Origin of the sequence: Paenibacillus mesophilus (assembly GCF_005938385.1) — a bacterium.
Lineage (GTDB): Bacteria > Bacillota > Bacilli > Paenibacillales > NBRC-103111 > Paenibacillus_AB > Paenibacillus_AB mesophilus.
Genome location: NZ_VCRA01000013.1, coordinates 1 through 115,343 on the forward strand (window position 1 = coordinate 1; position 115,343 = coordinate 115,343).

The window sequence follows — 115,343 nt, forward strand, 5'->3', positions numbered from 1 at the left end:
AGTTTGCTCGTGCCCGCAGTTTTATCTCTACCCTCCGTAAGCAAGGCCTCCCGGTCCTCACCTCCCTAACCTCCGTTCTTTGTGGTGAATTTCGTTTTGGATGATTATGGAACCTAAGTAGTAACACAAATGAACGCTATTTGGGTGAAATCACCCGCTTCGGGGCAACATAGTGTTCAAATGTACCTTATTTAACGAGTTTGAGCCACGATTCGTAGATTATCGAGGCCGGCGGACGATAATAAGGTACATATGAACACTATCCCGACGTAAATCCCCGCTTCGGAGCAGCATAGTGTGCAAATGTACCTTATATGATCGACAAAAGCAGGAGCATCCTATCGCCCGACACAAACTTTGACATTATTGTGAACATGTTGTATAATACATACTTGTGTTATTGTGTCACCACGATCAGTTCCTCCAAACCCCCCGCGCCACTTCACAAATTCCATAACCCTAATGAATTTGACCGATTTCGTTGAACCTGATTCACACTGGCACGATCAAGGAATCGTAAGGATGGAAGAGAGGCAGGGCTTTCATTGTTTTAGGTATTCGTCAGTAATGAATGGCGCCATAAGTTTGCAGGAATCATAAGTCTCGAACGCATAAGCTTTCCGAACTTCGGTAACATAACACGACAAATAACGCCACTAGGCGGCGCCTGCCGCCGGGTGGCGTTAGTCCATTTTGTCCCCCTCCGGGCGTCACGCCGCTAAGCGGCGATCAAACCGCGTTGATCCGCTCCATCTCTTCCTTCGTCGGCATTCCGCCCTGCGCCCCGAACTTCCGGACCGACAGCGACGCCGCCTTGACCGCATATTCCAGCGCTTCCCGGAAGCCTCGTCCCGACGCCAGCCCGACGCTAAGCGCCGCATTGAGCGTATCGCCCGCTCCGGTCGTATCGACCACTTCCACGGGCAGCGACGGAACCGTATGCAGCTCGCCGTGCTCGTCCAAGCAGGAAGCCCCCGCTTTGCCCCGCGTAATGACGAGTCGCTGCGAGTAGGTTTGCTGCCACTTCCGCATCTGATCCCGCAGCGCTTCCTCCGTATCCGCAGCCTGTCCGCACAGCAAAGCGAATTCGGACTCGTTCGGAGTCAGAACGTCCGCAAGCCCCAGCATTTGCTCCGCGTCCGGATGCACCGGCGCTGGGTTCAACACGGTGCGCACCCCCGCCTCCCTGGCAAGCTCCAATGCGCGCCGGACTGCCGGGATGGGGGTCTCCAGCTGGAGCAGCACAAGGTCGGCCGATTGGATCAAGCTCCGGTGTCGTTCTATATATTCCGGGGTGACCGTCTCATTGGCGCCCGGGACGACGACGATGCAGTTGTCTTCCTTCGTATGGAAGATGGCCGCCGTTCCGGTAGCCGTCTCCGGAATGACGGTCACCGCTTCGGTACGGACGCCGCATCCCCTCATATTGTCCAGCAGCTGGCTGCCGAAGGAATCGCCGCCGACCGCCCCCACCATAGCCGTGTCGGCTCCCAGCTTGGCGCAGCCGACCGCCTGATTCGCGCCTTTCCCTCCGGGAACGTAATGAATTTGCTGTCCCGCGACCGTCTCGCCCACTTGGGGCATTCTTGACATCGTAAGCACGATATCCATATTTAAGCTGCCTACCACAACAATGCTCGGGTTGCTGCTCATCGCCGATTCTCCTCCGCTGTCCGACTCTCGTAAATAGAAGCTGCACTCGTACAGCTTAGATGTTACTCGAGAACCGCCTCGCTGTTTTATACGTTTTGGGCGTATTTTTTATAGGATATGGCTATTTCAAGTGATCTCGAACTCCATCTCCACCATGTTCGCTCTATCGAGATGCGGCCTGAAACCGCTGCTCTTGTACGGTGCGGTGACTGCCGCCCAGAACTTTTGCGCGGTTCTATTATTGTCGCATGTTTGGATCGTCCAACCGCCCTTGAACGTCGAGAAAACATGAACGGCCAGCATACGGCCGATTCCTTGCTTCCTATACTTCTTCAATATGCAAAATTCGCCGATCGAGTATATGTTGCTGCCGTCGGAACGCTTGTCGTACACCCGGACGAGAGCGAAGCCGGCTAGCTTGCCGTTAACCCGTACCAGAAACGGATAACGGTCGGCATCCGTCCAGTAATGGTCCAAAAATTTATACCCGTAAAGGCCATGCTCGTCCACATCGTAACCGTCATATTCGCTGTAATCGTATTGCGCCAGCTCCATCAAATTGCGGAGGATTGTCTTTTCTTCATAAGAAGCAAGCTTGATCTCGAGTTCCATGCGCGTTCTCCCTTCGATTTCCGCCGATACACGAATTGTAGCACGAAAAAAGCTGCTCCAGGACAGGCTGTATCGTTATAACGTTTTTTACCCGGAACGGCACCTCGGCAGAGCTACTGACGGAACTCTCTAGGCGATACGCCATACTTTTTGCGGAATGCCCGATGGAAATAAGAATACTGGTTGAAGCCGGACAAATCCGCCACCTGCTGAAGGCTGTAATCCGTAAATTTGATCAAATCGCATGCATGGTTCAGGCGAATGTCCAGCGCGTAATGAATGATGCTTTGGTTTACCGCCGTTGTGAACAGATGGGAAGCACGGGACTCGCTCAAGCCGACATGCTCCGCCACGTCTCTTACGTTCAGCCGCTCCAGAGCGTGATTCTCGATATAACGTTTCATCTTCTGGGCGATGACAGCGTCCCGGTTCGAATCGCCGTAAGATTGCCCGAGCTCCCGGTCGAACATGATGAACAAGGTTCGGAGCAAATAATCGACCGCCTCCTCCCAGTTTTTGCTCGTTTTGCGCATCTCCGCTTCCAGCTCCTTGCACAGATCGAGCAGTTTCGCGCCAAGCGCGATTTTCGCTTTTGTCGGCCGTTCCGCTTCGCTCCACCAGCGGTCAAGCCAACTGCCCCGGCAGACGAAGTAGTAATTGCCGCTCAGCACCTCATTCGTCTTCTTGTTCGGTGTAAACGACAGCTGGCATTTGTCCCCCGGCCGGAACAAGAACAGATCACCCGGAAACACGTTCTCCCACTGCCCGTTCTCTCCGATCATCGCCTCGCACTGGCCCTCCACCTGCAGACGGATGTAGTAGTTTCCGAACGGCCTGTTCGTATGCGTATGAAACGGTTTGACATGCTTGGAATACATCGCGTGAAGCACTTCCGTCGACAAAGCTCGTTCCGGGGTCGGCACGTTCATCCACTCCAATAGCAGAATAAGTGATGTTTTCAGTTGTCTACGATATGTCTATTATAGTACCCCGCTGCTATAATTTAAAGCGTATTCATCGCAATGTCACGAACCGCCCATCGTCATCCAATCATGTGAATCGCAACAGGTTAGTGTATCTGTAACAAGAAGGGGAGATCATTATGAAGATGCGGGGAAACGGAAAAAGGGCACTCGCGGCGACGGCGGCCCTATGTATGACAACCGTCTGGCTGGCAGGGTGCGGAAGCGGTACAAAAGAGGGGAAGTCCGCCGCGCCGCAAGCGCCGGAGCCTGTCACGCTGACGTTCTTCACGCCGGTCGGAGGGGCGACTCCGGAAAAATTCATGAGCGAATACGGTAACGCGATCCAGAAGAAATTTCCGCATGTGACGACCAAGTTCGTGAACGTCGATACCGCCAAAAAAATATTGCTGCCCGAATTGCTCGCGGCCGGCGAACAAATCGATGTCATCTACGCTTCTGTCGGCATGATCCACGAAAACGTGCTGAAAAACGGCTTGGCCTATGATATGACCGAGCTGGCCAAGCTCAACAATCTGGATCTGGGGAAATTCGAACCGTCCACGATCGACCTGATCCGGCAAATATCCGGCGGCGCCTTATACGGAATCCCAACCAGCACCGGATACGCCTCTATCGTCTACAACAAAGATTTGTTCGACAAGTTCGGCGAAGCTTATCCGGCGAACGGCATGACTTGGGACGAGCTGCTCCAGAAAGCGCGCAAAATGACGCGCAATGACGGCGGCGTGCAATATCGCGGGTTCGTCGCTTCGTTCAACCATCTTGCCTTGACGAACCAGCTATCGGCCAGCTTCGACGATCCCAAAACGGAGAAATCGCTCATCAACAGCGACAATTGGAGCAAACACGTTCAAAATTTGGCGCGGTTTTATGATATTCCCGGCAACGAGGTTACGACGACTACCGCCGCGCTGACCGCCCAGAACAACTTCTTCGTCAAAGACCGGGTGGCGGCGATGTATGCCAACGTCTTCCCGCTGACCTATCTCGATCCGGACAATGCGGCTACGAAAGGCATGAATCTGGACGCGGTCAGCCTGCCCGAGTACAGCGATAGGAAGGGCGTAGGCTCGCAGCCTTACCCCGCTTTCTTCAGCTTGACGAGCATCAGCAAGAAGAAAGAAGCGGCGTTCCAGGTCATCGCCTGGCTCGCGAGCGAGGAGTTTCAGCTTGCCCAGTCCAGAAAAGGCATCCAGACCGCCCTGAAAAACGATAAGGTACGCAGCGAGTTCGGCAAAGAATTCCCTTACTTGAGCGGAAAAAATGTGAGCGCTTTTATGCCGCCGAAGCCAGCCAGCCCGAGTGTCGTTACCCTTTATAATTCGGTCGCGGCAGCTTCCTTCATGACGACGGTGCATAAAATCGTCTCGAAGCAGCTCGATGTCAATACGGGGCTCCGCCAAGCGGAAGAAGAAACGAATAAGAAAATCGCGGAAATGAAGACGGCTGCCAAGTAAAGCGCCGGTAACAAGCGGATCCAGCACGAAAACCATCGCAAAAAACTGCGATGGTTTTTCCCGTTCCATATTTATGCGGCATGACCGCTTTACTATAGGTCTTGTTTATTTTCTTCTCTCTGCAATTCGCGCAAATAGTCGTCCAACCGGTCCAGCCTGTCTTCCCAGATGCTTCGGAACGATTGCAGCCATGCGTCCATTTCTTGAAGAGGCTGGGGCCGCAGCTTGATAATCCGGCGATTGGCGACCGGCTGCACCTCGACGAGACCGGCATCGCTCAATACGCGAAGATGTTTGGACGTCTGGGGTTGGCCCAGCTCAAGCCGCCCCGCGATTTCACCGACCGTGAGGGGACCGCCGTCACGGATGAGCTCGATTATGTGCAAGCGATTCGGTTCGGCAAGTGCGCTCAATGTTGCCGCATTCATAGGATCAACCCCCTTCATTTAAACATACCAAAAACGGAATATTCTTGTCAAGGAATATATAATCATCCGCATCCGGCATAGGAAAAAACCTCCCCTTCGGAATTATGGCAACAATTCCGTCAGAGAGGTCTATTGATACGATTGACGTTCCACGGATTGTCCGCGGATTAACAAGCGTCCGGATTCGGTTTGCCTTCCTCGTCCTTCGTGCGGAACGAGCTGCCGCACCCGCAGGTCGCGATGGCGTTCGGGTTGTGGATGGTAAACCCACCCCCCATGGCCGCATCCTTGAAGTCGATCTCGAGACCTCGCAAATATTTGGTGCTGTCCGCATCGACTACCACTTTCAGACCGTTAATATCGAGCACTTGGTCGGTGCTTTGTTGATCGTCGTCGAAGCCCATTCCATATGAAAAACCGCTGCAGCCCCCTTCCTTGACGCCTACGCGCAAAAACAAGTTGGGTACTTCCTCGGCCGCCAGCATTTCTTTGATTTTGTCGGTTGCTTGTTCCGTAATGGTGATCATGTCATTCCCTCCTTTTAAGCTTTGCGAAGCAAAGCTTGCTTCGTCAGCATATCCTTAAGTTCCCGTGCTTTCAGTATACTCCTATTCGGGCGTTGCCTCAAGGGGGGCGAATCCCCGTTCATTTCCTGCTCTGGCAGGCAGTCTACTGTTGCCCGCGCGATGCAGTAGGTTTATAATGTATTAGTCTAGTTTACGAATCGGGAGCAGTTCATCGCATTTATCACACTTATAGAAGGAGGAACAACTATGAACATAGCAATTACAACTCAAGATAAACGGATGGCGCAAATTGCCGACAAAGTGGAGAACGGAGAACGGCTTACCCTGGAGGACGGCGTCTTCCTGTACGAATCGGACGACCTTCTGACGATCGGCCAGCTGGCCAATATCGTGAACATGCGCAAAAACGGACGGAAAGTATATTTTATCGAAAACATGAGCCTTTATTTCACGAACGTGTGCGAAGACCGCTGCGCGTTTTGCCATTTCCGGCGCGATGAAGGCGAAGCGGGTTCCTATACGCTTACACCGGACGAAATACTAGACTATGTCGCGAAGCATTACCATCCGGGAATGCGCGAATTCCACATTACCGGCGGGCACAATCCGAATGTTCCTTTCGAGTATTACGTCAACTCGATCCGCATCCTGAAGGAAAACTACCCTCAGGTTACGATCAAAGCGTACACCGGTGCGGAGATCGACTTTTTCTCGCGCATCAGCGGCCTTTCCTATAAAGATGTGCTGCAGACGCTGTCCGATGCCGGACTCGGCACGCTTCCCGGAGGCGGCGCGGAAATATTGACCGAACGGTACCGGAACAAAATGAACGTGGAAAAGGCGACTTCCGAGCAATGGCTGGACGTACACCGTACCGCCCACAAGCTGGGAATACGGACCCATGCGACGATGCTGTACGGCTCCATCGAGACGAAGGAAGAACGGATTCGCCATATGATGCAGCTGCGCGAGCTGCAGGACGAAACGAACGGCTTTATGGTATTCATTCCGAATGCGGTCCAACCGGCCAATACGGGCATGGGCATCAAGCGGAGAACATCGGCGTTCGACGATTTGAAGACGATCGCGATCAGCCGCCTCATCTTCGACAACGTGCAGCATGTCAAAGCTTACTTCATCAATCTCGGCACGCAGCTCGCCCAATTGGCGTTTGCGTTCGGCGCTTCCGACGCCCATGGAACGATCGTGCAGGAGAGAATCAGCCATTCGGCGGGCGCTTTGTCTCCGGAAGGCTTGACCCGCGAGGAGCTTGTCCATATGATCAAAGGCGCAAACCGGATTCCGGTCGAACGCGATACGTTTTACAACGAAGTCCATGTGTTTGAGTAAAGGTTACGCTCATAATCTTCCCCGGAGCGTGACATTCTAATACAATATAAGACCCCGGAAAGGACCGCATCACGCATGAGTAGATTCGTTATTTTGGGCGGAGGGTACGGCGGATTGACGCTGGCTCTCGAGCTGCTGGAGCAAGAACCGCCTCACGGCACGGAGATCGTGCTCGTTGACCGTATGCCTTATCAAGGGTTGAAGACGGAATATTACGCTTTGGCGGCGGGAACCGTCTCCGAGGCGGAAATTCGGGTCGCGTTTCCGAGCGATCCGCGCATTATTTTGAAGTATGGCGAAGTAACGGGTGTCGATCTGGAGCGGAAGCTCGTTCTGATGGACAACAACGATCCGCTCTCTTACGACTGGCTCGTCATCGCCTTGGGCTGCGTCGATAAGTACCACGGCATCACCGGAGCGGACACATACGCGCACAGCATCCAGACGCTGTCGGGATCCCGTAAAGCGTATCAGGCTTTGAACGACCTGAATCCTTATTCGCAAGTTTCCGTTGTCGGCGGAGGCTTGAGCGGCGTGGAAATCGCCTCCGAGCTTCGTGAGAGCCGTCCGGATTTGAACATCCGCGTCATCGACAGGGGCGCCAGCATTTTGTCTTCTTTTCCGGATAAGCTTCAAGCGTACGTTAGGGAATGGTTTATCGAACACGACATCGAGATGCTGTCGCGTATATCGCTGAGGAGCGTCGAGCCGGGGGTCCTTTACAACGGGGATGAAGAAATTATTACGAATCTTACCGTGTGGACGGCCGGCATCCAGCCGAGTCCGATCGTGCAGCAGCTCGCCGTGCCCAAGGATAGCCAAGGCCGTGTGCTGTTGAATGCATACCATCAAATTCCCGATCATCCCGAAGTGTTCGTCGTCGGGGACTGCGCAAGCCTCCCGTTCAGCCCAAGCGCCCAAGCCGCGGAAGAGCAAGGCAAGCAGGTCGCCGAAGTGATGCATGCCCTGTGGAAAGGCCAGACGCCTCACCTGAAGGCCATCAAGCTGAAGGGCGTGCTCGGATCGTTAGGCAAAAAAGCCGGCTTCGGCATGATGGGCAAGAAGACGGTTATTATGGGAAAAGTGCCGCGCGTCTTGAAAAGCGGCGTGCTTTGGATGTCCAAGCATCATTTCGGTTAATACTCGGGCGTTTTCGCGCTATTCGTCCAGCCAGGCGAATTGCGACTCCCATTCCTTAATTTTGGCCATTATTGCCTCCAACAGCTCGTCCGGGGACGAAGCGGGAACGATCTCCCCGTTGACGAGCGCATAAGGCTCCATGTAGCATTGTCCGCAATTGCCGAGACAGCCGTACTCGATCACGTCCAGCTCCGGATTTTCCTCCAGCTTGCGCATTACTTCGTCCGTACCGTGATGCATATTATTCGTGCAAAACTCCACTATCGGTCTCATGTCCCTCACCGTCCGGTTTTCGGTCTTCCATCCAATGTCGCACCATTTTATTTTTGCGTATAATGTACTATAATAATACGAGAAGGGAGATGAGGCAAATGAGCCAGAACGTACAAGAAAACATGTACGACGAAGTGCTTGAAGTATTGGATAAATTGCGCCCGTTTCTGCAACGCGACGGAGGCGACGTCGAGCTGGTCGACGTGGAAGACGGAATCGTCAAATTAAAGCTTATGGGAGCTTGCGGAAGCTGCCCGAGCTCGACCATAACGCTGAAAGCCGGAATCGAACGCGCCCTCGTCGAAGAAGTGGAAGGCGTAGTCGAGGTCGTTCAAGTATTTTGATCGATATTACCCGTGCTTGTTGAAGAGCGGCTGTGCCTTGCGGCAGGCCGTTCTTTTTTGTTTACTATGGAGAAGCTAAAGCCCCATTCCTCTTGGAATGGGGCTGCTTCAATCGGGGCGTCTATCGGGGATTCACGCGGAGAACCGTGCGAGGCCCATTGCGCGGCCCATTGCGCGGCGCCCGGCGGGGACTATTTCTGTTCATTACGGGTTCCAGACGACGAGCGTGGCGGAACGGGCCGGCAGCTGGACGGAAAGCGAGCCATCCGTTCCTGCCGTCGCGGAGCCCGCAGCGGCTACGTGCGTCTTCGAGTCGAAGCGGAACAGCTGCGCCGCGCCTTTCAAGGCCGCATTCGATTTCACATCGGCTTGACGGACGACCGTGTCTTTATTGAACAACAGAACGTACAGCCGGCCGTCCGCTCCTTGAATCGTATAGGCGCCTACGGCGTCCGCGTTGCTCGACTTCGTCTGAACGCTCGTGCCGTTTACTTTCGAGCCGCGGCCGTCATAGTCCAAATACAGCTTGAACGCGTCCTCGATATAGGTGCCGGCCTTCATCGCGCCGAACCGGGTAGCGAGATCCACGCCTTCGCGCCCGAAAATCGCCAGCGCCTCGGCTTGGGCAATACCCGCCGTGATGCCGTCGCCGTTGCCGAAGTTGTATTCGGTAATGGCGAGCTTCGTACCCGGCATATACTTCTCGACCATTTCTTTCATCCGCGGGATGAGCCGGATCGGCTCCTGAATCCACGAATTGTCGATGAAATTCGGGTCGTACAGCGACTTCAGCGACTGGAATCGCCGTTTGGCCGCAGCCGGACCTTCTTCACCGGACGTCACTACATTTTCCTGCGGGTAGAAATGTATATCCAAGTAATCGACCAGTCGGATGCCGGTCGCCTGCTTGTAATCGTTCACCTTCTGCAAATACCATTCCAAGAACGGCTTGCCGCCGTGTGCCTGACGATCCGGTCCGTCCGCGCAATTGTCGGCCGAAGAGTAGAAGTAGGCGCACCAGCCCCAAGACGTTGGGCCGTAAATGTTCGCATTCGGATCTTTCGCTTTGATCGCGCTGCCGTACTTTTCCGTAAAACCCCAAATTTCATCGTACGTCGGAGGATTCGGATGAACGTCGCGATGCGTCACGTGCCAAATCTCCGGCTCGTTGTCCAACGCATAATCGTTGATCCGGTCGGACGTACGGCCTTTGAGGTGATCCATCCAGCGGGTGACGAAATCGGGTCCGATCCGTTTGGACGTATCCGACGGGTCGTTGTTCTCGATCAGGCTTCCGTCGAGGCGCACGCCATTGCCGGCGTCGGGCCGTTCATCCGCCCGGCTTTGCTGCGGGCCGTATTTTTTCTGGGAGAAGCCGTAATCGATCGCCCTTGCCTTCGGCGTCCATCCTATCGTGGGCACGGTCAGCAGAACCTTGCCGTTCTGCGCCAGCACCCCGTCGACGAAGCGGTCCGATGTGGAGCCGTGCGGAAGCTGCTCGGGATGATCGTTCTCGTACGGGTAGTTGATAAAGAACCAGTCCGAAGCGCGGTTCGCTACGTCCAGCTCCCAGTTGTACCGGGTCGTATTGTTGCCGCCCCAGCGCTGAACGGGAAACGCGAGCTTGGAGTCGTTCGGATGCATGTCGTTGAAATTGATGCCGTAAATGTCCGGATTGATTACCCGGCGTTCCGCCGTAGTGTCGATGCCGACCTTGACGGTAGGAAGCTCCGGCTGCGGCAGCCGGCCCGCCTGCGTGTTGCGCAGCAGATAGACGTCATCGATGTAGACGGCCGCTTGATTGCTTTCCGTAGCCGCTTGGAAGATGATGCCGTCGAACTTGCTGTCCGACAAGCCCATGTCGGCGAAATTGACGACGATCCGTGTCCATTGTCCGGCCGGAAGCTTGCCGTTCGGTACATAATCGGCCAAATCGACAGCTCCGAGCGGCGTATAATTGTCATACGCGTGCACCTTCAGCAGTTGCCCTCCGATCGTCCCGCCGTGGATCCAGAACTCGACTCCGTAATAGTCGGCGATTTCGCGCTTCGTCTCGCTGCCGAACCATACGCCGTCCCAGCCGTCCGGCTCGAACTTCACGGAACGGGTACCTCTGTGGACCTGCTCCGTATTGGCCAAATCTTTCTCGTGCCAGCTGCGGTTGAAATAGCCGGCAATCAAACCGTCTTCATACACCGGCTCCTGCGCGGTTTGCGCCACTTGGACGTAAGCCGATGCGATCTGAGTCTTATAAGTTGCGGTAATTTTGGCAATGCCCGTCGACTGCGCCGTCGCCAATCCTCCGTCGATCCGGACGATGTCGGGACGGTCGGACTGCCATACCGCTTCCGATACGATATCCGTCACTCCGTTATCCAGAAACGCTTCGGCGTCCAGCCGGAACGTCTCGCCGGGCAGCAGCACGAGCTGACTGGCGCTCATCCGGACTTCCACGATGGCGGGAGGAGCTACATATTTCTTGACGAGCGCGATATCGTCGAGATACACCGCCGATTGATCTCCGGCGTTTGCTCCGGCTAACAAGATGCCGTCAAACAATCCGTTCGGCAGCGATAGGTCGGCCAGCATCAGTTCGATCTTCGACCAGCCGCCGGACGGAATACCTCCGAGAAGCAGTTCGCCAACTAACCGTTCGGCCACCGGCTGCCCGCCGGCCATAAAGAAGAGCTTGACTTTCTGCCCGCCGGTCTTGCCTCCGTTGATCCATAATTGCAGCTTCTCGTAATCTTTGGTCGTGATGCCGCGATCGCTGTACAAGTACAATCCGTTGTCCGCGTCCGGCTCGAACCGGATCGAACGGCTCCCGGATCGGATCGTGTACGCTTCCTCCAGACTGCGCTGTGCCCAGCTGTAGTCGGTAAATTGCTTGTTCAGGGCGTCATCGAACACGTAAATACCGTTGACCGGCTCGATTGGAATGCCTTGGGGCGGAACCGCCGGTACGACTTCAACCGGCAAAACCGCTTCCGAGCCGCCGTACACGGCACGGATCGTCGTCGTCCCCGCGTTCACCCCGGTTACGAGTCCCGCCAACACGCGGGCTATCGATTCGTCAGCGGAAGACCAGGCGGCTTCGGCCGTCACATCGCGGCCCGTGGCGCCCGGTATGGCGGCCGTCAGCCGTTCCTGCCGCTGTTCCCCCGCCTTTACGGTTGCACTCTGCTCCCCGAAGCTCAAGACGACCGGCTGCGGCTGCTGGCCTCCAGGCTGTTGGCCCCCGGGCTGTTGGCCGCCGGGTTGCTGGCCTCCGGGCTGCTCGCCGCCCGCACCTTTCACGAACGCCATATCGTCGATATACACCGGCTCCTGCTCGCCGTCTCCCCACAGCTGGATGCCGTCCAGCAGCCCGCGCACTCCGATATCCTTCAGCTTCACGATCACTTCCGACCATTGTCCGGACTTGACGCCGCCCGGCAGCAGCGCGCTCAATTCCCGTTCGGCCACCCCCTGTCCGCCGAGAGACAGTACCAGCTTCAGCTTCTGGCCTCCGGTCGAGCCGCCGTGAATCCAGAATCGGAACGAATCGTAATCGTCCGCGTTCAAAATCCGGTCCTTATAAAAATACAGCGCCTTCCCGCCGTCCGGGTCCATCCGGACCGACCTGCTTCCTCCGTGCACGACACGCGTCTCGGCCAGCTCGGTATCCGCCCACCCGTAGCTGGCAAATTCGGCGGACAGCTTATCGTCATAGACGGTCAGCACCTGACCTTCTCCGGCAGCCGCCGCAGGCGCCGCTGTCGCGATTTGCGTCAGCAGCAGCGCTCCGGCAAGCGCCATAGCGGTCGACCGCCGTTTTGTCCGTTTCAACATCTCCCCACTCCTCTCAGATCCCGCCACAATATCCGGTTCACCGTCGGCGATCCTACCCGATCATCGTATAAGCGTCAGGACTTTCCGACAAGTGACGGACTGTCACCACTTTTGTCATAATGGCAATGACGCCTAAACAAACAAACGGTTTATTCCGATGCATATGAATAGATGAACGATATCGATCTTGCGAAAGAAGGTTTGCCGTTTCATGATCACGATCCTTATAGCCGATGACCAGACGCTGCTGCGGGAAGGTCTGCAGACAATATTGAATCTGGAGACGGACATCACAGTCGTCGCCGTCGCCGAGAACGGGCAGGAGGCGCTGGAGGCGGTTGCCGCGCATCGCCCCGCCGTCGTCCTGATGGATATCAAGATGCCGGTCATGGACGGCATAGAGAGCATGAAAAAAATCAAGAAGGACTACCCGGATACGATCGTTCTCATGCTGACGACGTTCGCCGAAGACAAATTCATCGTGAACGCGATGGCGGGAGGAGCGAACGGCTTTTTGCTCAAGGATATGCCGTCCGACAAAATCGTCCAGACGCTGCGCGATGCGGTCCGGGGCGATCTGATCATGCCCGCCTCGATAGCGGCGAAGCTGGCGTCCCGTCTGCACGTCTTCTCGGATCAAAGCTCCGACGCCTTCGACGAGGAGGTGCTGAGAAGACAAGGCTTGAAGCTGACCGAACGCGAACGCAAAATGATTCTCCTCATGCTCGAAGGGCATACGAACAAGCAAATATCGGGCGCCATGTTCATGAGCGAAGGTACCGTCCGCAATTACATCAGCGTCATTTATAACAAAATCGGTACGAGCGACCGGCAAGCCGCGATCGCCAAGCTGAAGGAGCTGCTGCTGCGGGATGCTACGTGAGACGATAGTCCGAAACGCCGTGAGCCGGGCCAAAACCGCCGTCATGCCGCTGCTGCTGCTTCTGATCGCATTTGCCTTCGTCACCGCATTTATTCCCGGGCTGGCGGACAGGAGCGAGAACAATCCGTTCATTCCCGATCAAGATTGGAAGCTCAGCACAATGGCTATCGGCTGGGAGCAGTATCGGGGAGAACGTCCGGCCGATACGGACCGATGGGAGCCGTTCGATAGCGAAGCTGTCGCAAGTTTGCCTGGTTACAAAGGGACGCTGTGGCTTCGCAAAACGATGCCGAACGCCTTTCCATGGCGGGACCCTTACTTGTTCGTCTGGGGCGTCAAGGGGATCGAGCTTTTTGTGGACGGCAAGAGCGTGTATGCCTATAACGCGGACGGGGTCAAGCGTTACGTGAATCCCGCCGTCCCCCTGAATCCGGTTCGTCTTCACGAGCAAGACGCCGGAAAGCAGATTATGCTCCGTCTGCCTTGGGATCATTCGAGTCTCCCGCACGTATGGAACTATGTAGGCGAGCGTACGGCCGTTCTCGCATACCAGCTGGAGTTCGACGCCCTGCTCCTGTTCTGCTCCGGCCCGCTTCTGATAGCGGCGGGCATTGCGACTCTGCTCTACCTCCGAAGGCCGCAAGAGCGCATCTTCCTCTGGTTCGCCTTGTTCGCTTTCTCGGCGGGTGCCGGACTGTATTGGCTAAGAGCGACGCCGATGTGGTTAACGGATATGCACGGCATATACTACTGGCGGGATTTGGCGATTCCGCTCGGCATTCTCGGCTTTGCCGGGTTTTATGCCGAGGCGCTCGGCAACATGCGGAGCCGTCTAAACAAAGCCGTAGTCGGCTTTTGGCTGGCCTATTCGATCGTGACGGCGGCCGCCGCTGCGACGGCTGTCGAGCTGTACCGGAAATTGCTTGTAGACTACTTGCCTTACTGCATAGTTCCCGTCTTTACCGTCGTTAGCGTCAGCTTGATCCGTCATTACCGGAAAGACCGCTCCCCGTCGGTCAAATGGCTGCTGCTCGGGTATGGCATTCTCGTGTTGTCGTTTCTCAACCACATCGTCTTCATCGCTTACCCGGCGATGTCGGATGCTATCGCCCGGTTTTCCCCGTACCTGCACGACAAGCTTTCACAGGGGCTGCCGTTCGGTCTGCTGCTTTTTATGGGATGCCTCGTCATGGTGCTCGTCCAGCGGTTTCTCGACGTGTACCGCCAGTCGAAGCGGTATGCGGAGGAATTGGCCGCCCAGCACGAGACGCTTGTCCGCATGGACCGGCTGAAAGACGACTTCCTGCGGACTACTTCGCATGAGCTGCGTACGCCGCTCCACGGCATCGCCGGCTTGACGGAATCGATGCTTGGAGGTGCCGCGGGCCCGGTCGACGAGCGGATACGTGACAATCTCCGGCTCGTCCTGTCGAGCTCCAACAGGCTTCTGCGGCTCGTCAACGACATCTTAGACTTGTACCGACTAAAGCATCAGGATATTCGCCTCCGGCCGGAGGCTGTCGATGTACGCCAGGTCGCGGGTATTGTCCTGGCGATGCTGTCCCCCGCCGCCGACCGCAAAGGACTGCGTACGGCACTCCACGTTTCGGACGATTGCGCCGCCGTATGGGGCGATCCGGGCAGGCTGGAGCAAATTTTGTACAATTTGATCGGCAATGCGATCAAATATACCGATTCCGGCAGCGTAACGATCCGGGCAGAGCGAGAACATTCCTTCGTGCGGATTACTGTTGAGGATACGGGCAGAGGGATAGCCCCCGATAAGCTGGACGCGCTGTATGAACCGTTCGCCGCAAGCGACGGCTCCGAAGGAGGTACGGGGCTCGGACTATCCATCTCCAAGAGGCTCGTGGAGCTTCAAGGAGGCACGATCGAGGCAAGCTCGGAGCTCGGCCGGGGCACTGTCATTTCTTTCGCGCTCCTCCATACGGAAGAGCGGCCGGCAACGGGCGGCTTGGAACGCGAACCGCCGGCCGAGGTGTCGCGGGTCGTATTCGAGGAGTCGTCTAGCGCATCCGATGAGTCAGCCATTGCCGATCCCGGCGCTATGGCGTATGAGATCGAAGGCACGGGAAGCGGCGATCCCCCGCTTCTGCTGATCGTCGACGACGAGCCGGTCAACATCCGGGTACTGCTAAATTTTTTGCAAAGCGCAGGCTGCCGGCTCCTTCAGGCAAAGGACGGCCCCGAGGCGCTCGCCCTGCTCGAATCGGGAATCCGGCCGGACTTGGTGCTGCTCGATGTGATGATGCCGAAAATGACCGGCTACGAGGTATGCCAAAAAATACGCGCTGATTGGAACGAAAACGAGCTGCCCGTCATTCTCATGTCCGCACGAAACCGGGTAACGGATCTGGAGGAAGGCTTCGATGCGGGAGCGAACGACTATTTGCCCAAGCCGTTCACCCAACGAGAGCTGTTCGCCCGGGTTGCCATCCAGCTTCGTCTGCTCCAGTTTCACCGCTCCCTCGAGCAGCTGGTGGAGCGCCGGACGAAGGAGCTGGAAGAAGCGAACCGGTCGCTCGCGGGCTCCGTGCGCGAAACCGCCGAGGCGCTGGCCGAGCTGTCCGTGCTGGAGGAGCGCAACCGGATCGCCCACGAAATTCACGACGTCGTCGGCCATACGATGACGGCTGCGATCGTGCAGCTGGAGGCGGCTCACAAGCTGGCCGAACGGGATTTGGCCCAATCGAAGGAGAAGCTCATGAACGCGCAGCAGCTCGTGCGCAGAGGCTTGAACGACATCCGCGTGTCCGTGCGGCTGCTGAAGGACGAAGGGACGGCGTTCGAGCTCATACCGGCGATGAAGGAGCTGATCCGCGATACGGAGGAGACGACGGGCGTCGTGATCGAGACTGCGATCGGCGCACTGCCGGAGCTGAACGGCTTGACCCGCCGCGTGCTGTATCACGCGCTGCAGGAAGGCTTGACGAACGGCATCCGCCACGGCCGGTGCAGCCGCTTCCGGTTCGAGCTGACCGTCGCGGACGAAGCGATCCGCTTCTCGCTCGTCAATGACGGTTTGCCGTACGCAAACGGGAAGCCAGGCTTCGGCTTGACCGCGATGATGGAACGCATCCACCTGCTCGGAGGGACTGTCGGGATCGGTCCGGCTTCCCCCGCTTCAGGCTGCCTGCTCTCCATTGCGCTTCCAATATCCGGTTCGCCGGCGTGACGGACGAAAAGCCGGTATTCGGGAGAAAGCTCCTGAATACCGGCTAACGTTATTCCAAAATAAGGTTGGTTTGGTGCACCCCGCCGTCAATTCGACCGGCGGGCATCGTTTTGCCGCTGCTGCGCGGCAATGCTGCGGATCGGATCGAAGCCGCCCGACACTTCCATCACGTTGCCGGTCAGAAAATCGGACTGCGGCATACACAGAAACGCGATGACGCGGGCGACATCTTCCCCGCTGCCGGGCCGGATGCCGGGAAACTCCTCGTCGCTCAGATGAGCGACCTCGGCGATTCCCTTTTCTTTGTTAATCCCCCGTATGTCGCCGGGACATACCATGTTAACGGTTACACCAAACGCCGCTTGCTCTTCGGCCAGCGTCTTCGTCAACGAAACGAGCCCTACTTTGGCGGCTGCATAAGCGGCCCTGTGCGGCCAGCCTCTCGCTTCCGAAGCTCTCCCGAAGCCGAAATGAATAATGCGTCCCCAGCGGCTGCTCCGCATTCCCGGAAGCACAAGCCGATCGAGCTGCATGACGCCGAGCAGATTGCCCCGCATCATATAATCGATTTCGTCGAGACCGTATTCGTCGAATGTCCGGCGCTCCCGCACGAAGGGCCCTGCATTGTTCACCAAAATATCGACATGGCCCCAAGTTTGCGCAATCGTTTCGATCATGCGGACGTTATCGTCCCGGCTTGCGATATCGGCCCGGACGGCCAGCGCCCGGACACCCTTCGCTTGGATCCGGTCCGCCAGCTCGTACGCCTCGTTCTCGCTGTTCACGTAGTTGATCGCCACATCGCAGCCGAGATCGGCCAGCGCGAGGGCGGTCCGCTTGCCGAGCCCCTTCGCGCTCCCTGTAATCAGCGCGATTTTGCCATGAAGCATGGGAGCTTCCTCCTTCTCTCCATCGTTCAATCGCGGTTACGCCTTCTTGCGTTCGTATACGTAGTCGAAAACGGTCGCCACCGTCTTGCAAACCATCTCGAAGCCTTCCGTCAAATCGTCCATATTGGCGCTCAAATTCTCGATATAGCTCCGGTCGGCCCGGCACAGGTCGATATGGAGCAAATCGTCGAGCATTTCCGTATTGACCAGATGAATTTCCATATTGCGCCGCTGGCGGAGTCTGCCCATCGGATCTTGATACCGCTCTTTAATATCGAGCAGAGGCTCGAGCAGCCGCGGCTCCGCATGGCGATGCTGCATTTGCCGTAGGACGGTAAAGTACGAAAACTTCTGCTTGACCCTCTCGGCCCGAAGACGCAGCAAATCGTTCAAGAAGTAGCCGAGCTTGTCGAGAATCGAGAACACCCGGATGAAGCCGTTTTTGTAAAAATAGACGTGCCTGCGGTAATCGTCCCTTTCCTCGGGCGACATGTTCTCTTCCAGCGATTGCGTTACGCCTTCCCGGAACTTGGCGGCACAATATACGCTCTGTTCCAGCTCGTCCAGCGCATTGGTCAAGCCGCGCGCCCACAGCTCGTAACGGGTATACTTGCCGCACTGCGGAGTTTGCTCGTCGATCAGCTGCGTAAGCAGCTTGCGATACAGACCCAGCGCGGATACGGCCTTCAGCAGCGAACCGGAATCGACGCGTTTCGGCTCGTCAAACCAAGCTCTGAACATTCGGTCACCGCCTTCGGTTAATCATACGATGCCGGCTTTCTCGGAAAGCTCTCAGGAGAAATATTCCTTCCAACGGTCGGAAACGAGCTTCACGATATCTTCGCGGGGAATGAGTTCGTCCGGATATCCGGGCTTCATCCGCGCGTCGATGACGATCGGCAGCTCGAAGCTGAGATGGTGCTTCTGCACCCGGCTTTTCGCAAAGATGTCGGTTGCCGGATTGAACCGGGTAAAGACCGTCCACAGAAACGGAGTTTGCCCGTCCACGATTGCCGTATCGTCGGCAAGCACGACAAGAGGCCATCGGCTTAGTTTGTCGCCATATCGGTCGACTATGCGCTCAGCGAGCCCCGGATCTTCCTCGTAGGCGGCCCCGGAGACGACCAGACAGCCGGCACAGTAAGGCTTCGCGTCGTTTATCCCGTCCATTTGGCCTTCTTCGTACGTATGAGGCAGCTCCCGCATCGGTTCCCCTACGCCAAGCAGCACGGCCTTGCTGCCGTGATTCAGTCTCAGTCCGGTGTAGTCTAGCGTATCGTGCGACGTGTTGTTGAAAATAAACAAGTCGGTATGAGGATCAAACCGCTCCAGCACGGTCGTGAGCAGCGAGCGGAAATCGGCCAAATCGACGGACTCGTCCGTCAAAATAAGAAACTTCGTCAGCGACAATTGCCCTTCCCCGAGAATGCGGAACGCCGAGCCGAGCGCTTCGCGCGAGTAGCTCTCCCGTACAATGGCGGCGGCGAGCGGGTGGAAGCCGGTTTCCGCGTACGTCCACAACTGCTTCACCCCAGGCATGACGAGCGGAAACGCCGGAGACAGCAGCCGCTGGAGAAATTCCCCCAAGTAATAGTCTTCCTGACGCGGCTTCCCGACAATCGTGGCTGGATAAATCGCATCTTTGCGGTGAAACATATGTTTAACCTGGAATACCGGAAAATCGTGCTGCAGCGAATAATAACCGTAGTGATCGCCGAACGGCCCTTCCGGTCTGCGCACATGCGGAGCGACTTCTCCGCAGATGGCGAATTCGGCCTCGGCGACGAGCCGGTGCCCGCCAAGCGGATTATCGGCCATCGGCAGCTTCTGCCCGAGAATGAGCGACGTCAGCAGCAGCTCCGGCAAATGCTCGGGAGCCGGCGCGATCGCCGATGCGATCAGGGCGGGCGGACCTCCGAGATAGACGGTTACGGGAAGAGGACGGTTCCGCTTCTCCGCTTCATGGTAATGGAAGCCGCCGCCTTTATGGATTTGCCAATGCATCCCGGTCGTGCTGCCGTCGAAAATTTGCATCCGGTACATGCCCAAGTTATGGTCGTTCCCGTCCGGATGCTCCGTATAGACGAGCGGAAGCGTGACGAACGGGCCCCCGTCCTCTTGCCAGCTGGTCAGAGCGGGCAGCTTGGACAGCGGATCGTTCCGGTCGCACACTTCAAGCACCGGAGCTTGCGAATGCGGCAGCGTCTTCATGCCGACCTTCATCAGATCGAACAATAAGTCCTTTTCGTTCCAGAGCGCTTTCGGCGTCGGCGGAATGAGCGTATCTTTGGCCTTCATCAACCGGTTCATAATCGCTTCCGGCTTCGGACCGAAGGCGAGATCGACTCTTCGGCTCGTGCCGAACAAGTTGGTCGCCACCGGGAACGGGCTTCCTTTCACATTCGTGAACAGCAGGGCGGGGCCGCCTTCTTCGATCACTCTCCGGTGAATTTCGGCGATTTCGAGATACGGGTCGACGGGAGCGGTTATAACCGCGACATCCCGCTCCGTCCGAAGCACGTCGATAAACGTGCGCAGATTCGTAAAATTCATTAACGTTCTCCCTTCATCGGGCAAGCCTGATTCTGAATCCCTCTCCCGCGTCATTAAGCGGAGCGATCCGGGCTTCCGGCCGGCCGGGCCGACCGCCATGCCAATACGCTCATATAGCACAGTACCCCGAACAAGCCGGATACGAGCACGACGTGCAGAAGTGCCGTTAGCAAATACCAGTCCGAGGCAAGCGTCCATACGACGGATGCTCCGCTGAATATTTGCAGAACGGTCAACAGCAGCGCCCAGTTGGATGCGGCGCGGAGCAGGCGCGAGGAGCCTTCCGGTCTCGATGCCTTATAAGCAATAATGGCTATAACGACAAATAACAATACTGCCGCGACCCGGTGGGCAAAAGCGATTCCCGTCGCCCCGTCCAGCGCGGGAACGACTTCCCCGTTGCACAGCGGCCAGCCCAGACAGCCGCCTGACGACTCGGTATGCCGGACGAAAGCGCCGACGTATACGACGATGTAGCTGTAAATAGTCGCTCCCCAAATCCACTTGCGCATGCCCGCTGTAATGTTCAACACTTCACGCGTGTTTTTGGCCGGAGCGCTGCCGGTCGGAATGGAAGCCTTGGCCCGTTGCGGCACATAAGCGCCAGTCCTAATGCCTACAGCGAGTAACAGCGATGTGGCGAAAGCTACCAGCGAGAAGCCGAAGTGAAGCGCCATAACCGCATCGGATTGAGGAAATATGACGGCAAGGGCGCCGAGAATCGCCTGCAAAACCGTAAAAAACAACGCGCCGAAAGCGAACAGCATCGCTTCCCGGCTGTGCCGCAACCATACGTAAGTCGCAACGGCCGCGCCGAGCACCAGCAATCCCACGATCCCGCTGACAAAACGATGGCTGTATTCGATCATCGATTCGATCGTATAAGCCGGTACGAATTTGCCGTTGCAGAGCGGCCAGTCCGTTCCGCAGCCATCTCCCGATCCCGTCTTGGTCACGAGCGCCCCCATCAGCAGAACGAGTCCCATCCCGATCACCGAAGCGAGCGACAATCCGTATAACCGTTTACCCATCGCGGATGCACCTTCTTTATAAGTCAATCGCGTTCCGATAAAGTCGAAAATTGCGTCAAACCAATTATAGCGATTATCTCCGGGCAAATCCATTTCGGAAATGTGAACGTCTGGGAACGGCGAGGCGTGCAAAAAAGTAGAAAGCCTTCCCGTTAAGGAAGGCTCTCTATCCGGCAGCCGCTCACGATGGCGCTACTCCTGCCATGGGAGGCGGCATTAGCGCAAGCGCTGCAAAAGGGTTGCTTTCCCCGAGCGCAAGGAGAGGGAAATCGAACGCCGTAACATACGTGGCAGAACCGGTAATCGCTGCTGACGAAGGCTTGGCCGTGACAGTCAGCGTAAGAAGCATGCCCGTATTATAAGGGAGCCCGTTAGCCAAACGGTTCAGATCGAATGTCAAGCTCCATCCGCTGCCGTCCGGATTTAGAGCGACGTTGGCCAGCGCCGTGTTCGCATAGGTCGCGCCCGTTACCGTGTTGTACACGGAAGCCGTTACCGACAAATCGTTGTCATAGGTCAGTCCGGTTACCGTCGGATAGGCAAAAGTCAGGTCGGCCTTGAAAGTCTTGTAATCCAAGCCCGATCCGATCAAGGTCATATTCAGTCCCGTGATAGCCGTCTTGGCCGCCGGTATCGTGAACGTGGCTGTCGCCGCTCCTGGGATTAGCCGTTTCGAAGACGGTGCCGCGTTGACGGTGACGACAAGCTGACGGGCGGATTCCGCAGTCGGTACCGGATCGAAGGTTATGATTTGATTTGAACTATTATAGTGCAATCCGCCGAGCACATACGGTAAGCCGTCCAATGTAGCCGATATTTGCAGATCTTCGGTCTGCACCTGGTTGGCATCGCTCAAATAATAAAGCCTAAATGAGTTCAGAGAACCGCCGGAAGTATCCGCCCCCGTTATTTTCGTCAGGATCGGACTCGTCTCCCTCAGCTGATTCCTGTCTTCAACCAATACTTCATTTTCCGATACGATCAAGTGAAGCACTTCCCAGTATCGCTCTTGTCCCAGGCCGGTCGGAACCATGTACGATTTGATCAGCGTTTCGTGAATACCGCTGCCGTCTCCGGACAGAGAGCCGACGTACACTTCGACTTTGGCGCCCGATCCTCTGAGCGAGCCTTCATTCCAGCTGTAGTTGTTCACATAGTAGTTGAATGTGCCGTATACGTTCCGGTTGACTGTCGTGACGGTGACGGTTTCCGTGCCGTTGTAATACGTATCGTCCCTGTCGAGTTTGGCGATTTCACCGTACGTGCTGGACGTGACCTTATTCGCATAATACAGGTGGAATATGCCGCCGTTGCCGTCCGGTCCGAGCAGATGAGAATCGAGATCCCTCGCCCCCGCTCCCCAAGTAAGCACGATCCGGATTTGATCGGGTTGCAGCTCCGATATGGCTGTCCATATGTAAGAATTGGTCGTGCTTCTCGATGCCGTGGCACTAAAGAGACTTTGCTCGTATCCTGCGGCTATCAATTTGACCGTGTAATCACCAACAGGCAAGTCGACGCTGAATTCTCCGGTTCCGCCGTCGACAGAGGTCGTAGCGACCACGTTACCGGTAGTATTATCCGCTCCGGCCCTGAATTCCAATGTCGCTCCGTGAAACGGGCTGTCGTTCCAATCCAGCACTCTGCCGGTCAGGCTCGACATAAACATCGCGTCGTGCAGCTTGATGCGTGAGAACCGAATCACTTTCCCTTGAGCGTCCGCTTCCGATAAGGCCAAGTACGTGTATCCGTTGGCCCCGAGAATGTCCGTACCCGGTGGCCCATAAAGCGTACTTTGGACCGTGGACCCGACGGAAGGGATGTCCGGGCTCGATGCGGTCAGCTCATAGTAGAGCTGGCTGCCGCTCTGCGGAACGTAATCGATCCGGATTGCCCCGAACTCGCTTCCGGGCTGAATTACGTAACCGGAGACCGGTTCCGGGTGTGCCGGCGGACGGATCAAGCCTAGGGCGGCTTTAAGATCGTTCCTCTTATCGGCCGTATTGCCGTCGCCGTTAAAATCCGGCACGTAGATCGACATCTGCCTTGCGATCGGCACGATATCCGCAATACTTACGGCGCCGGCTTTCACCATTATCGGCGGAAGCCGACGCGGAGCGCTGTGGATCGGCCCGGCTGTGCCGACGGCTTCCAAAATATGAACGCCTTCCGTCTGGAACGTTACCGCAACCGAATGATTCGGCCCCGAGCCCGTGCTTGAGCCGACGACTTGCGTTCCCTCCCGGATTTCAACGCCGCTCCAACCGAGCGCGGCCACCTGTACATATACCGGCTGGTTGGGCTGAACGCTAACCGTCTCCAGCGGGTACAGGAGCGCGACGGGAGGTGCCGAATCGGCGCTGGCCGCTTGAATACCGGGAATGATGGCGATACAACAAATCAGCATCATGATAAAGGCCCGATAGAAGCCACTATGTATACTTCTCTTGCTCGAATAAGGCATATGCCTCCGCTCCACCTCCTTCCAATCATTCCTATATGCATATAGTCTCATACTACCATAAGCCTTTGGAACGATACAGAAGGAATTGAACGAAATTTTATCGATTTTTGCTTATTTCTTGAAGCCGTTAGTCGCATTCCGTCGAATAGACAACTTCTCTACAGCATGTGCGACCTCAATTCGTCCAGCAGCAGCATCGATTGGTCCACAAACAAATCCCCGGCCTCCTCCTGCAGCCTGCTGTACGTTCGGAGCCTTGTTTCGTAGCCTCCCTGGCGGTACGCTTCCCGGGTGCACACGTACCCGCTGACCGATCCGTTCGTAAGCTGGTTCACGATCGTATAGGGGAATGGCGAACCTCGCTTGATTTCCAGACCGAATTCCACGAACAGTTCTGCCGGTACGCCGACGATGGCCAGATCCCCGAGTGCGATAACTTGAATTTCCGCTTCGGCACTTTCCCTTGGCGGTCTCCCGGACAGCTCCGCGATCTGCTTCGCGAACTTCACTTCCGTTGCGGGCGCCCCACCTTCGGCCGTCTGGAGAACTTGCTGCGCCTCGGCGATTTGTGCCTCTGTCGGCGTCCGAAACCGGACCGGAACATAGCCCGTCTTGACGGCGACGCTCAGCCGATCGGTGACGTCCGTTTTCTCGCGTACTTTCATCGCCTCGCCAGCCAATATGTTGCCCATTGCCGCATAGTGTCCCGGCTTCGCGGTAGGAAAGCGGCCGCTGACGTCGATATGGTTAATATCGCCGCTTGCGCCTTGCAGGAACAGGCTGACGATAGAGGGTCCCAATACCCGTTTCAGCGTACGGCTGAGCTCGCCCGGGTAATCGGCGCTGTACTCCGTTCCGCCTACGACGCAAGCATGGCACGAATAATTCGTTACGACGCCTATCGGGTTGCCTGATTCATCGTCGATGCGGACGACGACAACCTCCGGGTCGATCGGCCCGACCGGCTCGATAATATCCGGGTTGCCGACGCCGGGATTCATCCGTACGCTGCCGTCCTTCATCCGGAACCTGCGGTTAAAGGCGATATCCGCCTCGCGGCCGCGACCCCAGCCGATGCGGGCTTCCGAGCGTCGCGTGTACGCGATGACGACGGCATCCGCCGCCTTGTCCGCGAGCCACGTCAAATACGACTCGTCCACGGCGTTTACGAAGCTCGTTCGAATGGTCGGTCCCCCCGTATGCGTATGCGTCGCCGACACCATGACATGCTCCGCAGGAATTCCGGTGCTTGCGAATACCCGCTTCCTCACACTTTCGACGAGTCGCCGCGGAACATCGATCGCATCCAGCGCGACAATGGCGAAGACGGCGTCTTCCGTCTCGACTACTAGCGATTTCGCATTCAAATCGTCCTTCGTTCCCGATGCAAATCGGTCTCCGACCGAACCCGGAATCGGGCTTCCCAGCTTCGGCGTAATGACGATTTCGCTCATTCCGCATTTGAGCATCGATTTCACTTCCTTCTTTAGAGTTATGAGACTGTCGATTAACTGTTAGCGGAGCGAAAACACGCCGTTCCAAGTGAAAAGATACCTTCTTCTGCTCAGACAGTTTGTTTTAAACTCCTTGATTGATAAGGATTCAGCGGTTGGAATTTAAATCCAAAACTCGCCAGAAGGTATCCTTTTCACTTTCCACTCCTATACTCACAAATTAATCGACAGTCTCGTTACAGCAGCAAAATAAAGCCGCCAATCATCGGTACGAGCACCATCGCCGTTTTCAGCATGGAAACGGGAACACGCTTCGTAAATTTGGCGCCGACGAATGTACCGAGCATCGTGCCGCATACTACTTCCGCGAGCAGCGGAATATCGAGATGTCCCGCGTACAGAAAGCCCGCTCCCCCGGAGATCGCGATCGGAAGAATGACTAGCATCGTAGTCCCCGCGGCGTGGCGCGCCGACATGCCCATCACGGCCAATAAACCGATTTGAATGAACGGAGTGGAGCCGATGCCGAACAAACCGGACAATGTTCCCGTAACGACACCGATCCCGATTGCCTGCAGCCAAAATCTTGAGCCTTTGCGCCCCGATGCCGCGGCGGAGCCGGCAACCTTTTGCCCGGACACGATAAACATACGGAGCCACAGCGCGAAACCGGACAAAAACAACATGCCCGACGTAAACCATTTCAGCTCGTCGGACGGGATGTAGGCGGAATAGCGGGCTCCGATGACAGCACCCATCGCCCCGAAGCACCGCAGCCCCTATGCCGAGCGAAATATTGCCTTCCCGGTAATGACTGATCGTCCCCGACAAGGAGGAGAACGCCATCGCCGACAACGCCGTTCCAAGCGCGGTATGAATCGGATATCCGAAGCCAACCGTTAGGATGGCGATGATGAAGCCAGACCCGCCCGCACCTACAAACCCGAGGAGAAGTCCGACGGCGAATAGGGTCGCTACAATCTCTACAGTCATCGTCGTTCCTTTCCTGGAGCTCTTTTACGTTAATTAAACCACCGTTCGAACCATGTGTCTAATGTATAATTCTTATGATTTTAATGATAAAATGTAATCGATTAGTCGGATCGGAGGGAATCAAGATGGAATGGCAGCAGCTCGAATATTTCCATACGATCGCCAAGGTGGAGCATTTTACGCGGGCGGCGGAGCTGCTTTCCGTATCGCAATCGGCGCTGAGCCGCTCGATCTCGAAGCTGGAGGAGGAGCTGGGCGTCAAGCTGTTCGAGCGGAAAGGCCGGGGAGTCGTGCTCAACCGGTACGGACGGGAGTTTTATGCCAAAACGTCGCGAAGCTTGCAGGAGCTGGCGCAGGCGAAGCAGGAAATGATCGATCTGCTCGATCCCGAGCACGGCACCGTTTCGCTTGCTTTTCTGAAATCGCTCGGGGCGTCGTTCGTTCCGAATATGGTCAGCGCCTTTCTGGGTCGTTACCCGCGAGTACATTTTCAGCTTTTTCAGAATGCCACCGCGGTTATGCTGGATCAACTGGAAGCCGGCGACATCGACTTTTGTTTGTCCATGGTAACGGAATCGGGCCCGGCTGTCGAATGGCAGCCGTTATGGACGGAGGAATTATACGCCTTCTTGCCCGCCGGTCACGAACTGGCGAACCGCTCTCGCATATCGTTGCAAGAGCTTGCCGACAGCCAAGTGATCGCCTTGAAGCAAGGCTACGGTACCCGGACGATTATGGACCGGTTGTACAGGCAAGCTGGCATAACGCCCCGGATCTTGTTCGAAGGGGAGGAAGTCGTGACCTTGATGGGATTTGTCAGAGCGAAGCTCGGGGTTACTTTGCTTCCCGATATTAAAGGCGTGGACATGGAGGGAATTGTTCGCTTGAGCGTTAACGAGCCGGACTGCCGCAGGACGATCGGACTCGCTTGGAACAAGAACAGCTACCTGTCTCCCGTCGCCAAACGTTTCCGGCATTATCTTGCCGAGTACGCGGCGGGAATGGAAGGGAAAGCGGAGACATTGACCGGCCCCAGTTAGTGCAACGAAAATGGATCGCTGCGATGCGCATGCCCGATCGTAATGGAAATTGCGGTCTTTCCGACTCTTATTTGACGCTTGCTTCGCTCGTTTCCCGAAATAAGAGTCGCCAGCAAGGGTTGCAAACCACTCTTATTTTCGAAAAACAAAAGCCTTACCTGTCTCTACGTCAGGCAAGGCTTGTTTGCTATGTTGCGGCTGCGAGCGGCTTATTTCGCCGAAGCTTTGCTCGCCTCCACCACTTGATCGAGAAATTGCTCGATTTCTTCCCGCGTTTTGCGCAGCTTGCTGACGAATCGTCCGAGCTCCTCGCTCTTGCGGAAGCCGATAAAGCTCGGAATGCCGAGGATGTTGTACGTCTCGCACAAATCGGGCAGCTCGTCGCGGTCGAGCTGGATGAAAGTGAGGCGGTCGGCATACGCCTTCTCCACATCCGGCATAAACGGTTCGATATAATGGCAGTCTTTGCACCAAGTCGTCTTGAATACGGCAATCGTCGGTTTATCTTGGGAGATCGCCTCGTAGAAAGCTTGTTCCGTTTTGATCGGTTCCATTATGCTGCACCTCCGTCCGACCCGATAGCAAGGGCCGGTTTTTAAAGCCTGTTATAGCACGCAGCGCCTTGAATGTCAATGCATGCCGGGTCGTGAACAGTTATGGGAAACATTACATGCAAGTTATGTTTTACATTTTATAGAAAAAGTGATATCATACTAATATCAAAACAAAATCACCCCACAACAAAGGAGACTTGCATATGAGCGAGAAAAAAACTTGGCACGTAAACGGGTTTATCGGCATCTTATTCATCTTCGGCCTGGCCGCCTTGGCCGTCTATTCCTTCGTACAGGAGCGCCCCGTTATCGGCGTGCCGCTGATCGTTGTCGCCGTATTGCTGCTCAGCTCGATTACGGTCATCCAACCGAATCAATCGAATGTGATCACGTTCTTCGGCAAATATATGGGTACGGTCCGGGATGGCGGCTTCTGGCTCGTCACACCGCTGAGCAGCCGTCGCAAAGTATCGCTGCGGGTGCGCAACTTCAACAGCGTCAAATTGAAAGTAAACGATATCGACGGCAACCCGATCGAGATCGCCGCGGTCGTCGTATTCCGCGTAATCGATACGGCGAAGGCGCTGTTCGACGTGGAGAACTATGAGCAATTCGTGGAAATCCAAAGCGAGACCGCCCTGCGTCACGTGGCCAGCAAATATCCGTACGACAACCTCGACGGCGGCGGTTATTCGCTTCGCGGTAATACGGAGGAAGTCGCGGCGGAGCTGGCCAAAGAGCTGCAAAGCCGCCTTTCGGTAGCCGGAGTCGAAGTGATCGAAGCGCGTCTGACACACCTCGCTTATTCCACCGAGATCGCAAGCGCGATGCTTCAGCGCCAGCAAGCGTCCGCTATTATTTCGGCGCGGGAGAAAATCGTGGAAGGTGCCGTCGGCATGGTCCAAGCGGCGATCGCCCAGCTGGAGAAGGACGGTCTGCACCTGGATGAGGAGCGGAAAGCCGCGATGATCAACAATCTGATGGTGTCCATCGTGTCCGACCGGTCCGCGCAGCCCGTCGTCAACGCAGGCTCGCTCTATTGACGGTGCGCCATGTCCGGTAAAAAAAGCTTTCCGCTGCGGATCGATCCCAAGCTGTACGAAATATTGGAACGTTGGGCTGCCGACGAGTTCCGCAGCGTCAATTCTCACTTGGAATATTTGCTGCGGGAATCCGCTCACCGGGCCGGGCGGCTTCCCGGCGGACGCCAGCCGCCTCCGGCCCCTCCTACTTCGGACGAATAAAAGCGCAGCCCCTCGGGGCTGCGCCAGGCTGTTGAGAAAGTCGAAATGAGAAGATTGAAATACAAAAAGGAGGCAGGGAGATGTGCGTAAAGCGTAGCGTCTGACTTTAAAATCGGGTTGTACCCGCTAAAATTCAAAAAAACAACTTGATTTTAACGGAAGTGGAGCGCATTCCCCCACCTCTTGCCTTCATAGCTTCCTCTCTTTGCAGACTTTCTCAGTAGCCTAAAGCGCAGCCCTCCGGGCTGCGCTTTTATTCGTCCTTCACCTCACGATTTTATCGATCAGCCCATAAGCGAGCGCCTCTTCCGCCGTGAAAAATTTGTCCCGATCCGTGTCGCGCTCGATTTTCTCGAGCGGCTGGCCGGTCCGCTCCGCCAAAATCGAATTCATGACCGCCCGGGTCCTCATGATCCAATCCGCGCGGATCTTGATATCGGCCGCCTGGCCTTGCGTTCCGCCCCACGGTTGGTGAATCATCACCTCCGCGTTCGGTAGCGCCGACCGCTTTCCTTTGGCACCGCCCACCAGAATGATAGACCCTGCCGAAGCGGCCATTCCGACGCATATCGTTGCTACATCGGGCTTGATGAACTGCATCGTATCGTAGATCGCCATACAAGCCGTAGTCGAGCCTCCCGGCGAATTGATGTAGAGGCTGATGTCTTTCTCCGGATCGTCGGCGGCCAGGAACAACAGCTGCGCGACGATCGCATTGGCCATCTGGTCGTTGAATTCGGTACCCACAAAGATGATGCGGTCTTTCAGCAAACGCGAATAAATATCGTAGGACCGCTCCCCGCGGCTGCTTTGCTCGATGACGACCGGTACGTAATGGCTCATGGTTCCACCTCCTGTATATGTTGAACGGTATCGATTAAGGAACTTTAACGGAATATCGTACCTGCTCTCTGACGACCGGGACTTGCCGGTTCAAAGCCCCGGTCGTCAGTCAGGGCGATAATTCCGTTAAAGTTCCTAAGCCGCCATACGCGGCGAAGCGGAAGAAGAAGCGCCGCCGGCATTCCGCGCCCAAAATCCGGAGCCGACATAAATGACCGAACCCGCTTCCCCGGAGCGCCCCGGCAAAGAGCGCGATACGACCGCGGCCTCGCTGTCCGTTCCGGCGGCATTCGGTCCGAATGGGACGACGTTCCCCCGCTCCACGCCGGTTCCGCTTGTACCGCTATCACCGGATACGGACGTTTTCCATACGACTACGGCTTGCTCGTCGTTTTTCGCGTTTTCCATTCGAATCAATCCTCACCTTCGTCAATTTGCGGATATACCGCTGCCAGCACCTCATACGAGCAGGATTGCCCGGACTTGGCGTCCGCTGCCATTTTGCCGCCCGATCCGCCGTACTTCTCCGTCAACAAACGAAGCGCCTCCATGTACTCCTGTACGAAGGACTGCCGCTCCTCCTCGCCGGCGAGATGAACTGTCGCCGAGAGCGTCGCGCTGTGTACCGTCTCTCCCGCCTCCGTCCGCTCCATCAGCCGGATCGCGTCCCGCTTCATCTTCTCGGAAGAGTGAACGAGATGAGACAACGAGCCGTCCTCCTTCATCCGCCTGACCGTCTCCGGCTCGAACCCGAGCGCATCCGACAGCACGAATGATTTGGCAATCGCCTGATACAGCACCTCGACGAGGTTGCGTACTTGTCTCGAGCCCGTTTTGCGCACAAGCCCGACCTTCTCCAGCGCCTTTAAATGATAATTGATTTTTTGCGGCGTCTCCTGCATCAATCTGCCTACCTCGGCGGCCGATACGGGCTTCCGCATATGCGCCAATATTTGGGCGCGAAGCGGATTCAGCAAGACGACGGCCTGCTCGGGATCGTGGACGACAACCATTTCCAAAGGCTCTTGAACGTTCATCGGAATCTCCATATACAATTTATTGTTTACGTAAAAATATATTATTACGTAAATGATCTTTTGTCAATGGAATACAAATGATACCTCCGCTTCGAATTATTACTGGGGGACAAAAGAATCTCCGTCCCCGCCTCGGTTAAGATCTTGAGGTGGTTTCGGAGATTCTTTTCGTTATAAACTTCCTCTTACTCGTTGCCTTGGTCGGCTCCGTTATTCACGAACGTGTTGCCCAATCCCGAAAGAAAGTTCGTGCCTTTTTCCCCGTAGGTCACCACTCCGTATTCTTTGTTGTTGCGAATAGCGGAATCCTTGATGGCCGGACCCAGATCGGCTGAGAAATAGACGCCGCGTTTGGCATACTCGATGACGGTATGCTGCAGTTTTACATTTTTGCCGACGGCACTGTTTCCAAAGTGAATGCCTTCCCAGGCGCCTGCGCGTCCCAGATCGGACGTAAACTGAACGGGTTTATCCTTCGAGCCGACCGCGACGAGGCCCCCGCGCTCTCTCCCGCCGACATATAATCCCGTATCGGCATTCCACATGATAACGACTCCCGGTTCGATCGTTAACACCGGAGCGGCAGGGCCGTCAACAGTTAAAGAACGTGCCGCTTGATACGGAATACCTATATTTCGCCATATCGTATTGCTTGTGATCGTTTCAATCGAATTGGTGGATTCGATGAGAATGGCATCCGATTCGTTGCCTTTATACTCGCCGTCCGGCAAATTGTGCGTACCGGATATCCCGGTTATAATCGGCGTACCGCCGCCATCTTCGGACGACTTGGTGCCAATAATGCGAACCTTCCCGCTATCTTTTGCAAGCCGCGAGTTCCCTTGCAAATAAAGCCCGGTATACAGACTGTTTTTGATTTCTACGTCCAGCAACTTCAGTTCGATCGCCTGCGCCTCGCTTTCGACGGCAACCGCCCCGAACGGACCGCCGGCATATTCGATGCGCGCATGCTCCATGTAAGCTTTGCCCTTTACGGTCTGCTCGTAATAACGAACGCCCTGCCAGAAGCCCGGTTGAGCGCCTGCAGTATCCGCTGTCAGGGTAGCGGGGTTATTCTCTTTGCCTTCGATGACGAAGCCGCCTGGAGCCGTGGTTCCAACCGATATGGATGCACCGTTCTCGAAACGGACGACCGCGCCCGCTTCAATCGTTAGCACGGGGCTATCCTTGCCCGCTACGATGAAATCTCCTTTCACGAAGTGCGGACTGCCGCAAACGCCCCACGTTTCCCCGCCGGGCTTGATCGCCCCCTGATGAACTTGCCCTCCCGACACCGCGCATCCGCTGCCCGTTTTAACCACGGCTGTCTCCCGTTCGGCGTCGAAAGTCACCTGTGATCCCAGCGCTTCGGAAACGAAGCGAAGCGGCACATAAGTGCTGCTGTTGATCAGCATTGGAGGCACATCCAGCGTAACATTGCGGCCTCCCGCCGTTGCCTCCGTTCGATCTACCCACAGTTTGATGATTGTAGTCCCCTTGGTCGCCGTTACCGAACGTTCTTCCCCGTTCCATTCAATTGTGGCATTTAGCCGTTCAAAGATCGCTCTTAGCGGAACCATCGTTCTTCCGTCCACCAAATAGGCGGTTGCGTCCAGTTTCGCACTATCCACTTCCACTGCAACAGCCCTCGGCGTATCGGCATTTTCAGCAGCCGAGCCTATAGACGCCGCAGCCTGTATAGTCACCGTAGCCGCAATCAGCGCTGAAATCGTCATTTTTTTCAAAAAGCCTTTCATTGCTTGTTCTCCTCCAATATTTCCTTTTTTAAGCTTTTTCTTATTGAGGAATGACCCCGCCGGCTATACGGTCGCCCGAATTCCCTGCCGGATCGGTAATGCCGTCGTCTTCGGCGGCATGGATGATGACGGAACGTCCGAGAAGCGATTTCCCGGAATCTTTGTCGAGAGTGGCGCCTTCGATGTTGGCTTTCAAGCTCGCTTTGCCCTCTGCATTCGCCATTAGATTGTCCAAATCTCCCAAGTGGTGGCCTTCCCGATGATCATGGCCGTGCTTCTTGCCGTCCGGATTGAAATGGCCTCCGGCCGTCTTGAAATCGTTGCCCTCGAACGCCTTCTCATGAATGTGGAAGCCGTGTTTGCCCGGTGCGAGTCCGGACACCTCGATTTCAATCGTTACTCCCCCGGAATAAGGGGTCAGTGTGGCGATCCCGATCTCTTTGCCGGTTGCGTCATAGATGACGACGGAAGGCTTGCCGATGGAGACGGCTCCCGCCTTTTCGTCCCAATAAATGTTTTGCCCGGTCAGCTCGGTTGCTTGGCGGAGAGGAACATACGTGCTCCCGTTGTATAGAATGGATTGCGACGGTTTGCTTTGTCCGTTAACAAAAAATTTCAAGGAATCGAGACTTGCTTCGATTTGGGTCATAGGTGAAGCGGCTTGGGCAAGACCGGCGAAGAACACCGCGCCGCATAGAAAACCGGAAACACCCCATTTGAAGGAAGATGGTATTCGTTTCATTCATGACAGCTCCTTTTGCTCGGGAATAAACCTCTCACGATAATAGTAGAAAAGCGACGGTCATTCTCCTAGTGACTACGGTAATGCGAACGGTCATGATACTCGAGAATCATATTCCACGCGGCGGATTTTTCTATATAATCAAGTTAATCAGCTTTTAGAGAAAGAAGGGTGCACAATGCCGCACATTCGAATCGTCATTGCCGACGATCAAATCTTAATGCGCGATGGATTGCAAACCATTATAAGCCTGGAGAAAGATATGGAAGTTGTGGCCGTGGCGAGCAACGGAGAGCAGGCGGTGGAGCTTGTCCGGGACACCCGTCCGGATCTGGTGCTTATGGATGTGCAGATGCCCGTTGTTGACGGCATCGAGGCTACTCGGCGCATTCTTGCCGATTTTCCGGAAACCAAAGTGATCATGCTGACAACGTTTGATGAGGAAGAATATATTATCGACAGTCTCAATCAGGGAGCAAGCGGTTTTTTGCTGAAAGACCTGCAGGCAGACAAACTGATCGAAGCCGTCCGCGACGCCGTGGCAGGGCAACTGATGCTGCCCGGTTCGGTTGCAAGCAAGCTGGCCGCGCGGATATCGTTCCTTACTGCGGGTTCGCAGAAGCCTACCCATACCGGGCGACTGAAAAAAGAGGGCATCTCCTTCACGGATAGGGAGAAGCACATCATTCAGCTGCTGCTGGAGGGCAAGACCAACAAAGAAATCGCAAAGACGTTGTTTATGAGCGAAGGTACGGTGAAAAATTACGTCAGCGTCATTTACCAAAAAATCGGCACCAGCGACCGCGTCAAAGCCATTATGTGCCTGAAGGAGCTGTTCGCCTGATGAACCGCGCGCTCCGTTATGCGGCGTATGGGCCCCTTCTCGTTTTGATCATCGCGGTTCTTGTATCGGCATTGCGCAATCCGATTGCGAGTCAAACGGCTTTTCTCAACTTGTCGGCAATGAATGGCATTGGCTGGGAAATCCGCGTCGGCGATATTCCTGTCCGGGCTGCGGGCAGCAGCGGCGGCTGGCAACCGATCGGCATTTTGAACGAGCCTTCACTGGACACTTCTATCAAGGAAGATTACAACGGCTACTACTGGCTGCGGGCGAAATTGCCCGGAGAGATGAAGCTGAGGGATCCGCAGCTATTCGTTCAGGGTTACAACCACGTCCAGCTGTTTGTGGAAACCCGGATGATCTATGACTTTAATATGGATCCGATGGATTTCAAGGTAAGCAAATTCTTGCACTGGGGGTTTGCGCCGCTTGAACCTTCCGATGCTGGTTCCATGCTCTACATCCGGGTGCTCCAGAACGATTCCGATCCGCTGGCCGGCACTTTTCTATTGGGAGAAAAAGGACAGTTTTATGAAAATATGATAGCCCGTGACATGGTCCGGGTGATCTTCTGCATCATGTTCCTGCATATATCCGTAACGGCTTTCCTGGTCTGGGCCAAACGTCCGAAGATGATGTTGTTTTTGTATTTCGGTATTTTAACGGCTTGTGCCGCCTACGGAAGCATCGGGAGGGCACAGCTGCTGCTGCATGTTACCGGTTCTCCGCTGCTGGTTTATCTACAGAATGTGGCGGTTCCTCTCGGAGCGTTCGCGCTGTTCGGCTTCTTATCCGAGGTGTATAAGGGAAAGTTCCGCACCTTTAATCAAATCTCGGCATGGTTCAATCTGATTGTCGCGGTTGCGGCCGGAATATCCGCATTTGTGGATGATGGAACCTATGATTGGATTATAGAAAAAGGGTTTTTGTTGACAGCGCTGCTCTTGATGCCGGCCGCGATCGGTATCCTCGTCCGGAGCTACGTACGGGAACGCGACCGCGATACATTCTGGATTCTGCTCGGATGCTCCCTGTTCGTGCTATTTGCCCTTCTCCACTATGTCCAAGTGAATGTATTTCCTTACGATGAAGTGCTGATCCAGTATATCCCGGCTGCATTCTATTTCAGTGAAACGCAGATTGTGTTCGGCGCGATGCTCTTCGTGCTGTGTCTTGAAGCCGTGTTTATTTTTCGGTTCGACGAAACGCATCGGAAAGTCCGGTTATACGCGGAGGAGCTGGAGCGGAAGAACGAGAAGCTTCTAGAGCTGGACCGGCTGAAGGATGACTTTCTTGCAAGGACCTCTCACGAGCTTCGCACGCCTTTGTACGGTATGGTGGGGATGGCGGAAGCTTTGCTGGAGAAGAGAAACGGTTATTCCGAACCGGAGCTGGATCGCAGGCTTTCCGTCATGATCGCCAGCGGTCGCCGTCTGACTCGGCTCATCAACGATATTCTCGACCATTCCAAAATCAAGCATCATGATCTGTCGCTGCACAAGAAGCCGGTGGATGTCCGCCAAGTTGTCGAGCTCGCAATGGCGCTGCTGGAAGAACAGGCGAACGGAAAGGGGATCGCTCTTGTCCATACGGTGTCGGCCCAATTGCCGCCAGTTGCTGCGGACGAAGACCGGCTTGAGCAAATTTTCTTCAACTTGATCGGCAATGCGATCAAATTTACGATACAGGGGAAAGTGGAAGTAAGCGCGGAGGCGCGCGGCAATCTGTTGTTGGTAACCGTGGCGGATACCGGCGAAGGTATAGCTACGGAGGAGCTGGAGACGGTGTTTGACCCGTTCGTTCAAGCCGCGGCTGTCAGGCAAGCCGGTTATGCCGGAACAGGATTGGGATTGACCGTGAGCAAGCAGCTCATTGAACTGCACGGCGGGAACATCGAGCTGCAATCCGAACCGGGGGCGGGTACGGCATTTCATTTCTCGCTTCCGTTCTGGGAAGCTGCCGAGTCATCGGATTCAACAGCTGAAGTTGCCGCTTCAAGCGGCCATAGGCCCGTCCCGGAATCCCGGATTGCCGGCCCAAGTTACCGGGCCGCGGAGGACGGCGAGAGCGAAGAGAGGGATGCGGCCATACCCACGATTGTCGTTGTGGACGACGAACCGATCAATTTGGATGTCCTCGCCTCGCATCTGGAGCCGGAATACAAAGTGATCCGAATGCCGGGAGCCGCCGAAGCCTTACAATGGTTGGAAGAGCATCGAATAAAACCGCCGGAGCTTGTCATTACCGATATCATGATGCCGAAGATGAGCGGGTACGAGCTGTGCAAGCGTATCCGGACTTCATACCGCGATTCGGAAATCCCGGTTATTCTGTTAAGCGCGAAAAGCTTGTCCGAGGATATGGACCATGTGCTGCAAGCCGGCGTCAACGATTTTCTGACGAAACCCGTCTCCAGACTGGAATTGCTAACCCGTGTGCGGCTGCATTTGAGGGTAAGGAGCCTTACTCTTTCTCTGGAGGGAGAAGTGAGGGAACGCACCGAAGAGCTTGAAGAGACGAACCGGCAACTGCAGCTATCGATGCAGGAAACGCTTCAGGCAATGGAAGAAGTGGCGATTCTGGAGGAACGCAACCGCATCACCCACCGCATCCACGATACGGTCGGCCATACGCTGACCGCTTCCATTATGCAGCTCGAAGCCGTAAAAAGGCTGTTGGCAAGCGACACGGCCGCCGCTCTCCAGAAGCTTGTAAATGCGCAGGAAGTGCTGCGCGAAGGACTGGACAGCATCCGCCGCTTCCTTAGGAAGCTGAAGGAAGACGAGATGAAGAACGATCTGACGGAATCGTTATTGCAATTGATCCATACTACCCGGGAAACCGCAGAAGTTGAAATCGATGCGCATATCGGTTCGCTGCCCCTGCTAAGCGGACTACACAAAAAAGTCATTTTTCAGGCGCTGCAGGAGGGCTTGACGAACGGGATGAAGCACGGGGGAAGGACCTTCCAATTTACGTTGCTCTGCCACGAGAAAGTATTGGACTTTTCCCTGAAAAACAACGGGGCTCCCTATACTCCGGGTTCGTTCGGTATCGGGCTTGCGGCCATCCGTGAGCGTACCGCACACCTGGGCGGCACGTTGAAAATTTCGAGCGCTTTGCCGGACTGGGGCTGCGATTTGAAGATCAGGATTCCGGTGAACGGGAAGCATCAGACGATTTGATACGCCAAGCTGGCACAAAAAAAGAGACCCGCAAGCAACGGGCCGCGGGTCTTTCCAAAATTTATATTCAAAAAGGGGGTCGACTTTTATTATAGCCGGCTTACATTAAGGGCAGATGAAAGAAATATTTCATTTATGTTACAAATTCGCGTCGCAAAATTACACGATCTCAACCGCCCGCCGTACCGGGCTTCCGCTTGAACCTTCGCATGATCTTCTGCACCGGCGCGGGAAGCCTCGCGGCGTCCTCGGCGGTAACGACCTTCGTCAGCGCCAGCAGTGCGACGTAAACGACGATAACGACTCCCCCGACGATAACCGCGTCAAGCATATGGCTCATGCGGTAGCCGAAAGGCTGGACGTAATGATGGGTGACCCATTCGAGTCCGAAGCCGGCCGCGTACACGAGTACAGCCGTTACCGCCAAGCCAAACCATTTTTTCCCCAGAATCGTATAATCCACATGTCTCCGCAAAATAACGAGGTTCAACTGCGCCATGACGATGAAGCAAAGCGCCGTCGAGGCGATAATGCCGTAAATGCCGAACACCGGAGCAAGCAAATAGCTGCACGCCAGCTTGACTACAAGACCGATGCAGACGTGCACGATCAACGGACGCATCTGACCGATTCCCATCAGAACCGCGCCCGACGTCTGCATGACGATCTGGAACATCGCGCTTGCTGTCAGCAGTACGATAATGCCAGTGCCGTCGTCGTTGCCGAACATGAAAATATTGATCGGCCGCGCAGCCACGCAGATAGCCAGCACGAGCGGCAGCCCCGACAGGACGGAAATGTACAGCGCTCTGGACGCTTGCGAATTGACTAAAGCATGGTCTTTCCGCGCGAACGCGGAAGAAATGACGGGAACGGCCGACTGGCTCAGCGCGATGGCCAAAATGATCGGGATGCCCGCAAGCGACTGGGCCCGGCCGCCGAGTATCCCGAGCGCGTCAACCGCCGCCTCGTGAGACAAATCCGGCTGCAGCAGCCCGACCGTTATCGTCGTATCGATCGCGTTGATCAAAGGTACGGCCATCGAGAACAGTACGATCGGCACCGACAGCTTGAACAGCTTACCGTAAATATCCCGGTAGCTCATCAGCGCCGCCGCCGACTTGTTGCCGACATGGCCGCTGCGGCGATCCTCCCGCTTCAGCAATACGGCATAATACAGCATGACGAGCACGGCTCCGACGCTTCCCGCCACGCCTCCGAACGACGCCCCGGCAACCGCCCACGCTTGTCCCCAGCCGATTTGCAGCAGCAAGTACGCAAGGCCGATCGCCGCGACGAGCCGGACGATCTGCTCGATAATTTGCGACAGCCCGTTCGGGGCCATCCGCTGCCTGCCCTGGAAATAGCCGCGCATAATGGCGATGAGCGGGAACAACAGAAGCGCCGGCGCAGTCGCCCGAATGGCAAGCGTCGCGTTCGGTACTCCGGATATGTTCTCGTAATATGGGGCGGCGAGCACCATGAGAAGGGTCATGATGGCACCGGCCGCCAGCGCGAACTTGACCGCGGCCTGGTAAATCCGCTGCGCTTCCCCGTATTGCCCGAGAGCATTTCGCTCGGATACCAGCTTGCTAAGCGCGCTCGGAATGCCCGCCGTCGCCAGCACGAGCAGCATCATATAAATGTTGAACGCGTTCGAGAACGTGGCCATGCCCGCATCGTCCAGCAGGTGGACGAGCGGAATGCGCTGAACGGCGCCCAGCACGCGGGCGATTAACGCGGCCAGCGCCAAAATAATCGTACCTTTGACTAACGAATCTTTCGACAAAGAACTCGTACCTTCTTCCGCAAAAAATAATGACTGCTCCATTATACAACGATTCGGACGCGAACTCACCCTCTCCGCCGCGAAAAAAACAAGCCGGCAAAAAAAGAGACCCGCAAGCAACGGGCCGCGGGTCTTTCAACTATATATATTCAAAAAGGGGGTCGACTTTTATTATAGGCGCTCTTCATTAAGGGAAGATGAAAGAAATATTTCAGTTGTATTACAAAAACCGGCATTTATTTTGCCTGAACCCACATGGCGGGCGTAATCAATACCGGAGGTACGCTGCGAAAATCGGTTTCGAGCCTGTGTCTCGCCCGCTCCGACAAGGCCGGCCCCGAGACGAGCTTTACATTATCGTCGATCTGCTCGGGACGCTCGGCACCGATAACCAGGCAGCCGATCCCCTCGGTATCCCGCACGTAGCCCATCGCCAGCTCGGCGACGGACATCCCTTCCCCGTCAGCGATCTCCGCCAGCTTCTTCAATGCTTCCCGGGCTATCGTCCCGAGCGGCTCGGGCAAGCCTTCGGCGGAGCGGAAAAAGAGGCCCTGCAGGAAAACGCTGCGGGCGACGACGATTTTACCGTCCTCCCGGAACTGGTGAAGCGCGCCGCACTCGACCGCACGCCGGTCCCACAAGTTGAGCGGCAGCTGAATCGCCTCGTAAATGTCGTCGCGCAGCAAGCGGCCGCAATAGGCGAATTGCTCATCGGAGTTGGCACCGAGCGAAACGCCCGCCCTCTCGATCAACCCGCTCCTCTGCAACCGTTTCAGCAGCTCCGCCACTCGGCTTCCGTACGCCTCCAGAACGGCCGGATCGTGTATCATTAGCGCCGGGAGCGTCCGCAGCCGCAGCCGCTCCAAGATCGTCTCCACCCGCCCGGTTACTTGCTTCTCCAAGGCGGCCGAGTCGAGATTCAAGTCGGTCTTCAGCTTGGAAACGATAAACGGGGCAGGCTTCCCCTCGAAATAACGCCCCAGCTTCAGCTCCGCGTCGCCGTATTCGAGCGCCGTATCGAAGCAGTTGATGCCGTGCTCCGCGCAGCGGTCAAGCAGCGCCTCCGCGTCAACCTCACCGGTCCGGTTGGCGATCCCGTATCCGGTTATGCCGAGCTGCGCCGTTCCGAGCATCAGCTTGGACAGCCCCAGGCCGCCCGCCCCGGCGAAAGGCGTTTCGCCGTTTACCATCCGCTCCATCCCCCGTCGACGACGAGATTGTGCCCCGTCACATATTTCGATGCATCGGAAGCCAGGTAGACAATAGCTCCCTTGATGTCGGTATCGTCGGCCATTCTACCGAGCGGGGTGCGCTCGATATAATTGCGAAGGAATTCCTCCGCACGGATCTCGTTCGACGTACCGACCGGATTATACCCGCCCGGACTGATACAGTTGACGCGGATGTTGTGCTTGCCGTAGTAATTGGCCAGCCACTTCGTCATGCCGACCATTCCCCATTTGGCGTACGTGTACTCGATTCCGCTCGTCATGCCCGTATCGCCGTACACCGGAAAGTGCGGTCCGAGGATGCCTTGGATCGAGGCGATATTGATGATGTTGCCTCCTCCGCGCTCGCGCATCGTCTTTACGACAGCTTTGGACACCAACATTAACCCGAGCCCGTTTACTTGCTGTGCGGCCGACCAGCCTTCTGAAGTCGTTTTCTCGATGTCGTTCAGACCGGTCCGCGAAACGGAATTGTTCACCAAAATATCGATACCGCCATAGCGGGCCGACGATTCGCTTACGAACGACCCGATGCTGTCTTCGTCCGCCAAATCGAGCCGCACGCCGTACGCGCTATATCCGCGGCCGCGCAAACCGGCCGCCTTCTCTTCGCATTGCTCCCGGTTGCGGGAGGCGATCAACACAGTCGCCCCGGCTTCGCACAACGCTTCGGAAATATGGGCTCCGTACAATCCCGAACCGCCCGTGACGACGGCAATTTTGCCATCCAGCCGAAAAAGGCTCATTACATTCATTTCCGATTCCCCCGTTCCTTTGCTACGCTTGACTGATGTCCGACGGAGCCACCATAAACAACGGCTCTCCCTTGCGGACCGCGGGGGTCCCGGGAAGCATGACGACTACTCCATTGCGGGAAGCGCATACGTGCTGCAGCTCCGATCCGTCGAAGCCGAATATCGTTCCGATCCGCTCGCCTTTGCGGACATCCGAGCTTAAAGACACCGCCGGGATGAAGAAGCCGTCCGCCTCCGCGGTTTCCGAGCCGTCGAAATTGCCGTCCCCGTATATGCGCCGCGAAGCCGTCTGCTGCATATCGGCGGTCGACTCCGCTCCGGATTGCTCCGGAGAGAGCATGCCCAGATGGCGCATCAGCCTGAACGCGCCGTCATAAAACGATTGCGCATCATCGCGCCGTATGCGGCGGCCTCCATACGCTTCCGTGTATAACCACGGAACGTTCAGCGCAAGAGCCGACGAGACGCTTCGCCCCGGAGCGATTGTTTCATGCGCCCACAGCAGATCGATGCCGAATGCTTCCGCGGCCGCCCGGCTGCGCCTGCCGATTTCCGTGCCGTCATTATGGTAATAGCCGACAAGTGTGGATACGGCGTAATGCGTCCCTCCACTGTGCAGGTCGAGCATAAAGTCGGCTTGCGCGATAAACCGATGGTGCAAATGCCAAGCGATCCGTTCCGTCGGCGTCCCTTCCGGGTTGCCGGGAAACACCCGCGCCATATTGGCGCCATCCTCCGGCGATACGCGCGTCCCCCCTCGATAAGAGAGCAGGTTTGCTTGAGGAACGAGGATCAGCGATCCCTTCAGCCGCTCCGGCTGCAAATCGCGATACAGGCGCAGTACCGTCTCCACGCCTTCATATTCATCGCCGTGAACGCCGGCCAGTACTAGCAGCGTTTTGCCCGCCTCCGCTCCTTCGATCTGCAGCACGGGCAGCTCGAGAGGCTGCGCAAGCCCGATATCCGCGATCAGCTCCAAGCTCCGCTTCGTTCCCCGTGCCGCCGACTTCGCGTCGTAACGGTCGATCTCTATTCGAACGGCCATTGGTCGCTCTCCTTCCCAATCTTAAACTATACTGAGCGGCGGCAAGCCTTGGAGAAACCGGCTATGTGCCGCAGCTATCGCGTCTCCGCCGTTCTCGGTCAGTGCAGCTCCGTGTCCCGGATAAAGCTGCTCCACGTCGAGCTGCGCAAGCGCCGCGATCGTCTTCCGGTAATCGCCCATGGAGAAGTCCGGCGTTCGGATGACCGCCAACTTGCCCTCCGCGAATACAGCGTCGGCGGCGAACAACGCCTTCATTTCCGGACAGTAGTAACAAACCATGTCGAAGCTATGTCCGGGCGCGGCTATAACCTCCAGCGTCAAATCGCCCGAACGGATCGCGTCGCCGGCCTTTACGACACGATCCACCTTGCAGGGCGCAAGGCGGTACCAATCCGGATACGTCCCGGCGGCGCGGGCATCCGCGAGCGAGGTGAGCACCTCGTCTCCGCTCTCCACCATCCCTGCGGTCGGCTCCGCCGCGACGACCTCGACTCCGAAAAGCTCCCTCCATATTGCCGCACCGCCACCATGATCCGCATGGGCGTGAGTCAGAAGAAGCTTCCCTACCTTATCCGGCGGAAGGCCGTCCTCCTCCAGCCGGCGGAACATCAGCTCCGGCTCGATGCCGGAACCCGCATCGATCACGACGACTTCGGCCCCCGTATCGATCGCATATACGTTGCAATCATAAAAACTGCTTAACCCGTATCCGAGCCCGCCTCCGCCGATTACGCTCACCCGCTCCGTCAGTCTCATTCCGCCCCGTCCTCCGACGTAAGCCGGATCGGACGTCCCTGAACGGCCGATTCGCGCACGGCCCAAGCTACGCGAACCGCCTTCCAGGCATCGATTGGCTTCAATAGCTCGGAGGGACGTCCGAGCTTGACGCAATCAACGAAATGAGCCAGCTCGTCGGCGAGGGGGCCTCCTACTTTTCCATGAACCTCGTAGCCGGTCAAAAACGACGGATGCTCCGCCGCCGTACCGCCGATGACCTCCATGCCGCGCTCGGGATCTCTGATCGTCACGCTGCCGTCGTCGCCGGTTATCTCCGTACGTACATCCATGAACGAAGCGGCGCCGTCCGGAAGCAGCCAATTGTTCTCCAGAATGCCGATTCCTCCGCGCTCGAACTTCAGCATCGACCAAATCATATCTTCCGTCTCGTGCCCGGAGGAAGAGCGCACGGCGGTTACTTCGCATACGTCGTCATCCATGAGCCAATGCATCATATCGATGTCGTGAATACCAAGTATGAATATGGGCGATATGCGGTTATATAGATGAAAATATTTTTTTCCGTTATTGCGCTTCGCGTAAATCGAACGAATCGTCCCGGCATCTCCCCTGGCGATCCGCGCTTTGGCCGCGGCATACCGGGCATCGAAGCGGAGGATGTGGCCGACCATCAGCACGCGCCCATGCGCTTCGGCCGCCCGGACGAGGCGCTTCGCTTCTTCGGGAGTGGAAGCAAGCGGTTTCTCCACGAAAATGTGCAGGCCCGCCGCAAGAGCGTACAGCACCGGATCGACGTGCAAATGCTCCGGCGTAAGCACGTCCAGCGCATCCAGCGTTTCCGTATCAATCATCTCTTTCCAATCCGTATAACATGTCGCACCGGGAAACAGCGGCCGAAAAGCCGCAAACGCGTCCGGATTGCGGTCGCAAATCGCGACCACCTCGACATCTTTCAATTGCGTCCATACGCGGGCATGAGCGGAAGCGAACCTTCCGAGCCCGACAATCGCCAAACGAACGGCAGCCATTATGATCGCCTCGCTTTCCTTCTCGGTTATCGGTTATCGATCGCGTCTTGCGGGAGGTTCATATTCCCAGGTTATCCGCTTCCAGCAGCGGAACCGATTTGTGCGCGACCATTTCGAGCAGTCTTTTGCCGTCCTTGAAGCCGACGCCGCTCACGATACATACGGCGCGCTCCGATTCGAGTCCGCCCCGTTCCTTCGCGGCCCGGATCAGTCCGGCCAGTCCCGTCGCCGCCGCCGGCTCGCAGAAGATGCCTTCCTCCTCGGCAAGCATTCGCTGCGCCTCCCATATTTCCTCATCGTCTACCGCAATCGCGGAGCCGTCCCCTCGTGCCATAATGCCGAGCGCCACGGAGCCGTCCGGCGGATTGGGCACCTGCAAGCCCGATATTTGCGAAGTCGACGGGCCCGGGGAAGGAACGCGCTCGCATTCCTTGTACGCCCGCACGATATTCGAGCAGCCGGCGGATTGAACGGCGACCATATGCGGCTTATGTGGTATAGCCCCGATTTCCTTCAATTCGTCGAAGCCTTTCCAGATGCCGACGTACAACCCCGCACCTCCGGCTGGCGAATATACGGAAGTCGGCGGACCGGAGAGCTGCTCGGCCAGCTCGTAAGAAATCGTCTTGACCCCTTCCATTGCATAAGGATTGTACCGGAATGCGGTAATGGTCGATTCCCAGTCATATTCCCGCACCGCATCCACAATGCGGGCGAACACGCGGTCCCCGACTTCGGCGTACGTACCGAAGCCCTTCACTTTGCGCACGATAGCCCCGTATGCGAGCACTTGGGCAAGCTTCGCTTCCGCCATATGCTCCAGCACGAATAAATGGTAAGGGATTCCCGCCCCTGCCGCGTAGGCCGCGAAGGCCGCACCGGCGTTGCCGGAAGTCGTTCCCGCGCAAGCGGCCCGCCCGTTCGCCAAAGCCCACGAAACGCCGACCGCGGCGATCCGGTCTTTGTAAGATCCTGTCGGGTTGCCCCCCTCCAGCTTGAAGTACAGCTCCCCTACGCGGAGCCGCTTGGCGATTTTGCGGCTCGGGACAAGAGGTGTAGCGCCTTCTCCCAAGTAAAGCCGATTCGCCTCCGGAATGTCGGGCAGCATCCGGCGATACTTCCACAAGCCAAGCTGCGAATCGTCTTTCAATGTATCCGGACGGACGCCCCCGTACCGCAGCATGAGCGTCCCCCCGCAGTCCGGACATGCGTATAAACGGTTGTCGTACACGGTTCGACCGCATTCCCAGCAATACGCTTCCATATGTTTCCTCCATATATCTATAGTATGGTTAGACCATTAAAAACGGGAGAGAGCCCTCTCCTTGCATCTTACTGCTAACCTTTCATGTACCTGAGCAGCGGCTTCAGATGCTTTTCCATTTCCTGCTTCGCACCCGCCGTATTTTTCTCCCGAATGGCGCGGATCAAGTTGCAGTGCTCGAGCCACGATTTCTTCGAATCTTCGACTTTGCCGAGATGCAGCTTCCTGATGTTCGTGAAGAAGTCGGTCAATACTTCGCTCAGCTCGAAAAACGTTTCATTGCCGGTCGCGCGGAATAACGCGCGGTGGAACTGCAAGTCTTCCTCCATCGGCAGTTCGCCCTTCTCGATTTTGGCGGCCATCTCCCGGTTGCGGCTCTCGAGTAGTTCGATCGCTTCCAGGTCGTATCGTTCGATCGCCATCTCTACTGCACCCAACTCCAAAATGCGCCGCGTCGCGAGCAGTTCCCTCATCCTGCGGTCGTCCTGCTTCCAGCGAAACGATACTTGATCGAGCACCGGCTTTAGCGACAAGCCGTCGACGTAAATCCCGTCCCCCGTCTTGATTTTGATAAACCCTACCGTTTCGAGCGATTTCAACGCTTCGCGGACGACCGTCCGGCTGACGCCGAGCGATTCGATCAGCTGCTTCTCGGAAGGAAGCTTATCCCCCGCCTTCAGCTCGTTATCCAAAATATAGCCTTTGATCCGCTCGCTAACGATTTGGGACAAATTCATCCGTTCCGGAATTTCCATAACGTCCGCCTTCCTTCTGTTTCTTATGCCGCTATTGCTAGATCATCGTCGACGGTCCCTTGAACATGCCAGTAATCGTCCGATGGAAGGAAAACAACATGCGGATCATTCAATATGGTTAGACCATACTATGTCACTTACTACTATAGAAGTGCCCCTCACCGTTGTCAACTAGTTTTTGGCCGCTGCGGTCAGAAAGTGGACTGCATCCATTCGTCGCTCGAATGCGGCAGCGAGTTGCCCAGATGAAATCAAATCCCGACTTTCTTTTGCACGATTTAAACCATATTCACCATAAATTAGGTATGGAAGTTATTGACAAATGACACTTTTACATGTAGTCTAGAATTATGAATTACAAATAGTTACACGTAATTTTATAAAAATAAAACGGAGGTGTAACGAAAAATGACAGAAAAAGAGAACAATGAGGTTGATTCCGAAAATGGGTGGAAAAATGCTGAAGCCGCGGATGTGAACGATGAAGATGAGGATGAGGACGAAGACGAGGACGAAGATGAGGATAATCCCGGGAAGTCTCTGCTTCGTTTGGAGAAACAACGCGAGAAGCTGCGCAAGCTCCACCAATCCGGCATGCTTAGCGACAAGAAGCTGTTGTTTCACGAATCGCAGCTTGACCGGGCAATCCAAAGTATCTCCGCCGCTCAAGAATTAAAATCCGGCAAGCGAAGCAATGTCATAACGGTTCGTCTGGACGACGAGACGCTTCAGTGCCTGGATGACCTCATATCGGCAGGTGTAGCTCAAAGTCGCTCACAATCGGCATCTATGTTGATTAACGAAGGCATCCACGCAAAATCCGCATTGTTTCATGAAATTCGGCAGCATATCGAACAAATCAATAACAGCCGTCAAATGCTGCAGCAAAAAATTCTCGATTCCGGGTTCGGCAAAATCGAGAAATGAAAGGGACAAAAAATCCTGCCGGACGCTCTGGTCCAAGCAGGATTTTCTTCTCGCTTGTTAATTAATGAACCCGGCCTGCTGAAGGAATCGCTTCAGGACAGTCGCGGCTTGTGCTCTTGTAGTGAATTCCGCCGGAAAGAATGCTTGCTCCGTCTTCCCTGTCATGATACCCAATTCGACGGAAAGAGCGACGGATGCTCTGGACCAATCGCTTATCGAGGCTTGATCCGTATAAGCATTCAATATTCGATTTTGTTCCGCGGAAGCTTTCGTTGTCTTGCCCAAGAACGTTAACGCTCGTGATACCATGACCGCCATTTGTTCTCTCGTTACAGCCGCATCGGGCATAAATGTTCCGTCCTCATAACCGGCGATAATGCCCGCTTTCACCGCGGCTCCTACGGCCCCCGCATACCATTCCCCGGAAGATATGTCACGGAACGCGGCAGCCGGCTTCTGTTCGGTCAACCCCAGCGACCTGACCAGGAGTGCGGCGAATTGAGCGCGGGTCAGCTTTTCTTCCGGACCGAAGGTCGTTTCGGTCAATCCGTTGACGACCAGCTTCGACGCCAACAGTTGAATGTCTCGGCTTGCCCAGTGGCGCTCGATATCCGTGAACGATTTGTCCGATTGAACGATCCCGTAAACGCTATTTCCGTTTCTCATGATCTTGACCTTCGTTTTGCCGTCTTCGACGAAAAATAGCGACGGTACAAACGTTACCGTTCCCTTGGCCGGATCGTACATAATCGCAGTCGCTTTGGAAGGATCCATCGCTTCGTTCAACGGCAGCACTCTGGCTGCATAGGTGTTTCCGAAATCGGTTATTTCCTGTTGCTTTCCGTTTCCTTCCACGATGAGTTTGAAGTCGAGGGCTCCGCCGATGAGTCGAAGTCCCGATTCGGACGTTGCTTGTTTGATTCGTTGCTCTTCCGCTCCGCTTACTTGTTCGATCGAGACCGTTACTTTCACATTGTGAAGCTCCGTTCCGAAGTTCCGTGCGATCGAGTCCAGATCCAGCAGACGAAGAGGCAGTTCGAATACCGCCTTTTCCGTATGAATGGCAACTACGGCGTCCGGGGTTCCCGTCATGGCCGAAGCCAAAATGTCGGCGGGAAGCACCACGGCGGTGACCGGACCGGAATTCGCCGGAGCTTCAATTGAAACGGTTTGGGCTCCCCGGTCTTTGTTTTTCAACAATCCGAATGCATTCCCGAGCTGCTCTCCATCCAAAATCACTTTGGTAGCGGTTTTCCCGTCGGGGGTCGTTTCTTGGATGACGGTCGCCGCTCCATTACCCAGTTTTACGCCATTCGTGCCCTCGGAAGGTCCGGTTGGGGTGCCGGCAGGACCGGTTGGAGTAGTTGGCGACGGCTCGGCAGTGCCGCTGTTGGAGTTGTCGGTTCCTACTCCGGGGTTGTCGGTTCCTCCACCCGTGTTGCCGGTTCCTCCTCCGGAGTTGTCGGTTCCTCCTCCGGAGTTGCCGGTTCCTCCTCCAGAGTTGTCGGTTCCTCCACCCGTGTTGCCGGTTCCTCCACCCGTGTTGCCGGTTCCCCCACCGGAGTTGTCGGTTCCTCCACCCGTGTTGCCGGTTCCGCAATTATCCATTGTGCCCAAAGGAGAACCGGAGTCGGTAGTATTTGCCGTTCCTTCCGGTGACGGTTGACCAATATTCAGATTGTCGAAATAAGCGCGGGAGGTCGGATTCACGTAGGAATAAGAACCGTATGCTCCGAGCGAAATTCTCGCTTTGTATGTATTGCCTTCTTTCGGCAAAGTGAACTCTTTCCCATCGCTTGTGTCGGACATTTTCAGCACATATTGATGTCCTTCGATTAACGGCTCCCGGAACTCCAGTCCGATCGACGTCCATCTCGCAGCGGATTTGGAAATATACACCTCTTGATTTGCGGTAATGTCAGTCAGTACAAAATCGGATGCACTCACATACGTCGATTGGACGACGGTGCTGGCGTTCGCATAATTCGTATATGGCAGATCGATTTCGATCGCCGTAGGTTTATCGTTCAGCACGATGAAGTCCGCCAGCTTGCTTCCGGGCAACGATCCCGATTGGGCCGGCAGGGCGGTGAAATATTGATGGCCCGTTGTCCGCTTCGGACCGATTCTCCAGGAGTCCGGGCTATAATAGCTCAATCTGGTGTAATAATCGTAATAAGGAGTCCGCTCCGCGACCAGCGTTTGGCCGCAGGCATACAGCTCGATTTTGCTCGGTGCGTTGTTCAGACCGAGATCGGCTTCGACCTTCGCCATTTTGATCGGAACGTTCTTGTCGTCATATACGACATAATTTTCAAGCTCCGTAAGAGTAAGCGGCATCGATCGGTAAGCCGAATCGTAAACCGCTACCTTGACCTTCGAAAGGTCCTTGACATAGACGGAACCGCTCAGCTTGCCGGTCGCCTTATCGTAATTGAAGTAATTCAACGTCGACGCGGCAAAAGCGAGTACCGGCGCAAGCATTGCAATCAGCAGGCAAGCGGCCGTACAGAGACTGATCGTGCGAATGTGGCGCTTCAGATTCATGTTTCTCTCCTCCGTTATTTATTTGGAACTGCTTTATTTACATCATCCATGAAGGAACGATATAAATCTTCGTAAGGGGCGAGACGGATCGCCTCGCCCAGCCTGGCTTCGGCCAGACGATAAAACGCGGGATTTCTTGCAGCGTTGCCCATAAGCACATACGCTTTTGCGGATTCGTACCGGGTCGTGTGAGACCAGGGAAGCATTTTCGCCGCCTTTTCGAAAGACTGTTGCGACTCCTCCGGCGCACCTGATTCCACTGCGGCTATAGCCGCTCTTTTGTACAGATATCCCGTCCCCACCCATCCCGACCAGATCAGGAAGGCGGGAATGATTGCGGCCGCTATTCGATAAAATACGGTTCTGGATCGGCTATCCGGCGGCTTGGCCTCCAGCTCTTGATTGAAAGGCACCGCCATCAGACAAACGAGCAGTCCGAATAGAAGCGGAAAGCTGAAATCGAAATCAAAACCGGCATGAAGCAGCAGCACCGTGACGAAAAGGACGGCAGACTTCACTATGCGGACCCGGTCCGCGTTCATTTTCCAACTGCTCAGAAGTTCCCAGCATTTCGCATAGAACGCGATAACCAAAACCAGGAACAGGACAAGGCCGATCATCCCGATATCGAGAGAGATTTGCAGAAAATGATTGTGAACATAACGGACAAAATAGTCCTTGGACCGGTACAACGGCTGAAGCATGCTCCACCCGCCGCCCCCGGCGCCTCCCAGCCAATGGTCGGAAAGAAGGGACAGGCTGTCTTTCCAGTACACGAGCCGAATTTGCAGCTCGGACGTTTCCGGTTGTATGCTTTTGACGCGCTGCCAAAAAAACAGCGGATCCCGCCTTACCAGGGCGGCTATCAGGAAACCTCCCGCATGGCCGAGCAGCAACCGGGTCCAAACAACCGGTTTGCGGACTTCGCGAAACATAAAGACGCAAGCAATCATGGCTCCAACCCATAGCACCCAAACCGAACGGGACATGGTGAGCAGTAGCCCTGCGGCAAGAATCGCGCTCGCGATCAGAGTCGGATTTTTGCCGGACTGAACGAACCGGATTACCGCGGCCAGCAAAGCGATCAGCAAAAAGATAGCCAGAGCGTTGGCGTATTCGATCGTGGACTCCAGACGCCCGTTACGATCCATATGCCAAATAACCCCGATCGCCGTTACGATTGTCCCGCACCATATCCATACTTGGGGTAGCCGTTCGAACGATTTCCAGGATAACGTCGTCGCGATAAAGGCAAGGGGCAAAAGACCCGATATTTTGATCGCTTCGGAGATGGCTTGCTCGCGATCCGCGGCATAAAAAATCGACGCGCCGTACATCGCAGCCAGAAGCGCAAGTACGAGATGAAAGGAAGACAATGGGGGAAACGGATCTTTCAGCATCATCCGGATCCATAGAACCGTCCATAGGACCGATCCCATAACCATATATTCGTATTCGTAAAAATAGCCATGGAGCAGCGCCCCTGCCCCGAAAAAGCAGGTCAGCACACCGAATGGCAGCCTCTGGTTCAACCTTCTCCCTCCTCAGGAAAGCACAAAAAAAGCCTATACAGTTAGAGCAACCCGGCTATCGTCCCATTGCGTCACCAATGGATTAGACCCGTGGCTTTGCGTCTCCGTCTTTCGATCGGATTTGCCTTTGTTCTTCGCGGCTTCTGGAGCTGGATGAACGAATTATTAGTCTTTTGGCACTGTTCATATTACATACATATTCCAAATTGCGCAATCCTCTTGTCGAAATTTGTTAATTATTTCACATTTTTGTCGTATGAAAAGCACGGATATATCGAGAGAGCTTGCATAACTCAATACTGGCACCGGTTGACACCGCCCGCAAAACGGAATACGATGGAATAAAGTGGTCTGACCAATACTCATACAAAATAAGGAGCTCGGCAAACTGATGAAACCGATTGAGAAAGCGGAGCGATATACGCTAAGCAAGCTGGTTGTGCAAAATTTGAAGCAATATATGATTCAGAACAACATGTCTCCGGGCGAGAAGCTTCCCGCCGAACGGGAACTGTCGCAAATTATGAATGTGAGCCGGGCGATTCTGCGTGAAGCGCTCCGGTCGCTGGAAAGCTCGGGCATATTGGAAATCCGGCACGGCGAAGGGGCGTTTATATCCGCCAACAGCTTGAGCCCGCTGCTTGAGCAGATGTCGTTCGCGGCGGGTTTATCGGGCTCGGACGGCCGGGAGCTGCTCGAAATCCGCTACATGCTCGAAGCTGCGGCGATTGACGAGGTGATGAGGCAAGGCGGCGCATTTCCGTTCGAGGAGCTGGAGCGCTGGGGCGCGGCGGCGGCGCAGTCCGAACAAGCGCAAGCTTCGGAAGCGGATGTGCAGCTGCATCTTGCTGTCGTCCGGTCGATGCGCAACGATTCGCTGACGCCGCTGGCCGAGCTGTTCATACGCCAGGCGGCGGAGCGCGTCTCGGTGCGGGCCGATACAATCGCCGAACAGCACGACCGCTACGTTCGGACTCTCCGCAGCGCGGATGCCGAATCGGCTAAGCTCGTCCTTCGCGAGCATTTGGGAATTTAGCGTTTTAGGCTTGTTTTGCAGTAGTCGACTGTGTCAATAGGCTTTCGCTCACATACATTGGAATTGTGCATTCATGTAAAAGCGAAAGGAAGTTTGACAAACATGTGGGTCTATATTCCAGCGCAGTATGTGCAAGTACCGGACGATGAGCGTTCATTCGGATTGCCTCCTTCCGGGGGCCAAGGCGGGTCTCCATTTGGCGGCGGCATGGGCGTACCCAGCGGCATGGGCGTTCCGGGTGGCATGGGCGTGCCCGGCGGTATGGGCGTTCCGGGCGGTATGGGCGTGCCCGGCGGCATGGGCGTGCCCGGCGGCATGGGTGTACCGGGTGGCATGGGCGTTCCGGGTGGCATGGGCGTGCCCGGTGGCATGGGCGTGCCCGGTGGCATGGGCGTTCCGGGTGGCATGGGCGTGCCCGGTGGCATGGGCGTGCCCGGTGGCATGGGCGTTCCGGGTGGCATGGGCGTTCCGGGTGGCATGGGCGTTCCGGGTGGCATGGGCGTGCCCGGCGGCATGGGCGTTCCGGGTGGCATGGGCGTTCCAGGTGGCATGGGCGTGCCCGGCGGCATGGGCGTTCCGGGTGGCATGGGCGTGCCCGGCGGCATGGGCGTTCCGGGTGGCATGGGCGTGCCCGGCGGCATGGGCGTTCCGGGTGGCATGGGCGTGCCCGGCGGCGTGGGCGTTCCGGGTGGCATGGGCGTGCCCGGCGGCATGGGCGTTCCGGGTGGCATGGGCGTGCCCGGCGGCATGGGCGTTCCGGGTGGCATGAGCGTGCCCGGCGGCATGGGCGTTCCGGGTGGCATGGGCGTGCCCGGCGGCATGGGCGGGTCCTGCGGCACTGGCGGGTCCAGCGGCACTGGCGGGTCCAGTGGCACTGGCGGGTCCGGCGGCACTGGCGTGCCAGGAGGACAGAGCGACATCGACGCCGATCCGGCTCCTACTTCTCCCCCACCCTCGCAAATACCGCCGCAGCCGTCAGCGGGTACTTACGCTCTCGACCCCGGGGCTATCTACAAATGCAGAAACAAGTTCACGTATATTTGGCAAACGAACGGCGATTCATACTGGATGTACCTTACATTTGTCGGCCCTAAATCGATTAGCGGCTGGCGCTGGAACGGACGGTTCTGGATGAGGTATTCCGTCGATCTGGAGTACGTAGCCGCTTCCTCCTGCTAATAGATCAGCGTTTGCATCAACAGTTTCGGCTGCATACGTTCGAAAGCACCTTTTCATCATGAACCGAACGCCTCCATTCCACGATATGTGGATTGGAGGTTTTTTCGATATGTCAGAATCTTAAGTCCTTTACAGAACTAAAGCGTTTAACGGTACCTTTACGAGCGGTGAATCAAAGCACCGAGCCATGACTCGACTTATTCGAACAGGCCCCTCTCCATTAATCGCTTTTTTGGATAGTTAACTGGAAAACCGAGACTGTCGATTAACTGGTGAGTTAAGGAGTGGAAAGTGAAAAGGATACCTTCTGGCGAGTTTTGGATTTAAGAGCTTTCGACAGAAAGCTAGCTTCGTAAGCTTCGCTATTCCAACCGCTGAATCCTTATCAATCAAGGACTTTAAAACAAGCTGTCTGAGTAAAAGAAGGTATCTTTTCACTTGGAACGGCGTGCTTTCGCTTCGCTTTCAGTTAATCGACAGTCTCAAACCTGCAGTATATTTTATCGAATATGCTAGTTGGACTCGAATATGGTGAAATTAACTGGGTGTTTGCCCGTTATTGCTCGCTATTTGCTCTATTCTTGTTACTTTTACTATAGGTTTTCCATTTAGTTGGTATAGGCCGGTCAAGTATATAGGTTTGACAAGGGTATAGGGATTGGAGCGGAAAGCATCCCGGAAAAAACGGATAAACTAAAATGCCCCATAGACGGAACGTACGTTCTGTCATATAATGGATAAACATCTGGTCATTTCAGGAATTCATCCTATATTTGGGAAGCGAGGAATCGGTATGATCCGAGAAACGGAAGTGCCGCTGTATCACGACGGACGGACAGACGCGACTCCTGAACAAGCCGCCTACGACCCGGCGCGGTTAGCCAAGCTCGACGAGCATATGTCGGTCTTGATCAACCAAAATAAGCTGCAATGCGGCAGCTATTTGCTGGCGCGAGACGGGCGCATCTTCGCGCACCGGGCGATGGGCAAGCTGACTTACCGGGAAGGCGGCCCGGACTTGATGCCGGACAGCATCCGCAAGACGTATTCGGTCACGAAGTTTTTCACCGCCGTCGCCGTCATGCAGCTGATCGAGGAAGGCAAGCTGTATTTGGAACAAGCGGTGTCCACCGTGCTGAAGCCGTTCGATACGCCGCTGCACCGATCGATTACCGTGTTTCACCTGCTTACGCATACGTCGGGCGTATATCCGGACCCCGGCTGCATGATGGAGCCGTATCCGACCGCCTGGTTCGGCGGTCTGAAGGGGTACGACGATTGGGTTACGAATGCGATCTCGGGCCCGCTCTCCTTCAAGCCGGGCGAACAATACGCCTACTCGAGCTGCGGCTACGCCATTCTGGGCGAGATTATCGCCAAAGTGTCGGGCATCCCGTACGAGCAATACATACTCCAGCGCATCGTAGAGCCGCTCGGCATGACGCGGACGTTTTTCAAGGTGCCGGTTCATTTGCGCGATGAAGTATGCGTTACGAGCGACTGGCAGGTCGAGGAGTTGGATTGGGAAGAACGCGCGGACGGCCCTCCCCCAGCCGGAGGCGGCTTGTATTCGACGCTCGAGGATATGTGGAAGCTCGGACAAATGATGCTGGACGGCGGAACGTTTGGCGGCACCCGCATCCTGAGCCGGAAATCGGTCGAAGCGATGACCAAGAATAAGCTTTCCGGCGTCAAAACCCAAGTATGGGGAAGCAATGTTTCCGACTACCAGTTCGGGCTCGGCTTATTTCTGACCACGCCTACGATCGAGACGCCGGGAACGTACGGGCACGAGGGCTTCGGCCGGTGCGGTATCAAGGTCGACCCGGAGGAGCGGTTCGTAGCCGTATTTATCGTACCGACCGGGATTCAATGGGCCCCCGAATCGGTCATCGGAACGAAAGCCGTCATCTGGTCGGGCTTGCTGTAATCACGAATCGACTACGAAAAGAGGGATCGCTAATGGCAATCGAACAGCAGCATGCAAGCCCTATCCGTCTGGGGCATACGGACGCAAGCCCGTCCGAGGTCGGCTTCGACGCCGGACGGCTTGAGGTGCTGGACCGGCATTTCCAACAGTTGATCGGGGACGGAAAGCTCCAAGCCGCCTCGTATTTGCTCGCCCGCCACGGCAAAATATTCGCCCATAAATCGATGGGCCGAAGAGTCGGGTTCAAGGATGGCGGCGATCTGCAGCCGGACTCGCTGCGCCGAATCGCCTCCACGACGAAAGCGTTTACAGCCGTCGCCGTCATGAAGCTCGTCGAAGACGGCAAGCTGTATCTCGAGCAGCCCGTATCCGCGATTTTGCCGGAATTCGACACCCCCTTGCATAAAACGATCACCGTGTTTCACCTCCTTACGCACACGTCGGGCATTTGCCCGGACCCGGGCTACTACTTGGAGCCGTATCCGCGGGGCTGGTGGAACGCGAGCGAGCAAGACAATTGGATCAAGGGCGTCTTGTCCGGTCCCCCGAGAAGCAAGCCCGGGGAGTTTTACAACTATTCCAGCTCGGGCTACGGCATTCTCGGCGAATTGATCGGCCGCGTAACCGGCATGCATTACAACGACTATGTCGAGCAGTCGATTATCGAGCCGCTCGGGATGGACCGGACATTTTTCGATGTGCCGGAACAGTTCCACGACGAAGTATGCCTCGTCGTTCCGTTCGACGCGGAACGTTTGACGTCGAGCACGAAGCAGCCGGGCAAAATGCCGCGTGCCGGCGGCGGACTGCATTCGACGCTGACGGACTTGTGGAAGTTCGGACAAATGATGCTGGACAAAGGAGCGTTTCGCGGCAGCCGCGTCGTCAGCCGAAAAACGGTGGAGGCGATGACCCGCAACCATCTGTTCAAGGTACCGGCATACGCCTGGGGCGTGCAAATCCCGTCCAAAAACTACGGGCTGGGGCTCAATTTGTTTCTGGAGAGAGGCGAGCTGAAGACGCCGGCGACGTTCTCCCACGAAGGGGCGGGCCGCTGCGCGCTGCATATCGATCCCGTCGAGCAGCTGGTCGCCGTCTATTTCGTGCCGACCGCGCACGACGGATTTTTGCCCGAATCGATTATCCATCCGAGCAATATCATTTGGTCGGGCTTGCGTTGACATGCTGCGGGTATTGAAATCCGTCGCTTTCGTCACCTATAAGGAGTGGGCGGCTTATCGTTCGCATATGGCCGTCTCCCTCTTCGTAGGGCCCGTTCTATTTCTCGTACAGCTGCTCATCTGGCAGGCGGTGTTCTCTTCGAGGGATACGGTCGGCGGATTGAATCTTACGCAAATGCTGACCTATTACGGCATCATAACGGTCATCCATTATGCCATCTTCGATTTCGCCGACTGGAATTTGCAGATGCTGATCCGCACCGGCAAATTTCTCACCTTCCTGCTCAGGCCGGTATCGCACCGCTGGTTCGCCTTGTCGCAGAAGGCCGGCCACCGTCTTCTCGGCTTTTGGCTCGAGCTCGTCCCTGTCGCCCTTATTCTGTACTTCGGCTTTCATATCGACCTGATACCCGAGTATCCCGTATGGGCCGTCATATCCGTAGGCTTAAGCTTTCTGATGATGTTTCTCGTCAATTACTGCATCGGCCTCACCGCCTTCTGGCTGACGAACGCGCACGGGATACGCGGGATGTTCCATCTGCTGCGCGACATATCGGCGGGCGTCTTTATCCCGCTCACCTTTTTGCCGGAAACGATGCAAAAAATCTTGTTCGTGCTGCCGTTCCAATTTATCGTGTACGTTCCGACCCGGGTATTCATCGGCTCTTACGAGTTAGGGGGCATAACGATGTCGATCCCGCAAATCGTAGCCGTTCAGGCGGCTGCCGTCATCGTCATGTGGCTCGTCTCCGAATGCTTGTGGCGGCTCGGAATCCGGCATTTTACGGGGGTGGGAGCATGACGAACGGGCTTGTCGCCTATGCGGAAATCGTCAAAACGTCAATCGCGAGCCGAATGGCCTACCGCGGCGATTTCTGGATCAGCTCCCTGATGACGATCGCCGGGGAACTGGTCGTGCCGCTCCTTACGTTTCTCATCTATCGCTCGGGTGCTTCTTTCCCCGGGTGGAGCCTGAATGAGGTGCTGCTCATTCAAGCGGTGTTCCTGCTGTCCAAAGGCATCGCCTTTCCGTTCTTCTTCGGGATCGTCTGGAATACGCTCGACAGGGTCCGGGAAGGAACGTTCGATTTGCTGCTTATCAAGCCGCGCTCCGCGCTGTACATGGCGCTGGTCACCGGCTTTCAGCCTGACGGCTTAGGGCGTCTGCTAGGCGGCGTGCTGCTGGTCGGGGTGGCGGCTTGGAACGTTCCTGCCGCAGGAATCGTCGACTGGCTGTTGTTTGCGGTGCTGATGCTGCTGTCGGTCATGGTGCTGTTCTCGTTCGCGCTATTCATGTCCGGTCTGCTGTTCCGATGGGTCGGCAGCAGCCGCGTATACGACATATTCGATTCGGTCACATCGTTCGGGCTGTATCCCCGGACCGTCTTCTCGAAATCGTTCGTCGGTCTCGTGCTCCATGCCGTTCCGGTCATGATGATCGGCTTTATCCCGGCGTCCGCGCTGCTCGGCAAGCTGCCGCAAGACGTATGGATCGCCGCTGCCGTCAGCTTCGCCTTTTTCCTGCTCAGTCTGGCGTTCTGGCACCGGATGCTGGGCAACTATACGAGTGCGGGTGGTTAAGTCAAACATGAACATGCTGATCGAAGTACGCGAGCTGTGCAAAACGTATACGACGCATCAACGCGGCCATACGTTCAAGGAAGCTCTGAAAAGCTTGGTTTTCCGCAAAACGATCGAGGTGCCCGCCGTGAAAGGCATCTCGTTCCAGGTCCGGCAAGGCGAAATCGTCGGATTTCTCGGCCCGAACGGAGCGGGCAAATCGACGACGCTCAAAATATTGACCGGCGTGCTTCATCCGACCGCAGGCGATGTCCGAGTGATGGGATACGTCCCATGGAAGCAGCGCAAAAGCTATGTCGCCCGCATCGGCGCCGTATTCGGCCAAAAATCCCAGCTGCTGTGGGATATTCCGCCGCTCGACGCCTTTTATATGAACAGAGCAATCTACTCGATTCCGCAGTCCGAGTTCGAAGAAACGCTCGAAGAGCTGACGGAATTGCTCGACGTCCGGGACGTGATGCGCAAGCCGACGCGGCAGCTGTCGCTCGGGGAACGGATGAAATGCGAATTTATGATGGCGATGCTGCACCGTCCGCAAATCGTCTTTCTGGACGAGCCGACGATCGGCCTCGATGTGATCGCCAAGGACAAAATCCGCGAGTTCATTCTGAAGATGAACCGCAAAGGCGTCACCTTCATCCTGACGACCCACGATCTCGACGATGTCGAGCATTTGGCCGAGCGCGTCATCGTAGTCAATCACGGCGAAGTCGTCTTCGACGATACGATACAAGCGATGCGAGGCCATGTCGGCGGCGGGAAAATGATCCGTCTGCTGACCGCGGAGCCGTTCCCCGAGCTGCAAATACCCGGCGTTACCGTGGTGCGGATGCTGTCCGAGCATGAGGCTGAAATCGAGCTGAACACGGGCATTCTCAATATCAGCGAATTTATCGCGACGATGAACGGCATGTGCACGCTGCTCGATATGTCCGTTCAGGAGCTGACGATCGACCGGGTCATCAAACAATTGTATTTGACGCATTCGCCATGAAACCCTATACTATTATTAAATATTAACAATAATTATTGAGTGTTTCTTCAGCATAGGAAGGAAGTCCCCATGTCCCGCATATTGAAAGTTTCCGTAGACGAATTTCTGGAGATCGCCAAGGCGCTGTCCAACGAGTCGCGTTTGCAAATTTTCAAACAAATCCAGAAAGCCGACATGAACGTGAACGAAATCGCGGAAATGTTCGGGCTTCCGTCCTCGACGGCGACCGTCAGCATCAAGAAGCTGGAGGAAGCGAACCTGATCCGGACCGAGCTGCTCCCGGGCACCCGGGGCTTCCAGAAAGTATGCTCGGCCCGGTTCGACCAGCTTGTCGTGGAGTTGAAGAACGATGGAGGTTCGGCGAACGAGTCCGTCCGTTACGTCTCGATGCCGATCGGCCTCTATTCGGACTGCGATGTGCGGCCGACATGCGGGCTGGCCGGCGAAGAGAGCATAATCGGCTATTTGGACGATCCGCGCAGCTTCTACGAGCCCGACAAGGCGAAGGCGCAGCTGCTCTGGTTCAAGCAAGGCTACGTGCAGTACCAGATCCCGAACAAAGTCCCTTACGACGCGCGGCTGACCTCTTTGGAAATCTCGATGGAAATATGCTCGGAAGCTCCTATGTATAACTTGAACTGGCCGTCGGACATAACGGTATGGATCAACGATGTGGAGGTCGGCACCTACTTAAGCCCCGGAGACTTCGGCGGAGAACCCGGCCTGCTGACCCCCTCGTGGTGGGACATCCACAGAAGCCAGTACGGGCTGCTGAAGAAGTGGAAAATCGACGGAACCGGCGCTTATATCGACGGCCGGCAAGTGTCCGGCGTTACGGTAGACAACCTCGGCGTCCACGACGCTCCGGCCTTCCAGCTGCGAATCGGCGTCAAGCCGGACGCCGCCAACGTAGGCGGAGTCAATCTGTTCGGTGCCAAGTTCGGCAACTATGAGCAGGATTTGCTCGTCCGGTTCGATTTCAAGCCGCTCGGCAGTCCGGCAAAATAATTCGGCTTGTTCGAGTCGCATCCTTGTACATTCAATGCGCGGACATGATTGTCCGCCATCTTTACACCCATTCACTCAATTATTATTGTTTTATTTCAATAATAAATGAACCTAAAGGAGAGATAGCATGAGCAGCTTGAACTTGCCAAGAGCCGAGTATCCCCGCCCGCAGTTCGAACGAAACGACTGGATCAACCTGAACGGGCAATGGGAGTTCGAATTCGACGACCGCGACGAAGGAGAGCGGCAGCGCTGGTATGCGGACGGTCCGTCTTTTACGAAATCGATCACCGTCCCTTACTGCTTCCAAAGCAAGCTTAGCGGCATCGGGGATACGTCCGTTCACGACATCGTATGGTACCGCCGAAATTGGGACGTGCCGCCGGCATTTGTCGGCAAACGTGTCATTCTGCACTTCGGAGCGGTTGATTACGCAGCCAAAGTATGGGTGAATGGCCAACAGGTCGCTGTGCACGAAGGCGGGCATACGCCTTTCGAGGCCGACATTACGCTTGCGCTGACCGATAAGGATAATCGGATAGTCGTGCGTGCGCAGGACTACGCGAAAGATTTGGCTCTGCCTCGCGGCAAGCAGTACTGGAAGGATAAGTCCGAAGGTATTTTCTATACGCGGACGACCGGAATATGGCAAACCGTCTGGCTCGAAGCGGTAGGCGATACTTGCCTGAAATCGGTCCGGCTCACTCCGGACATCGACCGGAACAGCATACATATGCAATTTCATTTATCGCAGCCATACGCGAACGGCGCTCGCGGAGCGGGGACTCTGGCCGTCAGGACGATCGTATCGTTCTCCGGAGAGATCGTCGCGGAGGACGTATTCAGCATGCGGGGAGAAACGGAATCGCGCAGCATATGCCTGACCGACAGCTACGGTTCCGGGGTCGGAGGAGCGAGCCGCCGCTGGTGGACACCGGAATCGCCTAGATTGTACGATGTCGAGTTCACGCTCGAGAGGGACGGCCGGCCGATCGACCATGTGCGCAGCTATTTCGGCATGCGTAAAATATCGATAGACAACGGGAGGCTGTATTTGAACAACTCCCCATACTACATGAAGCTCGTGCTCGATCAAGGCTACTTTCCGGAAAGCCTGCTCACCCCGCCTACGGACGAAGCGATCCGCTACGATGTCGAGGCGACGAAAGCGATGGGCTTCAACGGCGCGAGAAAGCATCAGAAAATCGAAGACCCGCGGTATTTGTATTGGTGCGACAAGCTCGGCCTGCTCGTATGGGGTGAAATGGCCAACGCGTATACATACACGGAAGCTTACGCGCGGCGGATGACGAAGGAATGGCTGGAAGCGATCGAGCGCGACTACAACCACCCTTGCCTCGTCGTCTGGGTGCCTTTGAACGAAAGCTGGGGCGTGCCGAACATTTCCAACGACAAGCAGCAGCAAATGCATGCGCAGGCGCTGTATTACACGACGAAGTCGCTTGATTCTACGAGGCCTGTCGTTTCCAACGACGGTTGGGAGCATGCGGTTTCCGACCTGTGCACGATTCATGACTACGAGTGGAGAAAGCATGTGCTAACGGAGCGGTACGCCTCCGCCGAAAGCGCTGTGCAGTCCGAACCTGCCAGACGCCGCATATTCGCGCCAGGCTTCCGCTACGAGGGTCAGCCTATTCTCGTAAGCGAATTCGGCGGGATCGCCTTCAAGAAGACGTCGGGGGAAGGCTGGGGGTACTCCGGCGCGAAGGACGAGGCCGATTTCATCAACCGTCTCGCCGACGTAGTCCACCCGCTGCTGAACAGCCCCGTCGTACGAGGCTTCTGCTATACGCAGCTGACCGACGTGGAGCAGGAGATGAACGGACTGATGACGTACGACCGCAAGCCGAAGCTTCCTTTCGAGATCATCCGGCAAATTAACAACGGCAAGGTACCTGAGCCGCCATCGCCTGCGCAATAAGCTTGATCTTAAATCGACCTTCGCGATTCGTCGCGAAGGTCGGTCTTCAACGTTATTGCTTTCCCGTCACCTTAACCAGCTTCCCGGGCGCAAGCGGATGGCCGGATTCGCTTCTCGAATCGGTACCCGTCACCCGGACGTACACCCGGTTCTCATAATATCCGGTCGTGGCGGCCACTTGGAGCAGCTTCTGCGGCCAGTCTCCCCCCCACGTATAGCCGTTTCTCCGCTCTTCCTCGATATCCAGCACATTGCGCTTGATGACACCGTCGCGCCCGGAGAAGATCGGCAAATTCGTTCCGATCTCGTAAAATCGGTACCATGTCGAGGCGTTCGGGTCGGAGACGAAATTGGAGCCGATCGGCGTCTTCATATCGTACTTCATCCCTTTGATGCGCGCCTGCTCCAGCCAGGCGAGCGCCCCTTGTACCGCGTCGGCCGCTGCCTTCGGCGGATTCGGTATCGCCATCAAGTATTGGACGACCGCCACCGATTCGGAGCTCGCGATCGACGGATGCTCATAAGGCCGTCCCCCGCGGGGCTCGTAGGTGATCGGATCGTGCTGCGCTCCCCACGCCGTCGGTTGTCCGCCGACTTTGATCTGCGACTTCAAAATATAATCAAGACCCCGGTCGAGCGCCTGCCCCACCCGGCTGCGCTGCGTATCGTCAACCACGTCCGTATCGAACGGATAGCTTCTGTCGGCGATGAGACGAAGTACCTCCATGGTGCGCGTCATCGCGTTATCGTTATAAGTCACGTAGTCGGAATAGTTTCCTCTCGCGGGATACACTTGCGGCCATCCGCCGCTCGGAACTTGCATCTTCAGCAAATAGTCGACCGCTTTCCGGACGGATTGCTTGTATCGTTCGTCCTTCGTCTCGTCATACAGGATCGCCATGAAAATCATTTCATTGGTTGTAGCGCCGTTATCGATCGTACCGATCTCTTCCCCTGCCCGGGTAAACAGCTCGGTGCGCATTTCTTTGCCGTCCCACGGCCGGGCGTAGGCGGCCCCCATATTTTTGAACCAGCCGCCATGCTCCATCTGCCAGGTGAGCAAGCTGTCCGCTTGCGCGACATCCTTCGCCCGAATGCCCAAGTAATATTTAGCCGTCATCAGCTTGACGTTTTTCGGATCGCGGCTTTTCGCCGCCGCCCATGTCCCATCCGGTTGGAGCGTTTCTTTCAATTCATAGGAAGCGACGGTATGGTTCCGCTCATTCGTTCTCGTTTCCGTACGCGTTACGTTGAGAAAACGGTTCAGCTTCGGATCGAGCTCGCTCCACGTTCCCGTCGGGACCGCGAATTTCAGATCGTCCGGGACGAACGATGCCAGCTTCTCGCTGAATGTCACTTCCACCCGGTTCGGCCCGACAACTTCGGCTTTCACGATAGCGGGAATGCAGTTGTCTTTGCACCCGGCGTCTTCTGCCGATTGCTGTGTCCCCCACTGCGAAACTATGAGGACGGCCGCCGACAGCAGCGCGATTGCGGCCAATAGGCCGATCACAATCGTTTTGTTGCGTGTATGCTTAGGTATTGTTTTCACCCCGCTTACTTATGCACCGGTTCCGGGCTAGTATTCTTTATATAATCGAGAAGCGGCAGCTTCGCCTCCCGGATTCCTTGAACGACCAGCCCGGCCATCTCCGAAGCGCCGTTTTCGTTAAAATGCGTATTGTCCTTCGACCCTTCCGGGTAATTGGCGTTTTCTCCGGGTTCAAGCCATAGAAACAATTTCTTCGACGGTTCGTCGCCAAGCTGCTCCAACAGCTTCTTGCTGCTCGTGTGCAAATCGATAACCGGAACCTGCAGCTCCTTGCCAAGCTGGATCATGGCGGCGGGATACGCACCATGCGTCATGGCGAGCGTACCGTTCGGATTGAAATTTCTCCGATTCATCGGAGTGATCAGAACCGGAAACGCCCCCTTCTCCCGGGCTGCTTCGACATACTGCTTCAAGTATGATTTGTATGTCGTATAAGGATCGGTATGGCGCTCCTGGTCGGTTTTCTCGTCGTTATGCCCGAATTGGATGAACAAATAATCGCCTTTTCGGATCTCTTCCTTTATTTTTTGCAGCCGCCCTTCATCGATGAAGCTTTTGGAGCTTCTGCCCGATTCCGCGGCGTTTACGACCGTCACCCGATCCGTAAAATGAGTTCCGATAAACTGCCCCCATCCGGCCAACGGCGCCCTTTTGTCGAGATAGCTTGCAACCGTGGAGTCTCCTGCCAAATAAAGGGTTAACGGCGGCATAGTCGGTTTGTCCCCCCCTTTCGTTCCGCACGCCCCGGACAGCAAGGATAGCGCGAGAATGAGCATGGCGGTAAAGCCTTTGTTTCGCATCGTGCCCTCTCCCCCTTCATGAATAGTTCCAGACGATTTTGATCGATGCTGCGAGTCAATGTGGTCTGCCTCCCATTTCCCCGGAAGATCCGGAATTGTGAACGTTTGATCATGATTGATAGTAATCGATTTCTAAATAATTAAAAGAATACGTTTTCTTTAATACAAAACTCATGTAATACAGCGTCTACTTGTAATTGTATTATACGTATTCATATTCTGTAAATAACTAAAAAACGACTTCACCATTACGTGCAGTATCAATGTTGCGCCATTTCATCGAACGTCCATCGCCAGCCGCTCCGTGCCGATTATAACTTACTAAATTTGAGAAACCATAAAAAAATGAGTAAACTATAAATATCAAAGGAGGCGAATCCCATTGGCCGATCTGGCACAGAACATGGAAATAGGAATCAGTACATTTTTGGAAGCAACACCGGATCCGGTGACAGGTGCGGTCATCAGCCATGCCGAGCGGCTGCGCAATGCGGTTGAGGAGATCGTGCTGGCCGATCAGGTCGGTCTGGATGTGTATGGAATCGGGGAGCATCATCGGGCCGATTATGCCGGCACTTCGCCCGCTGTCGTACTGGCGGCCGCCGCAGCCATGACCAAGCGGATCAGGCTCACGAGCGCCGTTACCGTGCTATCCTCGGACGATCCGGTACGCGTGTATCAAGCGTTCTCCACCTTGGACGGCATCTCTAACGGTCGAGCCGAAATTATGGCCGGCCGGGGTTCGTTTATCGAATCGTTTCCCCTGTTCGGCTATAGCCTGGAAGATTATGACGAGCTGTTCGAAGAAAAGCTGGAGCTGCTGCTCGCGATCCGTGCCTCGGAAAAAGTAACTTGGCGCGGCGGTCATCGTCCGGCGATCGACAACCTCGGCGTTTATCCCCGGTCCGTTCAAAGCCCGCTGCCGGTCTGGATCGCAAGCGGCGGGAATCCGGAGTCGGCCGTTCGGGCAGGCATGCTCGGCCTTCCGATCGCGTTCGCCATTATAGGCGGAATGCCGGAGAGGTTCGCTCCGCTGGTCGACCTGTACAAGAAGGCTGCCGCACGGGCCGGACACAATCCCGAGACGCTGCCGATTGCGACGCATTCGCACGGATTTGTCGGAGAAACGACCGAGAAAGCCGCCGATTTCTTTTTCCCTTCGACGCAAGCCCAAATGAACGTAATCGGACGCGAACGGGGATGGCCTCCTTATACCCGTGAAGCTTATGACGCAGCACGCAGCCTTCGCGGCGCCCTTTATGTCGGCGACCCTGAATTTGTCGCGGAGAAGATCGTTTTGCTGCGCAAAAACTTGGGAGTGACCCGGTTCTTCCTGCATGTCAATGTCGGCACGATGCCGCATCGTGAAGTGATGCGCGCTATCGAGCTGCTCGGCACCAGAGTCGCGCCGATCGTGCGCAAGGAGCTTGCCCGGCACGGCGAGAAGGCATAATCCGATTCGTGGCCGTTAAAGCAACCCCACAAAGTGGTACTTTGCGGGGACCCCGAAATTATAAAACTCAAAATTGGGAAAGTAAAAACCGGAGGCGCGGCCTCCGGTTTTACTTCACGAATTGGACATAAGAGTCTTTGGCACCCAAAAGACCGTTATTTTGTCCCCGCAAGCTGCTACTGCTGCCGCTACTGCATCACTCTCACCCGCCAGTTCCCTGCCGGCAAGCTTACCGCCGATCCCGTCATGTTGGTCAGCACCACGCGGACAAGGTCCGGAGCGACTACCATAGCGCTTACTCCGAGACTCCCCGTGCTCGTATCGCTACCGGCCAGAGCAAATTGTCCGGACATAGCGCCTTGTACCGCAACGTCAAATTCCGCGTAACCTCCTGCGGGTATAGTTACGGCGCTCCAAACGAAAGCGGCCGTTAACGGAGCCGTATACGGATCATACCCCCGGTTGTCGAACGACGAGAAGTTTGTTAGGAACGACAAGCCTGAAGGCGCGGCTCCTAAATTATTATGAAGCAGCCTGATGTTAGCCGAAGGGGCGACCGTAAATTTCACGGTAGAGCTCTGCAAGTCGTTCGAGCTAATCGTAATGCCGTCGCTGGACCGTACGTTAACGCCGGCAAACGCGGCGCTTGAGTTGTCGATGCCGGCGATCATGTTGCCTTCGATCGTAGAATTCGCCACATTGTCCAACACGACGCCAAGGCCTCCTCCTTGTATCATATTGCCGGTAACGAGCAAATTCTGCAAATTAACGGCGCTGATCGTCCGCGTACCGCCCGGCGACGCCGCATTGCTGCTCAAAATATTGTTCGCGATCACATAGCCGGACGGCAGCGGCGATATATTGTTCGGCATTTGCAAGCCGATCAGATTGCGTCCCGATGTACTCTCTATTACGTTGCCTTCGATGATCAGGTTGTTCGCTTGATAATCCGCGCTTATTCCGCGTCCGGTGGAAGTCTCGATTCGGTTGCCGACCGCGAGACTGAAATTTTTCGTAGTGCCCGTATAGGCGACGACCGGCGAATAGGCGAAGGCGATGCTGGAATATTTGGCGGAGGATGTATTGTAGTATGGCTTGCTTACTCCTCCGTCCGGGGAGTCGTTCGCGTTTCTCAGCGTGTTGTTGATCACTTTTACTCCTGTGGACTGGAACATCGCGATATTGTTTTTCCCCGTATGCTCGACGATACTGTTCACAATCGTCAAATTGCGGTTCGAGCCGCCGGAAAGTCCGTCCTGGGCAATATGTTTGATATGTACGTTCTCGACCTTCGAATTCGAAGTAGTCGACAGCGTAAGGCCATTCTGATCGTAAATGCCGTTGCTTTCCATTCCGGTCGGCCCGGCCCATGTCACGTTGTTCCAGTTGCCGTCGATGGTCAGATTGGCGATCCGGATATGGCTCAGCGCTTTGGCAAGCGGTCCGTCAATGCCTTGATTGTTGATGACCGTGCGCAATACCGTACCGTTCTCGCCGTCCGCCATCTTGAGTACGGAGGCGCCCATGCCCGAGCCTTCGATCGTCACATTGCTTTCCTTAATAAGCAAGCTGTAATTGTAGCTCCTTGCCGGCGAAGACCGCTTGACGCTGTAAGTGCCCGGAGGCAGGAAAACGACACCACCGCCCGCAAGACCTGCCGCATCGATCGCGGCTTGTATCGCCGCCGTATCATCGGTTACTCCGTCGCCTGCTGCACCGTAATCCTTGACGGAATAAATCCGCATCGGATTCGGGTCGCTCCCGTATACCGCCTGCTGCACAACTTGTCGCACATACTCTCCGATTGCGCCGAATTCCTTGCCGCCCCGGTCGGTCGAGTCCGCGCGAGCCGACATAACCGGCAAAGACAAAAATAATACCGTCGCGAGAGCTATTCGGCTGCTCCATTTCCTTAACATGGTACCGCCTCCTTGATTTATTTTGTATATTTGACTGAACCATTGATGTCCTTATTTGCTTTTCTCCTTCTCTACTTCCTTCTTCAGCTTCTCGCTTATATCGCCCAGAGCCGTGTTGATATCCATCTCGTTCGTCGCGACCTTCTGGAAGTTGTTGGCGACAATATTTTGCTGCGTGCCCACGGGAATGTCGGTCAACCCGTTTTGGCGCTTTGCCGTCGGCGGTATCGGCTCATAGTAATTGACCGCATTCGTATTTTTTTTGCTGTATATCGGATGATCCTTTCCGAGATTCGCCGCGATATCTTTATTCGCAAGCGTAGTCGGAATGCCGTTCCGCGAGTCCTGCATTTGGACTTCGTCCGACAGCATCGTCATAATAGCTTGGAACGCTTCGCTCTTATGCTTGCTTTGCTTCGTAACGGACCAGTAGGCCGGGCCGCGCTGCGGCATCAGCTTCGGAGCGCCTTCCATCACGGGGGCGGATACGATATCCCAGTTCAGCTCGGGAGGCAGACTGACATAGATGCTGTACTGGTTCACTTGCATCGCCACGCTGCCTTGGCCGAATACGGCCCCTTCCTCGACCGCCGTCTTGGCAATCGTATTGTTCGGAATATCGTAAAACCGTTTCAAGTTTTCGAACAATTTTTTCCACACGTCCGGATTGGACAAGCCGTCCGCTTTCGGGTCGAGAATCGGCTGCGAATAAGGATTGTCTCTCAACAAGGCGATCGTGCCTGCGCTGAAGCCCCGATAGATCCGATCCCCGTCCACCCTCGTCAGCTTTTTGGCCAATTCGTAGATTTCATCCCAATTCATGCCGTTTTTCGGATACGGCTGACCGAATTTATCGAACAAATCTTTGTTGTAATACAGCACTTGGGGAAAGTAAGGCGGCACGGGCAAACCGTATAGCTCTCCCGTCTTCACTACATCGATGATTTCTTGCACGAAAACCGGATTAAACCGATTTGTCGAATATTTGTGAGCATTCACCTGCTCCCGCAAATCGTAGGCCAGACCGAGATCGATGTACGATGTTTTGAGCGACGGGATATCCGTACGGATCAAATCGGGAATGTCGCCTTGGGCGACGAGTTCCTGGATCGAAGACCCTTTATCGCTAGTTCTGTACTTGAACGTAATATGCGGGTATTTGCTCTCCAACGCTTTGCGAAACCTTGCATCGAACTCCTCCGGCTTGACCCCCGCCGCATATATCGTCATCGTGAACGGTTCGGCGCTGACTTCCTTCGTCCCGATGTCCGGCTTGGCGCCGTCATTTCCCCCTCCGCAAGCGGTCAGCGCGACGGTTCCCGATAAACATAAGCATGCAGCCATGAACAACCGTTTCATGTTTCCGTATTGCCCCTTTCCATCCTAGTTTTGTGTGCGTTCCCCCAAAATCTAATTCACATCTAAGTGCACAATAATGTGAATTAATAAAACTAATTCATTAATTAATTCACAAAATCATTATAATAACAACAAGTAAACGCTGTCAATTTATTATTTTATCAATTTAATGTGAATTAACGATATGAATACGAGACAAATCCTACTTCACATCGTTCCAGCCATGTATTTAGCAAGCAGAAATCAACATTACGACTTCCTCTTTTAATTTACATGTAGTTCGTATATAATAATACATATCAATTAGACCGAAGGTGAAGCTATGTCCGAGAAAGCCAGCCGCAAAACGTTTCGAATCCGTCTCGAAGCCATGATTCAGCAGCTGCGCAGCAGCATTATAGAGGGCACATACTCCGTAGGCGAATATTTGCCTGCCGAGAGCTTGCTCGCCAAGCAATATGAACTCAGCAACAATTCGGTACGCAAAGGACTGGAGGTTTTGGTGGAGGAGGGCTTTATCGTCAAGATCGATAAAGTCGGCAGCCGGGTGATCAAAGCGGCGGAGCGGGAACGGGTAACCGTGACCGTCGGCTGTACGCCTTCCATTGCGAGGGATTTGGAGTTTACGCGGCTCCTCGATGATTTTCACGCCCTGCATCCTTCGATCGCGGTAAAACCGGTCACTGGAACGGCAGACGGCCTGTTCTCGAACCGCACCTATATCGAATCGATAAAGGAGCAAATGGAGACCGGCGCGATCGACATCTTCACTCTCAACAACATGAATTTCAACGAACTCGTGGAACGCGGTTATACGGGGCTGCTTGAGGAACAGAAGGCGAATGCGGAGATGTATCCCTTCTTGAACGGAGCTTTTGCCGTTGACGGCACCTTGTATGTCCAGCCTGTAACGTTCTCTCCCTTAGTGCTGTGCTACAACAGGAACCATTTCCGCGAAGCGAAGCTTCCTGAGCCGGACTCCGGATGGAAGTGGGACGATCTTGTGCAGGCCGCCGCCCGGCTGACCGTACCTAACCAGAAGCACGGCTTTTACTTTTTTCAAGTGTCGGAAAACCGTTGGCCGCTTTTTTTGCTGCAAAGCGGACAATCTTTCCCGCGGGAAGGGGAACTGCCGGGCGATATACGAGGAACCCGGCTTATGGAAGGCATCTTGCTATGCGGGGAGCTGACACGCAACCGGGATATTTTCCCGAATTACTTGTCCGAGAGCAGCACGGATGCGAGCCGATTATTTCTGGAAGGCAAAATATCGATGTTGCTGGCTACGTACAGCAGCTTAAACGACTTTAAACATTCCGATCTCGATTACGATATTTCGCCCGTACCGTTTATACACATCCCGATAACTTTACTCCTCTCGATCGGCATGATCGTGAATAAGCATTCCAGGCAAAAAGAAGCGGCTCAACGGTTCGTCGACTATATGGCCTCCAGGAGAGCGCAAGACCTTATCCGCCGGCACACGATCAGCATTCCCGCCATGAAGCCGGCCGCAGAAGATCCGTGTCCGGAGGAATTCCGGCTGAACCGGCCCAGACATTATTCCTTGTTCCGCGAAATCATCCCTTCGTATCGGCTTCATTCCGAATTAAATTGGCCGGCGCGGGCATTCGAGTCTTTGCGGCATTTGCTTAAAATGTTCTGGTCCGGCCTGATCGACGAGCATACGTTAAACGAACGACTGACCTCTCTTCGACGCGTGGACTCAGCCGATTAATCTTAGGATGTCTCTAGCCGCCCCGGACCAATCCCGCTCCGGGGCGGATATAACCATAAAACAAAAAAACCGCCATAAAGGCGGATTCGTTGAATTAGATCAAATGGCGGAGCTGACGGGATACTCTCCACTTCGTTCCGAGACTGCGAAGCGTCTGCTAACGAAGCAAAGCTCCGACGAACCTAAAGGTTCTCATCCCGTGAAGGGAGATAAATCTAATGGCGGAGCTGACGGGATTCGAACCCGCGGTCTCCTGCGTGACAGGCAGGCATGTTAGGCCTCTACACCACAGCTCCGCATTGGGAAATAAATAAATTGCGGGGGCAGGATTTGAACCTGCGGCCTTCGGGTTATGAGCCCGACGAGCTACCGGGCTGCTCCACCCCGCGTCGTTAAAGATCAGCTTACTCACTATACTATGAATCGAGAAGTAAAGCAAGCTTTTCATTTGAAGTAAGATAGGCCCGGTGGGGGTCGAACCCACAACCTACCGGTTAAGAGCCGGTTGCTCTGCCATTGAGCTACGGACCTGCAAGTAGAAAACTATTGTAACATGCCTTGTACAGCTTGGTCAACCTTGTACAGCGAATATTACTTTACCACATCCGTCCGAAACTTTCAACATGTTTTTCGCCAGATTCATTTATTAATGTTGTAGACGTTGGCTGGCGTACGGATAAGCGTTGCTTTTATTTGTTTCGCTGCCTCTTTAAACGTTTGGGAGCAATCGCCGCACAGCCGGTTGCTGCGGATCGAAACACCGCAGCATTCGCAAGGATAAGTCAGGCGGCCATAGGTTTTTGCAATCTTGCCTTCCTTAATGAATTTATAGATGGACGTTACGGATATTTGCGTGGCCTCGCTCAGCTCATCGGTTGTCACGTTAGGAAATTTCCATAGGTGATCGATGCAATCGGCCAGATCCCGATCCATCTTCATGCTGCAGGTGCTGCACATATTCCGGAAATTTTTTTGGTAGATGGAGCCGCAGCCCGGACAATGATCTACTTTTAAATTCATCCCGATCTTCCCCTGACTATAAGTAAAAAGTCCTATATCCATTTTACTATATGCCTTTTCATCGAACAATGGGCAGCTGCCAAATGTACCTTTATTTCCCGCCTTTGCAACATTGGACGAAACAAAAAAGGACCCAAGAAAGGGTCCGTTTTCGGGTAAGCCTAATTTGAAGGTTCTGTTCAGTTATTGCACGCCTCGCTGCTGCTTCAGCAAATCTCTGATTTCGGTGAGCAGTATTTCTTCCTTCGACGGGGCCGACGGCGCTGCCGGCTTCGCTTCCTCTTTGCGCTTAAACTTGCTCAGCAGCTTGATCATCATGAAGATCGAGCAGGCGACGATAAAGAAATCGAGCACGGTTTGCAGAAAAGCTCCATACTTGATCACCGCGTCCCCGAATGTGAGATCCAGCCCGGTAAAGTTCAAACCTCCGAGCAGCAGTCCCAGAATGGGCATCAGGATATCGTTCACCAAGGAAGTTACGATTTTCCCGAAAGCGGCTCCGATAATGACACCGATGGCCAGATCGAGCACGTTTCCTTTTAAAGCGAATGACTTAAACTCCTTCCACATCGTGCAACCTCCTTAGGCATTTCAACTCTTAACCAAGATAATGAGTAATAGACGCCATAATGTCAATAGTTCGTCTGACGGAAAGAGACCCGCTTGCGGGCGGGCCTCTTGAATGGATAGGACTTTTGTTTTCTTTGTAGACCGATTACTTCTCCGTGGCAATATAGGCGTCGATCTCCTCGTTCGCTTCCCTGAGAGCGGTGTTGACGTCTTTCTTGCCTGCGGCATAGTCTTTGTACTTGGCCTCCAGTATGCCTCTTGCCTTCGTGAAGCGGGTCACGACGACATAAGGAGCCGGCTTCGTTTTCAGAATGGCTTCGATGTGCTTGTTTTTGAGCAGAGGATTGTCGGCCCCGAAGTTTTTGTTGATCGCTTCGTTCTGCAGCGCGCTCAGCATGATGCCCGACCGACTGAGTGCCGTCTGCACCTCGTCGGACGTCGCGAGCTGAATGACCTGCATCGCCTGCTCTTTATGCTTGCTGTTGGAAGCGATCTGCAGCACGAACGTTTGCACGACTCCCGATGTGTGCGGTCTCTCCGGGAAGCTCGGGTATTCCGCAATGTTCCAATCGAAGTCGGCGTCGTTCATACTGTTCAATACTTCAGGAGCGGCCAGCATCGCCACATTTTTGTCCTTGACGAACCGTTTGACCGTACCGCTGTGGCTCGTAATCTGAAAATCGTTGCCGGGTATATCGTTGATCCGTTTGGTCAGCTCGAATGCTTTGCGCCATGCGTCCGTATTGACGGCCGCTTTTAACGTGACAGGGTCGACGTACGGGATCGACAGCGAGTTTGCCACCTTCTCGATCCCTTCCGGATCGAGCCCTTTATACTGCACTCCGCCATCCATCCGCGTCAGCTTCTTGCCGATCTCGATCGCCTGGTCCCAAGTCATGCCGTCACCGGGATAAGGGACGCCGAACTTGTCGAAGATGCTTTTGTTGTAAAACGTCGCATAGTAATTGTAGCCGAAAGGCAAAGCCATCAGACTGCCCTTCTCGATCGTATCGGATTGAAGCCGGACGCCGTCCAGATTGGACTTGTCGAACCGGTTCAAGTCGATGCCGTATTTCTTGATATACGGATTCAAGTCGGTCAGCAGCTTGTAATTGCCGAATTGGTCCAGCAGGCTGCCCCAGCCTGTAATAATGTCCATCTCGTTCCCGCTTACCGCGATATTCGCGATCGGAACGTCGCTTAGCTTGACGACCTCGAGCGTAATGTGCGGGTATTTCTGTTTGACGGGCTGCACGAATAGCTTCTCGATGATTTCCGGCGTCAACGCGCCGTAATTATAAATTTTCAAAGTAACCGGTTCGGTGCTTACTTTCGTCTCACCTTGCTTGTCTGTCGTTGCTTTCTGCGATGAACTGCAGCCGCTTGCGAGCACTGTTGCCGCGATCAAGCCCAGTACGACTTTTTTCATGTTCCCGCCCCCGATATAGAATTTTGAAAACGCTTACAAGTTAGGTTGTACCGATTGCTCTGATAAGGTTATCTTTTACCGTCGATCCCGCCATCTCCCTGTGCTGTTCCGCTTACAGCTTCGCCGTGCCGCTCGATGAGCCAATCGGTTCATGCAGGATGCCGGGGTAGCCGCCGACTTTGTTCCCCCCCTGTTCCAAAAATGGATTCGATCTAACCTAAGTATAGGAAAGACCGGTTCCTCTGTATTGGTCCTATTCCGCCGTAAAATTGTGCATAATTGGAGAAATGATAGGCGATCCGAAACCGAATAACCTTGGTCCGCCGGAGACGAACCAAGGTTATAGGCTTGTTACCCGTATAGACTATTGCTTCTTCGGCACGATCGCCGGCAGTCCCGCGACGGCTTCAGGTTTTGCCGTCATGACCGTTTTTACCGGTTTACCCAGTTTGCCGTTATTGTTCAATCCCCACAGGCGGGCAACACCGCCGGCATCGAGGAAGCCGCTTGCTCCCCAGCCCGCCGCGATTTGTTTCGCCTGCACCCCTTCTACGCGCAAAGGAGCAGACCGATTTGTCGTCGTGTCGCCGTGGCCCAACTGACCATAACCGTTAGCGCCCCAAGACCATACGGAGCCGTCTGCCAGCAGCGCCAGACTATGTTCGGAGCCGGCGGCGATCGATGCGGCATCCTTTATGGCGGACACTTGACCCGGGATCAGCTTGTCCGCATTCGTTCCGTCGCCCAACTGCCCATATCGGTTTCCGCCCCAAGACCAGACGGTTCCGTCCTTCCGCAAAGCAAGGCTGTGTGTCAAACCCGAAGATACGGCGGCAACGTCGGTTAATCCCTTGACTTGCACGGGCGTTTGCCGGCTTATCGTCGTACCGTCTCCCAGCTCGCCGTCTTTGTTCAAGCCCCACGCCCAAACCGTACCGTCGCCCTTCAGCGCCATACTGTACCAGCCGCCGGCCCTTACCGATATGACTCCGTTCAAGCCGGGAATTTGTGCGGGAGCGAGCTTATCGGAGGAATCCGCCGTACCCGTTTCGCCGTGTTCATTCGTGCCCCACGCCCAGACTGTCCCATCCGATTTCAGTGCAAGACTATGCGTAAAGCCGACAGCCACTTGGACAATTCCTTGCAGGGCGCCAACTTGCACGGGAGTGCTGCGCTTCTCGGTCGATCCGTCGCCGAGCTGTCCGTTGCTGTTATACCCCCAGCTCCACACCGTCCCGTCGTCCTTTAGCGCCAAGCTGTGATTGCCTGCGGCTATTTGCACGACACGGCCCAAGGCGGTTATTCGCCCAGGCGTCTCGCGGAGGCTTGCGGTTCCGTCTCCCAGTTCGCCGAAGCCGTTATTCCCCCATGCCCATACGGCTCCGTCCGAATCAAGCGCGAGCGTATGCGAGCTACCTATTGCTAATAATGAAGCGTCGCTGCGGTAAACCGCATCGGTTACTTTATATACCGCTTGTACGACTGGGGGTATGTTCATGGCTGGAATGACGACCGTGCCGTATACTGTCTTCAAGACTCCTTGCGGAGCGTAAGTCGCCTGCGTGACCGCCGATCCCGCTACGCTTTCGGCCCATACATAAGGAGCGGTCGGAAGCGCCAAACCGAAAGCGAGCACCGTACCTAGCGCCTTCCGGTTCATTTTCAATGGCTTGAATGGTTTCAACGATCGTTCACCTGCCTTTCTTTTCGTAACTTGCCCATTACCCCGGTGCTGCCGTCTTCAGTTTCATGATGGTTAATCCGGCGCCGCCGCCGGTTTGAAGTGTGGCGATTCCCACCAAACCGGACAATTGAAGACTGATCGTCGACCCGGCTGACAAATTGACAATAAGCGAACTGGAAAAATGGTCTTTAACAGAAGGCGGAGCAAACAGGCTTTGAGTATTTGGCACGCCGTTAATGGAAAGCTGCGTACTCATAATCTGGGCAAAAGTTATATTGACGTAGTAAGATATGTAATACGTTCCTGCCGTGGTTACGGTAAACACTGTATTTAATCCGTTGGCGGTAACTCCGTCCAATACTTGGCCGTCAGGAAGCGGCAAATTCGTCCCGGCCATTATAAGGGTAATTGAAGAACTGCTGGTGTTGCCTGCAAAAGAGCCTTCGACGGCTGCTCCGGCTGCCCCGGCTGCTCCCGTCGCTCCGGTCGCTCCCGCAGCGGCCAACAGTGTGTAGCTTGGAGAAACACCCGGCACGCCGGGCGCCGCCGGGGCGGAGTTTACGACGTAAGTGCTGCCATTATAGGTTACGACTTGACCCGTCAAATAGATCGGTACTTGCGCCGGATTATAGGCGACGACGCCCGTTAAGCCGGCTCCGGGTGCCCCCGCGGGACCTGTTGCTCCTGTTGCCCCCGCAGGGCCGGCAGGACCCGTTGCTCCGGTTGCTCCCGTCGCTCCAATCGCACCTGCTGCCCCTGTAGGGCCTACCGCGCCTGTTGCTCCTGTCGCACCGGCAGGGCCCGAAGGACCGGTAGCTCCGGTTGCTCCCGTCGCTCCAATCGCCCCTGCTGCTCCCGTCGCTCCTGTCGGGCCCGCAGGACCCATAGCCCCCGTCGCTCCTGCCGCTCCAGCAGGACCTGTCGCCCCCGTCGCTCCTTGCTCGCCTGTCGCCCCGGTTGCACCGGTCGCTCCGGCAGGGCCCGTCTCCCCGGTCGCGCCTTTCGAGCCCCAGCCGGTATCGCCCTTCTCGCCCTTGTCACCTTTCTCACCTTTCTCACCTTTCTCACCTTTCTCGCCTTGCTCTCCTTTATCGCCCTTCTCACCCTTCTCGCCTTTGTCACCCCTGTCTCCTTGCTCGCCTTTCTCTCCCTGCTTGCCGTCTTCGCCTTGAAGCAGTTTGATTTGCGCGCTTCGCGAGTCCGCTACCGTCTCGATAAAGCTGGCCACCGCTCCGAAGTGCACTACCGTAATCAAAGCACCCTGCTTGATGTTGCCATAGCTTACCGTAGATTGGGTGATCGTGAACGTCTCGTTCTTGCCGTCCTGCTTCGTCACGACTACGCTGTTCCCGCTCGTCGATTGCACGACCCCGCGGGTGACGCTCTCGGAATTGCCGATCAGGATCTGATCCACGCCGCTCAGGATCGCTACGGCCTGCGCACGCGTAACCGGATCTCTCGGCTTGAACGTATTGTCCGGGAAGCCGTCGATAATGTGCAGTTTGGCCGCCTGCTGCACGTACGTCGCGGCCCAGGACGACGCGTCGCCTATATCCGCGAATGCGACTCCCGCTCCGGAACCGGAAAGCTCCGCCCCCTTATTGCCTATCGTACGCATGACAAGCCGGGCAATCCATTCCCGAGTGGCGATTTGGCGGTTCCAGCCTGCCGTCGGGGCGGCGCCCTCCAGCTCCTCCTGGGCGACAAGTATCCCTTTATCGAGCGCCAGCGCTACATATTCCTTAGCCCATTCGTCCGTCTGCAGAGGAAGCTGGGACGGCGGCGTCGGGATCGGCTGTCCGGCTACCCGCAGCAGACGGGCGACCATAATGACCGCTTCCTGGCGGGTGATTGGCTGGTTCGGATTGAGCAGCCCCGAATCGTCCCCCGTTACGACTCCAAGAGAGCGCAGCTTGTTGACGTCCCGCTCCGCCCATGCCGCATTCTGCATATCCGGAAATGCGGAAGCTCCCCCTCCGTTACCCGCCGCATCCCCATCGGCTGCATAAGCGATGCTGCCGAAAGCTTGACTGAGCAGCATAAACGCCATGGAGCCCTTCAACCATCCTTGTTTGCGATCCTTCACTCGTAATTCCTCCATCATCTATGAGAATAATTGCCTAAAACCCGTCATCGGATCTATCAAGCCTGCACACGCAAGCTTTCAAAATATTTCACGTTGGCCGCCACGCTAGGGTGATCGGGCGCAAGTGTCAATGTAATCTCGTGATGTTTCAGCGCAAGCTCCCGCTTGTCCATCCGGTCGTAGCAGACGCAAAGCTGCAAATGCGGGAGCCATGTCCAGCACGGCAAGTTGAACAGCCCCATCGAGCTTTGCGGCTTCTCCAGTCGGGTCGCCTGTTCGTACCAGTAAACGGCGGCTTCGTAATCGCGCTCCTCCATGAAATAAAACCCGAGCCTGCAGCAATGCTCCGCCCGCGGAAGCGAATAAGCGAACGCCCTTAATACTTGCCGCTTGGCCTCATTCATCCGGTTTAGCCGATAGAAGCATTCCGACAGCCTTTCGCAGGCGGCGAGGTTATCCTCGATCCATCCGTCGCCCCGTCCGAGAAACTGCTCGTATTTCTCGATCGCCCGCTCCCACTGCCCGTGATCGGCCAGCTCATTGGCGTAATAGTACAAATTCCGAGAAGTAAAAATTTCGCCCATGCTCTCCCGTTTCTCGTAGATGTTCAAATTGCGGGAGGAGTTCGTATGCTTCCTGTCGTGAGTAACGGCTACATCCGCATCGATGATACGGCCGGATACTTCCAAGTATTCGTGAACCGCTCCGATCCACCTGTACCCGTTGCTCCTCTTCACCAGCCTGTTGCGGCGCAGGCTGGACGATACTTGGCCCTGCTCGTCGAAGGAAAGATGGTAATTCATCGACACGGCATCCGCATCCCACGGCAGCGCGGCCACAAGCTCGCGAAACTTCCCGCCATCCGGCGGAAGCAGAATGTCGTCCGCGTCCAGCCATAATATAAATTCCTTCGTGGCGAGACTGAACGCGTAGTTTCTCGCTGCGGAGAAATCGTCCACCCATTCGAAATCGTGCACGCGATCCGTATAGCTGCCGGCAATTTCTTTGGTCCTATCGGTGGAGCCGGTATCGACGATGACGATTTCATCTACGAGCCCGCTTATGCCGGACAGGCATCGATCGAGCGTGTTTTCCTCATTTTTGACAATCATGCACAAGCTGACGGTGACGCGCCGCTTCCAATTGTGGAGCATGTCCGTGACATCGAATCCCCACTTATCTGCAAGCAAGGACCGGCTCGCCCGGAGCTGTTTCTCATACCAGGCCGGATCTTCCGGAAACAAGCTCGGAGGCGGCGTATAGTGGACATAGCAGTCGTCGGCGACGTACAAACCGCAGCCGTCCTCAAGCGCGCGGTAACACAAATCGTCGTCTTCGTACCCCTCGAGTCCGAACCGCTCGTCGAAGCCCCCCAAACGGTCGAACGCATCCTTTCGAACCATCAGGAGGTGACTTAACAGCCTCGGAACTTTTCTCGATTGTCCGATTCGAAGGTTGGCTAGTCCCACTGGCGCAAGACGGTCGTCTCCGGGCATCTCCAGCCTCTGCGGACCGCTAACTCCCTTGCTTATGGGCCCGACCATTGCCGCATCCGCATGCGCGTACATACAGTTGTGCAGCCGATCCAGCCACCCTTCCGTTACCGTGACGTGATCGCGCACGAATACGAGCAAATCGGCATCGGTATCGGCAGCGCCCCGGTTAAAGCCTGCGGCCACGCCGATCCGGCCGGCCGTGGCGATCAGCTTCGTCTTGGAGTCCGTATGCAGCCAATCATGGATATCCGGATGATTTCCGGCATTGATCACGATCAGCTCGTAATCGCCGTCAGTCGATAAAATGATCGACGACAGGCAAGGCTGAAACAGCGATTCGTGCTGGGCGAGAACAACTATCGCCGTTTTCGGCATCGTTTTGTTTTCCATACCGATTGGTTATCCTCCCGTACGACAATCTAAGTCTTAGGACCTATTTCGCACCCGATCCCTCATAAACAGATGCCGATAACCGGCACGATACTCCCACAATTCGACATATTGCGCATTAGTCACTGTAGCATACGGCTCTAAACCATTTCTAAACGACAAAAAACCGATAATCCTCAGGATTATCGGTTTATTCCCTGCCTTCCCCTATTCGGCGTTTCCACCTGTCATACCATTGCGTAACGTCCGTCGACGGATGCTCGTTCAATTCCTCGAGCAGCCGCTTGCACAGCAAGTCGAACTCCCGCGTAACAAGATCGTGATCGCCCACAGCCGCTCCCAGCTTCATCAATTCGAAGTAGCCGTACTCGACTAGCGGAAACCTTTCCCTCAATTCGCACAGCAGCCCGGAAGCCTCCTTATGCCGCTTCAGCCGCACAAGCTGTTCGGCGAGACTACGCGCGCATTCGAACCAAGACAACCGCAGCCTTTGCCGTTCCGGCTCGGCCCAGTCGTAGGGATGCTCCTCCAAGTAATCTCCCCGGTACAAAGCCAAGCTTTCCAGCGCACGATCGACTTGATCGGGCTGCCAGCTTCCGCCCGCGGGAAGCGCCCGCTCCCATTCCTCGACATCGTATAGGACGTCGCCCAGATCAAGCCGGTAGCCGTCTTCTATGCTCGCCAATACGGCTTGGTCCGAAATCAGCTTCAGCTGCTTGCGAATGATCGAGATGGATACGTACAAATTGGACGAAACTTTATCCGGATCATGATGAGCCCAGAACAAGTCTAGCAAAAAATCTTTCGGAACGACCTCTCCCCGGCGATAGACGAAATAGGCGAAGAGCTCCTGCGAGCGCGTCGTCCGCCATCCGGATACCGGTGACGTCCCTCCCGCCGCGATCAGCTCCAAGCGGCGGAAGCCTCGAACGTACGGCCGGGCACCAGGCTTGCCCTCAGGAGCCCCCCCTACGGCCGCCGGTGCTTTAGCGGCGAGGAAAGCCCGTACGCGCTCCCACGTTTTGCCGAGCCTTTGGCGCTGTACCGGTTTCACGACGTAGTCGAGAACGTTTAATTCATAGGCTTCCACCGCGTATTCCCGATAAGCCGTCACGAACACGATGGCCATATCCGGATGTATGCCGAGCAGGCATTTCGCCGTCTCCAGCCCGGTCATCTCCGCCATTTCCATGTCCAGAAAGGCGACGTCGAACTTGCTCGCCTCCGCCGAACGAATCCCTTCCTGCGGATTCAAGTAGGTCTCCAGCCGCTCGAACGTTTCCAGCTCCCCGACCATTTTCTTCATGCTGTCGAGAGCCAGCTGCTCGTCGTCTATAATCATGCAGCGCAAAAGCTATACTCCCCCTTTTCCGTTATCCGATGCCGCGATTCGGCTGTTCTTCCACCGCTTTGACCGGAATCCGCAAACTTACTTTCGTTCCCCCCGAAGGGAGGACATGGATGTCGAGCCCTTGGCCGAACGTATGAAGCAGCCGCCTATGCGTATTGTACAGCCCGATTCCGCCGGCCCCGGCTCCTTCCAGCAAAAGACCGATCCGCGCCGGATCGATGCCCGCCCCGTCATCGATTACCGACACGCCGATATGATCCTGACCCGACGAATCGATCGCGATGCGCAGCGTCCCGCCGCCGCTCTTCTTCATCAAGCCGTGCCGGATTCCGTTCTCCACGAGCGGTTGAAGCGTAAGTGGCGGGATGAGGAACCGGACTCCGTCTACGCCGTCATACTCCACCTTCAGCCGATCGCCGAACCGAGTCTGCTCGATATGCAAATAGTTGCGGACCAGCTCCAGCTCTTTCTCGAACGGGACGAGCGGCTCCAAGTTTCTTTTGTCGAAGCTGGCGCGCAAATATTCGCCGAAATGCATGAGCAGCTCCCGGGTCCGGTCTTGATCCACTTCGCTTAAGGCCGCGATCGTATTGAGCGTGTTGTACAAAAAATGCGGTTTGATCTGCGCCTGCACCAGGGCGAGCTCCAGCCGGATCCGCTCCTCGATCGATTTGCGCAGATGCATCGCGCCGTTGATTCGGGCGGAGCATTCGACAGGATCGATCGGCTTCACGACGTAGTCGTTCGCGCCTGCTTCGAACACGGCCGCAGCGTCCTCGGCACGACCGCTTGACGTCAAGAGCAGAATCGGCAGCTCGGTCCCGGAATAGCGCTGACGAATGTGCCGGCACAGCTTATACCCGCTCATAGCCGGCAAAGATACGTCCAGCAGGATGAGATCGTACGAAAAGTAACCTTGTGCAAGCTCGAATACGTCATCCGGATGGGACATGACCGTAACGTAATAGTGCTCGGCCTGAAGCAGCTTCACCATCATTTGCAAATTCGGCGATTCGTCGGAGACGACGAGGATTTTCCCTCTGTCGGAGCGGCCAAGCCCGGACGATTGCGGCGATAAAGGTGCTCCCCGACCTGCGGCCGCCGCGACATTCGGAGCCGCCGGCAGCGTCAGCGTGCATACTCTCCCGTTGTCTGCATCGGCTTGCTCCTCGATCTTGCCGCCCTGCCGCTCGGCCAGCTGCTTCGTCACGCGGGCGACGTGCGTCTCCGCCCGATTCGGACCCGCAGCCGTCTCCTGGAACGGGGCGAGATGATCCGTTTGCGCAAATATCCCCGTCTCACGGACCGTGATCGCGACTTCGTTCGCCCTCGACTCGACGTGCACCGTTACGGTTCCTTCCGCAAGCCGCAGTATCGCATTCGAGATCAGATGCGTCAACATTTGGATAAGTCTGCCCTCGTCCGCTGTCACGGCGGCGCCGTCCGGGACGAGATTGAGGATGCGGATCGGCTTGCCGTTCATAAGCGGCGACATCATCTCGACGGCCGCGGACACCAAAGGCTTGACGGATATTCGTTCGGCCTCGAACAGCAGCTTCCCTTCGTTCGCCTCGGCCAGTTCGAGCATATCGTCCAGAAGTCGGGACATGCGCCGGCCGATCGCCGCAATCGTCTCCACATCCCGGCGCTGCCTCGGCGTGAACTCCTTGTCGCCGTCAAGAAGCAGCGTATGGCATAAGTTCATCATCGTATGAATCGGGGTGCGCAGCTCATAAGAAGTATCGGTCAGGAAGTCGCTTTTCTGCTGATCGGAGCGGATAAGGGAACGGGACAGCTTTCTTGCATCGGCGAGAGCTCTCATATAGGTATCGAACAGCAGGAGCACGAGGCCGACCATAAAAACGATATATTCGAACGAAGGATCGAAGGAAGGCTTCCGCACGTCCGCCTCCATCAGCAGCTGATTCAGCGCCGCGGCCAGCACGCCGAGCGTTGCGATCATGATGAAGAAAGCATGGCGGTGCTTGCTCCAGACGGCTCGAAACAAGATAAAGAAGATGAAGAAATAGCCGACGGACGTACCGGTTACAGTCAAATATCCGATCCGGGTAAACAAGGCGGCGGGCGTCAGCAGCACGACAGCTCCAAAACCCGCGTACATAACCTGTAAATATTTGCCCGCCAGCTTCTCCCGCCGGTTTTGCGCCAGGATGGACGCAAGCGCCACGATGCAGCAAATGGTTTGGAGCGTTGCAAACATCTGCAGCTTGGTCATCCACTCGTAATCAAACTCCGGCCATAGGACATACAGCAGTTTCTCGCCGTGCGTCAGCAAATATTGCATGACGGAACCATTGAGCAGGGCGAAGACGAGCAGCTCGCGCCGGCGATGGAACAGCAAGTAGGCCAGCGCGGCAATAAAGCCGATTGTAAAAAAAACGATGGAGGCCGTCATATCGGCCCCGACCGAGAACGACTTCATCCGGCTGATGCTCTGCATATCGCCGAGCCATATCGACTGGAAGAAGCCTCCTCCCGCATAATAGGAATAATTGGCGGCGTGCACGACGATTTCCAGCTTGTTCCCTTTCACTTCGGTTCCGGCAATATAGGCATGATTTTTCGCTTCGTATCGGTCGGGTACAAGTGCCGGCGATCCGCTCGACCCTACTTTGTTCCCGTTTACGTATAAGTCGTGCGAGTTGCGAATATTGGTAACCCGTACGGCCAAGTAAGAAGGCGAATGCTCGGGAAGCCATACTTGCAGCCGGTACGTGCCGGCGCCGATGGCAGTCGGACGTTTGTCCGGGAACGACTTGTCCCATTTGCCCGGTACGTCGATATAGCGGACGGCCGAACCGCTGCCCGGCTGTCCGGGAGCGGCGAATTCATTCGGAACCCACTCCCACTGTCCGTCAAGCCGGACGCTCCCGTCCGCGAAAGACCATCCGGTCAAGTCCAGCACGCCTTGCCTGGCGGTCGGCCGATTGCCCGGCCCTACCAGCGGAGCCGCAATATTCCATAGCAAAAAGACCGCCAGCAGGACAACGATCAGCTTCTGTCTGTTATTCACTTTTGTCCGTTCTCCTTGTCATTCGCGAGGCCGGGCGCCCTCTATTCGCCTGTCCCCGGGCTTGTGCCGCTTTTGCCGAAATGTTCCTTGATATAGCTCGAAGGAGAAAGCCCGAACGCTTTTCGGAACGCGCGACTGAACGTATGGATCGAGTCGTACCGCATAATGGCGGCGATTTCCGTTATGCTGTAATTGCCTTCCTTCATCAGCTCGACCGTTTTCTCCCATTTGCGCTTCGCATAATAATGACGCAGACTTTCTCCGGTTTCCTTGGCGAACAGGTGGGACAAGTAGGACAAGCTGTATCCGAACGCGTCGGACACTTCCTTCAGGTCGTCGATTTTGAGCAGCCGGTCGTCAATATAATGAATGGCGGCGAACACCGCTCTTTTGGCCGAGTTTTCCCAGCCCTCCCCCGGGTATTTGGCTTCCCAGTCGGAGAAGAAGTTGCGGTACGTGAGCACCAGTATTTGTTCCAAATACGATTGAATCATCGTTTGCGAGAACGGGCTCGCGGAGCTCAATTCCTTAAGCACGCCCGCGAAAGGAGTCCGGATGTCCAGACGGTCTTTGCACCGCGGCGTTTGCTTGTTGTCGATCATCTCCTTGATCGCAAGCAGCGGACTGTCCTGGAACGAAGCCGTATTGAAATGGAAGCCCAAGTAAAAGTACCGGTACGGATCGTCCGCATCCGCCCCTCCCTCATGCTGCTCCCCCGGCGCGCCGATATAAAGGTCGCCCTGTCCGAGATCATAGCGGGCGCCGTTTGTGCCGAACCAGCCTTTTCCGGAGACGATGTACGAGATTTCGTAGCAAACTTGCGTATGGTTCGATAGGACGAATCCGGCATCGCAGCTTAAATCGCCGAACTGGTAAAGGGAAATCGCACCGTACTGGATCTGCTCCTGAGCATGCACGCAATCGAACTGAAAGCGTCTCTTGCCGGGGACGCTCGTAAATTTCGTAACGTTGGAAGGCGACATGATCACCGCTCCTCTCCTACCCGCATACAACTGTCACCATCATATCACATCAAGGATGAAACGGTTACACAAAAAGATGTTGCGTCGGATCTCCGCAAAGAGCCGCCCATAAGAAAAGCTTCTGATCGAAGCCTTTCGATGATGTGCATTCGTGTTTTAGCGGTAGCTTATTCTTGGTAAGGAAAGTCTCACTTCACTTTAACGCTTTAGCGAAGTTAAACTTTCCTTATCGATAAGAAAAACGTCTATCGACGTACTTCAAGGATGAGCGACCGCTACTCTCACCCCAAAAAGTGACGCTATCCTTCGAAGATTACGCCGGGTACTTTTCGGGGACCCCGAACACCGGAAGTTTTTCTTGGTTCAAAAAACTCGCACTTCGCTTTAACGCTTTAGCGAAGTTAAACTTTCTGAATCGTTCACAAACAGCCCGGTTCGAGGAACCGGGCCGCGCAACTATCTATATTCAAGATGAGGACGGAATAATGTCCGACAGCCGGATTTTGCGCACCTTCAGCCGGGCCAGACGCGAGCGGTCTTCCGGCTCCCCCGCACAATAGGCGAGCAGGACGGCGTCGCCGGTGAAGTGAATCGCGGTATAACAGTAGCCGCCCCGGTCCTCCTCCAGCTCGGCGGCGAAGAAATCCGTCCACGTAACCCCTTCGTCCTTGCTGATCGCCCCTACGAGCGGCGTACGCCCTCCGGATATTCTCGTGTAATCCCTCGTCTGGTAATGGGGAATCGGGTTCCAGACGGCCAGAAGCAAGTCCGTCTGCGGAATTCGTTTGAGCGACAGCGGCGAGCATGGCGAGGAGAACGGCGTAGGCTCCGCGGCACTCCACGTTTCGCCGCCGTCGGCGGAGTACATGCCGTATTGGCAGCCCACGTCCGTTCTGGCCCACGCAAACAAGCTGCCGTTCTTCAATTCGACCACGCCCGGCTCTTGAAGCCCGCTGATTGTGCGCGAATACGGCAGGACACAGTAGTTTCTCGCCTCTCTCCAAGAGACTCCGTCGTCATCCGACAAGTAGAAATGCGCGACGCCCCTGACGTCGAGCGACTTCCAGTCCGTCTTGCTATCGCCTCGGACTTTGTGATAGGCGGCCGGAACGACCAGCCTTCCGCTTGCAAGCCGGATGACCCGGTCGTTATTCACCACGTAGTAGCCGGGACCGGGTATGCAGCATACCGCTTCGCTCCACGTCTTCCCCTCGTCCGCCGATCGCCGCAGATGCAGCCTCATATCGTGCAGCCCGTACCGGATCAAATAAAACAGCCCGACATCCCCGTTCAGCATACGCATCAGCGTGACGCTCATCAGGTTCATCGCATCGTGCTCCTCCGGCCGGACGATCACCTCGTCCCCGGACCAGCTCTCCCCTTCGTCGGCCGAATACCGCGCGGCGAGACAAGCAAGCCCGGCGTCGCCGCTCGATTCTCCGATAAAACGGCTGTAAACGAACAGCAGCCGGCCGTCCTTCAAATCGAGAAAAGCTCCTTCGCTGTTGCGCGGATTTCCTTCTCCGGGACGAAGATCCAATACGACGTTCCCCTTTTTCTGCAGCATTCGTTTCTCATCCTCTTTCTCTCTATATTTGCGACTGATCCGTTCAACTGCTCCCGCAGCAAGCTACGCTTCGGTTACCATGTTTCCTTTTCTGGCCTGAAGCGTCGCAGCGGCAACCCCGATAACAATCAACAGGCCTCCAGCCAGCTGCGAAGCGACAATCTGTGTTCCGAGTATAAGATAACCCGCTATCATGGTGACCACGGGCTGCAAATAAAGAAACAGCGACGTTCTGCTCGTACCGACCTTGTTGATCTGCCGATTCCAAATCACGAAGCAGAGCCCCTGTCCTACCACGGATGTGACGGCGATAAGCAGCCAAACCCATAGCGGCTGGCCGAGATGCGCGAGAGATTCGTTCGTCAGGGAATACGGAATCAGCATGCAGGTCCCGATAACCGTCCAATATACGCTTGAGATGAAAGGGTCTCTCCGGTACATCCATTTCCTGATCAAGATATAAGAAACGGCAACGGAAACCATCGAGGCGAACGTATAGATCACGCCGAGCGATGCATGGAGTCCGGAGCTGCCTCCCACGGCGAAGTAAACTCCGGCGATCGAAAATACGGAACCGAGCAATAGCCGCCCAGTGAAAGTCTCTCCGAGAAAGAGAGCGGATAGCAGAGCAATCGTAATCGGCCCGAGCGCATAGATGAGAGCGGCCGTAGTAGCGTCGGCATAAGTCAAGCCGGCGTAATAAAAAAGCTGGCTTATAAAAGTGCCGAAAAAGCCAAGCGGCAATAAAAAGATCCAGTCCCGCCTGGTCAGCTTGATCAATCTTTTCGTTGAAGCCGCATAAACCACGAGAAACAGCGATGCGATTAGGAGCCTCGACGCACCGAGAAGAAGAGGGGGCATATCGGCAAGAAGCATGGAATTAATGACGATATTGCTCCCCCATACGGTGACGCACAGCAATAAGAGAACGTAAGAACGGAGCACTTCCGTACCGGCTTTCATGGTTATCCGGACTTAGATCAGCCTCAACTGCTGCATGCGGGCTTTCACTTTTTCTTGCCGTGCCGGATCGATCGGCTGCATGTAATCCGGGTGGAACGACCCTTCGAAGCCGAGCAAATTCATCGCATGGGTGAATCCCGGGAAAACGCCGACTTCCACGAACGTGTCGCGCAGCAGCAAAATATCGTCGAGGCTTTTGGCCGCCGATTCGCTGTCGCCTCTCTCTAGCGCCTTGTACATCGTCGAGGTGATGGCGGCGGTACAGCTGAACATGCCGTCCAAATTTTCGCGTACGCCGTAGCCGTATGCCGTGTCGAACAAGTCCAGTCCGCTGAACATGATGCTGAACTCCGGGTTGACGGACGGCTTCAGTCTCGACAGCACTCTCGCCGTAGTCAGATCGCCCGTCTTGATGCCGGCAATGTTCGGCACGGTCATCAGGCGAGCCGCCGTGTCGGCCGTAATTTTGCTTTGCGTCACGACCGCCAAATCGTACAAGTATACCGGATAAGGCGAATAGGACGCGAGCGCTGTGAAGAAATTGACGATGTCTCCTTGAGTCAACGGATAATAGAACGGCGTCGTCGCCACTACACCGTCTATGTCGAGTCCCGCAAGCTGCCCGATCCGTTCCTTGACGCGTCCGACCGAATTGTCCATAACGCCTACGAGCACGGGGCACGCCCCTTTCGCCGCCTCGACTGCGGCTCTAGCGATCTTCACCGGTTCGCTGTTCGCGATATACGGCTGCTGGCCCATCGAGCCCATTACGAGCAGCCCGGCCGCGCCTGCGTTCACTTGATCCTCCACATGCCGCTGCAAACTGGAAACAATGACATGCCCCGTGTCGTCAAGCGGCGTTCCTAATGCCGGATAAAAGCCTTGCTTTGTCATGTTTTCTCTCTCCCTATCTTGGCGTTAAGCCTTCTATATTTATCGTGCCGGTTACTTTCCTTGCTCCGTCGCTATACGCTTATCCGCCCGTTCTCCGGCTTCGCGCAGCGCCGTGTTCAAATCTTTGCCTCCCAAATAATCTTTGAGCGCCGTCGTCATCTCCGAGTTGCCTGTCGTCAAATACGGCGTTACCGTCAGCGGAGCGTACGCGCGGGGGATCAGCGACTTCACGTTTTTCCCTTGGAAGCCGGGCAAATCGGCGCCGAACGTCTGCATCAGCTTATCCGGATTTTTCGCTATCGGGAGAATCGCGGTCGTCCTGCCCATCCATTCCTGGTATTCGTCCGAAGCGATATAGGCGAGCACTTGGAAAGCGGCGTCGCGCGATTTGCTCATCTTCGTAATGTAGAAGTATTCGGGGGCCGCCTGGAAGCCTACACCCCGCTTTTGCGGCATATCCGGCGTAGACACCGCATTCCAGTTCGGCACCTGTTCGGCTGTCGGCTTGATCTGGCCGCTCGTGCCCATAAACATCGCGACGTTCTTGTCTTTCTGAAAGGCGGTAGCCGGCGCGACTGCGGGTGGTTCGTTGCCGGGAATTTTATAGAAGCGGGCCAAATTGTCGAACGCCTTGACGAAGCTGTCTTCCAGAAATTTCGCCTTATGCGTTTTCGGATCGAAATACGGGGCGGACAGTTGATTCGTGCCCATCGAGTTCTCGAACTGGAACGCAGCCCCCTTGTACACCGTTCCGGCGTCCGTCCGGGTCAGCTTCTTGGCCAGCTCGTACGTCTCATCCCAAGTCATCCCGTCCTTCGGATAAGCGACCCCGAATTTATCGAACAAGTCTTTGTTGTACAAAAACACGATGCTGCCGCTCGTCCACGGGAGACCGTAAATGCCTCCGTTCGCCAGCTGGCGCTGGATATCGATAAGCGACGGCTCGAGGCGGGTCAAGTCGTAATTGTATTTTTTGATCAAATCGCTGATATCGCTTTCAAGTTTCAGGTTGGTCAAAAATTGGGTCGTCGTGCCGAGCGAAGAAATCATGATATCGATCGGCGCGCCGGAAGCGATGTGCGAGGCGAAATAATTCGTCCCCTCCGCAGTGATCCGCGGGACATATTTCAACGTGTAGTTCGGAAATTTCTTCTGAATCTGCTCTCCGAACCGCTGCATGAACAAGTCGGGCTTCTCCCCGGCGCCGGGATAAGCGATGTATAAATCCGTAGGCGTATCGACCACTTTTTTGGCGTCTTGAGCCGGATCTGTCGATTTGCCCGTATCCTTGGAAGCGGAATCCGTATTTTGTTTCGTTCCGCAAGCGGTAACCAGTAAGCAAACGGCTGCCGTCAGCAGCAATGTTTTTGACCGCACATCACTCAACTCCCCGAGTTTTTTGCAAAGATCCCCTTTTCTTGCGCCGATCCGATCCGATCTAATGAAATGGAACCGGTTCCCTCCTTCCTGCCCCTTTTAGTATACTATGGTCTGACCAGTGTAAATGACTGCTGTCCTCACCCATTCTATGCGCGATTTTTCGGGCCGTACAACCTCTCCGAAATGATGGGCAGGCTAGTGCCGCCCGGATCCGTCAGCAGCGCATAAATCAGGAGCAGCCGTTTACGTAAGATGGTCATACCATAACATCTATTCCTTTCTTTTTAAGAATACAAATTATAATCGGGATCGTCAATACGTATTTTATCGAAACTTTCGAAACGGATAGGAAGAAGAGGCCCGCCCTCCGCAGTGACACCCTGCAGATCGGCAAGCCCCCTTCTTCGCGCTTCCTCGTACCCTTACTTCACCGTAATTTGCAAAGCCCCCGTTCGCTCCACACCGCCCAAGCTCACCGTTGTCGCAATCGTCGTCGTTCCTATGTTATGAGCCTTCAATCGGTCTTCATCGTTCACATTGGCAATGTTGGGATGATCGCTGTTCCACACGAAGTTATAACCGGATAAATCGGCCTCGCTGCCGTCCGCATACGAGCCTTTGACTTGCAAATGGACGGTTTCGTTTTTGGTCAGCTCCGATGCGGGCGATACGATCGTCACGTCCGACAAATACAGCTTCTGGCGGGAAAGCGGTATGACGAACGTGCTGCCGGCTGCGACGTCGTAAACGAACCCCTGATTCAGATCGGTAGCGCTGGCATACGCCCGTATAAGCGTAACGTCGCCGAGATCGAATTCATACTGATTCCCGCCGAGCGGTTGAACGCCGCGAATCGTATACACCGCATTGCGTTTCCCGTCATTTTGCACGAATACGGATTTTCCGACAAGACTATCCGGTGCTTGACCTTGCAAATCCAACTGCACCTTCAGCTTGTTGGAAAGCGACAGCTCTCTCGTGAAGTCGGCGATCGTTCCCTGCAGCCTGCCGACGCCGGCGCTCTCGTAAGCCGTACCCGGCTTGCCGATATAAGCGCCGTCGTTCACGTAAGTAAAGACAGGCATGCCGTCCTTCTCGGAGTAGACGCCGAGCGAGCCTTGGAAACGGATTGTGCCGTCGATGAGGAATGCCGCTTCCGGATTCGGCGAGCTGACGATATAGTCGGTCCGTCCGTTCGTCAGCTGCACCTTGACCGCACGGACGCCGTATACGTCCGCGACGACCGAGCCGGGAGCCGCCGTTACGGACGCTTCCTGAATGGCGCTCACGAAACGCGCGTCCTTGTAAGGCTCGATAACCGAAGTAAACGTGCTGTCCAAATTCGTGCCGCTTCGATGAGCGATCACGTATTTGACGCTGTCCGGATTGCCCGGCTTGTTCTGCGGAGGCACCCCGTCGGCAAGGGCGACGTCGCCCGTATTGCCGAGCATCGTCAGGCGCACGTGCACATCGTCGTTTTGCGGGGTAGCGTTCCAAGTATCGACTACGTCATAGTCGACGCTGAACGTGCCTGACGGGCTGTTGTCGCGCTGGACGTTTTTCAGCCAATGGAAGCCCGGCCCCGTATATCCGCTCCCGGTAACGCTATCGCCCGCCGGACGCTGTCCGAACGGCACGTCGGGTCCCGCATACGTTCCGGTCGGCTGCGCGGTCAGATTGAGCCCTTCCGTCGTCACCGGACCTTCCGCCGCGTGGAAGCTGAAATGGTGGTCATTGCCTCCTTTAACGCGGAAGAAATCGACGGCGTACGAATTGGTCTCGTCAACCTTCACGAGCGCGGACGTACGCTTGAACCGCTCGGCTTGCGCATAGGCTTTCGGCGCCTCGACTTCGATCCATTTCACCATCGGGCTGTCATCGTAATGGATCGGCGTTCCGTCCCACATAGCCAGCTGCTTCTGCTTGTCGATCATAACCGTATTATGGCTGATCGTATTCTGTACCCATTCGAACCGGTTTACGTCGGTTGCGTTCGCCTGCTCGGGATAGCCCAAGTCCGGCATCAGATCGAGTCCGAAGCCGTATAGCCCGAGGTTGAGCGCATCGCGATGGCCGTGGCCGCTCGTACGGCCGTAATACATCCACAGAGCGCGCCTCGTGTCGGAGCCGGTTCCGGCTTCGCCGTCCCTGAGTGCGGCGAGCCCGTATCCCGTCAAGTTGGTGCTGTCCAGATCAAGCGGGCCGTACTGCTGGATGACCGCCTCGATATCGCGCGCGACCTTGTTCGGATCGGTCGTATACACGTCGGAATGGATGCCGTCTGTTTTATTTCCGTTCAGCATGTAGGCCAGCTGCGCATAGACCGGATCGCCGAACTGCTCGAACGCTTCGATCGATTGCGCCTTATCCACCAAAATGCCCGGCTGCCCCGTTGTGCCGCTGTCCCCAATCGAAGGCGTATACCTTCCTAGCATAATGAGCGGGTACATCGCTTCGAACATTTTGCGGAACTTCACGTTCTCGTACAAATCCGCGTCCGGGTATTTATCGTAGCCGTCCAGAGCGTCGGCCACTGTCAAATAATTGCCGATCCACAGCCGGTTATAGCCCGGCCCGGCTTCGTTGCCGTGACCGTCCCGGTCTACGTCGTTCACCATGCTGAACAGCACGTTGCCGCCGGTGACGCGGCGCGGAATCGAATTTACGAACGTACCCGGCTGGAATACGTAATCCAGCCACTGCTTCGTCTCCGGCAGCGTATCGTGCACAACCGCCGCCAGCGCCACCGCGCTTTGGTGGAATCCGTTATTGCCGCGGATTTGATCCCAGAACATGCCCGGCGCGACTTGACGCAATATGCCGTCCTCGATGTTGCGGCGGATTTGGGCGCCGTTCTGCTTCAGCGGCAAATTGTACTGCTGGCCTTTCCCCTGCAGGAAAGATACGACATCAGGCGCGTCGAATGCGGTGAAGAACGCGTCGTAAGCGCCGCTAAATACTTTGACGAGCGAGGTTTCCCAGATCGACCCGACCACTTTGCCGTCGCCCGTGCCGCCGTGCGAATTGACGTATACGGCGTTGCTGAATTCGGCCACGTCCATGGAAGGGTACACGTCCGCGATCCGGTCCAGCAGGACGGCGCCCGCCTTGGCGTACTTCTCGTCTCCGGTGTAAATGTAGGCGCTCTGCAAGTTGCTCAGCGCCGAATTGATATTGGCCGTGCCGCCGTACCAGGCAAACCAGTGGGCGTAATACGCGATGAATGTATACCGTTTGTTCGTTGCAGGATCAACCCAGCCGTAGCCGTCATCCACGCCCCATGTCGGACCTTTATTCGGATACAGCGTGTTGACGAGCAGGCTGCGGTCGGCGATCGTCGGATCGAAATTGCCGTGAGCGTCGAGACCGCTGGCGTAATAAGCGCCGAAGTCATTCGTCGGGAACTTGTAGCCGCTGGCGGGATCGACAATTTTCCAAGGATCGTTCAGCGGATCGGCTTTCCACGGGTAATTGCCGTAGCTTTTCAGATCGCCGGATATCGGGCTGAAGTTGCCCGTCAGCTGGTTCGTGTTGTAGCTGCGAGGAATCGCCTGGGTCGGGACGAGCTTCCACAAATTGTCGTAGCCTAGCGCGGCATAAGCATCCGCCTTGGCCAGCACGCTGTTGCGCAGGGCTGCGGCCCAGTCGTACAGCTGCACGTTTTGCCGCGCGGCTGCCAGCTTCTCGTCGGTGTAGTACGTCCGGCGCGTCTTGCTGTTCGTTACGGCGCCCAGGTCGGTAAGGACGAGGCGGGCCGGATACATGGAAGTTCCGGTTCCGTTGCCGATCGCATTGCCTTTATGAGTAACGGTCAACGTAATCGTATGCAAGCCCGCCGTAAGCGGCAGCTGCTTGATATACTGATCGGGCCGCGGATATTGGCCCGTCACGCTGTAGAAGCTGTAGCGGGCCGACTTCACCCCGTCGATGGCGACGTCGGCCGTTCCGCCGTCGGTCGCGGTCATGCCGCCCAGCTTGATCATGTACGTTCCGGTACGCGGTACGGAGAATTCGAACGTCCGCGAAGCCGCTGCCAGCGTCGATTGGATTTTGACCCCGTATGTAGCCGTCGTCACCTTCGGCGCCGCATTCGGATCGCCGACAAGCGTTACGGCGGGGGTGCCGGATGCATTCCCGAATAAGTATACGGTCGTGTCGGGCATCGTGTAGTCTCTAAGCGGCAGCGGCGCCGCCGAAGCGATTCCCGGCAAGGCGGCCGGAGCCATTGAAGCCAGCAGCAAAAAACAGAGCAGCGTGTACAGTGATCGTCGGATCTTAATGCTCATCAGTTACCCTCCCGCTATCATTTGTCGGTTCTAACGGATCATGAGGCCGAATCTCGGTGTCCATGCTTCAACTACATGACAACGCTTACAACTTTTCTGTGAAAAACCACCTCCTGCAAATGGTGTTGATGTTACGTACTTGTATCATATATGTAGTTAACCTGTATGCAAAGGTTATTATACATCTATTCCGATCCGATTGACCAGCAAAAAAATGAGGCGTTCACCGATTCCCGCTGCAAACGATGTAGATGTGAAGTCTAGACCTTACGGAAGAGAAAGTTCCGCTATTTTCGAAAATGAAGGCCCAATAGGGCCGAAAGGAAGTTTGAGTTCCGCTAATCCGCCCTTGGGGGCGGTTAACCGCATGTTTCAGCGCCGATAACGGAACTGAATGTTCCGTTTGGCCTTCCGGACTCGCTTCCATGGCACCATAACGGAACTAGTTGTTCCGCGGCGGCCGATTAGCGGAATTGAAGTTATCGAAAATCGGCGTCGGTACAATACGATACGGGAGATTTGCCGGCAAAGCGCTACTCTCGCTTGATTACGCTGAACTGAACTAAAAGCGACAATAAGGAGAGTCTCACGCCCGCGTTTTCTGAAGTAGATTCCTAAGCATAATGGAACGGCGAACGGCGATGCAAATAGCGGTCTTTACCATATCATTTCCCTGTTTTTCCGGCTGACCGACGGAATAAAAGCTGACAGTGCCTCTTATTTTAGGTCATTTCCTTGATTCCGGGCAGTTTCGGATCAGGCCGGGCAGACCGGCTAAAGCGAACCCCCTGACTCCCATTCGGAGTAACAAGGGGGTTTTTGTGCGAAAATCTTGAGGCCGAACAAGCCGTTACTTCTGCAGCTTCAGCACGGTACTCCCTGTATAGAAGTCTCCCCGCAGCCGGATCTCCTCATAAGGCAGATGAGGGTTAGCGATCCGCCACAGCATCCGGTCCGCCGCGCGGTAACCGGCCTCTCGAATGAGCAGCATCGGCCGCGTGACGAGCGGCAAATGCTCGGTCTGCTCGTTCAGCAGGGCGATGAGCGAGCAGTCGCGAGGTATGCGGACGCCCATTGCCGTCAGCTTGTGGTAGACGGGGACGGTTTCTTCGTCAATCCCGCAAATGATGGCCGTAGGCTGCATGCGGCGGTAAGCCGCCTCGAATTGACGGAGCCAGTCGTCTGACGCACTGCGAACGATAGCATGTTCCTCCGGCGAGACGCCGCAGCCCGTTTCCTTCATCGCTTCGACGAACGCCTGCCAGCGGAGTATGAACCCCCGTTGGCTTTTCACGTCCCCCACGTACAAAATGCGCTCGTGCCCCATCCGGCTCAAGTGCCGGACCGATTGGAACATCGCCTCATAAACGTCCCAGATGACGCAGTCCACCTTCGATTCCGGCGAGGGATAATTAAGCAGAATGCGGGGGACGGGCAGCTTCAACAGCTTATCCTCCAGCGAATACACGCTCAGCCTGGGCGCGATAAAAATACCTTCGGCATACGGCAAGCCGGCCGTCTCCGCCCATTCCCCGAATTCGGTATCCTTGAGCCCCGGCGGCAGCAGCACCGGCTCCACCGTATGGCCGATTTCCCAAAACCGCTCGTGCAGCCCTTTCAACAGAAGCCGGTTATGGTTCAGCGATTGATCGTTCTGGACTAGCACGAACCGGCGTCTTACATACGGATACGGCGCTATTTTGTCGGCAAGGAGCGAATCGACCTGCTCCTTCGTCATATAGCCGAGCTTGCGGGCCAGACGTATGATTTTGCTGCGCGTCTCTTCCGACATGCCCGGTTTTCCTCGAAGCGCCTTGGATACCGTCTGTATCGTCAATCCGAGCTCGTCGGCAATATGCTGCAGCGTTATTTCTTTACGGGGCACGGGGATATCCTCCTTGTTGTCGATGGAATGGTTCTCCGTTTGTTTCATTTTAAACTAAATTTAAACTAACAGAAACCGCCCTCCGCTGTTACGATGGGGGTATTCGGTACAAGGGAGAGAGGATCATGGTTCAAACGATAGAAGCGGACATCGTCGTATGCGGGGGCGGACCTGCCGGAGTCGCGGCCGCGATCGCCGCCGGGCGCAGCGGATTCAAGACGGTGCTGGTGGAGAAATACGGCTTTATCGGGGGGATGTCGACGGCTGCGCTCGTCTATCCGTGGATGACGTTCCATACGATGGACGGCAAGCAGGTCATCAAAGGAATCGCCCAAGAAATCGTCGAGCGGCTGGCGGAGAGAGGCGCATCGCCCGGTCACGTGCGGGATACGGTCGGCTTCGTCCACACGATTACGCCTTATCATCCGGAATATTACAAAGTCGTTGCGGTAAACATGCTCAAGGAAGCCGGGGTCAAGCTGCTCCTCCACAGCTTCGTCGAACATGTCCGTATGGACGGCGAACGAATCGAATCCGTGCGGTTGTCCGGCAAATCCGGGCAAATCGATGTGCGCGGCAACGTATTCGTCGATACGACCGGCGATGCCGACGTCGCCTTCTTGTCGGGAGCACCTTGCCTGCAGGGCCGGGAAGGCGATAAGCGGACTCAGCCGATGACGATGAAATTCCGCATGCGCGGGGTCGATCTCGACAAAGTGAAGCGGTATATGATCGAGCATCCGGACGAATTTTATGCCAAAACGCCGTTCGGGGAGCTGGAGCAGCTGCCGCTGTCGGGCATTATGGGATTTTACAAGCATTGGAAGGAAGCGAATTTGCCGATTAATCGCGACGGTGTCCTTCTATTCACCGGACCGAACGAGGATGAGGTGCTCGTCAATACGACGCGGGTGCAAGGATTGGACGGCACGAAGGTCGAGGACTTGACCGAAGCGGAGCAGCTTGGCCGCGAGCAGGTGCTGATGGTGGCGGAGTTTATGACCGCTCATTTGCCGGGCTTCGAGAAAGCGTCGATTTCCACGGTAGGCACGCAAATCGGCATCCGCGAGACGCGCCGCATAGACGGCTTGTACACGCTCCAGGCCGAAGACGTCGTGCAGGGCCGGCGGTTTGAGGATACGATCGCGCGCAGCGGCTATCCGATCGATATTCACGATCCGTCCGGCAAAGGCGTCACGGCTGCCTGGGTAGAGGGCGACGGCGCCTACGATATTCCGTACCGCTGCCTCCTTCCGCAGACGGTAACCAATCTGCTCGCTGCGGGCCGGTGCATCTCCACCTCGCACGAAGCACTTGCGACGACGCGGCTGACGCCGAGCTGCATGGCGACCGGGCAGGCGGCCGGCACGGCGGCGGGGCTTGCGGTCAAGCATGGAGTCCGGCCGGCGGACGTCGACATCCGAGAGCTGCAGCGCGAGCTGGAAGCCGGAAACGCCGTGCTTCGTTGAGGCCGACCGCTGTATGAAACGCCGTGCCTTATGTAGCAATGGGCACGAGCCCTCCTTTTTGATGACAGCGAACCGAGTGCTTCGTTGAAGCGGACCGCTGTATGAAAAGCCGCGCCTTATGTAACATTGCGCGTGAGTCCCCCTTTTTGACGACAGCGAACCGAATTTCACTAATTGTGAACCTCATTTCGCTATCGCTATGCCGAAATGACGCTTTTCCACCAATAGTAAACCTGAGTATGCTATTAATATACCTATGTTCAGTATTAGAATACTCAGGTTCACTAGCTACCAGATAGTCCGCAACAAGCCGGGAAACAAGCAAATGAAGTTCACTAATCGTTTACTCAGGTTCATAGTCGCGAAAAGACCTGCAGCTCAACACTGCAGGTCTTCATACTTCTCGTCCATATCGAACTATGCGTTCCCCCGTCCCGATCCCGCCGACTCCAGCTCCCGCATATAGCGCACATATCGAGGAAACGCGAGCTCCGGCTCCTCGAGATCCGGATGCCAATGCTTCTCCCACTCGAACGTATACCAGCCGTCGTACCCGTTAGCCCGCAGCACCGAATGAATATCGCCGAAAGGCACATCCCCTTCGCCCATGAACCGGTAACGGAATTTCCCCGCTTCGTTCGCATCCGGGAGCGAATCTTTCCAGTGCGTATATTCGATGCGGCCGCCAAGCGCCTTCCAAGTCTCCTCCGGTCTTTCGCCGAACATCCGGTAAGGATGGTGGACGTCCCATAGCACTCCTACCGTATCGGGGGAAGTTCCGTCCAGCAGCGTGAGCACGTCCTCGCAGCGGGTCCAATCGTCGTGAGTTTCGATAATCAGCTTGACGCCGGCTTGGCGGAGAATCGGCTCCATCCGTTCGAGCAAGGAACGGGCGGTGTCTAGCCCGGCGGACCGGTCGGTGCCGTTCAGCCTGCCGCCGAACGCCCGGATATACCTCGTGCCGAACCGTCCGCACAGCTCCGCGTACCTCGCCAGCTCCTCGAGATTTTGCGCCTCCCGGGCTTGCGACACGAGCGTAATCGAGCTGGAAAAGCAGGTGACAGCAAGCCCCGCGGCCTCGAAACGGCTGCGCGTCCCCGCATAATCGGCGGCAAACGGACTCAGCTCATACACGTTCATATGGCCTTGAAGCCCGCGGAAATCGACTCCGTCAAAGCCGTATTCGACCGCTCTCGCGATAATCGTCTCCAAATCCCATTGCGGGCAGCCGAGTGTCGTAAAAGAAAGCTTCATCGCGGTTCCTCCCCTATCTCGTTTCCTTGCCAAAAACCCGCCGTGCTCCTTATGCGGAACAGGCGGGCGAATGGATTACTGTTGGCCTTTGATCGGCTCGAGCGGCTTCGCGTTGCCGTACGTTTGCCGTATGCCGTGACGGGGTGCTGCCCAATTCACCGCATTGGAAATAACGCGCAGCACGTCCTTGTTATAGTACGTCGGATACGTTTCGTGACCCGGACGGAAGTAGAATACTTTCCCGTTGCCGCGGTGATACGTGCAGCCGCTGCGGAACACTTCTCCGCCCTCGAACCAGCTGATGAATACAAGCTCGTCCGGAGCCGGAATGTCGAAATGCTCGCCGTACATTTCCTCGTGCTCGATCTCGAAATATTGGCCCAGTCCTTCGGCGATCGGATGCGCCGGATCGACGACCCAGAGGCGCTCCTTATCGCCTTGCTCACGCCACTTCAGGTCGCAGCTCGTGCCCATCAGCTTCTTGAAAATTTTCGAGAAGTGGCCCGAATGCAGCACGATCAGTCCCATTCCTTTCAGAACGCGATCGTGTACCCGGTTCACGATTTCGTCGGATACGTCTTTATGCGCACGGTGTCCCCACCAGATCAATACGTCGGTATCGTTCAGCACTTCCTCGGTCAGCCCGTGCTCGGGCTGCTCCAGCGTAGCGGTGCGGATTTGCACCCCTTCTCCGGCGATGCCATCGGAAATGGCGCCGTGAATCCCTTTCGGATAAATCGCGGCGATTTTCTCATTCAGCTTCTCATGCACGTTTTCATTCCATACGGTAACTCGGATCACAATCGTTCAGCTCCTTATTCATATAAAGTTGCCATCGTGTCGGTCGTGGATGTCTTATAAATGGATTTACTTTATGTACACCGCGTTAATTCGCGGATATCCATACGATAAACAACACAATCATGATCGCCTGAAGCACCAGCTTGACGACCGTACTGGACAAAAAGCCCACGAGAGCGCCTACTCCGACGCGGGTCGCCTGTCTCATGTCGGCGCCGGCGAACAGTTCGCCGATCCACGCCCCGAGAAACGGACCGGCCAACAGCCCGATACCCGGGATGACGAACGGCCCGATGAGGATTCCGATCGTGCTGCCGATGACCGAGGCCCGCGAGCCGCCGAACTTTTTGACGCCCCATGCGTTCACAATGTAATCGGCTATGAGGATGGCGGCGACTGCCGACGTCTGCAGAAACCAGAACCAGAATCCGAACTCGCCGAACCCGAAAAACAGCCCGAAAACGAAAAAAGCTGCATAGACGGCCAGAACGCCCGGCAAAATGGGAAAGATCGCACCCGCCATGCCGACGGCAAACAGCGCAACGATCAATATCCAACCAAGGATGTCCATCGCATGTCCTCCCGATGCGGCGGCCTATTCAATCGGCCAGCACGTAATCGCGAATGATTTTGGCTACCGCGTGCTCGTTGTTCGTTACCGTGACCAGGTCGGCCGCCGCCTTGAGCGCATCCTGAGCATTCCCCATCGCCACGCCGAGACCGGCTTCGCGGATCATCGTCATATCGTTGAGGCTGTCGCCCATCGCCACCACTTCGGACATGCCGATGCCGAGCAGCCGGCAAATTTCGGCGATCCCGCTCGCCTTGCTGATCCCTTTCGGATTGATTTCCAGATTGTGCGGGTGGGAGTTCGTAATCTCGTACCGGTCCTGCTCCTGCAGCCAGCTCAGGATGCGGGCCCGGTTCTCGTCGTGGTCCGTAAAGTAGCCGAATTTCAGCCATTGCAGCGAGTTCAGGTCATCGGTCCACGTTTCCTTGTTGAATACCCCTTCGACGGCGTACGCCCAAAACCAGGTGTCATAGCGGACCGCCATCGCATGCATGGCGCGGATCGACTCGACGTCTAGCGTATGGCGAACGAGAAGGTCGCCCGGAGCTCTGTACACCTCGCCCCCGTTGACGGCGACGATCGGCGTATTCAAGTTCAGCTTGTCCGTGTACGGATACACATTCTGTACGCCCCGACCGGTAGACAGCATGACGGTTATGCCCGCATCCAGCGCCTTGAACATCCAGGCGCGGTTTTCCTCCGAAACTTCATGCTCGCTGTTCAGCAGCGTGCCGTCCATATCAAGCGCAATCAGTTTGTAGCGTCCCATTCTGGTCCCCCAAAAGTGAAGTTATTCTTCGCAGCTTATCCCGAGTACTTTTGGGGGAGCCCCCATACTTGGTCCCCCAAAAGTGAAGACATTCTTCGCAGCTTATTCCGAGTACAACGCTGCTTACGATACCGTTACGCTTCTTTCGCGGCCATAGCCTTTCGCTTCCTGCAAATAAGTGGAATGCCATAGAGCGAATATGTATACGGCCCACAAGAGACGCGAATAATCGCCCTGACCGTTCCGGTGCAGCTTCAGCATCCGTTCCACTTCGGACAGCTCCAGAATGTGATCGATGCCGGAGGCCCGTATTTGATCGAGCAATTCGGCACCCCGAGTCCCTTTCAGCCAGTCGCGCAAAGGCACGGGAAACCCGAGCTTCGGCCGGTTCAGGATAAAATCCGGAATGATGCCTTCCATCGCCTTCCGGAACACATATTTCGTCGTCCCGCCGCCGAGCCGATAATCGGTCGGTATCGTCCGGGCAAACTCGAACAGTTCTTTGTCAAGGAACGGCACGCGCAGCTCGAGCGAGTGCGCCATCGTCATTTTGTCCGCCTTCATCAGTATATCGCCCGGCATCCACAAGTTCATGTCGATATATTGCATCCGCGTCACCGGGTCGAGATGCTTCGTCTTGGCATAATATTGTCCGGCGACTTTCCATGGATCCTGATACGTCTGGAGCAAGCCCCGGCCCGATCGAACGAGCGCGCCTTTCGCATCTTCCCCGAACAGCTTGGCGTTGCCGAGAAACCGTTCTTCGAGCGGCGTCGTGGCCCGCAGCAAATAGTTGCGTCCGGTCAAACCGCCGGGCAGCAGCCGGACGATCTGATGCAGCATCCGCTTAAGAGGCAGCGGCAGCCAGCCCAGCGGGCGAAGCGCCAGCGGCTCCCGGTAGATGCGGTAGCCGCCGAACAGCTCGTCCGCACCTTCGCCGGACAGCACGACCGTAACGTGCTCGCGGGCCAGCTTCGCGACATGATACAAGGCGATCGCCGACGGGTCGGCGACAGGCTCGTCCTGATGCCAGACGGCGCTCGGTACCGAATCGAAGAAATCGCGCTCGGTAATGATCTTAGCGTAATGCTCCGTCCCGATGGCGGCCGCCGTTTCCTTGGCGATGACCGTCTCGTTGTTCGCTCCCTCGAAGCCGACCGAGAACGTCCGGATCGGCTCGATCGCCCGCATGTGCGTCGCAATTGCGGTCGAATCGATGCCGCTCGACAAGAAGCAGCCCCTATCGACGTCGCTGTGCATATGATGGATGACCGAGTCTTTCAGCTTGGCCCGCAGTTCCTCCACGACATCTTGGAACGGGCGCTGCACCGGCGCGAACATCGGGTCCCAGTACCGGTTCAATTTCATCCGGCCGTCGGGCGTTACCGTAACGGTATGCGCGGGAGGCAGCTTCGAGATGCCTTCGAACATCGTGTTCGGCTCCGGGACGTATTGAAATGTCAAATATTGCAGCAGGCTTTCCTCGGCCAGCCGCCTCTCGAACCCTTCGACGGCGAGCAGGCTCTTGATTTCGGACGCGAACAAGAAGCGCTTGCCGTCATGGGCGTAGTAGAACGGCTTGATGCCGAAATGATCGCGCGCGCCGAACAGCTTCTTGCGGGCGCGGTCCCAGATGACGAAGCCGAACATGCCGCGCAGATGCTGCACGCAATCTTCGCCGTATTCCTCGTACAGATGGACGATGACCTCCGTGTCCGTATGCGTCCGGAAACGGTGCCCTTGCGCCAGCAGCCGTTCGCGAAGCGGCTGGTAATTGTATATTTCTCCGTTGAACACGATCCAGACGGATTCGTCCTCGTTGCAAAGCGGTTGGTGCCCTTCCTTCAAATCGATGATCGAAAGCCGTCTGAAGCCGAGCCCGATGCCCGGGTCCGTCCATACGCCTGAATCGTCGGGACCGCGGTGGCGGATCACGTCCATCATCGCATGCAAGGAAGCGTCGGAAATGTCTCTATTGTCGAAGTACATCATGCCTGTTATGCCGCACATCGGTACAATCCTTCTTTCTACATACGGGTGTGGCGGTAATGACCGCAACTAGAAATCAAGTATATCACACCTACTTTGCAAATTCACCGAATTTACAGTTTTCCGTCATGTCGAGCAAAAAGCGGCGAAAGATTTGCGGCAAAAATATAAGTTCCATCACTCGGCGGGAACGGCTTGCACCGATTGGTAATTACCCTAAAACCTTTCCTCGCAAAAAAAGCCGTCCCCTGCACACGAAATGGGCAGGAAGCGGCTTTTGGACAAATTTGATTTTCCCGGACTACGCTTAGTCTAGACGGATTTCCCGGCCGGTTTGGGCCGACTCGTAAATCGCGCTCAAAATTTTGATCATATCGACGCCTTGCTCCGGCACGAAGATCGGCTCCTCGCGTCCATGGACGACATTCACGAAGTGGTTGATGTTGTTTTTGTGTCCGCCCGAGTCTTTCGGCAGCTGCGGAATGACGTTGCACAGCGTTCCTTCCACCTCGGTAAACAGCTTCAGATCGTCGTTGAACAGATTGAAGCCGGCTTTCGTGCCGCGAAGCTCGACGAACCGTCCTTCCGCTTCCACGTTGGACGCCCAGCTGAACTCGATTTGCAGCGACGCCCCGTTCTCGAAACGGATAAAGCCCGTCGCCAAATCCTCGACGTCAAACGTACCGCCCGCCTGCTTGTTGCCGAACGCGCTGTGTTCCGAATCGGACAGATCGTTGCCTGCAAATTTCGTATACACGGAGCCGCTGACGGCTACCGGTTTCGGATTACCCATAATCCAGATTGCGAGGTCGATCATATGTACGCCCAGATCGATAAGCGGTCCTCCACCGGACAGCTCCTTAGTCGTGAACCAGCCGCCTTTGCCGGGAATGCCGCGTCTGCGAAGCCAGCCGCAGCGTCCGGTGTATACATCGCCCATATGCCCTTTTTCCACGTAATTTTTCAAAAATTGCGATACCGGGCGATAACGGTTGTTGCGCATGACCATGAGCACTTTGCCGCTCGCTTTGGCCGCTTCGGCCATTTTGATCGCTTCGTCCGGGTTGATCGCGTCCGGCTTTTCGCAGAAAACGTGCTTGCCGGCTTTCAGAGCGGCGATAGCGACTTCCGAATGATACAAGTTAGGCGTGCATATATTGATGACGTCGATATCGTCGCGCGCGATGACATCGCGATAGTCCTCGTACACGTCCTTGATGCCGTGTTCGTCGGCGATCTTCTGCGCCCCGGCACGGTAGGCGTCGCATACCGCAACGATCTCCGCTTCAGGATTCGCAAGCCAAGCCGGCAAATGAATGCCTCTGAAAATATTTCCGGTTCCCACGGCGCCAATCCGCAACTTTTCCATTCTGTTTCTCCCCCAAACGTAAAATATTGTTCCGATTTCATTATGAGTGCTGCCGGGCTTGATGACAAGCCATTCCGCTCCGGCTTCATCATAGATTCACACGAATCCACACATTTATTCAGCCGCCATATGATTTTACGCAAAAAACAGGAGCCATTGCGGGCTCCCGTTTTCCACTTGCTATCTCGTTAAAGCTAGTTGATAAAACCTACATGCTGCAGCATCCGCTTCAGGATGACCGCTACCTGCGCCCGGGACGCTTTGTCGGAAGGCGCGAACGTATCCGTCGCGGTGCCGTTCATCAGGTTCGCTTGCAATACTCGCGATACAGCTTCTTGCGCCCAAGAGGATACCTTGTCACGATCAGCGAAACGCGATAACGGTGAGGAGGCTTGATCCGCTCCGGCCTCTTTCTTCCCGGTCATAGTAAGAGCGCGGGCGATCATCAGAGCCATCTGCTCCCGGGTAATCGATTCGTTAGGGCTGAAGTTCTTGTCGTCGACACCGTCAACCAAACCTTTGCTCGCAGCCGCCGCCACGGAGCCCGCAAACCAAGATCCGGACGGAATATCTTCGAACGGTGTACGGTTCGTCTTTTCTTCTGAGATGCCTAGAGAACGTACGAGCAAGGCGGCAAATTCCGCACGTGTAATGGACTGATCCGGCATGAACCGGTCCGCGTCCGCTCCTTTTACGATCAGCTTGGCGGTCAGCAGCTCGATATCCGCTTTCGCCCAGTGTCCTTGTATATCCGTGAAGGTTCTCAGCTTCGTCTCTACGACAGAGTAGATGCTGTTGCCTTGCCGCATCATCTTCACTTCCGTCTGCCCGTTCGCCGTACTGAATATAGCGGGTACGAAATACATCTCGCCCGTTACCGGATCGATCCGTACGGCCGTAGCAGTCGAACCGTCGACAGTCGAAGTCAAGACAAACGTCCGGGTCACATACGTACCGCCGAAATCGTTCATCCCTTGCTGATTGCTGCCCGAACCTATCGTAATGGTGAATTCAACGGGTGCCGTAAGCAGCGTTACCCCGTCCCGCTGTGCTTGAGACGTGATTTGCTGAGCACTGGCTCCGCTCACCTGCTCCATCGTTACCGTTATTTTTACATCCTTGGGGTCGATGCCCAACTGTCTGGCTATCGTTTGAATATCGAATAGTCCGATTGGCAGATCGTAGCTTACGTTATTGCTTTTAATAGAAATGACACCATTTCCGGACGATCCGTTCGCCGCCGCATTCAACAGCGCATCCGCGGGAATTTGCACTTTAGCGTTTTGCGCATCCTTCATATCGATGACGACCTTCGTATTTTGCTGTCCGGCTTGCTTGAAGGCATCGGCCAGCTTGGACGCATCCAGCTCGGCTACGGCGTATGTTTTGCCGTTGGATGTTTCATTCTTGGTCTCCGGTGTATAAGTTCCCGGTGCCGAAGGTTGAGATGGTGTTGCGGGAGCTCCTCCCATGGCGCAGCAACCGCTTCCTACGGTACCCGTCGTCGACTGCTCCGCGCTGTATGTCTTCTGAACACGACGACTCTCCAGATAGGTGGATGCTTTCAGCGTTACAAAGATGCTTCCCGCCTCCTTGCCTAGCTGCGGAATGTTGAATGTGACGGACGCCCCTTCCGACACTTTGGATGCTATCGGATAGGCGATCGTATTATTTCGATATACTTTGATCTGATCCCCAGACCTCAAGCCGGTCACGGTTATCGTGTCGTTCGTGCCTTGCCCATTATTGATGACTTGGATTTGTTCGGCAGCCAGTGACGGAGAATACGTATTGTCCACAACCGGTACTTTGATGAGCCCGCCCTCCTTGCTGCCATCCCAAGCGAAGATGCCAATCTCCTTGCTTCCTTCAGGAATAACAGTGTCAAACGGGATTTGGGCTGAACTTAATGAGTTTGGAAAACCTTTCACCGATACGATCGGTTTTAATTTATTCCCTTGCGCATCCATGAAATAAAGGTTATAGCCTGTAACAAGCTTGGAATTGAAGGCCCATGATATCGCGCTTGCAAGTTCATCTTTATCCCCGTCTTCATCGCCTGAATATCCCAAACCTGCTGGAGTTGCTAAATTGGGGTCGTAAGGAAAATGCATCTCTTTTTCCCCGGAAATATTGTCGGAAATCGGTACGGCAATCAATCTCATTTCCACCGGAAATCGCTCGCCGAATATGTCTTTCATCATAATGCTTATAACAAAAGCATCTGCAGGGATGGTATGGTCCGGAATGGTTACTTCATACCGATCTTGGCCGGGAGCAACGACCGCCACGGGCTCGCCAACCGGACTTGCATATCGATCGAGATACTGAACCACATACTCTTTGAGTGGCGATTTCTCCTGCATGTCCGGTGCCCACGTCAGTTTGGCGCCCGATATTCCTCGAAGTGGATTGGCATCCGTAAACTGCACCTGGCTCGGTTGAGCGTACGGAAAATCCCATATCGTGCGAATGGCTCCGTAAGCACCTTCACCGGACGCATTTTTCGGAAATAGTCCAAGTTTAACCGCACCCGCAGGAATTACAGAGCTCTCCATAAAGATGCCATAATAATAGTTATTGGGATCGTATGATGGCTGAGGAACTTCCATAATAGGCTGAATACGCTCATTATCCTTGTTCAAATAATATAGAACATAGTCCGTGACCGAATCGGGCCCCGAATAAAAATGAATAAGTTGTCCTCCCAGACGTCCCTCCTGCTGATCTTGATCATAAAAAGTCATTCCTATATTGTATCCGGCAGGTGCACCCGGTTTACCTACGGCATCGCTTACCGGTTCAGCAGAGATATTTTCGACGAAAGGAGCGTAATGCACTTGGGTATCGTACGTTCCGTCACTAAATTTATACTTGGCCATCACATACTTGGCACCGGAAGGCGCAGCACCCATATCAACGTTCTGGAGCTCTCCGTTTTTACCGAATGGCGACTCTTTGACGATCTCTCCAAGCGGATTGCGATCCTTGTCGGCAAAATATAATTGAACCGTGACGGATCCCTGCCCATAATACGATGGAATCCATTGGAAGGTTGCGTCAATAAAGCCTCTTCGCGGGTCCTTGTCCCTTACGGCCACAGCCATAGAGTTAACGGTTGGGTAAGCATTCTCGACAATTTCTATACTTGCGGAAGTCCGGCTCTCCCCTACCGGGTTTTTGGAGAAGACACCCAAGTATTTGGCTCCGTCCGGTACGCGGGTCCCTTGGGGGATCTGATAGTAGCTTTTATTTTTATCCGCCGTGCCGAGCGGGTCACCCATTTTGTTACGCTGTGCGTCCAAAAAGTAAACAACATAGCTCGTTATGTACTTGGTGTTCTCGGGATATAGCCAGGACAAGCTGCCCCCGATTGATCCTCTTGTCGTATCCGTATCATTAAAGTACAAATTTCGCACCGTATAAGCCGGCACTTGATTTGCAGGATTTTGCTGAATAAGAGAATCGACGGAATTATACTTTACGGTCTTCTTCAGATTAGCGTAGTATAGATAAACATGTCCCGCATCGTCTACATAAGCTTTGGCCGCCAGATCCGGCAAATCCGTTATTTTGTTGAAGCTGTCTCTGTCATAGAGGGCGTTGCCCGTGAACACATAATTCCCTTTGGCATATATAATATCGTTTCCTATACCATACGAGCCGTCAGTGCCATAAGAACCATATACGGTGCCTGCTACCGAAGCGGATAGACGTTGATTCCCTCGATACAAATAATCCCCATCTTTATGGAAATTAGTACTTGAATTGCTCGAGCTGTTCGATTGATAGATTATGGCATAGGTATCGGTATTGATCTTATTGACACCATTGTAGTGATGGACATACAGAGTATGAGAATCTTGATCCACAAGTATATTCGTGGGGGAAGCGTATAATTGGTTATTCAGCTCGCTCAACTTTTTCCCTTGGCTGTATACCGCATCTACAACCCGTAGATTGCTGCCAAGATCGGTATAGAATAGTTTCCCGTTCCCGCCATCGATTTTATAGGGGCTGGAATTCAATCCGTACCGGTATACCGAATCGGTTACCGCCGTCCCGTACACCGTATCCAAGACTCCTATAAAGGATGAACCGGATAACGCCACGTACACTTGCCCGTTGACAACACTTAAATCAGTAGGAGCGGAGCCGATATGAATATCCTTCTCGACAACCCAGTCCTCTGTCCGAATATAAATCAACCGATTGCTCGACTGAGAGATGGCATATAGATACTTTCCGTTCGGACTGGCTGCCCAATTCGTCAGCGGTCTGTCGAATACAATCGTATCGTTGCCGGACTTGCTGTAGGAAATGGGACTTTTCTGCGTCAAATCAGGTCTGATTTTATGAATCGTTTTCGTGTCGTAGTTGAACCCGTATATAGCATCCGAACTGTCCATTAGCATTAGATTGCTGGTAAACGGGTGCGCGGTTATCGGCGTGAACGTCTCTCTGTCGAACACCATGCGATCGGATATAACGTATTTATTCGTTACAGCTACTATATTTGCACTGTAACCTGGCTCCGTCTCCTGATACCTTCCTTGCAGATCGCTAAGCTTAGATTTGTTCAACTTGTGACTGGCATAGAAGAGGTCCGAACCGTATACAATGACTTCCCGGTTCGAATAAGAGAAGCCGTACCCGTCATTATAGTTGTCTTTATCCAGCAAAGCGTTGGTGTCGGTCCGATAAGCTTTAACTTTGGAGCCCGACGTTCCCGAGTCGCCGACATACAGGATATGATTGCTCCGGTCTAAGGCGAAAGCCGCATAATAATGATTCATTCCCGGTACAACGGCATCTTGACCGGTCGACAGTTGCATCTGGTATACGCTCCAGGAATTGCTTGGGGCGTAGTAAAGCTTCTGCCCTTCGACGACAAGCCGGTCTGGCGATACCGAAGTTGCAATTTCCCGCGTAACCGACTTCTGCGCCAAATCGACGACCTTGATCAGCGTCCCGCCCGAAATCGCTACGTATAGCTTTCCGTCGTACAGATCCAGATCGGACGGCTTCGATCCTATGTTGATTTCCCTTTCCACCTGAAGGTCGCTTGTCCGGATAAACAACAATTTGTTGGCGTCCTTGGAAACGGCATAAATGTACCCGTTCGGCTCGTCGAGAATCCAGCGTGTCAGGTTGTAGCCGATCGATACACCGGGTCCGACGGGGGAAGAGCCTCCTCCCGCAGATCCACCTTCGCCGCCGGCCGAGCCTCCCCCCACAGATATGCTTCCGCCTCCGTTCGCCGTCTCCGCCCGTACAAAGGATGGAAAGACAGGCATCCAAACAGAGGTCAGTAGAACAGACAACAGGAGAGTAACTAATAATTTCTTTGGCTTGAATGATCGATATCGAAATCCGTTTTCCCTTAGCAAGTAACTACCTCCAGCTTCTGTATGTTTTATACTTCTTGCAATCGGCCGATCCTTATATCGGCAATTTTCCAAACCCGCTCTCTCTTTCTATTACGATTAACATGTTTTCCAACATATTCTATCAGGAACCGATCGAAAGTTATGTCGAATCATGTCATACATCTGTAATTTGTTATGAAAAAAGGTTCGCTTTGTAACCATATCCAGCCGCTTATCAGCCAAAAGAAACGTATCCGTCGGGAGATACGTTTCCAAACATTCGACAATATTCACATTACCCGGATGAACTCGCCATCGGTTAGAGTTTCTGAATCTGACTCAAAAGCACCTCGGACGTCAGCCATCTGCGGAACAGCAGCAGAAGCAGCAGCGGCGGCAGAGCCACTACGGCTGCATATTGCAATAAAACAGGGTCCCCGTATGGTATGCCCGTCTTGCCCCCGGACAGCGCAGTGCTCAAGAATAGCATAATCGGCGGATACATCTCTTTTCTGGCCAGGTAAACCAGCGACATGTAGTACGAATTCCATAAAGATGCAAATTGCAGGACGCCGAGCGCCAACAGCGGCTTCCATATTTTCGGTATGAACAGCATGAAGAATGTGCGCAGCTCCCCTCGTCCTTCAGCGGATTCCTTGGCTTTGAGGTCCGCATATTTGCTGTTGAAAATACTTTTCAGCACAATGACGGGAATGACCGAGAAAAAGCCGTAGAACAAATGCGGGAAAAACGTGTTCACCATTCCCAAGCTTTTGACCATCAAGTATTCGTGCATCGCCCCCGACCCCATTGTCAGCACGAGCAGCAGAAAAGCTTTGTACAAGCTTCGACCCGGCAAATCTTTCACCGTCAACGGATATGCGAGAGTGACGGTCATCAGCATATTTATGATGACAGCCGCAAGGTTTATACCCGTATATAACAAGAAATTGCTCTCGGACAACAGCTTGGATAAACTATGACCGGCGGAGCTCGGGTTCGTAAAAGGATACACGAACAACATGTAGAGCGGCACCGATACGACAAGCGCATATAGTACGGCTACTCCAATCCCGGCCAAGCCTTTGCCACCATGCGTGGTGCGAATAGCATTGGTTTGTCGAGAACCGCTGAATAAATCAGCGAGAAACCGGCCACGAACAACGAGGTAGGCGAGAATCGCAAGCAGCAGCTGTACGGCAAATTGGATTAACCATACCGCTCCCGCTCTGCTGATCTCCAGATTCATCAAGCCGGTTCTAACCATATATGTACTTATCGTATCTCCAACTTCATAAACCAAAGGACTATACAAGCTGCTGACAAGCTCGAAATCCGTGGACAGCAAAGCCGACAGTTGCAAGAGCATGAAGGCCGATATGGCCCGAACCGCAGGGAAGACGTTCATCGTAATAAAGCGATGATCGCTCGTCCTGTCATCCATACCATCTCTTACAGACGCCGCGTGTTTGGAATTAATGGCGGCAAGAGCGATCAGAATCGGAATCCCGCAAGTTTTCAGCAGTTCGACCATCACCAACAAAATCCGGAAATACCTTATATCTATCCATACTAACGCTTGAATATCCAACAGCGGTGAATGGCTCGGTGTAAATACGATTGTCGCGATGTAAGCGAAAATAAGCGTAGGTACAAAATAGGGAACGAGGAATAGTGTCGCGAAGGCAGTCCTCAGCTTCCCGGACGCCACGCAGCTTAAAGCAAGCGCAACAACGAGAGCCGTGGCGCCGCTCGCCGCGATATATCCGAGCTTGATTAGGAGCGTATTCGCGATCACGTTCCGAAACGACGGATCCCCGAATAAATGAATGAAATTGTTCATCCCTACCCATGGGCTGTCCCAAATACCTTTCGTCAAAATATATCGCTTGAAAGGAAGGATCAGGGCGATTACGAAAGGAATAATCTTGAACACGAATATCAGGAGCAGCGCCGGAATCACCAGCATGTAGTGCAGCTTGTATTTCCAAATACGGGCAAGCAAACTTTTCATATGGACTCCTCGGCATTATGATTTTGTATACCCTTCCAGTATTCGATAATCGTTGCCAATTCCCTTCCCGTTAAGAAACCTCCCTTAGGCTACAGGTCGAGCCGCAGCGCAACATCTTCTATTTAGTAAAAAAACCGGATTTCCCCGGAATAGAGGTGTAAAAGACTGCTATTGCAAACTTTGTTACGATTGGGCCCAGGCGTGTACTCGTGCACGGCAAAAAGCCGCGCTTCGCGCGGCTCTCTTCCCATCTATGCTATTGTTCAAGCTCAAACCGCGACCCGAGACCGCCGCTGCCGCAGCAGCTTCCGGACGACGCCGTGGCTCGGACTGAACAGGAAGGCGAGCACGAACAGCGCTCCCGCGACCGTCACCATGCAGCCTGCGATCGAAGCGTCCATTGCGTCCGCGATGAAATAACCGATCGCCGAGCTGGCTACGCCGATGAGCACGCTGTACAAGATCATGATGCCGAGCCTCTCGGTCAGCAAGTAAGCCGTCGCTGCGGGCACGATCAGCATGCCGACAACGAGAATGGCGCCGACGCTTTCGAACGAAGCTACGGTTGTCACCGATACGAGACCCATAAGCAAGTAGTGAAACAGCGCCACCGGAATGCCGACTGCCGCGGCCATGGCCGGATCGAATGCGCACAGCTTAAACTGCTTGTAGAATAACCCTAGCACGACTGCGCTCAAGAGCAGCACGGTACCGACCATCCATACCGCCTTCGGGATGTCCAAGCCGAGCCAGCCGACCGTATCCAAGCTGACAAAGGCGATTTCCCCGTACAGCACGCAATCCAAATCGAGATCGACCTTGCTCGTGAACATGCTGACCAGCAGCACCCCGACGGAAAACAAAGCGGTAAATACGACGCCGATCGAAGCGTCCGACTGCACGCCTCCTTGCTGGAACAGCTGGATCAAAAACACGGTCACGAGTCCGATGACGGCTGCGCCGAACAGCATCGCAACCGAGTCGCGCGAGCCGCTGATCAGGAAGGCGATCACAATACCCGGCAGCACGGAATGGCTGATCGCATCGCCGATCATCGCCATGCGGCGAAGCACGAGGAAGCTGCCGAGCAAACCGCAGGCGCCGGCAACGAGCGCTCCGGTCAACAATATCCACAAATCGTTGCTGTTCATGCCGTTCCCCCCCGTTCCAACGTCCGCTTCTCCATGTCGGCCTGTGCTTGGCGCTTCACCGATGCGCGCAGCAGCAGCTTCGAGACGACGCCGCGTTTCGGCGCGAACAGAACCGAAATAATGAACAAGCTGGTAGCCGCCAATACGCTCAGCGGCCCGGTCGGCAAATGATCGTCCGCCGTACTGATCAGCGTGCCGATCATACCGCTCAATCCTCCGAATAGGCCGGACAATACGACCATGACGCCAAGACGTTCCGTCCAGTATCGGGCCGATACGGCCGGAGTAATAAGCATCGCCGCCATCAGCACGACGCCGACCGCCTGAATCCCCACTACGACGGCTACGACTATGAGGAACATCATCAATTGGTCGAGAATGGCTACAGGCAGCCCGAGTCCGCGGGCAAAGCCCGGGTCGAAGCTGAGCAGCTTGAATTCTTTGTACATCAGCGCGCATACGCCGACCAGCAAACATGAAACGATCGCCATCGTAATGACGTCGGAACGGACCATCCCCGCCGCCTGCCCGAACAAAAATTTGTCGAGGCCGCTTTGGTTACCGCTGTCGCTGTGCTGGATTTGCGTCAGCAGGACGATGCCCAGTCCGAAGAACACGGATAAAACGATGCCCAGCGCCGCGTCCTGTTTAATGCGGGAATGGCGCGTAATGTATCCGATGCCGAACGTAGCGATCAAGCCCGCCACTGCCGCACCGATCAAGAAAAACAAAATCGATTTCGAGCCGGTAAGCATGAATGCGATACAAACGCCGGGAAGCGCCGCATGAGCCAAAGCATCGCCCATCAAGCTTTGCTTGCGCAGGTAGGAGAAGCTTCCGAGCACGCCGCTGCTTATTCCGAGCAGTACGGAAGCCATCAAGATCCACTCAACGTTCGGGTCCTGCAGCAGCTCGATCATTTTGCTCAACATACGTCCATCACCTCGGTGTCATAACGAGCGCATCCGGCGTGCGGTCAAGCACCGCCAGACGGCCGCCGTATGCGATTTGCAAATTGTGCGGCGTAAAGACGCTTTCCGTCGGACCGATATCGATCAAGCCTACGTTGAGCAGCATGACCCAATCGAAATATTCCTTCACCGTCGATAAATCGTGATGGACGACGAGCACCGTCTTGCCCTGCTTCTTCAATTCGTTCAGCAGCGTAATGATCGCTTTCTCGGTAGCCGCATCGACACCGACGAACGGTTCATCCATAAAGTACAGCTTGGCGTCCTGCGCCAGCGCTCTGGCCAAAAAAATGCGCTGCTGCTGTCCTCCCGACAGCTGGCTGATTTGTCTCCCGGCGTAATCGGCCATACCGACCTTCGCCAAGCATTCCATCGCGATGCGGCGTTCGTTAGTGCCCGGCCGCTTGAACCAGCCGAGATGCCCGTAACGTCCCATCATGACGACATCGAGAGCGCTTGTTGGAAAATCCCAATCGACCGATTCGCGCTGAGGCACGTATCCGATCATTTTGCGCTGCTGCGCATAAGACTGGCCGTATATGAGCACGTCGCCCCGCACTTTCGGGATGAGCCCGAGCGAAGCTTTGATCAGCGTCGATTTGCCCGCTCCGTTCGGACCTACGATGCCGATCAGCTTCCCTTCCGGAACTTCGAACGTGATATCGTTCAGCACCGGCTTTCTCTGATAAGCCACGGTCAAGCCTCTAACCGAAAACGGGCTTTGCTGATTGCGTCCCATAGCTGTTCCTCTCCTCTCTATCCTTTGTTTATCCCGTTATTTCAATGCGCCTACGATAGTATCGACATTATGCCGCACCATTCCGATATATGTTCCTTCAGGCGTTCCTTCTTCGCCCATCGCGTCGGAGAACAGCTCCCCGCCGATTTTCACTTCGTGCCCCTTCTCCTTGGCGCCGTCGACTACGGCCTGGATCGTCTTCTTCGGTACGCTCGACTCGACGAATACGGCCTTGATTTTATTTTCCACCAAGAAATCGCGCAGCTTCGATACGTCCTTCAGTCCCGCTTCCGATGCCGTGCTGATTCCTTGCAATCCGGTCACTTTAATGCCGTACGCCGCACCAAAATAGCCGAAAGCGTCATGCGCCGTTACGAGTACGCGGCTTTTCTCGGGTATGGTGGCGATTTTCGTCTTCGTCTCCTCATGCAGCTCGCGCAGCTTCTTCAAATAAGCTTCCGCATTGGCGCGGTAAACATTAGCATTGGCGGCGTCCACCTTGATCAGCTCGTCGCGAATCGTCTCCGTCGCGGTCATCCAGTTGCGGACATCGAACCAGATGTGCGGGTCGTGATCGGCAGTGCCGTCGTCCATTCCGCGAAGCGCCGATTTGTCGATATTGCGGGAGACGGCGACGGTCGGCTTCTTCTCGCCCTGCTTCTCCAGAATGGCTGCCATTTTCCCTTCCAGATGAAGACCGTTGTAAAACACGATGTCGGCCTCGGTCAGTTTGTCGATATCGCCCTTCGTCGCTTTGTACAGATGCGGGTCCACGCCCGACTTCATCAATCCGATCGCTTCGACCTTGTCGCCGCCGACGTTCCGGACGATGTCCGTAATCATGCCGATCGTCGCCGTTACCTTGATCTTGCCTTCCGCTCCCGAGAAAGCCGCCTTGGAATTGGAGCACCCGACTACCGCAGCTGTAGCAACAACAAGCAGCATCGCATACAGAAACCGGCGTACAGCCTTGCTTCTCATAAGTTTCCCGATCACTTTCAGTCAACCTCCCATTTTCTCGTCCTTGATGTCCATCCGGTCACTCTTCGTACATGCTTCCGATCCGAATCCTGATGTTATCGCTTTGTTGCCTTTGTCTTCAAAAGTTGTGTACGACCTGTTTTGTTGTTATAGACCTTCTTTTTTTATTATATACAAATAAGTTTCCCGAGTGCAACATTTATTTTATCGTCAATCGCAAAAAAAGCTCCCCCGATCCGCGACGATTCGTCGGCCGTTTCGGAGAAGCTTCTTCTTAAAACCTCAC

The 115,343-nt window shown here is 55.4% G+C and carries 84 protein-coding genes, 3 tRNA genes, 1 pseudogene and 1 riboswitch; of the genes and pseudogenes, 24 read left to right on the plus strand and 64 right to left on the minus strand.

All coding sequences use genetic code 11. From position 1 onward, the window contains the following. Positions 1–729: 729 nt before the first annotated feature. The 3 genes from rbsK to FE783_RS21975 form a co-directional block, all read right to left on the minus strand. A complete protein-coding gene (gene rbsK / locus FE783_RS21965) occupies positions 730–1,653 on the minus strand; it encodes a ribokinase (RefSeq protein ID WP_138881547.1) in 924 nt (307 codons plus the stop codon). Between the two features lie 126 nt (positions 1,654–1,779). Further along, on the minus strand, positions 1,780–2,265 hold the full coding sequence (locus FE783_RS21970; protein WP_138881548.1) for a GNAT family N-acetyltransferase: 486 nt from the start codon (positions 2,263–2,265) through the stop codon (positions 1,780–1,782). Between the two features lie 113 nt (positions 2,266–2,378). Then, on the minus strand, positions 2,379–3,188 hold the full coding sequence (locus FE783_RS21975; protein ID WP_158301968.1) for an AraC family transcriptional regulator: 810 nt from the start codon (positions 3,186–3,188) through the stop codon (positions 2,379–2,381). 179 nt (positions 3,189–3,367) lie between these two features. Between FE783_RS21975 and FE783_RS21980 the strand changes: the two genes are divergently transcribed. Further along, complete coding sequence (locus FE783_RS21980; protein ID WP_138881550.1) at positions 3,368–4,708, plus strand: ABC transporter substrate-binding protein; 1,341 nt, start codon at positions 3,368–3,370, stop codon at positions 4,706–4,708. Between the two features lie 92 nt (positions 4,709–4,800). On the opposite strand, the gene FE783_RS21985 is transcribed toward FE783_RS21980, so the two are convergent. Together FE783_RS21985 and FE783_RS21990 are read right to left on the minus strand one after the other, a co-directional pair. Further along, the gene (locus FE783_RS21985) at positions 4,801–5,154 is read right to left on the minus strand and encodes an ArsR/SmtB family transcription factor (RefSeq protein WP_138881551.1); all 354 of its coding nucleotides are present in this window, start codon (positions 5,152–5,154) and stop codon (positions 4,801–4,803) included. A gap of 149 nt (positions 5,155–5,303) precedes the next feature. Continuing rightward, a complete protein-coding gene (locus FE783_RS21990; RefSeq protein WP_138881552.1) occupies positions 5,304–5,663 on the minus strand; it encodes a HesB/IscA family protein in 360 nt (119 codons plus the stop codon). 246 nt (positions 5,664–5,909) lie between these two features. On the opposite strand from FE783_RS21990, the gene mqnE reads away from it, so the two are divergent. Together mqnE and FE783_RS22000 are read left to right on the plus strand one after the other, a co-directional pair. Further along, the gene (gene mqnE / locus FE783_RS21995) at positions 5,910–7,013 is read left to right on the plus strand and encodes an aminofutalosine synthase MqnE (RefSeq protein WP_138881553.1); all 1,104 of its coding nucleotides are present in this window, start codon (positions 5,910–5,912) and stop codon (positions 7,011–7,013) included. 75 nt (positions 7,014–7,088) lie between these two features. After that, entirely contained in the window at positions 7,089–8,153 is a 1,065-nt protein-coding gene (locus FE783_RS22000; RefSeq protein WP_138881554.1) for an NAD(P)/FAD-dependent oxidoreductase, read from the plus strand. A gap of 18 nt (positions 8,154–8,171) precedes the next feature. On the opposite strand, the gene FE783_RS22005 is transcribed toward FE783_RS22000, so the two are convergent. Then, positions 8,172–8,426 (minus strand): YuzB family protein, encoded by a 255-nt coding sequence (locus FE783_RS22005; protein ID WP_138881555.1) that lies wholly within the window; start codon positions 8,424–8,426, stop codon positions 8,172–8,174. Positions 8,427–8,524: 98 nt separating this feature from the next. Here FE783_RS22005 and FE783_RS22010 point away from each other — a divergent pair, with 98 nt between their 5' ends. Then, complete coding sequence (locus FE783_RS22010) at positions 8,525–8,770, plus strand: NifU family protein (protein ID WP_138881556.1); 246 nt, start codon at positions 8,525–8,527, stop codon at positions 8,768–8,770. A gap of 204 nt (positions 8,771–8,974) precedes the next feature. Here FE783_RS22010 and FE783_RS22015 read toward each other — a convergent pair whose 3' ends face one another. After that, on the minus strand, positions 8,975–12,601 hold the full coding sequence (locus FE783_RS22015; protein ID WP_138881557.1) for a glycoside hydrolase family 44 protein: 3,627 nt from the start codon (positions 12,599–12,601) through the stop codon (positions 8,975–8,977). 211 nt (positions 12,602–12,812) lie between these two features. On the opposite strand from FE783_RS22015, the gene FE783_RS22020 reads away from it, so the two are divergent. Together FE783_RS22020 and FE783_RS22025 are read left to right on the plus strand one after the other, a co-directional pair. Next, positions 12,813–13,484: a response regulator transcription factor gene (locus tag FE783_RS22020; RefSeq protein ID WP_138881558.1), complete on the plus strand. Its 672-nt coding sequence runs from the start codon at positions 12,813–12,815 to the stop codon at positions 13,482–13,484. After that, positions 13,474–16,680, plus strand: a complete 3,207-nt coding sequence (locus FE783_RS22025) for an ATP-binding protein (protein WP_138881559.1) — start codon at positions 13,474–13,476, stop codon at positions 16,678–16,680. The genes FE783_RS22020 and FE783_RS22025 overlap by 11 nt, the downstream gene beginning before the upstream one ends. 86 nt (positions 16,681–16,766) lie before the next feature. Here FE783_RS22025 and FE783_RS22030 read toward each other — a convergent pair whose 3' ends face one another. The 7 genes and pseudogenes from FE783_RS22030 to FE783_RS22060 form a co-directional block, all read right to left on the minus strand. After that, positions 16,767–17,570 carry an SDR family oxidoreductase gene (locus FE783_RS22030; RefSeq protein WP_138881560.1) on the minus strand — a complete coding sequence of 268 codons (804 nt, stop codon included), beginning with the start codon at positions 17,568–17,570 and terminating at the stop codon, positions 16,767–16,769. Positions 17,571–17,606: 36 nt separating this feature from the next. Continuing rightward, complete coding sequence (locus FE783_RS22035; RefSeq protein WP_138881561.1) at positions 17,607–18,311, minus strand: Cthe_2314 family HEPN domain-containing protein; 705 nt, start codon at positions 18,309–18,311, stop codon at positions 17,607–17,609. Positions 18,312–18,362: 51 nt separating this feature from the next. Further along, positions 18,363–20,123, minus strand: a complete 1,761-nt coding sequence (locus FE783_RS22040) for a UbiD family decarboxylase (protein ID WP_138881562.1) — start codon at positions 20,121–20,123, stop codon at positions 18,363–18,365. A 53-nt stretch (positions 20,124–20,176) separates the two neighbouring features. Next, positions 20,177–21,154 carry a COX15/CtaA family protein gene (locus FE783_RS22045; RefSeq protein WP_138881563.1) on the minus strand — a complete coding sequence of 326 codons (978 nt, stop codon included), beginning with the start codon at positions 21,152–21,154 and terminating at the stop codon, positions 20,177–20,179. Positions 21,155–21,335: 181 nt separating this feature from the next. Further along, the gene (locus FE783_RS22050) at positions 21,336–23,564 is read right to left on the minus strand and encodes a hypothetical protein (RefSeq protein WP_138881564.1); all 2,229 of its coding nucleotides are present in this window, start codon (positions 23,562–23,564) and stop codon (positions 21,336–21,338) included. 212 nt (positions 23,565–23,776) lie between these two features. Further along, a complete protein-coding gene (locus tag FE783_RS22055) occupies positions 23,777–25,087 on the minus strand; it encodes a hypothetical protein (protein ID WP_138881565.1) in 1,311 nt (436 codons plus the stop codon). Between the two features lie 221 nt (positions 25,088–25,308). Next, positions 25,309–26,065, minus strand: a pseudogene (locus FE783_RS22060) (sulfite exporter TauE/SafE family protein). Positions 26,066–26,190: 125 nt separating this feature from the next. Between FE783_RS22060 and FE783_RS22065 the strand changes: the two are divergent. Beyond that, complete coding sequence (locus tag FE783_RS22065) at positions 26,191–27,105, plus strand: LysR family transcriptional regulator (protein ID WP_138881566.1); 915 nt, start codon at positions 26,191–26,193, stop codon at positions 27,103–27,105. Positions 27,106–27,314: 209 nt separating this feature from the next. Here FE783_RS22065 and FE783_RS22070 read toward each other — a convergent pair whose 3' ends face one another. Continuing rightward, positions 27,315–27,659, minus strand: a complete 345-nt coding sequence (locus FE783_RS22070; RefSeq protein ID WP_138881567.1) for a thioredoxin family protein — start codon at positions 27,657–27,659, stop codon at positions 27,315–27,317. 203 nt (positions 27,660–27,862) lie between these two features. Here FE783_RS22070 and FE783_RS22075 point away from each other — a divergent pair, with 203 nt between their 5' ends. Together FE783_RS22075 and FE783_RS22080 are read left to right on the plus strand one after the other, a co-directional pair. After that, positions 27,863–28,702 carry an SPFH domain-containing protein gene (locus tag FE783_RS22075; RefSeq protein WP_138881568.1) on the plus strand — a complete coding sequence of 280 codons (840 nt, stop codon included), beginning with the start codon at positions 27,863–27,865 and terminating at the stop codon, positions 28,700–28,702. 9 nt (positions 28,703–28,711) lie between these two features. Then, entirely contained in the window at positions 28,712–28,903 is a 192-nt protein-coding gene (locus tag FE783_RS22080; protein ID WP_138881569.1) for a type II toxin-antitoxin system antitoxin, read from the plus strand. A 264-nt stretch (positions 28,904–29,167) separates the two neighbouring features. Here the strand turns inward: FE783_RS22080 and clpP are convergent, their stop codons facing one another. From clpP to FE783_RS22105, 5 genes are all read right to left on the minus strand, one after another. Beyond that, on the minus strand, positions 29,168–29,746 hold the full coding sequence (clpP, locus tag FE783_RS22085) for an ATP-dependent Clp endopeptidase proteolytic subunit ClpP (RefSeq protein ID WP_138881570.1): 579 nt from the start codon (positions 29,744–29,746) through the stop codon (positions 29,168–29,170). A 135-nt stretch (positions 29,747–29,881) separates the two neighbouring features. Beyond that, positions 29,882–30,154, minus strand: a complete 273-nt coding sequence (locus tag FE783_RS22090; protein WP_138881571.1) for a hypothetical protein — start codon at positions 30,152–30,154, stop codon at positions 29,882–29,884. A 5-nt stretch (positions 30,155–30,159) separates the two neighbouring features. Beyond that, on the minus strand, positions 30,160–30,783 hold the full coding sequence (locus FE783_RS22095) for a winged helix-turn-helix domain-containing protein (RefSeq protein ID WP_138881572.1): 624 nt from the start codon (positions 30,781–30,783) through the stop codon (positions 30,160–30,162). Between the two features lie 185 nt (positions 30,784–30,968). Then, positions 30,969–32,540, minus strand: coding sequence for a copper amine oxidase N-terminal domain-containing protein (locus FE783_RS22100; RefSeq protein WP_138881573.1), 1,572 nt, complete (start codon positions 32,538–32,540; stop codon positions 30,969–30,971). 40 nt (positions 32,541–32,580) lie between these two features. Further along, positions 32,581–33,282, minus strand: a complete 702-nt coding sequence (locus tag FE783_RS22105; protein ID WP_138881574.1) for a superoxide dismutase family protein — start codon at positions 33,280–33,282, stop codon at positions 32,581–32,583. A 178-nt stretch (positions 33,283–33,460) separates the two neighbouring features. Between FE783_RS22105 and FE783_RS22110 the strand changes: the two genes are divergently transcribed. Continuing rightward, entirely contained in the window at positions 33,461–34,126 is a 666-nt protein-coding gene (locus FE783_RS22110) for a response regulator transcription factor (protein WP_138881575.1), read from the plus strand. Continuing rightward, positions 34,126–37,311: an ATP-binding protein gene (locus FE783_RS22115; RefSeq protein WP_138881576.1), complete on the plus strand. Its 3,186-nt coding sequence runs from the start codon at positions 34,126–34,128 to the stop codon at positions 37,309–37,311. Before FE783_RS22110 ends, FE783_RS22115 begins: the two co-directional genes overlap by 1 nt. A 169-nt stretch (positions 37,312–37,480) precedes the next feature. Here the strand turns inward: FE783_RS22115 and FE783_RS22120 are convergent, their stop codons facing one another. The 8 genes from FE783_RS22120 to FE783_RS22155 all read right to left on the minus strand — a co-directional run bounded on the left by FE783_RS22120 (position 37,481) and on the right by FE783_RS22155 (position 45,914). Continuing rightward, positions 37,481–39,100 (minus strand): putative polysaccharide biosynthesis protein, encoded by a 1,620-nt coding sequence (locus FE783_RS22120; protein ID WP_238403199.1) that lies wholly within the window; start codon positions 39,098–39,100, stop codon positions 37,481–37,483. A 236-nt stretch (positions 39,101–39,336) separates the two neighbouring features. Next, entirely contained in the window at positions 39,337–40,290 is a 954-nt protein-coding gene (locus tag FE783_RS22125; protein ID WP_158301969.1) for an aldo/keto reductase, read from the minus strand. Then, entirely contained in the window at positions 40,284–41,084 is an 801-nt protein-coding gene (locus FE783_RS22130; protein ID WP_202916236.1) for an SDR family NAD(P)-dependent oxidoreductase, read from the minus strand. The genes FE783_RS22125 and FE783_RS22130 overlap by 7 nt, the downstream gene beginning before the upstream one ends. 22 nt (positions 41,085–41,106) lie before the next feature. Further along, entirely contained in the window at positions 41,107–42,129 is a 1,023-nt protein-coding gene (locus FE783_RS22135; protein WP_138881579.1) for a succinylglutamate desuccinylase/aspartoacylase family protein, read from the minus strand. Between the two features lie 21 nt (positions 42,130–42,150). After that, positions 42,151–42,885 (minus strand): MBL fold metallo-hydrolase, encoded by a 735-nt coding sequence (locus FE783_RS22140; protein WP_138881580.1) that lies wholly within the window; start codon positions 42,883–42,885, stop codon positions 42,151–42,153. Beyond that, positions 42,882–43,895 carry a Gfo/Idh/MocA family protein gene (locus FE783_RS22145; RefSeq protein ID WP_138881581.1) on the minus strand — a complete coding sequence of 338 codons (1,014 nt, stop codon included), beginning with the start codon at positions 43,893–43,895 and terminating at the stop codon, positions 42,882–42,884. Before FE783_RS22145 ends, FE783_RS22140 begins: the two co-directional genes overlap by 4 nt. Before the next feature lie 58 nt (positions 43,896–43,953). Then, on the minus strand, positions 43,954–45,159 hold the full coding sequence (locus tag FE783_RS22150; protein ID WP_138881582.1) for a threonine synthase: 1,206 nt from the start codon (positions 45,157–45,159) through the stop codon (positions 43,954–43,956). Positions 45,160–45,233: 74 nt separating this feature from the next. Continuing rightward, positions 45,234–45,914: a FadR/GntR family transcriptional regulator gene (locus tag FE783_RS22155; RefSeq protein WP_138881583.1), complete on the minus strand. Its 681-nt coding sequence runs from the start codon at positions 45,912–45,914 to the stop codon at positions 45,234–45,236. Positions 45,915–46,322: 408 nt separating this feature from the next. Between FE783_RS22155 and FE783_RS22160 the strand changes: the two genes are divergently transcribed. Then, positions 46,323–46,841 (plus strand): hypothetical protein, encoded by a 519-nt coding sequence (locus FE783_RS22160; protein WP_138881584.1) that lies wholly within the window; start codon positions 46,323–46,325, stop codon positions 46,839–46,841. A gap of 57 nt (positions 46,842–46,898) precedes the next feature. Here the strand turns inward: FE783_RS22160 and FE783_RS38700 are convergent, their stop codons facing one another. Together FE783_RS38700 and FE783_RS22170 are read right to left on the minus strand one after the other, a co-directional pair. Continuing rightward, positions 46,899–49,388, minus strand: coding sequence for an S-layer homology domain-containing protein (locus FE783_RS38700; protein ID WP_138881585.1), 2,490 nt, complete (start codon positions 49,386–49,388; stop codon positions 46,899–46,901). Between the two features lie 14 nt (positions 49,389–49,402). Further along, positions 49,403–50,920 (minus strand): O-antigen ligase family protein, encoded by a 1,518-nt coding sequence (locus FE783_RS22170; protein ID WP_138881586.1) that lies wholly within the window; start codon positions 50,918–50,920, stop codon positions 49,403–49,405. Positions 50,921–50,962: 42 nt separating this feature from the next. Beyond that, positions 50,963–51,056: riboswitch (cyclic di-GMP riboswitch) on the minus strand. 255 nt (positions 51,057–51,311) lie between these two features. Here FE783_RS22170 and FE783_RS22175 point away from each other — a divergent pair. The 9 genes from FE783_RS22175 (at position 51,312) to FE783_RS22220 (ending at position 61,771) form a co-directional block, all read left to right on the plus strand. Then, positions 51,312–51,956, plus strand: a complete 645-nt coding sequence (locus FE783_RS22175; protein ID WP_138881587.1) for a FadR/GntR family transcriptional regulator — start codon at positions 51,312–51,314, stop codon at positions 51,954–51,956. A gap of 603 nt (positions 51,957–52,559) precedes the next feature. After that, a complete protein-coding gene (locus tag FE783_RS38015) occupies positions 52,560–53,135 on the plus strand; it encodes a hypothetical protein (RefSeq protein WP_238403200.1) in 576 nt (191 codons plus the stop codon). 793 nt (positions 53,136–53,928) lie between these two features. After that, a complete protein-coding gene (locus FE783_RS22190) occupies positions 53,929–55,065 on the plus strand; it encodes a serine hydrolase domain-containing protein (protein WP_138881590.1) in 1,137 nt (378 codons plus the stop codon). Positions 55,066–55,097: 32 nt separating this feature from the next. Next, positions 55,098–56,246, plus strand: a complete 1,149-nt coding sequence (locus FE783_RS22195; protein ID WP_138881591.1) for a serine hydrolase domain-containing protein — start codon at positions 55,098–55,100, stop codon at positions 56,244–56,246. A gap of 1 nt (position 56,247) precedes the next feature. Then, a complete protein-coding gene (locus tag FE783_RS22200; protein ID WP_138881592.1) occupies positions 56,248–57,048 on the plus strand; it encodes an ABC transporter permease in 801 nt (266 codons plus the stop codon). After that, the gene (locus tag FE783_RS22205; RefSeq protein ID WP_138881593.1) at positions 57,045–57,827 is read left to right on the plus strand and encodes an ABC transporter permease; all 783 of its coding nucleotides are present in this window, start codon (positions 57,045–57,047) and stop codon (positions 57,825–57,827) included. The genes FE783_RS22200 and FE783_RS22205 overlap by 4 nt, the downstream gene beginning before the upstream one ends. Positions 57,828–57,834: 7 nt before the next feature. Continuing rightward, positions 57,835–58,821, plus strand: a complete 987-nt coding sequence (locus FE783_RS22210) for an ABC transporter ATP-binding protein (protein ID WP_238403201.1) — start codon at positions 57,835–57,837, stop codon at positions 58,819–58,821. A gap of 69 nt (positions 58,822–58,890) precedes the next feature. Then, complete coding sequence (locus FE783_RS22215; RefSeq protein ID WP_138881594.1) at positions 58,891–59,829, plus strand: ArsR/SmtB family transcription factor; 939 nt, start codon at positions 58,891–58,893, stop codon at positions 59,827–59,829. A gap of 127 nt (positions 59,830–59,956) precedes the next feature. Continuing rightward, a complete protein-coding gene (locus FE783_RS22220) occupies positions 59,957–61,771 on the plus strand; it encodes a glycoside hydrolase family 2 protein (RefSeq protein WP_138881595.1) in 1,815 nt (604 codons plus the stop codon). A gap of 52 nt (positions 61,772–61,823) precedes the next feature. Here the strand turns inward: FE783_RS22220 and pelA are convergent, their stop codons facing one another. Together pelA and FE783_RS22230 are read right to left on the minus strand one after the other, a co-directional pair. Next, complete coding sequence (pelA, locus tag FE783_RS22225) at positions 61,824–63,323, minus strand: pectate lyase (protein ID WP_138881596.1); 1,500 nt, start codon at positions 63,321–63,323, stop codon at positions 61,824–61,826. 5 nt (positions 63,324–63,328) lie between these two features. After that, positions 63,329–64,123 (minus strand): rhamnogalacturonan acetylesterase, encoded by a 795-nt coding sequence (locus FE783_RS22230; RefSeq protein WP_338015888.1) that lies wholly within the window; start codon positions 64,121–64,123, stop codon positions 63,329–63,331. 403 nt (positions 64,124–64,526) lie between these two features. Between FE783_RS22230 and FE783_RS22235 the strand changes: the two genes are divergently transcribed. Then, positions 64,527–65,576: an LLM class flavin-dependent oxidoreductase gene (locus FE783_RS22235; protein WP_138881706.1), complete on the plus strand. Its 1,050-nt coding sequence runs from the start codon at positions 64,527–64,529 to the stop codon at positions 65,574–65,576. A gap of 188 nt (positions 65,577–65,764) precedes the next feature. Here the strand turns inward: FE783_RS22235 and FE783_RS22240 are convergent, their stop codons facing one another. Together FE783_RS22240 and FE783_RS22245 are read right to left on the minus strand one after the other, a co-directional pair. Continuing rightward, positions 65,765–67,495: a right-handed parallel beta-helix repeat-containing protein gene (locus FE783_RS22240; RefSeq protein WP_138881597.1), complete on the minus strand. Its 1,731-nt coding sequence runs from the start codon at positions 67,493–67,495 to the stop codon at positions 65,765–65,767. Positions 67,496–67,546: 51 nt separating this feature from the next. Beyond that, complete coding sequence (locus tag FE783_RS22245; protein ID WP_138881598.1) at positions 67,547–68,854, minus strand: ABC transporter substrate-binding protein; 1,308 nt, start codon at positions 68,852–68,854, stop codon at positions 67,547–67,549. A gap of 322 nt (positions 68,855–69,176) precedes the next feature. Here FE783_RS22245 and FE783_RS22250 point away from each other — a divergent pair, with 322 nt between their 5' ends. Then, entirely contained in the window at positions 69,177–70,592 is a 1,416-nt protein-coding gene (locus tag FE783_RS22250) for an extracellular solute-binding protein (protein ID WP_138881599.1), read from the plus strand. 219 nt (positions 70,593–70,811) lie between these two features. Here FE783_RS22250 and FE783_RS22255 read toward each other — a convergent pair. The 18 genes from FE783_RS22255 to FE783_RS22340 form a co-directional block, all read right to left on the minus strand. Beyond that, positions 70,812–70,888: transfer RNA gene (locus FE783_RS22255), tRNA-Asp, on the minus strand. Positions 70,889–70,907: 19 nt separating this feature from the next. After that, a tRNA-Met gene (locus FE783_RS22260) sits at positions 70,908–70,981 on the minus strand. A gap of 70 nt (positions 70,982–71,051) precedes the next feature. Then, a tRNA-Lys gene (locus tag FE783_RS22265) sits at positions 71,052–71,123 on the minus strand. Positions 71,124–71,231: 108 nt separating this feature from the next. Then, on the minus strand, positions 71,232–71,612 hold the full coding sequence (locus FE783_RS22270; RefSeq protein ID WP_138881600.1) for a flagellar protein: 381 nt from the start codon (positions 71,610–71,612) through the stop codon (positions 71,232–71,234). 183 nt (positions 71,613–71,795) lie between these two features. Then, positions 71,796–72,182, minus strand: coding sequence for a large conductance mechanosensitive channel protein MscL (mscL, locus tag FE783_RS22275; protein ID WP_138881601.1), 387 nt, complete (start codon positions 72,180–72,182; stop codon positions 71,796–71,798). A gap of 145 nt (positions 72,183–72,327) precedes the next feature. Then, on the minus strand, positions 72,328–73,611 hold the full coding sequence (locus FE783_RS22280) for an ABC transporter substrate-binding protein (RefSeq protein WP_138881602.1): 1,284 nt from the start codon (positions 73,609–73,611) through the stop codon (positions 72,328–72,330). Positions 73,612–73,975: 364 nt separating this feature from the next. Continuing rightward, complete coding sequence (locus FE783_RS22285; RefSeq protein ID WP_138881603.1) at positions 73,976–75,295, minus strand: RCC1 domain-containing protein; 1,320 nt, start codon at positions 75,293–75,295, stop codon at positions 73,976–73,978. A 37-nt stretch (positions 75,296–75,332) separates the two neighbouring features. Next, positions 75,333–77,381 (minus strand): BclA C-terminal domain-containing protein, encoded by a 2,049-nt coding sequence (locus tag FE783_RS38705; protein ID WP_158301970.1) that lies wholly within the window; start codon positions 77,379–77,381, stop codon positions 75,333–75,335. Positions 77,382–77,437: 56 nt separating this feature from the next. Then, positions 77,438–79,267, minus strand: a complete 1,830-nt coding sequence (locus FE783_RS22295; protein WP_138881605.1) for a glycosyltransferase — start codon at positions 79,265–79,267, stop codon at positions 77,438–77,440. 190 nt (positions 79,268–79,457) lie between these two features. Beyond that, positions 79,458–80,609 carry a response regulator gene (locus FE783_RS22300; RefSeq protein ID WP_238403208.1) on the minus strand — a complete coding sequence of 384 codons (1,152 nt, stop codon included), beginning with the start codon at positions 80,607–80,609 and terminating at the stop codon, positions 79,458–79,460. Positions 80,610–80,640: 31 nt separating this feature from the next. Next, positions 80,641–83,652, minus strand: a complete 3,012-nt coding sequence (locus FE783_RS22305) for a hybrid sensor histidine kinase/response regulator (protein WP_138881607.1) — start codon at positions 83,650–83,652, stop codon at positions 80,641–80,643. A 41-nt stretch (positions 83,653–83,693) separates the two neighbouring features. Next, the gene (locus FE783_RS22310; RefSeq protein ID WP_138881608.1) at positions 83,694–84,635 is read right to left on the minus strand and encodes an AraC family transcriptional regulator; all 942 of its coding nucleotides are present in this window, start codon (positions 84,633–84,635) and stop codon (positions 83,694–83,696) included. A 466-nt stretch (positions 84,636–85,101) separates the two neighbouring features. Beyond that, a complete protein-coding gene (locus tag FE783_RS22315; protein ID WP_138881609.1) occupies positions 85,102–86,202 on the minus strand; it encodes a sialidase family protein in 1,101 nt (366 codons plus the stop codon). Between the two features lie 63 nt (positions 86,203–86,265). After that, the gene (locus FE783_RS22320; protein WP_238403202.1) at positions 86,266–87,165 is read right to left on the minus strand and encodes a DMT family transporter; all 900 of its coding nucleotides are present in this window, start codon (positions 87,163–87,165) and stop codon (positions 86,266–86,268) included. 12 nt (positions 87,166–87,177) lie between these two features. After that, positions 87,178–88,059: a dihydrodipicolinate synthase family protein gene (locus FE783_RS22325; RefSeq protein WP_138881610.1), complete on the minus strand. Its 882-nt coding sequence runs from the start codon at positions 88,057–88,059 to the stop codon at positions 87,178–87,180. A 51-nt stretch (positions 88,060–88,110) separates the two neighbouring features. Beyond that, positions 88,111–89,436: an ABC transporter substrate-binding protein gene (locus FE783_RS22330; RefSeq protein ID WP_138881611.1), complete on the minus strand. Its 1,326-nt coding sequence runs from the start codon at positions 89,434–89,436 to the stop codon at positions 88,111–88,113. 425 nt (positions 89,437–89,861) lie between these two features. After that, positions 89,862–93,725: a heparinase II/III domain-containing protein gene (locus FE783_RS22335; RefSeq protein ID WP_138881612.1), complete on the minus strand. Its 3,864-nt coding sequence runs from the start codon at positions 93,723–93,725 to the stop codon at positions 89,862–89,864. Positions 93,726–94,575: 850 nt separating this feature from the next. Next, on the minus strand, positions 94,576–95,610 hold the full coding sequence (locus FE783_RS22340) for a LacI family DNA-binding transcriptional regulator (RefSeq protein ID WP_158301971.1): 1,035 nt from the start codon (positions 95,608–95,610) through the stop codon (positions 94,576–94,578). Positions 95,611–95,735: 125 nt separating this feature from the next. Between FE783_RS22340 and FE783_RS22345 the strand changes: the two genes are divergently transcribed. After that, complete coding sequence (locus tag FE783_RS22345; RefSeq protein WP_138881614.1) at positions 95,736–97,079, plus strand: FAD-dependent oxidoreductase; 1,344 nt, start codon at positions 95,736–95,738, stop codon at positions 97,077–97,079. Between the two features lie 417 nt (positions 97,080–97,496). Here FE783_RS22345 and FE783_RS22350 read toward each other — a convergent pair whose 3' ends face one another. The 12 genes from FE783_RS22350 to FE783_RS22405 all read right to left on the minus strand — a co-directional run bounded on the left by FE783_RS22350 (position 97,497) and on the right by FE783_RS22405 (position 115,057). Then, entirely contained in the window at positions 97,497–98,333 is an 837-nt protein-coding gene (locus tag FE783_RS22350) for a sugar phosphate isomerase/epimerase family protein (protein WP_138881615.1), read from the minus strand. 75 nt (positions 98,334–98,408) lie between these two features. Continuing rightward, positions 98,409–99,134 (minus strand): ThuA domain-containing protein, encoded by a 726-nt coding sequence (locus FE783_RS22355; RefSeq protein ID WP_138881616.1) that lies wholly within the window; start codon positions 99,132–99,134, stop codon positions 98,409–98,411. An 85-nt stretch (positions 99,135–99,219) separates the two neighbouring features. Further along, positions 99,220–99,705 (minus strand): DUF456 domain-containing protein, encoded by a 486-nt coding sequence (locus FE783_RS22360; RefSeq protein ID WP_138881617.1) that lies wholly within the window; start codon positions 99,703–99,705, stop codon positions 99,220–99,222. 28 nt (positions 99,706–99,733) lie between these two features. Continuing rightward, entirely contained in the window at positions 99,734–100,474 is a 741-nt protein-coding gene (locus FE783_RS22365) for a Cof-type HAD-IIB family hydrolase (protein ID WP_138881618.1), read from the minus strand. 123 nt (positions 100,475–100,597) lie between these two features. After that, positions 100,598–102,484 (minus strand): asparagine synthase (glutamine-hydrolyzing), encoded by a 1,887-nt coding sequence (asnB, locus tag FE783_RS22370; protein ID WP_138881619.1) that lies wholly within the window; start codon positions 102,482–102,484, stop codon positions 100,598–100,600. A gap of 286 nt (positions 102,485–102,770) precedes the next feature. Then, positions 102,771–103,832 (minus strand): Gfo/Idh/MocA family protein, encoded by a 1,062-nt coding sequence (locus FE783_RS22375; protein WP_138881620.1) that lies wholly within the window; start codon positions 103,830–103,832, stop codon positions 102,771–102,773. A gap of 194 nt (positions 103,833–104,026) precedes the next feature. Then, positions 104,027–109,069 (minus strand): S-layer homology domain-containing protein, encoded by a 5,043-nt coding sequence (locus FE783_RS22380; protein WP_158301972.1) that lies wholly within the window; start codon positions 109,067–109,069, stop codon positions 104,027–104,029. Positions 109,070–109,520: 451 nt separating this feature from the next. After that, the gene (locus tag FE783_RS22385) at positions 109,521–111,215 is read right to left on the minus strand and encodes a hypothetical protein (protein ID WP_138881622.1); all 1,695 of its coding nucleotides are present in this window, start codon (positions 111,213–111,215) and stop codon (positions 109,521–109,523) included. Positions 111,216–111,484: 269 nt separating this feature from the next. Then, positions 111,485–112,366: a metal ABC transporter permease gene (locus FE783_RS22390; protein ID WP_138881623.1), complete on the minus strand. Its 882-nt coding sequence runs from the start codon at positions 112,364–112,366 to the stop codon at positions 111,485–111,487. Continuing rightward, entirely contained in the window at positions 112,363–113,295 is a 933-nt protein-coding gene (locus FE783_RS22395; RefSeq protein ID WP_420799760.1) for a metal ABC transporter permease, read from the minus strand. Before FE783_RS22395 ends, FE783_RS22390 begins: the two co-directional genes overlap by 4 nt. 10 nt (positions 113,296–113,305) lie before the next feature. Continuing rightward, entirely contained in the window at positions 113,306–114,076 is a 771-nt protein-coding gene (locus FE783_RS22400; RefSeq protein ID WP_138881625.1) for a metal ABC transporter ATP-binding protein, read from the minus strand. 36 nt (positions 114,077–114,112) lie between these two features. Beyond that, entirely contained in the window at positions 114,113–115,057 is a 945-nt protein-coding gene (locus tag FE783_RS22405; protein ID WP_138881708.1) for a metal ABC transporter solute-binding protein, Zn/Mn family, read from the minus strand. Positions 115,058–115,343: the final 286 nt, after the last annotated feature.

Coding starts and splice junctions, on each gene's coding strand:
- rbsK (WP_138881547.1), bottom strand. CDS start 1,653: ATGAGCAGCAACCCGAGCATTGTTGTGGTAGGCAGCTTAAATATGGAT.
- FE783_RS21970 (WP_138881548.1), bottom strand. CDS start 2,265: ATGGAACTCGAGATCAAGCTTGCTTCTTATGAAGAAAAGACAATCCTC.
- FE783_RS21980 (WP_138881550.1), top strand. CDS start 3,368: ATGAAGATGCGGGGAAACGGAAAAAGGGCACTCGCGGCGACGGCGGCC.
- FE783_RS21985 (WP_138881551.1), bottom strand. CDS start 5,154: ATGAAGGGGGTTGATCCTATGAATGCGGCAACATTGAGCGCACTTGCC.
- FE783_RS21990 (WP_138881552.1), bottom strand. CDS start 5,663: ATGATCACCATTACGGAACAAGCAACCGACAAAATCAAAGAAATGCTG.
- mqnE (WP_138881553.1), top strand. CDS start 5,910: ATGAACATAGCAATTACAACTCAAGATAAACGGATGGCGCAAATTGCC.
- FE783_RS22000 (WP_138881554.1), top strand. CDS start 7,089: ATGAGTAGATTCGTTATTTTGGGCGGAGGGTACGGCGGATTGACGCTG.
- FE783_RS22005 (WP_138881555.1), bottom strand. CDS start 8,426: ATGAGACCGATAGTGGAGTTTTGCACGAATAATATGCATCACGGTACG.
- FE783_RS22010 (WP_138881556.1), top strand. CDS start 8,525: ATGAGCCAGAACGTACAAGAAAACATGTACGACGAAGTGCTTGAAGTA.
- FE783_RS22015 (WP_138881557.1), bottom strand. CDS start 12,601: ATGTTGAAACGGACAAAACGGCGGTCGACCGCTATGGCGCTTGCCGGA.
- FE783_RS22020 (WP_138881558.1), top strand. CDS start 12,813: ATGATCACGATCCTTATAGCCGATGACCAGACGCTGCTGCGGGAAGGT.
- FE783_RS22025 (WP_138881559.1), top strand. CDS start 13,474: ATGCTACGTGAGACGATAGTCCGAAACGCCGTGAGCCGGGCCAAAACC.
- FE783_RS22030 (WP_138881560.1), bottom strand. CDS start 17,570: ATGCTTCATGGCAAAATCGCGCTGATTACAGGGAGCGCGAAGGGGCTC.
- FE783_RS22035 (WP_138881561.1), bottom strand. CDS start 18,311: ATGTTCAGAGCTTGGTTTGACGAGCCGAAACGCGTCGATTCCGGTTCG.
- FE783_RS22040 (WP_138881562.1), bottom strand. CDS start 20,123: ATGAATTTTACGAATCTGCGCACGTTTATCGACGTGCTTCGGACGGAG.
- FE783_RS22045 (WP_138881563.1), bottom strand. CDS start 21,154: ATGGGTAAACGGTTATACGGATTGTCGCTCGCTTCGGTGATCGGGATG.
- FE783_RS22050 (WP_138881564.1), bottom strand. CDS start 23,564: ATGATGCTGATTTGTTGTATCGCCATCATTCCCGGTATTCAAGCGGCC.
- FE783_RS22055 (WP_138881565.1), bottom strand. CDS start 25,087: ATGCTCAAATGCGGAATGAGCGAAATCGTCATTACGCCGAAGCTGGGA.
- FE783_RS22065 (WP_138881566.1), top strand. CDS start 26,191: ATGGAATGGCAGCAGCTCGAATATTTCCATACGATCGCCAAGGTGGAG.
- FE783_RS22070 (WP_138881567.1), bottom strand. CDS start 27,659: ATGGAACCGATCAAAACGGAACAAGCTTTCTACGAGGCGATCTCCCAA.
- FE783_RS22075 (WP_138881568.1), top strand. CDS start 27,863: ATGAGCGAGAAAAAAACTTGGCACGTAAACGGGTTTATCGGCATCTTA.
- FE783_RS22080 (WP_138881569.1), top strand. CDS start 28,712: ATGTCCGGTAAAAAAAGCTTTCCGCTGCGGATCGATCCCAAGCTGTAC.
- clpP (WP_138881570.1), bottom strand. CDS start 29,746: ATGAGCCATTACGTACCGGTCGTCATCGAGCAAAGCAGCCGCGGGGAG.
- FE783_RS22090 (WP_138881571.1), bottom strand. CDS start 30,154: ATGGAAAACGCGAAAAACGACGAGCAAGCCGTAGTCGTATGGAAAACG.
- FE783_RS22095 (WP_138881572.1), bottom strand. CDS start 30,783: ATGAACGTTCAAGAGCCTTTGGAAATGGTTGTCGTCCACGATCCCGAG.
- FE783_RS22100 (WP_138881573.1), bottom strand. CDS start 32,540: ATGAAAGGCTTTTTGAAAAAAATGACGATTTCAGCGCTGATTGCGGCT.
- FE783_RS22105 (WP_138881574.1), bottom strand. CDS start 33,282: ATGAAACGAATACCATCTTCCTTCAAATGGGGTGTTTCCGGTTTTCTA.
- FE783_RS22110 (WP_138881575.1), top strand. CDS start 33,461: ATGCCGCACATTCGAATCGTCATTGCCGACGATCAAATCTTAATGCGC.
- FE783_RS22115 (WP_138881576.1), top strand. CDS start 34,126: ATGAACCGCGCGCTCCGTTATGCGGCGTATGGGCCCCTTCTCGTTTTG.
- FE783_RS22125 (WP_158301969.1), bottom strand. CDS start 40,290: ATGGTAAACGGCGAAACGCCTTTCGCCGGGGCGGGCGGCCTGGGGCTG.
- FE783_RS22130 (WP_202916236.1), bottom strand. CDS start 41,084: ATGAATGTAATGAGCCTTTTTCGGCTGGATGGCAAAATTGCCGTCGTC.
- FE783_RS22135 (WP_138881579.1), bottom strand. CDS start 42,129: ATGGCCGTTCGAATAGAGATCGACCGTTACGACGCGAAGTCGGCGGCA.
- FE783_RS22140 (WP_138881580.1), bottom strand. CDS start 42,885: ATGAGACTGACGGAGCGGGTGAGCGTAATCGGCGGAGGCGGGCTCGGA.
- FE783_RS22145 (WP_138881581.1), bottom strand. CDS start 43,895: ATGGCTGCCGTTCGTTTGGCGATTGTCGGGCTCGGAAGGTTCGCTTCC.
- FE783_RS22150 (WP_138881582.1), bottom strand. CDS start 45,159: ATGGAAGCGTATTGCTGGGAATGCGGTCGAACCGTGTACGACAACCGT.
- FE783_RS22155 (WP_138881583.1), bottom strand. CDS start 45,914: ATGGAAATTCCGGAACGGATGAATTTGTCCCAAATCGTTAGCGAGCGG.
- FE783_RS22160 (WP_138881584.1), top strand. CDS start 46,323: ATGACAGAAAAAGAGAACAATGAGGTTGATTCCGAAAATGGGTGGAAA.
- FE783_RS38700 (WP_138881585.1), bottom strand. CDS start 49,388: ATGAATCTGAAGCGCCACATTCGCACGATCAGTCTCTGTACGGCCGCT.
- FE783_RS22175 (WP_138881587.1), top strand. CDS start 51,312: ATGAAACCGATTGAGAAAGCGGAGCGATATACGCTAAGCAAGCTGGTT.
- FE783_RS38015 (WP_238403200.1), top strand. CDS start 52,560: ATGGGCGTTCCGGGTGGCATGGGCGTGCCCGGCGGCATGGGCGTTCCG.
- FE783_RS22190 (WP_138881590.1), top strand. CDS start 53,929: ATGATCCGAGAAACGGAAGTGCCGCTGTATCACGACGGACGGACAGAC.
- FE783_RS22195 (WP_138881591.1), top strand. CDS start 55,098: ATGGCAATCGAACAGCAGCATGCAAGCCCTATCCGTCTGGGGCATACG.
- FE783_RS22200 (WP_138881592.1), top strand. CDS start 56,248: ATGCTGCGGGTATTGAAATCCGTCGCTTTCGTCACCTATAAGGAGTGG.
- FE783_RS22205 (WP_138881593.1), top strand. CDS start 57,045: ATGACGAACGGGCTTGTCGCCTATGCGGAAATCGTCAAAACGTCAATC.
- FE783_RS22210 (WP_238403201.1), top strand. CDS start 57,835: ATGAACATGCTGATCGAAGTACGCGAGCTGTGCAAAACGTATACGACG.
- FE783_RS22215 (WP_138881594.1), top strand. CDS start 58,891: ATGTCCCGCATATTGAAAGTTTCCGTAGACGAATTTCTGGAGATCGCC.
- FE783_RS22220 (WP_138881595.1), top strand. CDS start 59,957: ATGAGCAGCTTGAACTTGCCAAGAGCCGAGTATCCCCGCCCGCAGTTC.
- FE783_RS22230 (WP_338015888.1), bottom strand. CDS start 64,123: ATGCGAAACAAAGGCTTTACCGCCATGCTCATTCTCGCGCTATCCTTG.
- FE783_RS22235 (WP_138881706.1), top strand. CDS start 64,527: ATGGAAATAGGAATCAGTACATTTTTGGAAGCAACACCGGATCCGGTG.
- FE783_RS22240 (WP_138881597.1), bottom strand. CDS start 67,495: ATGTTAAGGAAATGGAGCAGCCGAATAGCTCTCGCGACGGTATTATTT.
- FE783_RS22245 (WP_138881598.1), bottom strand. CDS start 68,854: ATGAAACGGTTGTTCATGGCTGCATGCTTATGTTTATCGGGAACCGTC.
- FE783_RS22250 (WP_138881599.1), top strand. CDS start 69,177: ATGTCCGAGAAAGCCAGCCGCAAAACGTTTCGAATCCGTCTCGAAGCC.
- FE783_RS22270 (WP_138881600.1), bottom strand. CDS start 71,612: ATGAATTTAAAAGTAGATCATTGTCCGGGCTGCGGCTCCATCTACCAA.
- mscL (WP_138881601.1), bottom strand. CDS start 72,182: ATGTGGAAGGAGTTTAAGTCATTCGCTTTAAAAGGAAACGTGCTCGAT.
- FE783_RS22280 (WP_138881602.1), bottom strand. CDS start 73,611: ATGAAAAAAGTCGTACTGGGCTTGATCGCGGCAACAGTGCTCGCAAGC.
- FE783_RS22295 (WP_138881605.1), bottom strand. CDS start 79,267: ATGGAAAACAAAACGATGCCGAAAACGGCGATAGTTGTTCTCGCCCAG.
- FE783_RS22300 (WP_238403208.1), bottom strand. CDS start 80,609: ATGATTATAGACGACGAGCAGCTGGCTCTCGACAGCATGAAGAAAATG.
- FE783_RS22310 (WP_138881608.1), bottom strand. CDS start 84,635: ATGTCGCCTTCCAACGTTACGAAATTTACGAGCGTCCCCGGCAAGAGA.
- FE783_RS22315 (WP_138881609.1), bottom strand. CDS start 86,202: ATGCTGCAGAAAAAGGGGAACGTCGTATTGGATCTTCGTCCCGGAGAA.
- FE783_RS22320 (WP_238403202.1), bottom strand. CDS start 87,165: ATGAAAGCCGGTACGGAAGTGCTCCGTTCTTACGTTCTCTTATTGCTG.
- FE783_RS22325 (WP_138881610.1), bottom strand. CDS start 88,059: ATGACAAAGCAAGGCTTTTATCCGGCATTAGGAACGCCGCTTGACGAC.
- FE783_RS22335 (WP_138881612.1), bottom strand. CDS start 93,725: ATGAGCATTAAGATCCGACGATCACTGTACACGCTGCTCTGTTTTTTG.
- FE783_RS22345 (WP_138881614.1), top strand. CDS start 95,736: ATGGTTCAAACGATAGAAGCGGACATCGTCGTATGCGGGGGCGGACCT.
- FE783_RS22350 (WP_138881615.1), bottom strand. CDS start 98,333: ATGAAGCTTTCTTTTACGACACTCGGCTGCCCGCAATGGGATTTGGAG.
- FE783_RS22360 (WP_138881617.1), bottom strand. CDS start 99,705: ATGGACATCCTTGGTTGGATATTGATCGTTGCGCTGTTTGCCGTCGGC.
- FE783_RS22365 (WP_138881618.1), bottom strand. CDS start 100,474: ATGGGACGCTACAAACTGATTGCGCTTGATATGGACGGCACGCTGCTG.
- asnB (WP_138881619.1), bottom strand. CDS start 102,484: ATGTGCGGCATAACAGGCATGATGTACTTCGACAATAGAGACATTTCC.
- FE783_RS22375 (WP_138881620.1), bottom strand. CDS start 103,832: ATGGAAAAGTTGCGGATTGGCGCCGTGGGAACCGGAAATATTTTCAGA.
- FE783_RS22385 (WP_138881622.1), bottom strand. CDS start 111,215: ATGAAAAGTTTGCTTGCCCGTATTTGGAAATACAAGCTGCACTACATG.
- FE783_RS22390 (WP_138881623.1), bottom strand. CDS start 112,366: ATGAACAGCAACGATTTGTGGATATTGTTGACCGGAGCGCTCGTTGCC.
- FE783_RS22400 (WP_138881625.1), bottom strand. CDS start 114,076: ATGGGACGCAATCAGCAAAGCCCGTTTTCGGTTAGAGGCTTGACCGTG.
- FE783_RS22405 (WP_138881708.1), bottom strand. CDS start 115,057: ATGAGAAGCAAGGCTGTACGCCGGTTTCTGTATGCGATGCTGCTTGTT.